This window comes from Bacillus sp. Marseille-Q3570, from assembly GCF_946151055.1.
GTDB lineage: Bacteria > Bacillota > Bacilli > Bacillales > Fictibacillaceae > Pseudalkalibacillus.
This window is the reverse complement of sequence record NZ_CAMGYZ010000014.1, coordinates 1-105,474: the sequence shown is the minus strand read 5'-3', so window position 1 is coordinate 105,474 and position 105,474 is coordinate 1. Positions and strand designations below refer to the sequence as shown.

Sequence of the window (105,474 nt, the reverse complement as noted above, 5' to 3'; positions counted from 1 at the left end):
TTATTCATAATTAATTCCCCGTTCTCTCCATTTGTTTTGATTATAACGGGTTTTCTGATTGAATTAACACAAAAAATCCCGAATAGTGGACTTTTTTATAAGTGTCCATTATTCGGGATACAGTTCAGACGAAGCTAACCTTATACTTTTTATATGTAAAATATACCGAGGGCTTTTCTCCAATCGGGAACATTCTGATGGATGACAAGCTACTCGGTATTTATCTTATTATGAATTAACAGCAATCACACAGACACAGTTTACAGGTCTCATCTTTTTATAATGGAACTCGATTTCTGAAAAACCTGATTCTGTCAAATAACCCTCGATATCCCTGGCGACTTCCTTCACGGTTTCGTCATTGGCGCCCTTCATCAACGGCTGCATCGTGATTACGATCTTTCCGTTCGGTTTCATTAATTCCCTTAGCTTTTTCAGCGCAAGGACTGGTTCCTCCCAAAAGATGATGTTATTCACACTCATGATGTGAGAAAACTTCGTATCAAATGGTGGCGGAGATGAAACATCAGCCAGCCGTAGATCCACGAGACCTTTCGAAATGGCTTCCCGGTTTCTATCACTTGCCTGCTTCAGCATCACTTCAGAGATATCAATCCCGGCAATATAACCTTTATCAACTGTGTCGGCCAACGCCTCGATCCCGACACCAGGCCCGAATCCTACCTCCAAAGCATGATCGTCACGCGCAGGATTCAAAAGCGATACCGTCCACCTGCTCTTCTCCCCGCCTTTAGCCATCAGGAAACCCGCAAACCGCCCAAGAACTCCATGCGGCATTCGAAATTGCAAAGCAAAACGCTTCAGCAAACCCATTTTTGCACCCTCCTATTCCATACGACTACCATATCAAAGTTATCATACCATAGGCGGGTATCCGGTTTTATCGGTCTTAAAGCGTAGATATACACTCTTTTTTCAACTCATTCCGGTAAAAGAGTAACCTCAGCAATGAACTTGTGTAAAGTCGGGGTTGCCCTTTGTAATGTAAATTAAATTCATGAATACCTCAATCGTCATTAAAGGCTTCATCAACAATCTCGGCAAGAACCATGTTGTTATCTGTTTGAATTTTGTTATTTGAAGACCACTTGGCATAGTTATAGGGAATGTGGACCATATCTTGAAGCCTCTCCGGGGATAAGAAACGTGTAGGAATAGGAATGGAGATTTCATCGGCCATGACCTGCCTGTTCGTCGCCATGCAGAATCCATAATCTTCTTCATACTCCACTATGACATCGAAATGATAGGGCAATACATGAAATCCTGCCGCTATCAAAGTTGCTTGAACAGACCATAAATACTCCGGTATGTTGGCTAATGAAGGACAGGAAACGTTTATCACTCCGTCTGGCTCAAGCCGTTCTTTAAGAATCTTGAAGAATTCTAAACTAAAAAGGCGACGGAGTGACGGACATTTTTCACTCGGCTCAGGAATATCTATGAAGATCGCATCCCACTTTTCAGGGGTACTCTCCACGAATGCTCTCCCATCTTCTATAACTGTTTTCACTTTAGGGTCGTTCAAAGCCCCTTCATTGAATTTGACAAGGGCATCATAATTCTTACCAAAGTCCATCATCATTTCATCTGCGTCAACTGTCGTAATCTCCTTCACATCCGGATAGCGCAACACCTCTCTTGTCGTGATCCCGCCACCGCCGCCGATGATGAGGATTCGCTTTCTTTTTCCGGCTAACGCCATAGGAACGTGTATGAGTGCCTCTGCGTAGATTTCTTCATCCTCTATTGTGCCAAACATCAAATCTCCGTTTCCGTAGAACAGAACTTGTCCTTCACTCTCAACCAGGGCGATTTTCTGGAAAGGCGAATTGATCTTACGGATAATGCGATAATCCCCGTCCGGCTCCTCATCTTCTGAAACATAATCTCGGATTGATCCAGCACCCAAATAACGCCAATAGAGCCAGCCGAGGGCTTCAACGAAAAGTACAAGACCTGCACCTATGGAAATCCAATATAGTTGATTTATATCAATCGTTATCTTCACCTCCTTGCTTGTATATGATCATCATATGTATTCCTGGTTGGAAATGAGATAGGCGATCGTCTTTTACAATTCCGATCCCGTTAAGCATTAAAAAACCCAGGGCAAATATATGCCCTGAGTTCAATCAAATCGTTTAGTATTATTTTTTTGAAAGTGTTGCAATATATTCCAGAAAAGTAGAATTCTACCTTCTAGACCAATCAAGTCAAAGTATGGATCAAACTCACAGGCTATCACGAAAAAAGCATTGCAAAAAATACGCCACAGCCTGATACTTCAACTCGTAGTCCGGTTCTTGCGTTGGGAACCTGGTAGAAACACTCGGACCATATCACCGAGCATATACGAGAAATGCCATATAAGATTTCTATGCAAATATAGCAAACTCACAATCAATAATCAACGAAAAACCTGAACTTTAATCCAAAAATTCGCATCAATGTTCGTGTTTATCAGAAAACAGGTCTATCGTCCCTTCAACGATGCTAAAGTCTCGGGCACAAGGAATCGCACCCCTTCTTCCTATTTAATTCAGAATTTACAAGAAAATGTAGGTTGATAGAATGATTTAGCTTGGAGACTATTGTCAAATGATTTTCCATATAGTACCCTGACAGCGATTTAAATCACACCATTTAAAAGTGGACTAGTTCATTGGTGGTAAAACAGCTGTCATCATTCAATTCAGGAGGAATCCATGATGTCCAGGTTACAAAAGCAATTCTCTTCAACCCTCCTTATCGTGTTTTTGGCCATTGGAATCATTGCCCCTACACAAACACAAGCGAGTTCTGACGGTGGAGGCTACTGGCTCCCGGATGCCAATATCGAAAAAGCAACGAAACTCATGGAGGAAGGAAAATCCATAAGGGATCTCGGAATCAGGCAGAATCAGATCCAACAAGAAGATGGCTTCCAGACGTTAGACAAACTGAAGAAAGCAGAGCAACAAAGTGAAACGACCTACCGAGCAAACTTGTCCCCTCCGATCAAGACTGCTGTCGGATGGACACCTCCGGAATTCGACTATGATCATATCCAGACCGTAGATGAATGCCGGCGAAGTCCAGACAGCGGTTCTCAAACCGGATACATCAAAAACCGCTATTCTTTCTGTTGGTCCCATGTAGCGACCTATCAAGTTCCTGTAAAATGCATTGGTGGAATCTGTTTATACGAAGGTGTCCAATTCCAATTCACCGAGATTGGATACGGTTCCAATCAAAGCAGGAATACAAGGGTCTTCTACTCGCTTGACGACATCATCGTAACGCATCCTTCACTGAACGGAGCCAAGCTGAAAATCGATATGGTATGTGAATCGAAACTGAATCCTGGGGATTGTAGAGAAGATCCTGACTACCCGGCAACAGAACGAACGATTGCCCAATGGAAAAATAGCAACTTCAGCACGGAAATATTCACCTCGGAAGCACCTCCAGCAACAGATGCCAATCCTGACCGACTCGGATACATGGATTTCTGGCCAGAACTCACCCTTACCCATGCACCAAGAAAATTCAAAAAGACCATTGATGGAATCAAACAGACCGTCCGAACTGACTCTGCAAACTATATGTTCGCATTTCCAGATCAATACTTCAGGCAAGGAGCCGTATTCAGCAAAGCGACACCGATTTTCAATGTACCTATCACGAAACCAGAATTTGAAATGTTAGATGAAGCAGGTGAACATTGGAAATTTGCAATGGATCATCCAGGACAGACGAAACCGCAAATAGCAGGAAAACAGATACCTGGCGCTGTCGGGGAAAGTACGCTGACACGGATGTATACGAAACGTCATCAAGACGACTACAACCGTAATCGGAATAAGACAAGAAGGGTGTGTGACCGGGAATTCGGTGATGAAGACCGGGAAGGTAAACAATGTGACGAATATCCGTTTGCTTCCACAAGGGAAGGTTCCTACACGAACGGCACTGATGATTTTTCGGTGAGAATGATTTCCGCCGATTCCAATCAAGCTGCAGGAACATGGCTCGGTGCCTGGTACGCCTATGACCGGATCCTCGATGGAGATGAGTTCCACGTAGAGGTCGAAGCACCAGAAAAAATAGCGACGATCCGATCCGAAGGACAGCCTCAGGACGGACAGGATAACCGATCAAGTGATAACTTCACGATCGATAACATCCCATCATACGCAAACAAGTTACAGTGGAAGATCGTCGACGGTCCTAAGAATGCCAAATTCGATGTGATGAAAGACATCAGCTTCGGCGTCGATGAAACCATCTTCTACGACCTTACAGATGGATCCGAATCAGCAATCGAAACAAGTGAAGATTTCTACATCGCCAGACCCGAAAACACTGGAGGAGAAAGCTTTACAGTCGAGGTCTATGCCATTCCTTAAAGTATTGCGTTATCCATTAAAGTAAACTTGGTAAAGCTAAACCTTAGAGCAGGCCTAGCCTTAGTTGCACTGCTCCTGAAGAAAGTTCTTTAAGTGAAACAAGGAGAGCTTGAGTTTCGAATTCAAGCTCTTTTTGTTTGGTTTAACGTATAGTTTTATTTCTTTGCAAAAGCCATAGTAAATACCCGGTTGCTATAGCAAGGAAGAGGATACAAAATAGAGAAATAATAAACGAGTGGTTCGACGTGATCAGTAAGGAGTCGGACTTGATCAAAGTGAAGTAGAGCGTTCCGATAAGACTGACCCCTGCACCTTGAGCAACGACGGTCACCGTACTCAACATACCAGATGCTGTCCCTGTGTCCTTACGGTTAATTTGGGAAAGGATCATCTGAATCAAGGGGGTTGCTACCAATCCTTGACCAATACCTGATACAAATGTGGCAGGAATGAGATCTAGCCATTTCAAATTTATCGGTATGTAATAAAATGTCCCTATCATTATTCCAACGCCAAAAATCATTAACCCCGCCCCAAATAGAAGCACCCGGCTGCCAAAACGTTGAATGATTTTCGGTACAATCATGGAGCCAAAAAGAAAACCAACGCCCAAAGGTGTATAAGTAAAGGCAGCCTCCAGGGGTGTGAAGGCTAATTTCTGTTGAAGGTGAAAAGACATTATGAAAAAGGTTGCCGCATTGCCGGAGAAAAAAGCAAAAATGATCATAAGGCCAGTTGTAAAAGCTCGATCCTTGAATAATTGAGGATTGACAAGCGGCATACCTCCACGCATATTCAGTTGTTGTTCATGATATACGAATACAAAAATAAATAAGAGCGCCCCTGCCAAACAAATCAGCATCCAGATAGGCCATCCTAGTTCATGCCCCATCACTACAGGAAAAATAAATAAAGAGAGCCCAAGGCTTAATAAAAGCACACCAAGAAGATCCAATCGTTCTCGTTTTGGGACAACCTTGATCTGGATCATCTGACCAGCTGCTAGTAACGCCATTATTCCGATTGGGATATTGATCAAAAAAATAGCTCTCCACCCTAGCCCGAAAAGATCGAGCTTCAACAGTAACCCTCCTGCGATTTGACCGACAATCGTCGCTACCCCGATCACAGCCCCATAAATGGACAAAGCAATGTTCCGCTCATGGTCATGGAATGTGGCATGGATATACGATATGACCTGAGGAACCATCAGAGCGGCTGAGATTCCTTGAAGAATACGACTGATGATCAGAATCATTGCATCAGGTGCTATGCCACATAACAATGAGGTTAACGTAAAGCCGGCCATCCCTCCTAAAAACAACATCTTCACACCGAAAATGTCTCCCAGTCTCCCACCCGTGATCAGTAAAACCCCATAAGCTATGACATAACCGACAATGATGAACTGAATTTCTGCCGCGGTAGCATTTAAATCGTCTTGAATGGATGGTACAGCTACATTCACGATAAATGCATCAAGCATAGTCATGAATGTTGCTGTACAAACGACCGCAAGTGCTAACCATCTTTTAGCAGAAGGGCCTATGTAAGTTTGAGCATCACCGTGCAGTTCTGGTTTCTGATTTCCCATCAGCAAGTTCACCTTCTTTTTACATATCTCCCTTCCAGAATAGATGTTAATAACAAGAATGGAATCAATCTTTTGAATGCTTTTATCTACGACTTTTTACTGAATTATGTATTAATAAAACTAAAATGCCTAAAGTGACTACCTTTAAGCATTTTCGAAAATTACTTTATTGTTGTTTGCGAAATTCGCTCCCTTTAAGTAGGTGATCCGCATTTGATTAATTAATTTTCTCATCCAAAATACTAATCATTCAATCCCTTTCCATCGAGAATGTGCTGCATGTATTTTTCAACCCTTGACTCTCGGGTTTTGGATTGTTTGGCTTTCGAAAAGTAAAGGATGTATGCCCTTTGTCGTCCCGGAGTCAATCCTTCAAAAGCAGTTTTCAAATCAGGGATTTCATCGAATTTATTTTGCAATTCTTCAGGAATGGTGTATTCTGTATGCTTTTTAAATTCTACTTCCAAACCTGCTTTTTCGACTTCAATGGCTTCATGAATATAATCTTTCAAAACCGTTTCCATTTCAACGATCTCTTGGACATTGGTGAACCGGATCTGGCGGGCAGCCTGTACATTCTCCGTTTGCTGGACTAGAATCCCCTGAGGATCCTTCAACAATGCCCCTTTGTGAAAGAGAAGTGCACAATAGTCTTTAAATCCGTGTATTAAAACAATGTTTTTTCCCTCAAATGTGTAACAAGGATGCATCCACTTGAAATCTTCGTCCAGCTCACAGTCAAGAACGATCTCTCTCAAGGTCTCAAATTCTTCTTTCCACTTTTTTGTTTTCTTTAAAAATCCATCAACCTTACGATTCTTCCTACTATTCGTCATCAAAACACACCTCTCTTCAATTTTTCGATCAGCTGGACCCTTGTCACTATCAAAATTCATTCAAGAGCAATGCATCTAGCTTTTTTTCCAACTCTTTTGAAATACCTGTAACTGGCAACCTTGTTTCTGGTGAACGAATGAGTCCTTTTTTATAAAGACAGTATTTCAACGGTGCTGGGTTCGTTTCCTGAAATAAAAGAGTTGTGATCGGATAAATCCTTTTCCAAATTTGTAACGCTTCAAGGTGATCATTTTCTCTAACATTCAGGAAGATATCCAGAAAGTCTTTCGTCGCTAAATGGGAAGATGCTAGAATGCCTCCCGAACCCCCTAATGTGAGGTGATGATAAAAAGAAGCGTCTTCTCCTGTCAGATTAATCTTTTGCTGGATCCATGAGTAATTCCAATGATTGGCTTATGTTTCCACTGGAATCTTTAATCCCAATGATGTTTTCACTTTCTGCTAATTTGTAGACCGTTTCATTTTCAATATTGGTTCCTGTTCGATAAGGAACATTATAAATCATGATTTTCAAGCTTGTTGCTTCAGAAAGCCGCAAGAAATGCTCGTATATTCCGTCCTGGCTCGGCCGGTTATAATAAGGTGACACGGATAAGATTCCATCCACTTTATATTTTTCTATCAATTTTAATTGTTTGATAACCTTTTTAGTATGATTGCCGCCATGGCCAACAAAGATCGGGATCCGTCCATTGACAGTTTCAACGGTTTTATCAAGTACTCTTTCGTATTCATCTTCGTCGATTGTAGGACTTTCACCTGTAGTTGCTAATGGCATGATCCCTGTAATCCCCTGATTGATATAGTGATCAATCAATTCGACGTATGATTGAAGGTCGATCTCTCCATCCTTGAAAGGGGTGATTATTGGTAACCATACTCCTTCTATTTTCATTTTCATATACCCTCCTTTAATGGTTTTTCCGGACATGAACCCCTTTAGTATATATTTGCTTCCTTATTCAACATTCCTGCTTCTTCGGAACCAATCTATTATTTTGTTTATCCCGGGCGAATACCGTTTCTATTAAAAGTACTTGTCCATATAATAGATTAGCTAGGAGAGAGAACCAATCTAGCAATTGAAAAATCAGAATAAAAAAGGAGAAGATTATGGCTAATAGAAGAAATCGTTCCTTTGTGACCCCATTAAGCGCACCAAGAGCACTTCAGGGGCCAGCAGGGACACGAAAGATGAACGGATCTGCGATACAACCTAATCAACTCAATCAAACTAATCAACTCAATCAAACCAATCAAATGAATCAATCTAATCAACTGAACCAAACAAACCAAGAGTTGCCAACCGCTGCACTCGTGGATCCCCCTTCAGCTTTTGCCGCGTTTCGAACTGGTCCACAACCTTTATCATCTCAACTGACCAAGGTATTCTATACATCGGAACAATTCGATCTGCTTGAAGAATATGATACTGCCACAGGGAACTTCATCCCGCAACAAACTGGAATATATTCTTTGTTTGCGGGAATTGAATTTTTTCCGACGACTCCAAGTGTCGGCCAGGAATATTTTTTAAGAATAGGTATACGAGTCAATGGTACAGTTATAGCTTCTAACTTTGTATGGGTACCTGGTGTAGAAGGCGCTGTGACTGTATCAGTTATCCAACAGTTACAAGCCGGTGATGTTGTAGATGTAGTCGCAAGTTCCGGCAGAATTGGAAATATCAATGGCAATACAGCTGCAGGCACGGATACTTTGAGGAGCTTAACTCGCTTTGAAGGATCCTTCATTCCTCAAATGGAGTAAGGAGATGTTGTATCATTCCAAAAAACGATCGGGTCATCCGGTCGTTTTTTCTTATACCAACATCGTTCAAATGAGATAACGGGTCAACAATCCGCCGATGACGCCCAGGACAACTGCAGGGAGAAAATTTTTGAAGAGTTTCATGCCAGTTGCACTGAAAAAACAGCCGAGCAGTACTGGGAGTGAAATGACGAGTTGTCCATCCACTGGTGTAAAGATTTGTTTGATGATCAATGCAGTTAGAATGCCTACGGGTACATAGTTGAAATAAAGTCGTAAGGTCGGACTCATCTCCCGCCCTGCCATGAACTCAACGCCGATGATGCGAGAAATATACGTAGTGACCGATAAGAAACTGATCAGCAACCAGTGGTTGAACATTCAGATCCTCCCCTTTAAATAAAGACCTACAAGTGGTGCAAGGACTCCGGTTATGATGATCGTCAATTGATTTCCTGGCATGAAAGACTCAAGACTGATAGCAATCACCACGGCAGCCAGGGCTGTACCGATTACAGGCTTTCCTTTTAGGCTTGGGATAAGAAGCGCAACAAATGTGACTGGAAACGCCAGGTCTAATCCCCATTTTTGCGGATCTACTTGATTACCGATCATTGCACCGATCAGCGACGAGAAAAACCAGGCGATATAGAAACTCAGAGCTACAACGCCGAAGTAAATCGGATCAGGTCCGTATCGATTGAATCTTGAACTGCCTAACACAAATGGTTCATCCGATACCCCGAAAGACAAAAGCCAACGCCATTTCTTTGAAGGTGCAAGACCTTCTGCAAGCGCAGCACCGTATAACAAATTACGTAAATTCAACAATAATGAGGTGGAAAGTACACTGACCATACTTGCTCCAGTCGCGATCATAGCAACTGCAACCATCTGCACTGATCCCGAAAACACCAACAAAGACATCGCCACAGTAGCAAATATGCTGAAGTGGGCTTGAGTGGCAAGCACACCATAGGATAAACCGTAAGCCCCTATTGCAATGGCTAAAGGTGACGATTCCAGAAAAGCCGTTTTGATCGTTCTTCTTTTATCCTCCATCTCGAACTCCACCTCCATGTTTAGTAGACGTTAAAGTATGCTATAATGGAAAATGATATATTATAATATACCAATTAATATACTTTAATTTTTCGGTATGTAAATTAAAATATACTTATAGTTTATTAAAATATACATAAAGAGAATTAATCAAAGCCAGGAGGATGTTGAGATGAACTCAAATAGTTCATGGGATGATGGGGATGCAGGAAAACAGATCGGGACGAACCTAAGGCAATTCCGTAAGAATAAAGGAATCAGTATTGAGGGGTTAGCGAAACAGATCGGCGTAAGTAAATTGACCTTGATCAAGATCGAAAATGGAGAAGGTAACCCGACGCTGTCTGTCATCTGGAAGATTGCGAATGGTTTGAATGTACCTGTCAGCACACTCTTGTCGGTCGATTCGGATGTCTCGGTTGCTCGGAAGGAAAAGGGATTGCAGCTAGCCAGCTCTGATGAAGTTTTGGTTGCAGAACCATTATTTCAATCTCGAAGTTCAATGGAACTTTATCGGGGATACCTCAAACCGGACAGTGCATATCTCTCAGAAGCGCATCCGTCTGGTGTGATGGAATATGTAACGGTCATGACAGGTGAATTGATCATGGAAATGGATGGAGAAGCCTATCACCTGAGAGAACACGATTCAATCCGGTTTGCTGGAAATCGGACCCATAAATATATCAACCCGACCGACTCCCTGACCACCTTGCACTTTGTCATTTCTTATAATCATTTATAAAATCCGGAGTTTTGTATTAGCTTTTCAACTTCATGGATGATTTCGTCCAGTATTTGAAATGAATTTGAAATTCCTTCATCTGTAGATAATGAGGTGAAGATTTTGTTTATTCGTCTTTCAAACCGATCAGGTATATAGGGGAATTGGTTTGCAGCTTTAACAGCGCCCTTTTCGTTTATATAAAAACACTCGTTTAAGGCAAATAAGACTTGAGTCAAACAAGAAACACTCCGAAACATACACCCAGATATGTATGAAGAGTCATTTAGTGGGGTTCCTTTCTTCGCATTTTCAAGGGAAAATCTAGCTTCCCAAAAGAATTTGGTTACAATCGAATTCTTCAACCTTGGTGGATAGTTGTGGGTTAAGGCTTTCAACTTATTAATTTCATTGTATGGATCCCAGAATGGTTGGCAAATCGCTATTTCCCCTAAGTATATGTAATTCAAAAACCCAAATGGATGGCCAGGTTGATAATGCAAGGATATGTTTCCATCCCTGCATCCCTCCATAACAGCAGATACTTTGGAAAGATCTCGATACAAGAAATCGACAGGGAGGCCATTTATCTTAAGCCATCCACCACCATTGATCCACGGCCCCCACTCTCCGATTGAGGTAACCAACTTTCCCCTGTTCAAATCATCTAATTCCATCGCTATTTTTTCTAAGGTATCGAGATCCAACTCTTTTTCATCACTATAGTAAATTCCTATATCAATATCAGATGTACGTGTATGGGTACCTTTAGCTCTAGATCCACCTAATACGATGGCTTGTACTCCCCTCACCTTTTTTACATATTGAACGACCTGGTCTATAATTTTTTTCTCATCCATTTGATGATCACACTTTCATTTTAGTAGTGATAAGAGACAGGATATAAATCACTTATTCACTATTTCTAGTGATTAATTAGACTTGCAACCACCTGCATAACCAGAGGGCATTTAAACACGCAAAACCTGAGTGGCGTTGATGATCGCCGCTCAGGTCTATCAAGGTTAGGGTAGTGTTACTCATATTGGAATTCTTCTTTCAACAATCCCATCACGATGGTATCATAATAGTTTCCATCGATGAAGGCATCCTTCCTCAGCCGTCCTTCCGTTACAAAACCGCATTTTTCATAAGATCGTATTGCTTGTGCATTTCCACTCCAGGTATCGAGCTGCACACGGTTCAAATTCATTGTTTGAAACAAATAATGAATAAGCGTTTTCATAGCATCTGTTCCATAACCTTTACCCCAGTATTCTTTGGCTCCTATTCCAATCCCTACCGTACAACGTCTTGAAACAATATTCAGATCCCGATACCCGATCAATCCAATATGCTTCGGATTGTCTTCAAGTGTATATATGGAGAATTCTCCACCCTCACGTTTATCCAATTTCTTGATCGCTTTCTCATAATCGTCTTCGATTTTTTCAATTGGGACATGACTATGGCGAAAGAATCCGCTGCCTGCTTCCAATTTTGCGGTTTCTTCATCATTCCGCCATTCATATGTTCTTTTGAAATCTTCCAGCGACACAGGTCGCAATTCTACTATTAATCCAGTGATCATAGGTGTGATCCCATCCTTTGAATTGTTTTTTAGCTGGTCTATAGGAACGAGAGATAGAATCATTACGACGTACCATGAGCACCACACCCTTTCATAAAATTTGGAACGATGTATATCTTCTGTATAAACGTTCGATTCCCTTCTGAATCTTTTTTTAAAGTTCTTTGATTATACTAAATCGTTCTAAAATAATATCGTCATAACTAAAATTACAATAGCGATTCTTTTTTGAGGGGAGGAATGATGATGGGTAATAATCAACCAACACCAGGGCACTTTTATTTGGATCCTAACAACCCTATGTTGATCCCACCTGAAAAGCAAGCAGCACAACCTGAAGCGATAACGGAAAGGACATTCATCGAAAGATCATTAGCCGAAAATCGGTTTTGGCTCCGTATTATGAAGGAACATGCCTTATTCTTAGGAGAAGGTTTCAATCGGAACGATAAGAACTTGATTCAGCAAACAGATCGATTTTTCCAATATTTCGAGCAACTAGAGAAACGGGCACTTCAAGCACATACATCTGTTCAGGCAGTTAGAAAGTTGAATGAAGACAGCATACAACTGGTCTATGGGTTCCGGAACTTCAAAAGGAATCTCCTGATCCTGATCGTCAACTGTAAAATCTCTGGATTCAACTTTCCGCTCTTGGTCGACCATATCGCCAGGGAAGCTGAGTATTTTATGAGGACATTACAAAAGTTCAATCAAGGTATCCTGGATCCTGTCCAGGATGCGATCATCAGTGAAAATGTGTTCTGGTTACGGATCATGATGGAGCACTCCCGTTTCATCTCTGCTTTACTCGATCAATCAGAACGTAATCTTGTAAATACTGCCCGAAAATTTGGAGATGACTTTGAAGTGCTCTTGAATCAAGCAAGAGATGTGGAATCGATGTTATATAATAAAAAACCGACCTACCCGATCATTACGAGAATGAACCAGGAGAGCGAAAGTGCAACTGAAGAATTACGAGACTTTAAGAAGGCTGGGCTTGAATTGATAAAAACGTGCCAAATCAGGAATGTGATCAATCCGCTGCTGGCAGATCACGTTGTACGGGAAGCAGAACACTTCCTCTATATGATCCATGTTTTAGAAAACCGATTAACGACAAAAATCAATCAGGAAAAAGGATGATTTGAAAATTCCAAAGATCCACTGAACCAAAATCAAACCTTGAATTACGCCAAAATCGGTTGAATTCAAGGTTTTTTATTTAGCAGCAGGTTTGTTGTGACCTGCATGATTAAGATATTGATTCATATTTCAAGGAAAGTTTATCCTGATCGTTTCATACAATTATTGCAATTGATCAATAGGGGGAATTACTGTTGAGAAAGATACCAGTATCGGGGTTTGTATACGAAAGTGATGAAAATCATTCTGGATCAGAACATTCGCATACTTTGTATATCACACACTGGGATGGTAGATCTGTCCATGTTCACGATTTTGAAGGCGTGACATCTTTTAATGTTGGTCACCGTCATGCTTATGAGGGAACAACCGAGCCTGCCCCTAGTGGCGTACCACATACACACCGGTTTCATACCGTTACAACCTTTGATGATGGGCATCACCATGAAATAATAGGGGTCACCGGACCGGCTATTCCCGTTCAAGGTGGCGGGCATATCCACGAGTTTGAAGGTGAGACTACGGAAGATGGAATGCCACCCCATGAACATTCCTATAGTGGCAGGACGAGTGCCGAATAATCGTTTTAAGATAATAGGGATTACGGAAAGAACACTCTTCCTGCAATCCCTACTCTTTGTTTTACATGATGAATGATTAGTTCTTTAATACACGATTAAACTGGAACATTAGCATGATCGTATATCTTTTTTAAGGACGGTTTCCCATCTTCTACAACAAACGAAGCACGGGTTGTTGCTGGGGCACCTGGTTTGGATACATATGGGACAACCTGATAATCGGTTTGCCATTTATCCTGTGTCAATGTGCAACGGACATAACCACGCTGGTTGTTGAAAAACTTGATATGTTGGTTTTCCGCCAAAATTTCCGCAGTATTTCCCCGTACATCCGATCCGTCACCACCGGACGAAATGGAAGTCCCTACAAATTCAACGCCTACGTTTTCAGACTCTGGGTCATCAAAATCCGCTTTGATCTCATTCGCCCAGCTTGAATGGACATCACCTGTCAACACCACCGGATTGGCTATGGACTTGTCTTTTATAAAATCAAGGACACGTTGACGCGCGCCTGGATAACCATCCCATGCATCCATGCTATAATGTTCAACATCCCCCCCAAAACCATAATCACGGCGAGCGAAAAAGACTTGTTGGGCCAGGACGTTCCATTTTGTACTTGAAGCCGCAAGTCCATCTAAAAGCCAACGCTCCTGTTCGTCACCAAGGAGTGTCCGGGTCGGATCCATCGATTCCTCATTCGGGCTGTCCCATCCGTCCCCATTCGCTTGATCATCACGGTATTGTCGTGTATCCAATACATTGAATTCCACCAGGTTCCCAAATGAGAGGCGTCGATACAACTGCATATCGATCCCGTCCGGAAAAGAGGATCTGCGGAGCGGCATATGCTCATAGTAAGCCTGGAGCGCAATTGCTCTTCGCTTTAAAAAGTCCTCTCTTGATTGCTTGTTAGGATCCTGGGGAACTTCGTCTGCCCAGTTGTTATCAATTTCGTGGTCATCAAGCGTCACCAGCCATGGGAAGTTTGCATGGGCGGCTTGTAAGTCGCTGTCCAGCTTATATAACGCATATCGGTTCCGGTAATCTTCTATTGTATAGATTTCCGGAAAATCTTTATCGAATGGTCTGACGCCACTTGAATCGTGACGTCCTTCATAAATATAATCTCCTAAATGGATCACAAGGTCGAGATCGTCTTTCGCCATGTGTTGGTATGCCGTATAATAGCCTGCTTTCCAATTCTGGCACGAAGCATAAGCGAACGTGAACGTATCGACATGTTGACTGGATGCCGGCGCTGTCTTTGTCCTTCCGACCGGACTGATTTCAGGACCAGCCTTGAAACGGTAATAATACCATGTAGCAGGATGCAGCCCATTCACTTCCACATGAACAGAATGTCCAAGTGAAGGTTTTGAAACCTCTGTGCCCCGCTGGACGACTTTTTTGAAGTCTGGGTCCACCGAGACTTCCCATTGAACAGGGAAGGGGGTGGATTGCATTCCTCCGCCATTCAATGGATCTGGTGCTAATCTTGTCCATAATACAACCCCGTCTGGCAACGGATCACCTGATGCAACACCTAACGTGAATGGATATGGAAATGAATTGGAAGTTGCACCAGCCTCTTTCATCGGGAATGCGTTGAGGATTGATGCCCCGAATGCTACACCGACGACTTTACCTGTTGTCTTGATAAAGCTCTTCCTGCTGAGCTTCTTGGAAAAATCCTTATAATCTGTCACAATAATCCCTCCTTCTACAATTCAACTATAATTGTAGAGAAGAAATATAAAGGATTTGTCATTCTATTGTAAATATTATCAAATGAAGACGAATTAGTCGTTTGGTATTACTTTTCTAAAATTTCAAGCAATCAAAACATGACTATTGGAGGAAAAAACCATTTTTCACTGATTTCCTTCACTATTAAATGAACCTAGACAACTAAGCATATGACTCCTTATGTCACAAAACATTCCACAAAAAAGCAGCCCTGGAAAAGGCTGCTTCCTATCATCATTATTGTTTCAAATCAGGGTTTTCACGTTTCGCTTCTTTTACCTTAGGTTTGCGATAACCACCGGCAATGTCTGCTTGTTTAAAGTCTTTCGCATAATGGACTTCTTGCGCATCTGATAGTTGGATCCCATCTCCTCGGATAGGCTGATACTGAGCTTTACGTCCCAAAGTACTCATCCTTTCTGTTGGAATTGGAATATATGCATGCTTTACCCGTCGTAAAAAGGTGTTAAACATGCTGCGCTTACAACCAATCCATTAGGCAGCTTCCGTATTATTACGATTGTCATTGGCTTTGGTTTTCCATCCGATCCAGAATAGAAGTGCAAGGATTCCAAGGATGACGAGTACAACAAGGATATTCGATTGGATTAATTTGATGAGGTTGCCGAGTACGATACCAACGACACCGAAGTCTGCATCTCCAAATGTTGTTCCTTCAAAGCCGAGTGAACCTAGGACAGGCAATAACAGTGCTGGCAAGAAGCTGATCATGACCCCGTTCGCCATCGAACCGAAGATCGCCCCTTTCCGTCCTCCTGTCGCATTTCCGAAGACACCAGCAGCAGCTCCTGTGAAAAAGTGCGGCACCAATCCAGGAACGATTACTTTTAGACCTAGCAACGGCAAGAATGCCATACAGACCAACCCCGCGATAAAACTGAATAAAAATCCGATGATGACAGCGTTGCTTGCAAACGGGAAAATTGCCGGGCAATCGAGTGCTGGTTTTGCATTCGGGACAACTTTATCGGCAATTCCTTTAAAGGCTGGGACGATTTCACCGAGAAGCATACGGACACCTGCTAAGATGATGTACACACCTGCAGCGAATGTAAGACCTTGCATGAAGCCGAAGACAAGGAAGTTCTGTCCTCCGCTCAATTCTGATTCAACATAGGAAGAACCTGCAAATCCTGCGACGATAAAGAACAGGATGACCATCGTCAACGAAACGGATACAGACGTGTCACGCAAAAATCCGAGTGACTTGGGTACCTTGATCTCTTCCGTGGATTTTGAATTTTTACCAACTGCTTTTCCAACCGCGGCGGATACGAAATAACCGATGGACCCGAAGTGCCCGATCGCAAAATCATCAGAACCTGTCACCTTGCGAGTGAACGGCTGCAGCATTGCAGGAGACAATACCATCAACGACCCTAAGATGATCGAACCGATGATGACCATTGGAAAACCCGATAATCCTCCAGTTTTTAAAATGACCGCGATCATACACGCCATGAACATCGTATGGTGACCTGTCAGAAAGATATACTTGAATGGCGTGAAACGTGCCAGCAAAATATTGACGACCATTCCAAAAAGCATGATCATTGCTGTCTCAGTTCCAAAGCTCTCCTGGGCGAGAGCGACAATCGCCTCATTGTTCGGGATGACACCATCGACTGAGAAAGCTTCATTGAACATGGTGCTGAACTTGTCCAATGATTGGACAAGCACACCTGCCCCCGCTCCGAGGATGACGAAGCCCAATACTGTCTTAAGCGTTCCTGAAACAACGTCCCCAGAGTTTTTCTTTTGGACGAGCAACCCGACCAGCGCGAATAATCCGACCAGGATGGCAGGCGTCCCTAGAATGTCATTCATAATTAAATCGACCATGTGTTACCGCCCCTTTGGTTTGAATTTGAATTACAAATTATTTTCGAGTGCTTCTCGAAGTTCATTCTTATCCATCAGATTCTTCAGCTTGACGACGTTTTTCTTTCCGTCTTCCAGGCTTTCCACAATATCTTCAGAACCTAGATAGAGATCTGCCTGTTCGGTCTTCGCTGTCGTAAGATCCGTGTGGGATACTTCAGCTTCCTCACCCATATCTTTCAACGCCGCATTGACGTTCATTTCCACGATCATGCTGCTTCCTAATCCATTTCCACATACGACTAAAATCTTTTTCATTTCAAAATTCCTCCTTTATGTTTAAGCAGTGACATATCGATCGATCAGTTCCATCATGGACGCACTGTCTTCCGCAGATATCAATCGGTCGACATTCTCTTCATTTGATAAAAGTTCTGTCAATTGAGCCAGCGCCTTCAGATGCGTCTGATTGTCAATCGCTGCAAGCACGATGATCAATTGCGCCTGATGCTTCGGTTGTGAGGAAAAGTAAACAGGTTTCTTCAATCGCAACAGGCTCATCCCCAGTCGTTCTACGCCTGCCTCAGGGCGTGCGTGAGGGATTGCAATCCTCGGAGCGATGACAATGTACGGGCCAAGTTCCTTCACATTTTCGATCATCGCTTCCACGTAATCAGCACGGATCGAATCCAATTCGATGAGTGGTTGTGCAGCGATTCTGATCGACTCCTCCCAATCAACAGCTCTGTCTTTAAGCTGGATCGTTTTCTCTGTCAATAATTCATTGAGCATAGGTTTCCGTAGCTCCTTTGTTTGTGGTGACTTTGTTTTCAACAACTCCGATAGTTCCTTTTTCAATTCCTCTCTTCCATAAACGGTTGCATGCCGTTCAACAACCTCCAGCACCTGCTCCGGCAAATCCTTCCGTCTCGACTCCGATCTGAAAAGCTCATTCATCCGCTGGAACACATATTCTTTTTCCGTGGTGGATAAGATGGCCGGCACATGGATGACTGGAATTCCCTTCGGTTTGATGAAATTCGTGGAGAAGATCACATCCACGTTGTAATCCTTCTTCCGGAACTCCCTCATGGAAAGTGTTCCGATTACTTCTAGTCCTGTAATCAGGTTTTCTAATTGCGCCTTCAGCATGTTGGACGTACCGATTCCATTCTCACATACGATGATCGCTTTATATTTCGTCTCGACCTGCTTCTTTTCTTTCGTAAGCCAGCCGCCGAAGTGCAACGTGATATAGGCGACTTCTTCATCAGGAATCGGTTGGCCGACATAATACTCGAGGTGAAGCATCACCCTTTTTGTCAAATGGAACAGATCCTGATAGTTCTCCTGGATGCTTTCGGATAATTCGTTTCCGATTTTCACTCCGTATTTCAATCGGTAATAGGTCGGTTTTATGTGGGAAATGAGATTCTTTTCAAGTCCCCTCCGGTCATCAAAAATGACACATGCATAGGTCTGGAAGTCGGAGATCATCCTGCTGACAACCTGTTGGAGTCCGATCAGTTCACTTTCAGCATAACGACTGAAATCATCATGATGCACTTTAGACCCAAGAAGGTTCATCGTTATGAAACAAACCTCATCATCAGGAATCTCGACCTCCCACATCTCCTCAAGCTTTTTCGTGATATGCACAGCCGCCTGGTAAATCTCCGTCTGTTGGAGCACGCTCTTTTCTTCCGGATCGACAGCGAAAAATTTCCTTAGTTGATTTCGTTTTAACATGATGAATATTTGGAGGGATAAGATTTCAACCATCTCATCCGTAAGGGTCAATCCTAGTTCATTTTCCGCTTCATAAAGCAGTGTTTTGACGGATTCTTTCTTCCCTTGATCCGTCCCTTCATCGCCCAGCTGGATCATCCGCAGGATTTCATTGCGCACATTTACCAGCTCTTTATGTGAAAGGACTATGGATAGAACGTCTGACAGCATCCGTCTTTTGCTATCTTCAGCTCCTTCCAGAACATAGCCGGATCCAGGTTTGTAATGGAGCTCCAGTTCGTTCCGATCGAGTTCTTCCTTGATCGACTTGAGCGTCTCAGCAACCGTCCCACGGCTCATTCCCGTAAGTTCCATGAAACGGTCCATAGACGCATCCTGTTCTTCTAATAGAATGGTAGCTTTGATCAACAATTCACGCTCTTGTTTGGATAATTGATATTGCCAGCCATCATATCCTTCTTGATGATGAACCTCCACCTCAGCTCGTGTATTTCCAGGCAGGTAGAGACCTTTTCCTCTGATATTTTCAATCTGGTCCAAGTGTTGTTCTTCCAACCAGTGATTGATATGATGCAGGTCATAATAGATGGTGCGTTGCGAAACCCCCATCTTTCTGACCAATTCTTTTGTCGGGATGGGACTATTGGATTGTTGAATGATGGATAACAAGTGTGCACGCCTTCTATCCAATACCATGGGGATCCCCCTTATCTATGATTCTTTTTTGCAAAATTGCACTCTAGTTATTCTGATGATCATCATCTGTCTCTATAGTAACGCTTCTATCAAGCTGTTGTAAGGGTTTCCAATGTGTAAATGTTGTAAATTCAAAGTTTGCAAAGTTGTACTCTTGTTGAAATGCAAAAAAGACCATATTAGATTATCTGCCTCTAACATGGTCGGTATGATAACCCACCTGGGGATATTCTATTGTGCCAAGCCTCCTTTCCGATTCTCTTTCCTTTCCTATTCAAAAAGAAAAGTCCTATTCCGTTGATCAACAGTTTTTCCTAGTGGTGCCCATCCATCCTCATCTGTAAACAGCGTTATATTTATGATAACCAAACCTATTTAATAGAAATCTAGAACGGGACAAGTTTGCATTTTTTGCTTCTTTCCTTGTCTCAGTTGGACCTGTTTCGGGACAGTCCATCGCTCTTTTTTCCTTCTACTGTCTCGAATAGGCCTATTACGAGACAGTTCATTGTTCTTTTCTCCTCCTCCTGTCCCGAATGGACCTGTTTCGAGACAGGTCATCACTCTTTTCTCCTTCTCCTGTCCCGAATGGACCTGTTTCAGGACAGGGCATCGCTCTTTTTTCCTTCTCCTGTCCCGATTAAGCCCCACAGGATACACTCCAAAAAAATACGCCTCAAAACTATTTGTCTCCATAACAAAAAAACTACCACAGGTGTGTGCTGTGGTAGAGCCAAGTTTGATCATTTTAATCTAAAGGATGCAGCATACTAATATGGAACTGCCTTGTCGCTCAATCGATCTATCCCTTTCTGAAGAAATGACTCTCCCTCATCGTGTCATAAAAGCATCCGTTTCAATGAGGTCCGTATCCGGTGGGATATACCCGAGGTGTCTACCCATTTTTACGATTTGTCCTTTATGGTGAAACTCGTGTGTGATTGTGTGTGTGAAAAGCCATAATGTAGTGAATTCTGCCTTACTGCCATTTTCAAAGTCTACTGGAATGGTTTGGTCCCATTTGCCTTGAAATTTATTCAGAAATTCACGAACAAGGTCATCCGTTTCCCTAAAAACCTCACGCATTTCTTCCACGTTGTTAACGGACTCTTCATCTAATCTGGGAAGGGATTTTCCGAGAGCACGTCTTCCCAACCATACCCGATAACAATCGGCAACATGGACATGCATACTGCAAATCGAATCTCCACCAAAGATTTCAAGCTCTTTCACATAATCGGCGGGGGACAATGTTTCGCAATAACTGAATAATGTTTCCCTTGTGCGCTGGATCCAATCATATTGGGTTACGAATACTTCCATCTTCTCGCTCTCCTTTTCAACCAACTTTAAAATCACTATTAAAGGAATTCTCTCAAACTGGTAAATCTCCTACCAAATGTTTATTACCCAAAAAAACTTGGATGGGTATATGCCCCCCTAGGTCGGTGTAATAACTAATGAAGGGTTAAAAAAGAAAGGGAATAAGTTTCATTTCTCCAAAATCATTCAAAATTAAATAAAAGGTTTTTATAAATTAATTTATAAACTCATATTTGATGAACCTTGCACCACTTATCGAATAGTATATGGGCAGAGAGAGTGTTCCCATTTAATACTTCAACTTTACTAATGGAAATTTTACCTTTTGGGAAGTGGATACCATGCAGACTTTTTACACAGTGCGTTCAGGTGATACGGTGTACGTGATTTCCAGGAGATGGGGAATTCCGGCAGATTCCATTATTGCTGCAAACAATTTGAGAGCTCCTTACACGATTTATATTGGTCAACAGCTTTCCATTCCGCCTGGGGTTGACATGGTAAGGGTTAGACAAGGAGATTCAGTGTATCGAATTTCACAATTATATAATGTTCCATCTTCAGTAATAGTGGAGGCGAATCAACTTCAACCACCTTATGCCATTCAGATCGGTCAATTATTAAAGGTTCCTCCAGGTGTTCCTTATTATATCGTCCAACCAGGGGATACACTGTATCAGCTTGCAGGGCGCTTTAATGTAATAACGAACGGGGCGCCAAATCATGAGCTTATCCGGATGGTAAACCAACTTCCATCCTCTCAACTATTTCCTGGTATGAAGTTGATGATTCCATACGCCCCTCCTGGTGGCCAAGGAAGGATTGCCTATATCTCTGATCGGGGTGGGAATTATGATGTTTGGTTATATAACCCCCGGACAGGGGAGAACGTGCAGCTTACCAGTGGATTAGGTGACTCCTTTTCAAGACCTGAATGGTCACCAAACAGCAGGAGAATTGCGTTTGTAGGAAAGAACAGAATCATCTATATCATTGAGGTTGCAACAGGTTCTATTGCTCAAATCGATCAGTTAGGAGATGAGGTTGAGTTCAAATTGGATTGGTCACCTGACAGCACCCAAATTGCATATACAAAGAAAGGTCACATTATCTTGTACAACGTACCGTCTCATCAGGCGCAAAGCATCCAACAACCCGAATCAACAGATGTTCAATGGTTTCCGAATGGTATGGAACTGCTTTTTCAGGCACCGGATGAATCAGGAATCAGTCAGCTTTATCGAATACAAATCGACGGGACAGGGAAACAGCAAATGACAAGCAACACAGAAGGGCGACTTAATAATGCCCAGCTATCACCTGACGGAAGCTTTGTACTTTATACAACACCTGGTGTCAGTATCTCCATCATCCACACCGTTGAGCTTTCAACAGGGAATGTGTTTGAAGTAAAAGGCGGGCCCCTTGCAAAGAATTATTTTCCGGAATGGTCTCCTGATTCTTTAAAAATTGCTTACAGTGCCACTGCCCTGGAAGATAGAGGATATTTTTCCCAAGTCCGGACGGTGGGGAGGCGAGGAGAAGAGGATCGAATTTGGGCTATATCCAATTGTTTTGCATCACCTGTCACATGGTCTACAGACGGAACAAAAATAGCATATCTTAGTGGGTGCAGGGAACAGGAATTTGCCCGTGAAATGTGGGCTATCGACCTCAATCGCCCTGTTCCAATCCGACTAATTGAAGGAGTTAACATCCAGTCTCTTCAATGGTCTCCAACACCCATCATGGAAGTATCCCAAAACACATATACGAACACTACCTACAAGGTTCGTTTTCAATATCCATCGAACTGGCGAAAAGTGAACGAAGAAAGATACGAAGGTGGTGATGGTTTCTTTCAAATATCTGCTATTTCAGCTGGTGAAAAATTGGATGAGGTGTGTCATGGGGAAGCTTTCCATCAATTAATGCCCTATGGATCCAAGCCAAAAATCTTGAAGGCACGAATTCAAAACCAAGAAGCTTGCTACATTTTTCCCTCTGCGGACCAACCAGCAGAAATGTTGAATCAATCCGCTTTAATCGTAAGGTATCCAACCCCGATTAATATCCAAGGTGAAACTTACAATTACTTCATCTTATGGGCAGATCAACCGCATCTGAAGGAAATAGCATCAAGTTTAATCTTTTTATAGAACGTGGGTGCCTATCCCCCCGTTCATTAAAAAGTTAGAATATTGGAACACTTTCGAAGGATCAAAATATCAAGTGCAAAAGTAAAAGGCAACCATTCTTCGGTTGCCTTCATTGGGATTATTTTAATTTGGTAAATAGATTGGACACAACTGGAGAATCTCATAATGAGGAAAATAAGATTGATGACAAATCAAATTTTTCTCAATAGAGCATCAACTCCAAAAGCATGATCATCTATTTTATTAATCTAGCAGTTGATTCGTTTGCTGCGATTGATAGAAAAGAAACGATTTTTCCACTTGATAATTAGAATCCCACGGTCAGTATGGCCTTCTTGCTCTCTATTGTTCTATTCTCCTACCCAGCAACATAAGGAACAAGGAGGAAACCTTTCTAAAAGGGGGTGGGCTGAATGGTTACGCAATACAGAAAATGGTCGGAATATCCATACCCAGGAGAACAAAATCCACCAAAGGGTCACCCGGAAGCAGGAAGCTGGCCGATGTTTTTCATTAGAAGAGGCACGGGTAATCTCTTCTTTGACCCATTTCATACCCCTATTGAATGGAAAATCAGACCTCCTCAAGACATTGACTGGGCATCGGAATTACAGAATGTAATACAGACAGTGAATACCTTGACGCCCCAACTAAGGAACCTTGCGCTTTATTGGGGAACAGTGGAGACAACTCAGAGGATAAACCCGATTATTTACAATCTGATTAAGAAATATGATCTATCCTCCCCGTATGCAGCACGGATACTTGGATGTTTCCATGCGGCGATCAATGATGTCTTCATACTGACATGGATCATCAAATATGGTTGGGATGTCGCCCGCCCATGCCAATATGAAAATCTGCCGACTGTGGTACCTACTCCCCGCTTTCCAGCCTACCCTTCTGCCCATGCAACCGTTGCTGGTTGTGCAGAGGTGATCTTAAGTTATTTCTTCCCACAAGAATCACCGGGGTTAAAAACGGTTATGGAGGGAAGTGCAGCATCCCGCTTATATGCAGGCGTCCATTTTAATATAGATAACGTTGAAGGATTGAGCTTAGGCCGCCAGATCGGAGAAATCATCATAAACTTTCTGAAGCATCAAAATATAAAAGACACCCTTTGAATTTACAAATAGGGATTTTTACTTCGCATCATTCATATCAACGCTTTTGATGAAGCTGACAAACTCTCTGACCATGTTCAGATTCAGGGATTCCTTGTGGTACAACATCCACGTTCTCCTCAACAACGGATCTCCCACTTTTGTTTTCAGATCGATTGTATTCAACCCTTCCGTATCCCTCAAGATTATACTCGGCATGATCGCATACCCCAAGCCGTTGAGCACCATCTATTTACATGTATCGACTTTATCCACTTCGATATTGATCAGTATATTGTTCAGCCCACCAGTTATCGATTACACTTTTCAAGGAAAACTCAGACCGATAATCGATTCTCGGCAATTCTGGCAGTTCATTCAATTGGATATAGCCTATCTAACGTCAAGTAATTGTTCCAGTTCTTTCTTTTGACGGAGATGATGGCGGAAATGCATTTCGGTTAGTTGGAACCATTCGATTGCGTTCAATGCGCCAAGACGAGGATGGACGACTTTTTTATTAAAGTCACTGTCATTTATTCTTGGAGCGAGGTGACTTGCTTGTATTAATATAGTTTGGAGCCCATCGTATAATGATTGTTTCGTCTTTGGATTCTGAGGGGCTTGGACTATTGAATCCGGTCTCCCTTTTATTTTGACAGGAGGGTAACTTCCCAGTTCGTATATTTCATTCCCCGCATCCGATTTTTTAAGCATGCTTTCATTTATGCTTTCTGTTTCTGATATACATTTTTCAATCGATTTGAAATACCTGTTTAAGGTTGCAGATATCAAATGATTGTACATCTGGCCAATTGACCATTTACCCTTTTCTGGTTTCCATATCAACTGCTCATACGAATAACTGTCCAATGAATTGATATATGTAAAAATTATGTTTTCTATCTTGGACAGTAAAACCTTCGGGTTTTCCCCCATATCAAATCACCATCCTTCACTATTTAAATTTTTTTAAAAATTCACTTGTATACATGTATACAATACCATATAATTAGAATATTCACAAAAAACTGAATTCTAATAGGAGGTTATATGGTGAATCAATTGGATTGTGATGTGCTGGTTATTGGTGGAGGAGTCACTGGGGTTGCGGCAGCCACAGCTGCAGCCAGACAAGGAGCCAAGGTTACTTTGCTTGAATCAAAACCATTTGTCGGTGGTAATGCAACTACTGGTCTTTGTCTTCATAATTACATTACAAAAAATGGGCGGCAGGTCGTTTATGGAATTGCTCAAGAAATTGTTGACCGGTTAATTAAAAGAGGCGGTGCGGTTGGTCACATTCCGTACGGTACCTTTGTCCATTCGGTAACACCCGTGGATGGAGAATTGTTTAGGATTCTTGCAACAGAATTATTGGATGAAGCGGGGGTAACTGTTTTATATGGGGTTAACGTTGTAGGAGCGGATACTGATGATGAAGGTAACATTGACGGGGTCCAAGTGGCACTAAAAGGCGGTGTACGGACGATCTATGCAAAAAGATATGTAGATGCTAGCGGAGATGCTGATGTAGCAACATTTGCGGGAGCTAATTACAGAAAGGGAGAGTCGAAAACCGGAAAAATGCAACCGGTTTCAATGATGCTTCGTTTCCATGGAACAGATACTAAAAAGATCGCTGATGCTATTTCAGTATCGGAGCCTGCAATGGCAAAACGTGATGACTACCCAGAACCAATTCCAGTTTACTTTAACGGTTCCTTCAGTAAATGGAATGATATTATCCTCGAGAAAGATATATTTCCTAACGAGGATCACCTTGTTTTCTTCAACACAGTATGGCCAAACCAGATAAACGTCAACACTTCGGCAATGATTGGAATTGACGGAACTGATCCCTTATCGCTTTCACATGCAACTGTAAAACTAACACAAAAGGTTTCGAAAATCGGTGACTTCTTAAAAGAATATGTTCCAGGTTTTGAAAACTCCTATTATATACCTGCTGCTTTTGCGGGGGTAAGAGAAACCCGGAATATTGAAGGGCTATATTCGATTACAGATGAGGATGTAAATGCTGGACGCAAATTTGAGGATACTATCGGCCAGGTTTGTTTCCCTGTTGATATTCATGATCCTGATACTGGACAAGCCAGATTTTATCAAATTGGTGATGATGGTGCATTTGATATCCCATATCGCGCATTAGTGCCTAAAAACTTAAACAACATATTAGTCGCAGGACGATGCATATCGGTTGAAAGCTCATATGTCCATGGTGCAACGCGAAATATGGCTCCATGTTTGGTTATGGGAGAAAGTGCAGGAGTAGCTGCAGCTTTAGCAGCACAACAAAATGTAGCTATGCCAGATCTTGATATACCAAATTTACAAAAAGTGCTAGAGGAACAGGGTGTTTTCCTAGGAGATCGTGTATTTAATTAATACACCTATTTCTACAGTTTAAAAGGAGTTATTCATGAAAAATGTCAAAGAAGAACTAATTATCGACGGTGAACTTGATATAGAGAGCTTAGAAGAATTTCCATCCTATGTCCCTTTAGGAGAAGCTGTTTTACAAACCTTGAGAAAGGCAATACTTGATGGCTCCTTAAAGCCAGGACAATTGTTAAGCGAAAACAAGATATCATCTAAGTTATCGGTAAGCCGTACTCCTATACGAGAAGCTTTGAGGTTTCTAGAAAAAGAAAACTTGGTTTCAGTATTACCTGGCCGGAGAGTAATCGTCTCCATACCTACAGTAAGAGAAATCGAAGAAATCTATCAAATCCGTCTGATAATCGAAACAGAAGCTTTACGTTTAATATCACACTCTAACGATACGATAATCCAACAGTTGGAAACGTGTTTAAAAACCGCTGAAACACAATTAAATGACCCGATACATTTGGGCAAAGCAAATTCAAACTTTCACTCAATACTAACTTCATCCTTGGACAACAGCAGATTAGAACAGTTCCTTGATTCGCTACAATATACAATAAATCGTTTTCGCTACTATTCTTTAAAAAATGACCAATGGGCGAAAGATTCAGAGAATGAACACTGGGAAATCATTAAATATTTAAAAAACAATCAAACCGAGGAAGCAATCAAGGTATTACGAAAGCATCTTTTAACCGCTCAAAAAGTATTAGTCTTATTTATTTCAGAAAATTTCAAATGATAAAGGGGAATCATGACAGGAGGTGATCGTACCCCCACTCACTTTACTAAATTATTCATAGTGAAACAAAAACTTTTATTTTGAAATTAAAATATCAAGGGAGGAAATAAAGTGTCAATTCCAGTTGAAAAAAAACCACAACAGGAAATGCCACGTAAGCCAATAAGTTTTTGGCAATATATACTTTCTTTTGGACCAGGGATAATCATGGTATTAAGTTGGTTGGGTGCGGGTGACTTGGTTGATATGTCGGTTTCTGGTGCTCACTATGGTTATGCCCTTATGTGGGGGTTGGTCATTGCTTTACTATTGCGATTTATCTTAGTCAATATCATTTCTAAGTACGCCCTTTGTAATGTCCATCAGGAAACCATTTTCCAGGGTTATAAACGACTATACAGGTACCTGCCGTTCATATTTGGAATTGCTAGCCTTTTTCTGGCACATTTTTATGCTGCATATCTTGTAAAAGGAGCTGGAGAAGCTCTCTTTCACCTAAGTAATGCCGGAACTACATTTGGTTGGTCCATTGCTGTAGTCATTGTGGCCTTGGCTTTACTTGGAAGAGGAGTCTATAACTATATCGAAATAACCATTAAAGGCATACTGATATTAATGGTTGTTAGTTTGGTAGGTAGTGCACTTTGGGTAGGACCCGATGTTCCTGCTTTAGTTAAGGGGACGATAGCATTTGATATCCCCGATAATGTAGGTGGAATTAGCACGCTGGTTTTCGTGGTCTCGCTAATAGGTGCTGTTGCTGGATCGATGTCCAACTTGGTTTATCCCTATTTGTTTAAACAAAAAGGATGGAATGGACCGAAATATTTAAAACTTCAAAGATATGACCTCTTATTTGGAATACTAATGATCATCATCATCGATATCGCTGTATGGGTACTCGGTGCAGAAGTTCTACACCCTCAAGGCAAAACTATAGAAAGTGTCTCGGATATGGCACAAGTACTCACCACAACACTCGGAATATTTGGCGGCATTCTTTTCTATGTCGGGGTTTTCGGTGCATGCTTCAGTACCGTCATTGGGTATGCACTTGGATTTGGAAACCTTTTTGTCGACTCCATCTATACTACTTTCCCTGAAAGAGCAAAAAAATACAACAATGAATTCAATAAAGATCCCTTGTATAAATTCACCCTTTTAATTACAGTAGTATTGCCTGTAATTTGGGCTCTTCCGTCAATGCCAGGATTTGTTTATTTAACAATAATCGTAAATGCATGGCAGGTCTTATTATTGCCGGCTGTAGCCATTGGCCTTCTCATCTTAACAAACCGTAAAGATCTTCTCGGTAAATATGCCAATAAATGGTGGGAAAATGTCCTATTACTAATTTTGATTGGACTTACCCTTTGGTCAACATGGACCTTGCTTAGTAGTTTATTCTAACCAATATAAATTGCTTTACTATTTAGTCATCTATTTGAGATTATGCAAATTTTTGAATCCGCTTACATTTATAATTTTATTCACGCATTTGTATTTAGCGAGAGGCAACCAGGTCGTCTTTTCTAAGCAAAAACCAATAATAGTGTATCGTATACATTTTCCTTGTGGGCACCTCCCGTTGAAGTCGGGAGGTATTTTTTTGATTTTGGAGCAATTCTATCCAAAGAAATCTTAAGTACATCTATATAACAAAAAATTAAAAGCTGGTGTTCATATCAATGCTTTTGATGAAGCTGACAAACTCCCTGACCATGTTCAGGTTCAGGGATTCCTTGTGGTACAGCATCCACGTACGCCTCAATAACGGATCTCCCGCTTTTGTGTTCAGATCGATGGTATGCAACCCTTCCGTATCCCTCAGGATCATGCTCGGCATGATGGCATATCCCAAACCGTTAAGCACCATCTCTTTACATGTATCGACTTTATCCACTTCGATATTGATCAATGGAGGATGTGTATATTGTTCAGCCCACCAGTTATCGATTACACTCTTTAAGGAATACTCAGACCGATAATCGATTCTCGGCAATTCTGGCAGTTCCTCCAATTGAATTGGATCTTTAGAGACGACGCATATCGTTTCATCAAATAACAAATGTTTCTCATCCACCCAGTTGAAATCCCCCTTCACGAAGGCAATGTGGATATCCTTCTTCGGTAATAAAGGGGCGATTTCACTACTCCAACCAGACGTGACCTTATACTCGATATTCGGGAACCTGTGCTTGAAAAGCTTCAGGACCCCGGGCAATTGATAATGAGCAAAATAATTCGAGACCCCGAGTCTTAATGTCCCTGACACAATGTCCCTCATGTCATGGACATTCTCCTTGATGCTCCGTATCCGCAACAGCATTTCATCTGCGCATTTCGCCAGGTACTCCCCCTGGGATGTAAACTGGATACCCCGCCTCCCTCTGTTGACGATTTTCACACCGAATTCCCTTTCGATCTGTTTCAGCCGGTTCGTCAGAGCTGGTTGCGATATATAAAGCTGTTTCGCTGCTTTTGTAATGTTTTTCTCCCGGTATAAAATCTGCAGGATCGACCAATCACGAGTTTCCATCAACATCCCTCCCAGATATAATAAAATATTATCGATATCTATACAATTCCAATATTTTATTTATATCAAGAAGTATACTATATTTTTATATAAGGGAGAGAGTTGAGTTATGAACAAAAACAACATATTTTTACGCAACATGATGTTCATCCTTATAAGCAGCATCGGTGGTTACCTCCTCTCTTTGACAGGTCTGTCGATCGGCTGGATGATCGGATCACTGATTGTTGCGACCTTGCTTTCTTATCGAAAACCGAACTTTCTACAAACGAAACAAGGGATCTCGAAATTCTGGATCTGTATCGGGCAATGCCTGTTAGGAATCGAATTGGGGCAAAAAATCAATTTGTCCGTCATGAATGTCTTCATGGAAAATTCACTCGCCATCATTTTCATGCTGATCATGTCCATCGTTTTCTCCATCCTTTCAGGGTATGTCCTATGGAAATTCAGTAAAACAGATATGCTGACAAGCTTTTACGGCACTGCCCCTGGAGGATTGACGGCAATGCCCAGTATCGCAGAAGAAGTCGGGGCAAATACGGCAATCGTAAGCATCATTCAGACGATCCGGGTTTTCCTCGTCATTTTGATGATTCCGATGATTGTTTCATACTTACTAGTGACGCCTCATCACGCCGCTGCAGGAAACGGTTCTATGATGGCTGGCCCAGAATTCCAGTTCACACAGCTGCTTTGGACGTTCGCTCTTGTTTTCGCAGCATGTGGAGGGGCGATTTTAGGGGAAAAGCTGAAGTTACCAGCACCCTGGACAATCGGCAGCATGCTGGGTGTAGCGCTTTTTCAGACAGCTGGTTCATCAATTGCCGGTCATGATATGGTAGCCTGGTGGCCACATACATTCATGGTACTCGCGCAAATCTTGATCGCAGCAAGCATCGGTGCCATGTTCCACAAGGAGATGTTGATCGGGCTGGGGAAAATCGTCAACCTTGCCTTGATCTGTACAGTAGGATTCATCCTGGCGATGTTCGGCTGTTCATTCATCGTATCCGAGCTGACAGAGATTACGTTCGTTACAGCAACTTTAGCTTTTGCACCTGGCGGAATTGCGGAAATGGCAACCACATCCGTCCTGTTGAATGGGGATTCCACCTTCGTCGTTGCCGTCCAGGTCCTCCGGATTTTCGTCGTCCTCCTCTTTTTACCACCTTGTTTCAAACTGATCGAACACTATGAAAAGAAAAAGGTGGGACTATCAAGTTGAGGGAAAACCACAAGCAAACAGAGATAAAAAGAGGATGGCCCATAGGGGGCTTTCAGGGGGTGAAATCGTTACACCTGAAGTTATGGTAGAAAATATCCACGTTGTTATATGTCGATCCGGTCTATTTTTTAGGTGTTAAATAAAAAAGACGAGCCCTATGAGGTTCGTCTTTTCTTTAGGTTTCATATCCCATATGAAAATATTTAGCTGCTTCTTCGTTGTTTTTTATATTATAAAATTCTTTTCCTAATAGTAGAAGTGTATTTTTATATAAAGGGTCTATCTCTTCAAATTTAGTAATAGCTAATTTGAAATTTGTAATTGCTTTATCCGAATCACCTTTTGATGAATAAATTTCTCCTATTTTCTGATAAGCTTCTCCTACTTCGTTTTTATCACTTGCAATCTTCAAACAATTTTCACAATGATTCAAAGCCAACTCATACTCTTCAAGTTTTATCAACGTATCAGCTAATGACAATTTCACAATGACCATTTTAGTACTTTCACTTAATTGGCTATATAACCCTAGGGCTTCCAACAAGCGTTGTTTCGATACTTTATAATTGCCAGTGTAAAAATGTAGCAAACCTATATTATATATGGTCGCAGCTTGCCTAGAAGAATCTTTAGTGAAGATAAAGTACTCTAAAGCATCCATGTAGGAAATAATCGCTTTGTCAAACTCTTTTAATCTTCGATAACAAATCCCTAATGACATTAGAATATGACCATGTTTATATAAAAGGTTGCTGGATCGATTCAATTCAAGTGCATTAGTTAGAAAATGAATGGCTGAATTGTATTCTTTAAGTTTCCCATGAGTAATTCCAAGGCTTGAAAGAATTGATATCTTATTGATTCCATTAATGCTATACAAATTTATATAGTCATAAGCTTTATTTAATATCTTTAATGCTTTTTTATAATTTCCTTTGTGATTTTGAAAATCTGCAAATTTGTCTAATGTTCGTACCAATCTATCATAGTCCCTAGCTGATTCAAAAGACTCCAAACTATTTTGGTAATGATTTTCTTTGTTATCTGTTTCTATTTCAGCCAATATCCAGTTATAAATACCAATGGACTGGGCATCTAATATAGATTTTTGAGGTTCAATGACTTTTTTGATGTTACTGAGATTTACGGTTTTATTTTCCAAAATTTTCGATTCAGTTTTAAATAGTTCTGCTTCAAGTTCGTTTTTCACAATATTCGAATTATATGGGGCATTCAAAATATCATCTAATGTACAACCGAGTTTCTCAGTTATTTTTTCAAGAATTTTCATCGAAGGCTTTACTTTCCCCTTTTCAATAAGACTAATGTAACTACGAGTACTTACCCCTTCGGCCAGGTCACCTTGGGTTAGTTTATTTTTAGTTCGTAATTCTTTTATTCTCAATCCTACCTGCATGATCAAACCCCCGAAAATTTTCTAATATCCACCAGTTTTTTGTTGAATATTATTTTGGTATGTATTAACATTATAACATAATTTAAAAAAGTATAGGAGTGTTAAATATGTTCAAAAAAGTAATTTTAATTTTAGCCTTCTGCTTATTTGCTTTTCACACAATAACTATAACATCGGGCGATGAAATATGGCCAATAAGTGGAAATGAGACCGTCGAAGAAAGATAAGTACATAACTAAAAAATAGCTGCTTACAAGCAGCTATTTTTTAGTTTATAGCTTCAATGGTTTCTTTGGCATTATTAATCGTATCTTTAGAACCTAAAGGTGTAAGAAATCCGATTAATCCTATTCCCATACGTATCGTTGCGCCAATTAGAATGATGAGATATATGGACAACCCTAATTTTATAGCATAACCACCTAAAAATGCACCTAAAGGTATGGAAGCGTATGAAATCATTCGAGTCACACTGATTACCCTCCCGAGGATATGGGATGGGACGATTTGTTGTCTTAATGAGAAATACGTTATAACATTAATGTTTCCAAAGAACATGATTAGCGACTGGGAGACTGCAACTTGCCAAAAAGTCTCTGAAATTATTAATAAATACATTGATGCGCCGGCTAGAGTTGTACACCAAAGAATAATACGTCCTGAGTTCATTTTTTTATTGATATACGGTGCAGCAAAAGCTCCAAGTATAGGACCTATTCCCGATAATCCAATTGTAATACCGATTAGATTCGCACTCAGCTCCAAGGTATCCTTTAAATAAAACATAAAGTTACTTTGAAATAGATGGATTCCCAAGTTCGTAAAAAAGAATAACATAGCTCCGAATAAAATCACCTTATTGGTACCTGTATACTTAAAGCCTTCAACAATGTCTCTTCCGATCCGTTTCGTCCATACTATTTCTGATTGATTCGTTTGAGAGGAATCCGGTACAAGCAATCTCACAAACACCATCAATAATGCGGCAATTGCAAAAGAGGAAGCATCAATAAGCAAAGCATTTGTTCCACCTAAGAATGCCACTATCCCTCCCCCTAATACTGGTCCAATTAAATTCAAACTATTTTCAACCAATTGTAAAGCTGAATTAGCATTGACTATCTTTTCTCTCTTGACCACCAGAGGTACAATGCTTTGGAAAGCTGGATGTATCAATGGGTTGATAGATGCTAGCAAAAAGACAGCTACATATAGTAAGGGTATGTTTAATTCTGGTGCTTTTAATAAGTATATCAGAAACAATACAAAACCAGCTGATAAAGTATTACCCGTTATAAGCAAGAATTTTTTATTCAGATTATCAGCCAGGATACCTCCGAACAAAGAAAATAATAACCACGGTAAAAATTCAACTCCATATAAGGTTGCCATATAAAAAGCTGAACCAGTTAAATCGTAAACAATCAAGGGTAAAGCAATAAGGAATAACCAATCACCTATTTTAGAAATAAAGTAACTGGCCCATAGCGTATAGAAAGAGAAATTCATTTTAGACACCTATCTCATCAGTAATTTTAGAGCACATTTCACAACCAGGCTGCTTTTCCCATTCCTCCGCAATATTTGTAGTCATTGTATCGAAATCAATGGAGATCAATTTACCAGTTGACGTACTTTTTCTTATCCCCGTAATTAATCTTACGAGTTCTGCACATATAAATCCTGTAATTGTGGAGACCAACGGTACAATTGCAGTATTATCTCCAGTAAGATTTAATCTACGCCTTTCTTCTAAGATTGCAAATGATACAGGATCTTTATTTTCTACACTGTTCATCCAACATTCAATACAGCCGGTCACGCCTGGTATAACTGTATAATGCATTGCTCTTTGTGCTTCTAATCCTGCAGTTAATAGTGGGACCCCGGCTTTTACAATCGCTTCATTTACCCATCTGGCTAATAACGTTTTCGGACGATCTGCAACCAGGATCACATAATCAAAGTCTTTGATTTCGTTGTAAACATCTTCAGAAGAACTTATTTTCAATTCAACTGTTTCAAACTTAATTTCAGGATTAAAAGCTTTGATCCTTTCCTCTGCCAATTTAGCTTTTTGTTTACCTATATCCTCATAATTATATAGGATTTGCCTGTTTAAGTTTGATAAATCTACTGTGTCGAATTCAATCGCTTTTATCTGGCCTACACCAAGTCCCGCTAAATCATAAGCAATGTGTGAACCTAAGCCACCAAGCCCAATGAGACAAACTTTCGCATTACATATTTTCGCCTGGATCTCATATTTGTTCATTCCTAAGGATGAATATGTAGAAAAGAAGTTGATATTCCGATGGTATCGATTTAGTTCATACTCACTTAATACTTCAGATCCAACAAAATTTGTATCCTCTAAAAAACCATCATTATTTATATCTAATATAGCTTCTTCAACAATTGCTTCAGTTAGAGATGGATAGGAAGCTAACATTACTTCTGTTATGTCCTTGACGGTATTTGTTCCATCCATCAACTCAATCAATTTATTAATCATGCCCTCGCTATCATCATACTGAGTGATAGTTCCAAATCCTCCGATATACACATTTCCATTCATTTTGACTACAGGGTAAGCGGGTTTCATCTTAGGGCTTATATTTTTTATTTCCATTAACCTCACCTCTTTCAGTATTAGAAAAAGCCCGGATACACCAGGCTTTTCCAGGGAATTATCCCTCAAGACCCAACCCTGCTACGCTTGACTTGATAACCGTTTTGCGGACCATGAAGCTCACCTCCCCGATATGTAAGTTACTAACAGTATAAAATATTCAGAAAAAATTGTAAATAACTTTTTTGAACATTTTTAATAATTATTAATTTTATTTATTTTTGTAAATTAAATACTAAATGGTACACATCCATTTTTAATAGCATTTGTTCCATAATCCCTCAGATATTCCTCCTAAATGTGATTTCCTTTATATTGTAAATGCTATTTGGTTCGACTCTCATCGAAATGTGGAATCAGTTGTTTTACAAGCTGAGATCGCTTCACTCTTATGCAAGCGAGTTCTATGACCTGTGTTCATTGGGGCTCCTATTATTTGTAACGTTAAAATTGAAAAATATAAAAGGCAAGAAGATAACAGAACAGCTATTTTTTTTGCCTTTTCATTTCATGAAAAAATCAGTATGCGTAAAAAATGTTAAAAGAGAAGCTTACAGGTGTAATACTTTTAATTCCTTCATACTACATCATAAGAAATTGCTTATACAGGAAGTAACGATTGACCATTCCGTATTTTGGATATTCCCGATAACCGCTGAAATTTCGATCAGGTTTTTGGATAATTCTCCTAGATTCAACCCTTTACCGTCAACGAGCGAAAGCTGTGTCTTCTCCATTTCCTGAAAACTGAGAACCAAAGAACACATTCCACATCACTCCCAACCATTAATGTTCTATTGATTTTAGCAGGAGCCAGTAACATCGGGGCTGTAACAATGCCCATAACAGCACCTGTTTATCCGGAGGAGCGATCCGATATGTGAAAGCGAATGCGACAGGCAATACCATTCCGCCCCCTACAACTGATATAAAACAGCACCAATCGTATGATTGGCGCTGCCTGGATAGTTCAATTATTGGTTTCCATTTTTCACCCATTCAGCAACTGTAACAGTACGTTTGGCTTGATGCTTCACAGCACCCTCGACATCATCAACCATTTTACCATTTTGATCGACTGTTACGCTTGTTCCATATGGATTTCCACCTGCTCCAAACAGTACTGGATCCGTGTACCCAGGTGCGGCAATAATAGCACCCCAGTGCATCATAGAAGTATATAAAGATAACAATGTAGCTTCCTGGCCACCGTGTGGATTTTGAGCAGAGGTCATAGCACTTACAACCTTATTAATCGTCTTACCGTTCATCCAGAGACCACCTTGTATATCCAGGAATTGTTTCATTTGTGACGGCACGTTTCCAAAACGTGTTGGGACACTAAATAGGATTGCATCTGCCCACTCGATGTCATCAGATGTTGCCACTGGTACATCTTTTGTGGCTTCTACAGTTGCCTTCCACGCTTCATTTCTCTCAATGATTGATTCTGGTGCTAATTCTTCTACTTTTAATACTTTTACATCAGCACCAGCTTCTCTCGCCCCTTCTTCAGCCCATTTTGCCAATTGAAAGTTTGTCCCACCCATGCTATAAAAGATTACTGCTAATTTGACGTTTGACATCTTATCCATCTCCTTTGTTGACTTCCTAAGTATTTTTTCTAAAAAACGCATATAAACCACCTTCCTAGTCTAATGATTGATATCCTATAGACCCACCTCCATCGAAAAATAGTGACCTTTTTGTGCTATGCTGCTCTTCAGCTATTGTCCCCATTACAGAAGTTTTATAATAGTGGTTTCAATCCTTGGTTAATGGTAAGGTGTATTTTTCGATAAGGTTCCTTTTGTTTTTGAAATTTTTAAATTGAAAGAAAGTACTTTATACTTTCTTCAAATATAAAAAACACCACTTCAGCACAGTGGTGTTGGCAAGGGGATCAAGCATTATTATTTATTATTGGCTGTATCGGTTTTCGCTGGGCGTAATATCATGGCATGAACAATCTGGAACATAAAAATAGACTCAACTCTTTTACATTCTTCTAAAGGCTATAAATTGACCAACGATAAAAGGCACGTTTTATTGACGTGCCTGTGCCTATCACGACTCTTCCTAAATAATGAAGGGCTTTTTACTTAGATGTAACCACTAAAAACTTTACGTCTTTCTCGGAAAAGTTATACCAGTAATGCACTTTTCCTGCATCGAACATGAATGGTTGCTGTTCGCAAAGTTCGATTCTTTCCCCCTCTACTTCTACAGTCAGCCTCCCCTCAATCACGAACAAAAACTCATGACCATTATGGGAAAAAGCACTGCCTTTATTTTCGCCTGGCTTCAACGTCACCATGATGGGTGAAAAGACAGCATTATGTATACCACAGGATAAGTCCTCATAGTGGAAGGATTCATGTTCCATACCTGATTCTTCCCGTGCTCGGTTCTCCGAAAAAAAGATGCTCGGATTAACTTCCAATGCATCCGAAATCTTTTTCAACGACTCTAATGTTACACTTGATTTTCCACGCTCTACTTGCGATAAAAAGCTGATCGAAACTCCTGTTCGTTCCGCTAATTCCTTCAACGTCAGCTCACGCGTTTTCCTTAATGATTTGATCTGTTTCCCAATCGAATCCGAAGGCATTGGGATACCTCCCTTTGTAATCTAACTGACTCTATTATACATGACCATCCGCTCTGGAAGTTTGAGATTAAATGATTGCTTAGTACTATTGACAGAAAACTTTTAATTATCTAAAATCGACGCAACAGAAAAATTGAAGTACCACTTTAATTTTCAGGGAGGAAATCACCGTGGAAAAGAAACAAATACGACGGGTATTGATTGCTAGTTTAGTAGGAAGCTCGATCGAGTGGTTTGATTATTTTTTATATGGAACCGTAGCCGCACTCGTTTTCAACCAATTGTTCTTCGTGAACGAAGACCCGACTGTCGGCCTTCTGCTCTCCTATGCCTCATTTGCATTAGCCTTCTTCATCCGACCTTTCGGAGGTGTGATCTTCAGCCACATCGGTGACCGGATCGGCAGAAAGAAAACCCTTGTCCTGACCCTTAGCCTGATGGGGGCTGCGACATTTGCAATGGGAATTCTACCTACATATCAAGCCATTGGCATTTGGGCACCGATCTTATTGATCACGTTGCGCTTGATCCAGGGTCTCGGAATCGGCGGTGAATGGGGCGGTGCACTTTTATTAGCATTCGAATATGCGCCTGAAGAAAAACGTGGTCTATTTGGTGCAATCCCTCAGATGGGCGTGACGATCGGGATGCTGCTCGGAACCATCGCCCTTTCAATCATAAGCTTGCTTCCAGAAGGCAGTTTTATTACATGGGGATGGCGTGTCCCATTCATCATGAGTTCACTACTTGTCATTTTCGGGTTGTGGATCCGTAAAGGCATTGATGAAACACCTGCTTTCAAAAAAGTGAAAGAGTCTGGAGAGGTCCCGAAACTTCCGATTGTCGAAACCTTTAAGAACTATTGGCGTGAAGTACTCATTGCGATCGGGGCAAAAGTCGTAGAAACAGCACCATTCTATATTTTCAGTACCTTCGTCGTGTCATACGCTACCGGCAACCTGGGTTACTCCAGAACCGCTACATTGAATGCAGTCATGATCGCCACCATCATCACGACGATCTTGATTCCGATCATGGGGAGGATGTCTGATCAATTCGGCCGTAGAAAACTGTATATGATTGGAGCAATTGGAATGGCACTGTTTGCATTTCCTTACTTCTGGATGCTGCAGCAGCAAAACGTCGTGTTGCTCGTCGTTGCCACAGTGATAGGTTTAGGAATCATCTGGTCACCAATCACTGCCGTTCTTGGAACGATGTTTTCAGAGATTTTTGATGCAAAGGTCCGTTATACAGGAATCTCTCTCGGCTATCAAATCGGTGCAGCGCTGGCTGGTGGAACAGCTCCGCTCGTTGCAACCGCCCTGCTTGCTACCTTCAACAATTCCTATGTTCCGGTTGCGATCTATATCATCTTCACGTCAATCATCTCACTCATTGCAATCTGGGCTGTGAAGACGCGTGAAAATCAGCAAATGGACGTCTCACTTAACAGTTGAACCATCTTTTAGGGAGGACCTCACATGTTGATCATAAGTGAAAAGGAAATTCAACAAAGTTATGGAATGAAAGATGCCATCAGGGATGTCAAAGCGACACTACACGTCTATGGTGCTAATAAAATAGACAGCCCTCACCGTACCGTTCTCCGCTTTCCGATGCAGGAAGGATCTGCACTTTATATGCCAAGCGCAGATAGATATGAAGAAGTATCAGCGGTGAAAGTCGTGACCATATTCCCGAAAAACCCATCAAAAGGAAAGGCCACCACACAAGGTGTTCTTTTACTGTCAAATGCAGAAAACGGTGAACATCTCGCCATGATGAATGCCTCGTATTTAACAAGACTCAGAACAGCGGCTCTGTCCGGTATCGCTACGGACTATCTGGCACGTAAAGACGCGAAGGTGCTTACGATCATCGGGACAGGTGGTATGGGATTCGAACAAGCACTCGGTGTTTTAGCCGTCAGGAACATATCTCGTATACTATTAGTGAACAGGACACCATCAAAAGCCGAAAAATTTGGTGAAAAACTGCAGGCATCCGGAATCGACATCCCATTCGAAGTCTATGAGGATGTTGCGGCAGCGGTACGTCAATCCGATATCATCTGTTGTGCCACCCGTTCGAACGAACCCGTATTCAACGGGAATGATCTAAAGCCAGGGACACACATAAACGGAATCGGTTCTTATCTCCCCCATATGAGAGAAGTCGATCTGGCCACTGTCACCCGTGCTTCCAAAATTGTCGCCGACGATATAGGAGGCGCAAAGGAAGAAGCCGGTGAACTCATCCATGCAGCAAATGATGGATCGTGGTCGTTTGATGCCCTTCATGGAGAGCTTTTCGAACTGGAAACCCAACTGAAACCAGGGCGGGAAAATGAGGACGAGATCACCTTCTTCAAATCCGTCGGTGCCGCCTACTTTGACCTTTCAGTAGCCAAAGGCGTCTATAATCTATCTAAAGAACGGAACATTGGAACGGAAATTGAAGTATGATCTCAGAAATGTTACAGCATACTTGGCAAAGCCAAGCCATAGCGCAAGCTGAACTTAAGTTACGCATATATACTGTGGATAGTATTTTACTCTTTCATTATCTGTAACAGAATGGCTTAGAGGTGATCTCCTCTGAGCCTATTTCTTTAGGGACGATTGTTCCTCTCTCATCCCCGTTTTGCGGCTCCTCCTACCTCAAGAAATTATTCTAGTAAGTAAATATTGGTACTTCATTTCTTATCTTGCTGTTTAATTCTTAAAAAATATAAAAGAAGGTGCGCTTTATTACGATTAAGCACACCGATTTGCATAGAGTATCTTTTCATTTCCCGTCATTTAATTTCTATTACAATTTCACCAAAACTTTTACCTAGATATCCAGGTGTTCCTCAAAGAAACAGCCTTTTTATGAATAAATATAGGAAACTTATTCAAGAATGCTGCCCTTAATGACGCTCAAGGTTGATTCATACCTTTATTTTAACATTTTTTTCTAGACTTCTTTGAGCACATATGAACCCGTTAATAATAAATGTTCTCTTTTCCCTTTGATTGGTATAATTTTCAATTACAATTTCTCCTTCACCTTCTGGGACCTCGAAACTATTAAAATAAAAAGTGAGAACTTATTCTGAAATAGGGAACGCATTTGCATCAAGACGTTTGTTACGTAACTTGAGTCGTTCACGCAAATCATCTGGTTTAGCCTTTAAATATATAAGTTTCCATTTACCGCCGGAACCCTCAATAAGTTTTTTATATTGATTCCTCCTTGCTAGGTCCCAAAAACTGAAATCAATCACCACCTGTTGTTTAGAGTGAACCAATTTTATTAGACGGTTGCTTAATCTTCTTTCTGCATCTTTTTTGTATTCCTCAATTTTTTCAATTGGGAAATCAATCCCATAACGACCATTAGTAGCCCATATTTCTTCATCAATAGAGAGACGTACAAAACCTTCTTTTTCTAAATGTTGTGCGAATGTCGTTTTTCCAGCACCCGCCACACCACACATCATTACCACTAAAGGGGTTGAATCATCTCGTTCACGAAGAATCAAGTCAAAATTAAAATTTCCAAACATGTTCTATCCCCCATTTATTGATGTGAATTCCCCAGTTCAATTTTCAATCGACTTTTAAGTTGAATATAGCCGGAGTGCTCCCGAATTTTCAGGATGATAACCTACGACTACTTTTTTAGCATTCGGTAATTCAGCTATCTCTGAAATCATGAGCTTAGTAGCTAATTTACCGATACCCTTGCCCTGGAATTCTTTATCCACCATTATTCGATATACCCAATAACCATCAAGTTCCTCTTGAACAGAATTGTACATCAAAAAGCCGACTACTTTTTCTTCAAAATAAATAGCGTATGGTTTTAACGTCGGTTCATACTTTGATTGAGCTATTGATATTGCATTCGATTCAATGAATTCTTCTTGATCTGATGACACTTCTAATTTACAGCATTCATACCAGTTTTCTTCATTTAATTCTACAAGTTCCACGTTATGAGTATTCATGAGTTTTCCCCTTTCATAATTCGGGGACAACTGAACCAAATCATCAATTAGGCGTTATCCCCTTAAAATTTAAATTGCGTATAATAAAAACTCTATTGTTTGTCATAATGAACGCCTCCTTTAACGAAATGGTTTTTCCCATGTGATTCAATCCTTCTTTTTTTGGAATAAAACTGACAAATTCAATCACTATATTATTTTCTATTGATTCTCTGAATCTCCTTCGGGGACATATATATTAATTATTTTCATTATCTGTTCAGTCCTTTTTGCATGTTACCATCATGAATGGAAATGGAGGTTTGTTTTCCATATTCTTATGCGGCTCAACGATTTCCGAAATTTCCAGTAGTCCGTAGTTTCCAAACTCTTGATTTATCGATTCAGAATCATAAAAAAACATCTTCACGCCTTCCATGATCTCGAAATAGTCTTTACCTAGCTGTTTGCCCTTTCCAAACATTGGAGCGTCCTTAGAAATTGTAGTGAAAACCATATAACCATTCGGCTTCAATTGATTATAGCAATCCTTAATGAACTTCTCTCTCTCACGATCGTTCAATAAGTGAATAAGCGCATGACAAAATACTCCATCATAAAGCTTTTCATCAAAAGGCATATCGGTCACTGAACCATGAAAAATCCGAATGTCCAGGTCATTTTCCCTTGCCAATCCAATCGCTGTTTTTGAGATTTCAATACCGGTTACATTGATTCCGTTATCCATGAAAACCTTTGCATTCCTGCCATATCCAATACCGGGCAACAATATATCCTTGACGTTCTTTTCAAGGAAAAAGTCCTTTGTCAGTATAGCGGAGTCTGAAGGTTCAAGCCCCCACATCATTTGATTTTCTATAAAACTAGATTCCCAGAATTCTGGCATACCTCAATTTCTCCTTTATCCAAATTTAATGTTCAATCATTTCATGGGCGATGTCATGGCCATCCATTTCTGATGGGTAAAAAGTGGGCCAGTTCGTAACTTCATCCAGTAACGCTTCACGATCATCACCCCAATATAGGTGATAGTGATCAGCCTCAGTCGGATAGATGCTATGATCACTGAACTGGATATATCGAGGAAGTCCTTTTGTTTCTTCTTTCAATTTGAAAATATATCTCACTCCTCTATTTCCCGCATCATATGTCAGAATTTCATAGCCATCGTAGCTATATTCTCCAGAAAGTTCTTCTCCATTTTTGAAGAATGTTACAGTGGCACCTTGTATCGTAATACGCCCGACATCGGTTTCGTAACCTTCTTTATAATATTCCTTATATTCTTCAGCTGTCTTGTCACCTTCGTGTTCTGCTTTATGAGCAAAAACTTCGTCCAGGGTACCATCCTGAAGATAGGGGTATACAGACTGCCAATCACCTTCCCAATCGGAAAGAGCTCGATCCTTTACCTGACTGTCTTCAAAATACCCTTCATAAATTTTTTCTGATTCGTCATCATGGGCATGATCGTGTCCATCCTGTTCTCTCTTTTCAGAAGATCCTCCTGATGGAGGTTCGGATAAAGCTTTTGTCAGTTCATCCAAGTTGTGCTGCATGAGTGTAAAGTAGTCCTCATCATTCTTTATGTCTTCTTCTGTTAATACAGATAAATTGTGTATACGTAAAGGCTCTGCATCAATTTTCTTTCTAACTAATTCCGCCACTTTAGGAGTTACATTCTGTTCAAAAAATACATGTTTCAAACCATGCTTTTCAGCAGTATCAATGATTTTTTTGATCTCCTTTTGTGTAGGCTCGTTAGTAGGGCTCAAACCAGAAACTGCGATTTGCTCGATTCCATAAGTCTTCTCCCAATAGCCATAAGCAGCATGAGATACAATAATTTTATTCCCTGGTAAACTTTCAAGCTCTGTATGGAACTCTTGATCTAGTTTTTCAAGCTTTCCTTTCAACTCTTCAAAGTTTTTGTTAAACACTTCTTCTTGCTCAGGCTTCAATTCTACAAAAAGATTCCTGACTTGCTCCGCCAACTGAATAGAAAGAACAGGATCGAGCCAAACGTGCGGATCTTGATCCCCATGGTCATGTCCAGCATGTTCGTCCTCTTCACTGCTTTCCTCCCCTTCATGGTTATGTACATGCTCTTCCAGGTCAATTCCTTTTAAGGCTTCTAGTATCTCGACATCTTCAGATTGAATAGATTCAGAGATTTTTTCCGCATACGATTCCAGCCCTGCCCCGTTATAGATGAAAGCATCGGAGTCAGCTAATTCACGCATTTTTTTGGTGGTCGGTTCATAAGTATGCGGATCTGATCCCGGCGGTAGAATGGATTCCACAGAAGCTTCATCGCCTGCGATTTGTTCAGCGAAATACTGAAGAGGATAAACCGTTGTATAAACCTTTAACTTTTCCTTCCCTTTTTCACTACTGCTTGTTGATTCCCCTCCACACGCTGCTAACGTAAAAATGATACTGAATAGACTAAGTGCATATACGATTTTTTTTAACATTTTCAGTCCCCCTTTTCATATGATAAACATTTTATCGTAATGATTCCGATTTGTAAATCGTAACGATTACGACTTGATAAACCTGAAAAAATCTGGCTGTTTCCAAAAACCGGCTAAGGTGATTTAGGGGACATCCAGATTTCAATTTACGATTCAAGAGGTAATCGGGGAGGTATTAGGAGGTTTAATGATTCACACTATAAAGAAAGCCTGGCTCAGCCAAGCCAGATGCGATGATTAAGTCTTACGATTCACTGACGAATTAGAGGACACCAGAGACCTTATTTGCCCCAAATCCCCTACCTTCTCAAAATTAGAGGACACCAGAATCCTTATTTGCCTTAAGTACGATAAAATCAGAGTCATTTCACCGAAATAGCGGAAAGTTGTCCTCTATTTTTTGAAATCAAGTCATTTTGTCACACATAACGGAACACTTGTCCGCTAGTTTTCGTCGCCTCCATCTGCTTAGAATATTATTATGTTTTTTCCGTAGGTCTGTAAGCTCTTTGAGATTCCTCTAATACTTGTATAAATCCTTGAAAAGCAAAAGCATCCGCCCGTTTCTTCGGTGTTTATATCTGAACGGATATACCTTTCATAGAATATAGAAAAACATTGAAAGGGGATAGGCATTTGAACTTTCCTTTGTATGGGGGACTTAATAGTTATGTATGGCCGATCATCGGCTTCAGCGTTCTGTTTGCGATCGTCATCCTCATCTTCACCTGGGTGGTCGTCTTCAAATCGTTCAAATTCTTTTTTTAATGACCTATAAAACATCAATTCAGCTTCGATCTAGTTTTCACTGTTCCTTGATATTAAAGTAAAAGTCCCGTGTCACTTCACGGGACCTTTAAATTTCATATAAAAATGTATGGTGCTCAGATTACAAGATTTCGATGTATCCTTCTGTTCCATGCACGCGGATTCGTTGCCCGTCTTTTATCAGTCTGGTGGCGTTCTCTACTCCGACAACTGCCGGTAAGCCATATTCACGGGCGATGACCGTTCCGTGGGTCATCAGTCCGCCAACTTCGGTGACCAGGCCTTTTATGGAAACGAACAATGGTGTCCAGCTAGGGTCAGTGAACGAGGTGACCAAAATATCGCCATCTTCCAGATCCGCATCTCCCATGTCCAAGATGACACGAGCCCGCCCCTCTATGACTCCGGAAGAAACAGGCAGTCCTGCAATCGCATCGGCTGGGAGATTTTCTCTTTTGAACTTTCCATTCATGATTTCACCATCAGAAGTGATGATGCGTGGCGGAGTCAATTTTTCATATACTTTGTACTCGTCCTTCCGGTTGCTGATGATCTGGTCATCCACTTGATTTGTGCGTACGACTTCGCGCAGTTCTTCAAAGGTGAGGTAATAAATATCTTCTTTTTCATGAATGACACCATCCTCGAGGAGTTGTTCGGCTTCTTTCATCAAAGCCTGCTTATACACGAAGTAACGATTGACCATGCCATATTTTGGATATTCCCGATAGCCGATGAAATTCCGAATCAGGTCAATCATCCGTTTGGTTTCTTTGGCTTTCTGTTCACCATCTGGAAATTGCTTCAATCGTTCTAACAACACTTGTTCTTTTTTCAACGCTTCCTTCCGCCCTTGCTCAAATTTCCGATTGCTAGCATTAGGCTCAACGTTTTTGATATGACTAAGAATCATCGGGACGAGTGTGGTCGGTTTTTCGCTCCAACGGGTTTTCGTCATATCGATTTCTCCGGCACATCGCATTCCGTATTTATGAAGATAAGCATCGATCACGTCTTTGGTTTTCTGCCCACCTTCAAACTTCACCAGATCATCCAAAAAGTCATCGTCTTTCACTTGTTGTAAATAAGCAACTACCTCCGGATAAGGACGGATCACATCTGCAACATCCAAAAGCGCCAGCCCCATTTCCGAAGTGATGTTGTTTGGCACAGATTGAGAAAGCATGTCTGCGGCGTTCTTTTCACCCAACCACTCGTTCATTTTTTCATTGATCCATGAAGAAGCGTTGATAGCAGCCATGAACACCTGGGAACTTTGCGGATCAAATAAAATCTTCTTTAATTGCTGGATATCTTCTAAAATAAAATCGAAAACATCCGTTCCTGATTTCGTTTTGATGTTTTGTTTCAACTCTTCGATCGATGTTTGATTGCGTTTGATCAACTCAGAAACGATGGACGGATCAGATTCAATTTCTGCAGACGACGTACCTTTGTTGCTATTACCTGGACTCTCTTCTCTCTTATCATCTGGTAACGTTCTTATGAAATCCTTCCGCTCTATGATGGTCATGATTGCATCTTTCATGAGGGGATCATGTTGGCCCATGGTATCTAAAAAAATTTCTCTGCTGGCAGGGGACGCCAGCTTTTGTGTAACATCAACAAACAACCTTCCACCCGCTATACGCATTGGTGCATGAGTCGTTAACATCCAAAAAGACAATCCCAATGGTTTTATGGGGTCAGTCATCATCTGCTGATGCCCGACAGATACATAGACGTGATTTTCTTGATCATCCGCTTCAGGGATGGGATATAACGTCGTGATTGGACGGCTCTGGAGGATATGAAAGGTATCATTGACGAAACACCATTCGATATCTTGCGGGCAACCAAAATGAGCTTCGATCTGTCTTCCGACATGTGCTAATTGTAAAATCTGTTGGTCAGTGAGGGTTTGTGTCTTTTGCTGATCAGGATCGAGCTGTAGTGTCTCTGTCCCGCCTTCTTTCCGTCCGTAGATCGCCAATTTCTTGGTTGCGATCCACTTATCGACGATTTCTTCTTCCTGTACTTTATAACAATCGGCAGAGACCAGGCCTGAGACCAGCGCTTCTCCAAGTCCAAAACCGGCATCGATGGACAGCAATTTCCGATTGGAAGTAATCGGATCAGCGGTGAATAAAACCCCTGATGCCTGTGGGAAAACCATCTTTTGAATGATGACCGATAAATATACCTGGCTGTGGTCGAACTCGTTTTGCATGCGGTAGATCACGGCACGATCCGTAAATAGGGAAGCCCAACATTTCCGGATATGCTGCAGGATCGCTTCTTTTCCGATGATATTTAAATACGTATCCTGTTGACCGGCAAAAGAGGCATGCGGTAAATCTTCAGCAGTCGCACTGGAACGTACTGCATACGCATGTTCATTACCAAACCGGGAGAGATAGTGTGTAACAGCTTCCGCAACATCTGAAGGAATTTCTACTTCCATGATGAGTTGTCGGATCTTCTTACTGATTTCACCAATGTGGCCGCGATCATCTGCTTTCAGCATCGCCAGTCGATCCAGCAAAGCATGATACGTTTCGTTTTGTCCGATGGCTTTTCGATATCCTGCTGTTGTCACACAAAATCCTTCGGGGACATGTATCCCTTCCAAATTAGATAATTCCCCTAATTTCAACCCTTTTCCGCCAACGAGGGAAAGCTGTGTTTCCTCCATTTCCTGTAAACCGAGAACCAAACATCTCATTCCTCACCACTCCCAACCATTCATGTGATATTGATTTTAGCAGGTGTAAACGAGAAGAAATAGTCTATTTTTACCATTTTTTGTGTGGTATAATTAAAGTGGGAAGAGGAAGAGTCATTAAAAATGAAATAAAAAAACACCACTTCAGCATCAGCATAGTGGTGTTTTTCTTGTATGATTTACTTTTCAAATCACACGTACGGTTACGATGCCATCAATCTGTTTGATCTCTTCTTCCAATCCGATGATGTCAACTTCATCCGCTTGATTGTCGATGTCGATCATCGTATATGCATAATCCCCTCTGCTTCGGTTCACCATGTCGGCGATGTTCAGGTTATAGTTTGATAGAGCGGTCGTCATCTGCCCGACCATGTTCGGGACGTTTTTGTGGAATCCGGCGATACGAGGCTTTCCCGTATAAGGAAGAGAAGCGTTCGGAAAGTTGACCGAATTCTTGATATTCCCTGTCTCCAGATAATCCTTCATTTGACGGGCTGCCATGACGGCACAGTTTTCCTCCGATTCTTTCGTGGAAGCGCCAAGATGAGGAATTGAAATGACATTTTCCACATTGATCAGTCGTTCATTCGGAAAGTCTGTAATGTACTTTCCTATTTTTCCATCCTCAAGAGCCACTGCCATATCCTCATCATCCACAAGTTCACCCCGGGAAAAGTTCAGTATATGGGCGCCATCCTTCATGATGCCAAAGGTCTCTTTATTGAACATACCTTTTGTATCAGGAGTCAACGGGACGTGCACCGTGATATAATCCGATTCAGCAAACAACTGTTCAATGGTCATCGCCCGTTGGACTTTCCGGGACAAGCTCAAAGCGGTATCGACAGAGAGGAATGGATCGAACCCGAGCACGTCCATATCCAGATCGAGCGCATCATTCGCGACATGCGCACCGACTGCTCCCAGGCCGATGACTCCTAGCGTCTTCCCTTTTATTTCATTGCCGACGAATTGTTTTTTCCCGGCTTCGACAAGTTCAGGGATCCGTTCGCCTTCACCTTCCAATGATCTCACCCAGTTGATTCCGGAAAAAAGATTGCGGGATGAAGCCATCAAAGAAGTCAGCACAAGCTCTTTGACCGCATTCGCATTTGCTCCCGGTGTATTGAAAACGACGATGCCTCGTTCAGTACATGTCTCAACAGGGATGTTGTTCACCCCTGCCCCCGCACGGGCAATTGCCTTCAAGTTATTGCCGAATTCCAAGGAATGCATATCATAACTACGCACAACAATACCGTCTGGATCTTCACTTTCACTGTTTATCGTATAGTCCTCTTTATTGAATACATTCAGTCCGCTTGCTGCAATCCCATTTAACGTCTTGATCGTTTTGACTTTCTCTAATGTCAGTAAGCTCATTGAATCGTCTCCTTTTTGGTAGTTAGAAAGAATCTTGCACATTCATCTACATACATTGAAAGAACCGGGTTGTTTGCTTTATGGGAACTTAATTGCTCGTTATATGACGGTGGTTTCCTGGTGAACATCCCTCCTATAAACATAAAGAGGCAAGGGATCAATATCCCTTACCTCTGCCCAGGCGAACGGCTAAACGTCACTATGTGCTCCCTCACGGTGATCCGTGTTCGCCAGTTACACATAGCCTATCGATTAATAGCTATAGTATCAATTATCGGACAAATCTTCAACACTATAATGCTGAAAAGCGTTACAAAAAATAATATTTTTAATTTATGGATGAATGATAGATTATTATTCCTTATATTCACGTGGATCCCTCTTCCTTTCCACCTTCCGTTCATAGGGTGGAATCCGCTCGTCAGGATCCCATTGAGAAAACTCACCGCCTTGCTTACATATCGGACATTTCTCATGCAATTCATAAGGCGGACACATCACATGGTACGGGCACCTTCGAAAGAAATTCATAGAGTATCACCTCCAAAAAGCGTAATACTCTATTCTATTAAACTACCAGGTGATGCGCTTGTACGGATAGAGGGGGTTCAAAAGAAAAAGAGCCCAAAGCCAGTCATAACGGGTTCCCTTCCTTTTTCGAACGAATGTGCGATCACCTTGTAAAGCAATCTTCCCCCGTTCGCCCCACTTTTTTAAAGATTATTTCAGTATGAAAATGCCATCCCCTACAGCTCTTTCCCCGCTAGTGTCTGATGGGTGGTTCACAAGTCCTCCGTTAACGACCATGGTGGAAGATCCTCCACCGTCAAGGTTCATCCCTTCGACAGCTCCTAGCGATTTTAAAAGCTCGGCACTTTCATAAAAGTTTACTCCGATACTGCTTTCCGGGTTTCGTCCGTCAATGGTTACCAACAAAATATTGCCGTTTTCTTTAACTCCTGCCAGTGTCCTTGGATGTCGGTAGAGACCGAAATGATAATAGAAGTCATCACTCCAGTGAAACCCTTCCTCATCTGCCTGGATCTTGTTCGTTCCGTTTTCTAGAAGACGTGGTCCGCCGTTCACCACATCCAATCCTGAATTAGTGTCAATCCTCTTCCCATCGATAAAGAGTTGATTTCCAACATCCAGATCCTCTCCGATTGAAGAAGCATTTTGAAGCCATTCCGCTTTCTCTCCAGTTGCTGCAAGAACGACTGAATTCTTTGGTATCTCACCACCTCGTTCATCGCGCGTCTCCACTATAGTCCCATCGTCATTTAATACGACTTCATACCCTTTCCCGGTAGGTGTATTCGCCCCGAAATCAGCGTTATACTGGATCAGTTCATCTGTATCTGTACAGGTAACATCATGCTTCGGTTTATCAGTAGGTTCATCCCCATTCCCGCCACAGCTTCTTATCAAACCTGGTTGCCTGTTGATTCCATCGATCACTTCTGTTTTCCCATCTAGTGTTTCGGCAACTGACTTTGTCTCGGTTTCTCCTATATCCGCTCTGTTTTCATTTAACAGAAAACTTGTTCTTCCCCCTATAGATTCGCTAACCAGCTTGCCATCCGTAACAGAAATTCCTGCAAGGTCTCCAGGCACACCGTCATTTGTTCCGACGACAAAATAACCGCCGTTTATACCTGCAATTGCATTTTTCCGCTGTGCAATGGATGAAACTGTTTCTTTCCCGGAGATCTCGCCATTTGCCAGGGCATTGGTGAGCTCCCCTTCAAACTTATCCGGATCAATTTCAATGACGTCGATCTCCCATGGACCGGTGGTTTTAATCGTTCCATCGTAATCAGAATAAATTACACGTACATTCTCAAATCCATCGTCCTTCATATTTTCCACTATTGGTTTTGCTTCCTCTTCTTTTTTAAATTGGCCGCTGTAGACGACATACCCAATCATTTTTTCTTCTACATCTGTGCCCTTACTATTTTCCACCTGATGGATCTTCGCTTCATACCCCTGTTCCTTCAGACTCTTCACAGCTTGGTTGGCATCCTCTTTTGTATCATAAAATCCTGCATCGATGGTAAAGTAAGATTTTTCCGACCGATAACCTCTCTCAATTTCTGTATGGGTCACTCCCTTTACCAGCTGCGTAGTGTTGCGTGTCTCCGGTAATTCCTTATAGCCTATAGAAAGTTTTTCACTAGCACGCACTGTTGAGATATTTTTGGCATATGCTTCATCGGGCATTTCCATATGTAGGCTTGCCGACCCCATGGTTGTGATTGCCATAATGGATACCAGCGCTTTTTTAGACATTGAACCAACCATCTAAACACCCCTCTTTTAATAAATAGGCCATATCCAATAAAAACGATTTAGTTCATCCATATGGCCAATGGGAAAAAACGAGTTTAATCATGTTGAAGATTTTGTTATAAATATTTCTTATTTCTTTGGAGTTGGGTATCGCTTAGGTAATTTAAAACCATTTTGTTCCATCACCCGACGTAATCGATCAGGGTAGTCGGTAATAATTCCATCAACACCATCAGCGATAAGCTTGTCCATCGTTGCCGTATCGTCAACCGTCCACGGAATCACCTTCATACCGTAACGATGTGCTTTCTCGACCATTTGCTTCGTCACATACGGCTCGTAATTCTCATCCGAAATTTTTCCGTTTTGTGGGAACCCATGCACGGGGGAAATTGCGTCAGCACCGAAAGAGTGAGCCGCAGTTACAAGGTCACCACCGAAGTCATCGATATCAATTCCTCCTAACCATGGAGAAGCACCAGGCTGTCCGGGTTCTAAGAATTGCGGACCATTTGTCAATGCAACCAGCGGTAATCGTGGTTCTATCTCACGCATACGCATGAGTGCACCCCAATCGAAGCTTTGGATTGTCACCCGGTTAAGCATTCCCGCCTCACGAACTTCGCGGGCGACGATTTGAACAAATTCCTCACGAGGAGCAGTTTCCTCTGGTGCCCCAGCCTCTACCTTCGTCTCAATATTCATCCATACTTTATTGGCACGATAGCGATCCACGAGATCAAATACTTCGCTTAACAACGGCATCCGGGCACCAGGACTAGGGTGTTGACCTGGAAATTGTTGCAATGTCTGTGAACCGCAGTCCAGTGTGCGAACCTGATCAAACGTAAGATTCTTTATATACTTACCGACATAAGGGTATTCGGGGTCTCCAGTGACAGCAGGACCGGTATCCTGGCACTTTTCGCCAGAAATCTTCCTATCGTGTGTCACTACAGCCTTGTGATCTTCTGTGATTTGAACATCAAGTTCGAGCGTACTCACACCCATTTCAAGTGCTTTAGAAAATGAAGCGATCGTAGACTCGACAGTGTGGCCAATTCCACCTCTGTGAGCTTGTAAGTCGAACGCATTCCTACCGTTTCCTCGTGCATCTGACCTGGCGAGTGCTTCATCAGGTAGAACAGGTAATGTTGAACATACCATCAGTACAGCAAGGGTTGCTAAATTAATCTTTTTCCATTTCATTTACTCCACTCCTTATAAAGTTGTTTACCTTTATAAGGATAGAGAGATGATGTTAATTTGCGTTTAAGCCTGAATTAAGAATCAATATGTTTTTTTCATTATTTTCTTTAATAATCCGATAAGGGACTTAACTCTTTATTACTTTAAAGCCATTCAGTAGATGTAAGCTGTCATTTGTTTCATTAAATCCCTGAGAAACATTCATTGAATATTAAAACAAAATGTCCTGTGTCAATTCACAGGACATTTTTAATGTCTTTTATAGGTTATGCACCCCAAAACGGATCCCTTTTTCATTTACCCTAGCCATGATCAACGGTGTTATTAGTTAAACTTGGTTGTTCCATAAAGAACAGCCCGGCGCCGCCCAAAACGCCTCCCTCTTGGTCCAATGAGGAAATGGATAGTTGTACCCGCTTGGTCAAAGCTGATATTCCTCTCTCATTGATCGTTTCTTGTATTGCAGGAAGCATGAATCGTTGCGCTTTCATGACGCCTCCACCAAGGATGATGACCTCAGGGTTGAACAGATTGATGAGATTGGTTATTCCAATCCCAAGATAGTAGCCTGCCTCTTTGAAGGCATTCAATGCAAGCTCGTCTCCTTGATCCGCTGCTTCTTCTACTATTTTGGAAGTAATCAATCTCTCATTCTCATAACCGAAATACGTTTTACGATGTGGTTCAGTCTTAAGTTGATTTTGTACCTTTTCAGCAATGGCTGTCCCTGAAGCATAACGTTCAACACATCCTTTGTTTCCACATACACACAATGGTCCATCAGCGTTGATCGTGATGTGTCCGAATTCCCCAGCACTATCATCGCATCCTGTGATCAAGCGACCGTTGCTGATGATACCTGCACCAATTCCAGTGCTTACAGTTATATAAATCATATTTTGATAGGCTTTTCCTCCTCCCCAAACCCACTCTGCGATAGCAGCTGCATTTGCATCATTTGTCAGCTTGATAGGAAGAGCAAAACGATCACCAATCAATCTGCCAATCTGAACATTTCGCCAATGTAGGTTATTGGCAAAAACGATTACATTTTCTTTCGAGTCGATAACCCCAGCCGTAGCCACACCAATTCCAGATACATCGTCTATTGGTACTTTACTCTTATCCATAAGCTCCTCTATCATCATATAGACTCTTTCTAAAACCTCATCAGCATTGGTATCCGGATTTGTATCAATCGATATTTTCTCATGTATTTCACCGGTGTTCCTGATGATAGCTCCGGTAATATTCGTTCCACCAATATCGAGTCCAATCGCGTACGGCCGGTTATTATTCATGCATATCCCCCTGTTGTCTTTGGAAATGGAAGATTTCATCCATCGTAACTGAAAGGTTTTTTATGAATTGTTGTTGAAAATGTGGATGTGGCGTAATTTCAGGACTGATGAATCCGTCATATCCTATTTCCTCAAGCGCCTCAGTTATACGCTTCCATTTGATATCCCCAGCCAAGAGAGGGACAAAGCCGTTTATATTTCCAACGCTTTTTTTGAAGTCTTTAATATGAACTGCTTTTATACGGTCAGAAAGGATCCTGATCCATTGGTCTGCATAACCGTATGGATACACATTGCCTACATCGAAATAAATACCGATGGACCCACTTTCAAATTCATCTACAAATCGCCGCATCTCCAGAGGGCTTAATAAAAATTTATTCCAAACATTCTCAATTCCGATTGTAATGTTCGCCCTTTCGGCAAGAGGAATCAATCTATGCAATGATTCTTGGGACCTTTTGTAGGCTGTTTCATACGATACTTGCTCATTGACGATACCTGGTACAACCAAAATAGTATCCGCTTTAAAAATTCCTGCTATGCGAATCATCTCTTCAGCAATAGATAAGCCTTTCCTACGCACATGATCATCATCGTGGGTGAGTGGGTATTTCCAAAATAAATCTGTAGATACGCTTAGAAGCGACAAACCTGCCTCAGTAGCTTTATGCTTGATGTCCATCAAGTCTTTGTCCTTCATATGGAGAAACAATGGTGCGGAGGGATCTTCAGAAAGATTCAACTCCACCCCTTCGAATCTATGTTTTTTTGCTGACTTGAAGAGGTCATTTATTGAATAGGATTCTGGGAAACACCAAGCATTTATGCCTTTATTCATTACACCCTCTCCAATCTATTTCGAATTTTTTCAAAATCTAATATCAATCAATACATATAGGCTTTTTGAGAGATGCTGATTCATAAGCTGCGATCGCTACTTCCACTGCTCGCATCCCATCCTCACCAGTGATAGAAGGCTGTTGCTTGTTGATTACGGTTGTGACAAAATCCTGGATCAGCCCAAAATCCATGTCATCTCCCCAATAATCCCAGGTTAATCCTTTTTCATCACTGTAAACATTCACCTTCTGGGATAGTGCATCAATCGAAAGCGTACCTTCTGTGCCGATGATCTCAAGAGTGACGTCGCCCCAGGTCGGATATTCCTTGTTACGGCTCCAGCTGCAATCCAATGTGGCAAATACGCCATTTGTGAATTCAAGTGTAAGGATGCCGCAATCGTCAATTTGTTCATCAGAAATCAGCTGGTCCACTTCAGCATAAACTTCATTTACGTCTGCTTTCATCAACCAGCGCATAATATCAACAACATGAACTGTGTGGTCCATTACAGCACCACCGCCCGACTTTTCAGGGTCAATAAACCAGCCCCCAGGATTGGTTCCCCTATTCGTTCCTCTCATAGCAAGAATCCTTCCCAGTTCCCCCGCTTCTACAAGTTGCTTCGCCCTGATGATCGAAGTATTGAAGCGGACTGGAAACGCTGTCTGAAGGATGATCCCGTTTTCCTTGCACACGGAGATCATTTTTTTGGCATCTTCCATGTTGATTGCCAAAGGTTTTTCACAGAGAATGTGTTTTCCTGCTTTAGCAGCAGCAATCACATGATCGACATGGTGCACGTTTTCCGAAGTGACAATCACTGCATCGATTTCCGTATTCAGCAATGCATCGACATCTCGATAGTAGTTGGTATGAAAGGTCTCAGCCATTTTTGTACCACGGACTGCATCATCGTCGGCAATCCCTGTCAATTCCACTCCATTCATCTTTCGGATGGAGCTGGCATAGCTGTATGCGTGCATGTGTGCGAAACTTATGATTCCAATTTTCATGAAAAACGCCTCCTTAAACCTGCTGGTGGATCATGTCTGAATTCATCGTAACCGGCTTGCCTGATTGGATCGATTCCAAAGCAGCGACAGCAATTTCTACCGCTTTATAAGCATCTTCTGCAGTCACTTTCGGTTCCATTTCCCGTTCGATGCATGACAAGAAGTGCTCAAGCTCTAAATAATAGGGATTCTTTATCAACGGACTTTCCGGAACCGCTACTCCCCCAATTCCATTTGCAGCCTTCTTGCTTTTCAGAAGAAGCGGCGTTTCCTTTGAACTGTCATAATCAATGATCCCAGTTTTTCCAGCGATCTCATATTTCGTCGTAAATCCTTCATGCGCCCAAGAGCCTTCCACATGAGCGATGACCCCTGATTTAAAACGGAGGGTGACCAAAGCGTAATCAACCTGCAGGTAATTTCTTCCCAGCAAGCTTTTCGCATAGACGCGTTCGACTTCTCCGAACATCCATCGTAAATAGTCAAAATCATGGATGATCATATCGAGAACCAAGCCGCCGCTCTGATTGAAATCGGCATACCAGTCGTTCCAGCCTTTTGGAAAGATCCCTCCACGGAACGTTCGAGCAACCGCAGGCTTTCCTATGGCTCCTTCGTCTATCCGTTGCTTCGCCAGTTCATACTCTGGGAAGAAACGGACGACATGCCCGACAAACAGTTTCACGTCCTTTTCTTTACAAAAATCGATGATCTCTCTTGCATCTTCAAGGTTACGGGCGATCGGCTTTTCACAGATGATATCGATGCCGATCTCTGCAAACCGTAATACATTTTTCTTATGCAAAAAGGTCGGCAAGCATATATCGACTACAGTGAAATGTTCAAGTGTGACTAGTGCCTCATCGACTGATGTAAAGACTGGTGCACCAAGCGGCGAAGCGAGCTGACCAGCTTTTTCCGAGTCCCTGTCCACTATACCGACTACTTGAACGTTATCCATCTCCGCATAAGCTTCAGCATGCACCCTTCCCATTGTTCCTGCTCCCAGTATTAGTACATGATGCATTGAAAACTCTCCCTTCTATTCTTTCACAGCTCCTGACATGAAGCCTTTTATGAAGTATTTTTGAACAAAACTGAACATCACGGCGATCGGCACTGTCGAAATAATGCTTGCAGCCATCATTTCATGCCAATAGATTACGTTTTGACCGACAAAGTCTGTCAGCGCTAGACTGATCGGCCGCATTTCCGATTTGGAAATGAAAATCAACGGGATCAACAAGTCATTCCACGACATGATGAAGGCATAGATGGATGCCATCGAAATCCCAGGTGCCGACAATGGCACAATGATCTTGATGATTCCTTTTACGCGTGAACAGCCATCCACTGAAGCAGCTTGCTCCAGCTCAACAGGTACATTCTTCAGATAACCATGCAACAGCCATACAGCCATCGGCAACGTGAACGCACAGTTCGTAACGATGAGTGCGGTATAAGTATTTAATAGATTATAAGCCTGCATGAGTTGGTAAAGCCCGACAATTAAAACGATCGGGGAAAACATCTGGGTCACAAGGACAATGAACAATAATGCATTTTGGCCAAAAAATGTGAACCGTGTAATGGCATAGGCTGCTGGAAATGCAATTATTATCGTAATGACAGCCGTAAAGGTTGATATAAATAAACTATTGAAAAATGGTAAGCTAAATTGATAGTCTCCGAACCAAACATTGAAATAGTTCACCCACTGCGGGTTCGCTGGAATCCAATCCGGCGGCCATGAAAAAATATTTTCAAAGGTTTGAAGGGAGGTCGAGAACATGACGACGACCGGAAACAACAGAAGTGCGAATAAGAACAGGAGCGTCGCATGTATGAGCAGGTGGTTCAAGGTTTTTGTCATCCTTTTTCACCTCCAGTTGAATTAAGTTTCCTGCTTCATCAATAATCGTTTATATGCAATCGTAAACATAAGCAAAATGAGGAAAATGACAACAGCGATCGTTGCACCCATCCCCAGATCGAAGGAGCCGAAAGAACGCTTATACGCATCAACAATCAACGTCTCTGTAGCGTTGACTGGTCCACCTCTTGTCAATGGCCAGATGACACCGAAGGAATTGAACGTCCAAATTGCTGATAAAGTCGTAGCAACCAGTGTGATCGGCTTCATCAACGGGAAAATGATGTAGCGCATTTTATGGAACGATGACGCCCCGTCTATCTCAGATGATTCAATCAGCTCGACTGGAATGGCTTGCAGCCCTGCAAGGAACACCATCGCCATGAACGGAATGCCCAGCCACATATCTGTTTCAGCTGTTGCAAAAAAGGCGGACATTTTTCCTCCCAGCCAAATGACGTGTTCATTGATTATATGGGCTTCCAGGAGAATCCAGTTCAGCATCCCGAACTGTCCGTCATACACCCATCTCCATGCGACGGCAGCAACGACCATTGGAGTCACCCAGGGAATCAACAACAATAGAATGTAAAACTTTTTAAAGGCAATATCCTTCGCCAGCAACCAGGCAACCAAAAACCCGATCACCGTCTTGCCAACAACCGATAATGATGTCCAAAGCCCCGTCCTCAATGCTGTTTCCCAGAATTCAGCGGATGTGAATAAGCTCAGATAATTATCCAATCCAACGAACGAAATACCGAGATCAGGCCTCGTCAATATGTTTTGTGTGAACGAAAGGTAGATGACGCGACCAATCGGGTAACCTACCATAACAGCCATGAAAACAAGCATCGGAAGCAAATAGAGTACAGGAGAATGCTCTGGAGAAAATCGCCAGCGTCCCTTATCCGATGGGAGGGGCTTGAGCGGTTTTACCATTTCTGTTTTCAATTTGAAGACCTCCTATCAGGTAGAAAAGGGGACAACTCATACGTGCCCACTTCCCCACTCAGCATTCAACAGACAATCTGTCGTGTACATGGAAATGCTAGTGGAGATGCTTGACATTTATGAGCCAACCCCTTGAAGAACTATTTTGTTGGTGCTAATTTCTCTTTCTCGATTTTCTTGACTGCTTCATCCAATGCTTTTTGCGGATCTTCACCATTCAACGCTTTTTGGACCGCTTCAGAGACGATATCCTGGAATGGTTCCCAGGCTGCAGGAACTGGCTGTTCTTTACCCATCGTAGCCATTTCTACAAATGGAGAAAAATATGGGTCTTCCTTAAAGAACGGATCTTCAGCTTCCTCCTTCTGAATCGGTACCAAACCTTGTTCTTTGTCACGTTTCTTCTGCTCTTCTGGAGATGTCATATACTCAATCAGTTTCCAGGATGCTTCTGGATGCTCTGTCTTCGAAGACACCATCAAGGAGTCTGAAACCAGTGTGTTTGACATTTCTTTTCCTTTTGGCAATACCGCTGTTTTAAACGGCGTTTCCGGGTTGTCCGGCTCTAATCCCATAATGGCCTTTGCCCAAGGTCCACAAACGAACATGGCGATCTTTCCTTCCTTAAACAGGACCGGTAACTGCTCACGGTTATACTCGATCGGATTCGGGACCACTTTATGCTCTGTGTACAAATCGGCATAGTATTCAAGTGCCTCGACTGCCTCTTTAGAATTCAAGACGGGGTTTCCATCTTCGTCAAAAATATCGCCGCCATTCTGGAACACATAGTTGAAAAATTGTGTTGTCGTCGAAACGTGTTTTGCACCTGCGACCGCAAAACCATACATGCCGTCATTCTCTTCCTGCACTTTCTTTGCAACCTCCACTAGTTCATCCCAGGTTTTCGGAGGTTCTTTTATCAAATCCGATCGGTAGATGATCGCACGTGCAGAGAAAGATCTTGGAATTGCGTAAATTTCATCCTGGTAGGTCACAGCCTTTTGAAGTGGATCATGATAGAGAGAAAGTCTTTCTTCTGCATACTCATCCAGTGCCATGATTCCATCCATCGCAGCGAAAGCACCTACCCATCGAGTCCCACCATGGATCACATCTGGTGCAGTCCCACTGCTGAACCCGGTTACAAGCTTCTGATACGCTTCTCCCCAGCCAACCGATTGGATATCAACCTTGATACCTGGATTTTCTTCCTCAAACTGTTTGATCATTTTTTCAACAGGTTCCCTTGCATTCGGCTGTTCAAGTCCTGGTTGGAAAAATGAAATCGTGACAGGATTGTCTGGTGTCCCTTCCTTCTCATTGGATGAGATGGTATCAGCTGGTGTACAAGCAGCTAACATTGTCAACATCAAGATCATCAATAGTGAAACCATACGTTTCATTGGTTTTTCCTCCTTTGGATTTTTAAATGATCGTACTCGATTTGTCCAATGTAGATCTTCAAATACCAAACTTTTTCCACTGCAAAAATCAAGTGGTCAAAGAAAATTGAAATACTTCATTCAATAGGATGGCTGCTGCTCCTACAAGCTCAAAATTTCCTCCAAGTGATGATGGTTTGACCTTCAAACCATCCGTCAAAATCGACATACCGTTTTTCTTTATTTGGGTTTCCACCCTATTCAAATAAGAGTGCTCATGATAGAACACATCCCCCCCAATGATGATGACATCCGGGTTGAACAAGTTGATCAGATTGATGATCCCAGTTGAAAGATAATCAGCAATTTCACACATGATTTCTTTTGCCAGCCCATCTCCCTCCCGAAGAGCTGCTATGAAAGTATCAATCGTAACTTTATTCATATCCCCTTGCGTCATTTCAGAAATGGCGGTTTGTTTGCCTCTTGCGATAGCGGATAATATTGTTGAATAAATGGCTGGCCAATTCACATAGTTTTCAAGACAACCCCTGTTTCCACAGTCACAACTGATGCCGTTGCGATCGATGCTGATATGCCCGAACTCGCCAGCACCTCCATGGAAACCCCTGAAAATGGAACCGTTTACATAAATCCCTGCACCTAGCCCTTCACCTACTGTAATATAGATGAGGTTCTTGTGATCCTTGTAATCACCGAAGTTTTTTTCAGCGAGCACGAGTGCATTCGAATCGTTGTCGACGATCGTTTTCAGATGGAATTTCTCTTGGATGATGTCTTTCAATGGCACGTCTTTCAGGTCCAGTTTCGGGTTATAGCGGATCACACCGTTATCCGGATCGACAATACCAGGTGTAATGATGGATATTCCAATGCATGGAATAAGATCAAGATAATATGATAAAAACGTTTCTAAGCTTGTTGTAATGTGATCGACAAGCTTACTTCCTGTCAAGGTTCCTACTGGATAGATTTCTTTCCGTGAGACCTGAGCATCCAAATTCATCTCGGCGATGGTTATATTGGCGTTTGTAATGGATACTGCAATTATAAAGTGCCTATCAGGAACGAACCTGACTAATATCGGTTTCCTGCCTCCTTTTGATTCACCGGTTCCTCCCTCCTGGACAAGACCAGCCCTGATCAATTCAGAAACAGCTGACGTGACCGTGGTCGGGCTTATTTTATTCAATTTGGCAATGTCACTCCTGGATATCGGACCCTTTTGCCGAATCGTATCCAGAATGATGAAGCGATTCAATTCCTGGATTAACTTCAAGTCGCCTGTTCTTTTCATATGAATTCTCCTTGAATTAACTTACTTTTTCCAATGGCTTTATTAAGTCTTTATAAATGCTATTCTCGATGAAAACGTATTATCCTTTTTATTTTTTGAATTTTTTAAATTTTTAATATATGTAAATAAAAACCCGCCGTTTGGCGAGTTTTTTTACTAGGCGAAACAAATGATCAGGCAGTCTCAAACTGTGCTTTTGGTGTCTCTTTAGGGTTATTCCTAAGAGTATCGAAGTCTCTTCTTTCTATAAAATAGGATACAATGACTCCTCCTACGATTGCCCAGAATGGCGAACTTATAGCAAAGAAACTAACACCTGACATTCCGATGACAAGAGCAAAGAAGGAACCAATTTGAAATCTTGGTTTTGAGAATGCAGATTGTAGGGAGCTTAGTAGAACGCCTATCATGGCGAGACCAGCAACTGTACCGATCAAGACACCTGGCATGGCGGTTACAAATGGGACTGCTACTCCTGCCAACAACCCAAAAGCACCAAATAACACTCCATTTACTACAACAGAAGCATAACGGGCATTCTTATCTTTTCCGGATTCTTCGGACGCACAAATTGCTGTCATTGGACCTGCAACATTTGCATTATGGCCGCCAAATAAAGAGGTTACAATCCCACCGATCCCACTATATATCGTCATTGCATTAATAGGCGGCTTGTAATCTTGAGCTATTAATACACCAGTTGCTTGAGCATTTTCTGCTCCAATAACCAGTAAAGCTAGTGGAATTGATATGGAAATAATCGCGTCAAGACTAAATGTAGGGATGACCAATTGAGGAATAATAAAATTTGGTTCCATCGCACCCATATGAAACTGGTTCGTAAAAACTGCAAGAATTATTGCAACTAGGAATGCAGATAAAATGGGTGGAACTTTTTTCACGAAACTTGAGGAAAGTAAATAGACAAGGATAGCTGAACCAGCTATTATTGGAGCCTTTTCTAATGAAGTAATCATTCCTGTTCCAAATTTAATCATTGCTCCTACGATCATCGCCATAACGATCGGGACAGGAATCCAATGCATCACTTTGCTGATTAAACCGCTGATTCCTAAAATAAATACGATGATCCCCGCTACCAGATAAGCACCTGCTGCTTCATTCAATGAAAAATGAGATAACGCTCCCGCTACAAGGACAGCTCCGGGAATTGAGTATGCTCCTGCAATTGGTTGTTTATATCTAATAGATAAGATCAACCCTAATAAACCACCGAAAAAATAAATTGCAAAGAGCCAAGAAATGGTTTCAGTTTGTGTTAAGCCTCCATTCTGAGCACCGCCGATTACGATTAATGCGGGACCTGTACATCCAAATATTGCAGCCAGAGTACCTGCGCTAATGGTGTTGAGGTTTAAATGTTGAAGAAGACCTTTTCGATCACTCATTGTCATTCCTCCTCATAAAATATACAGAATATTCTGTCATTTTAGTTCAGATAAATTCTATGTTTCCTGCGGAGTATACCCCCGCAGGAAATCAACTTACTTACCAGTAAAGTTTGGTTTTCTTTTTTGAACAAAAGCTTCTACGCCTTCTTTAAAATCATCAGTTGACCTAAGCAATCCATAAGCACGTCCTTCAATTTCCAAGCCTGTACGAAGCGGCCCCTCTTCCGCAGCATTGAGGACCTCTTTACATACACGTTGTGCTAATGGGGAGAATCTCGTTAACTCTTTTGCTAGATTTTGAACTTCTTCTTCTAAACGTTCTTTTTCTACGACTTTTGTTAAAAGTCCCCATTGATACCCTTCCTCAGCTGGAATTCTTCTTGCTCTCATAATCATATCTTTTGCTCTTGTCAACCCTACAGCTCTCGCTACCCGTTGCGTTCCTCCGCTTCCAGGGATCATACCGAGGTTCATTTCTGGTAAGGCAAGTAATGTATCCTCAGCCGCTATACGAAAATCACATGCCATTGCGATTTCAAATCCGACTCCGAACGTAAATCCTTGCAGTTGGGCAATAACAGGTTTAGGGGATCTCTCAGGAGCTGCAACATTATCCGCAAGATTGGATAAAACCTCCGGATGAGTTTCCATGAATTGAGGAATACTCCCTCCTGCACTGAATGCTTTATCTCCTTCCCCCTTAATAATAATGACACGGACTTCATCATCTTTGTTTAACTCATCAAAAATTTCGGAAAATTGAGAGCGAGCTTGCATGCTGATATAATTCATCTTCTCTGGTCGATCAAAAACGATTGTAGCTGTTTGATCCTCAATATTCTTTTCTACTCGTATGTGGTCATATTTCAGAGTCGTTGTCATCGTAATATCTCCTTTCAAGTATGGGCTTTAAACAACCGTTTCATCTTTAAATAATTCAAAATTCCCTTCACGCAATTGTCTTCGAAGTATTTTACCTACAGGGCTTTTAGGTAATTCTTTTATGAAGACATATTTTCTCGGACGTTTGAAATTAGACAGCTTAGGATGATTTTTACAGAACTCGTCTAGTTCTTGAACGGTAATGTAAGGCTCGGATGGAACAACATAAGCTGTTACCACTTGTCCCCATCGATCATCATCTTCACCTACTATCGCTACTTCAGACACTTTCGTGCATTTTGACAACACATCTTCCACTTCTAAGGGATGTATATTTTCTCCACCGGAGATGACCATGTCATCCACCCTGCCCACGACATGCAAATCCCCGTCCTCATCAATAACGCCGAGGTCTCCAGTGAAATACCACCCATCTCGTATCGCTTTAATATTGGCATCAGGTCTATTCCAATAGCCTTTAAATGCTTCATCAGAATCTAAATCAGCGATAATTTCACCTACCTCTCCGGTTCTTAAAATGTCCGAAGGATTGGTTTCATTCGTAGGGTCCACTTTAATCACACGAATGTTTTGATGGAATCCAGGTTTACCGGCACAATTGGGCTTCAATGCCGCATTAGGATTAATTGTGAATGTATACACTTCTGTGCTTCCATAATGATTCACGAAAACATCTGGTTTAAAGTGTTTCACACATCGTTCTGTTAACGCAGTGGTCATCGATGCCCCTGCGTAACCAAGTTTGTTCAATGTAGAAAGATCATAATCTTCGAAGTTCGGATGATTTAACATATCATGATACAAGGTAGGTACAAGGTATAAGCATGATAATTGTTCACGGCTGATCCATTCCAGGGCTTCTTTTGCATCGAAATCAGGAAGAAGAACATATTTTCCATTCAAAAATGCAATCGAAAGCAGTGATCTCATTCCCATCGTATGATATAAAGGCATGGTTCCTAACGTGCTCTCGCCTTCTTTATATTGATTCTGGATAATGTGAGCAATCGCTGATGAATACTCATTTTTATGACTGCGCGGAACGCCTTTCGGACGTCCAGTCGTCCCTGATGTATAAAGCATGATGGCAATATTTTCGTCATGTATATTCGGTTCTTCAAAATTTCCTGGACTTCTTTCAATTAATTCCGAATAGAAAATATCAGCTCCATCAACTTCCCCTACCCCGATATAAACGGGTCTCTCTTCATATTTTGCTTTTAAAATTGCAGCCTGACTCACCTCCTCATAAATGACAGCTTTAGCCTCAGCATCATTTACAACATATTCCACTTCTTTAGCAGAAAGCCTGAAATTAATTGGTGTATAGATTGCACCTAACTTTTGTAACGCCCAATACGTCAGGACATTTTCCAGCCGATTCTTTAAGCAAACAATGATACGATCCTGTTGTTTAATACCGATTTTTTGGAGGGATGACGCAACCAGGGATACTTGTCTCTCTAATTGGGAATACGTTAGTCGTTCCTCACCTTGTACAACTGCCGTTTTGTTTGGATGCCTCTTAACAGCAAATTCAAGTAATTTTCCAAGATTCATTCAATCAACTCCTTTACAGTGCAGCCTTGTTATCTTCCACCGTCTTCTCTACAGCTTTCACAATACCGTCATATCCCGTACATCGGCATAGGTGGCCCGACAACATTTCTTTTATTTCCCTGGTGGAAGGATCAGAATTTTTTTCTAGAAAGTCAGTTGTCGCCATCAGGATGCCTGCCGTACAAAAACCACACTGTAACCCATGGCATTCAGAAAAATTCTTTTGTAACGGCGACATCTCACCATCCTTTGACAGTCCTTCTACTGTTTGAACTTTACATTCATTTGCTTGGATAGCAAAAATCAGGCAACTCCTGACAGCAGCTCCGTCCAGCACAATAGTACATGCTCCACACACACCATGTTCACATCCAATATGTGTACCGGTTAAACCACATACTTCTCGAATAAAATCACTTAAAAGCATTCTCGGTTCAACCCATTCCTGGTATAGCTTACCGTTAATCGTTACTTCGATTTCCTGTCTAGCCATATTGTTCACCCTTTGCTCTCTCATAAGCTTGTTGTAAAGATCTTGAGGTCAGCACCTTTGCAAGATGGCGACGATATTCCTCTGAGGCATGAAGATCGGATTCAGGTTCAATACTTTCTTCAATAATCTTCGTCAACTTATCAATGAGAGAATCAGATAATCTTTCCCCATTTAATAAATCCTGAGCATCTTCAATTAAGAAGGGAATGGCTTCCACACCACCAAGAGCTAACCTTACCTTTTCAATTCGATCCTGAGCATCTACAGTCAGCTGACATGCAGCAGCCACAAGAGCAAAATCACCATGTCTTCTAGCAATTTCTAAAAATGAATGGCCTTTACGACCGTGCCAAATCGGCAAATGAATCTCTGTCAAAATTTCGCTCGGCAACAAATCAGTGGTGAGATAGGTAATAAAGAAATCTTCTGCATTTACAGACCTTACCTCACCGTTAGCCGAAATTTTCAGCGATCCACCGAGGGTCATGAGGACGAGGGGAAGCTCTGCACTCGGATCAGCATGAACAATACTTCCACCTACAGTCCCACGGTTTCTTGTCTGAACGTGACCAATTAATCGGACAGCTTCACTTACAAGCGGACTATTTTGTCTGATGATATCTGAGGTTTCAAGCTCACTTTGTCTTGTCATCGCTCCAATCTTGATGACATCTACATCCTTCACAATATAATCAAGATCGTTTATACCATTTATATCAATCAAGCATTCCGGTGTCGCTAAACGCATATTCATTATGGGAACCAGACTCTGACCACCAGCTATGATTTTGCCGTCGAAACCAACTTCCTCAAGTAATGAAAGTGCTTCAGATAGAGTTTCTGGCCGGTAGTAGTCGAATTTAGCCGGTTTCATTTGATCCACTCCCCCCTTCCAATCAAGTATTTTGTTCGATTCTCGTGAGCTCTTTTTTAAATTTTTTAAAGAAATCTTGAATGATCAGCTTTGCAACCCCACCTAGCATTCTTTGCCCTACCATAGCCACTTTTCCCCCTACTTCTGCTTCATAGGTGTAATTTAATGTAGTGGTAGTTTCATCTACTGCTATTAAATCGATATTTCCGACAGCCTCTACATTTCCAGGTCCACCTTCTCCTTTTACAATCAATTTATAGTGACTCGGTTTTTGGATATCAGCGAGTTCAATAGTGGAAGAATACTTCCCTTTTACAGCTGCGATCCCCATCGACAACTCAGCTTCATATTTATTGTCATCGATTTGATCCAGTTTTTCACAACCCATAATGCACCTTTGCAGGACATCAGGATCCAGAAGAACTTCCCACGATCTTTCAATTCCTGCATCTAATGTCAAATTTCCTTTTCCGTTCATTATGCCTTCACCTCTTTGTGTTTTTTATATAAATCTGCTTGTGACAGAAGACTCCAAATTTTATTCGGACTTAACGGCAGCGTGTCAATTTCAATGTTATAAGGAGATAAAGCATCACTGACCGCGTTTGCAACCGCAACTGGTGCACTCATTGTATTTCCTTCTCCCAGGCCTTTTGCGCCTAGTGGTGTTAAAGGGGATGGTGTTTCGATATGCTTGATGGTTACTTTTGGGATTTCCGGAGCGGTTGGACATAAATAATCCATAAATGAACCGGTTAAAAACTGACCGTTACTGTCGTATACCAACTCCTCATATAACGCACCACCTAACCCATGAGCTAGACCTCCAAAAATCTGTCCATCAACAATTTTAGGGTTCAGTAATTTTCCAGCATCATGGATCGTTACGTAATCCAGGATTTTGATTTCTGCAGTTTCACGATCAATTTCAACAGTTACGAGATCAGATACAAATCCGTAAGTAATCGATGAATTGATCATGTCATTTTCATCAGGCGGCTCTGCTATTTTTGCTGTATAATAATAGGTTTCATAAATTCCAGGTTCCATTCCGTCTGGAAGTGATAAAGGATTCCAGTGGGCAGTCCCTACAGCTCTTTTTAACGAATATTTTTTGTCTGGGTCATTTTTCAAATAAATGTTTCCATCTTTCAAATCAAGTTCATTATCAATAACTCCTAATTGATGTGCTGCAATTTTTAAAAGTTTAGACTTCACTTTATGGGCTGCATAATATACAGCACTGGACCCCAAAGAGGCAAAGCGGCTTGAATAACTTCCCGAAGCAATAGACCAGGCACTGGTCGATGTGTCCAATTCTGCAACTACATTGATCTTATCCATCGGGATCCCAAGTACATCTGAGATAATTTGTGCGGCTACTGTTTCATGCCCTTGACCGGATGGAGTAGTACTTATCCGTACATTCACACTCCCAGTCGGATCCATTGAAATGGTAGCGGCTTCCGCACATCCTGATTTAGGCAAGGAATTGGCTCTTTCTTCCGGTGTCAAGGCAACGGTTATATAGCCCATGTTTGAGCCTGATGGTTCAACGATATTCGCAAGTCCGACACCGAAGATTTTACCGCTTTTCCGTGCCTCCTCCTGTTTCTTCCTGAATGCTTGATAGTGTCCCGTTTCAAGCGCCAAATCGAATCCTTTCACATAGTCGCCACTGTCATATATTCCGCCAGATGCAGTTGTGTAAGGAAACTGCTCTTTCTTAATTAAATTTTCCCTGATGACATCAGCCGGATCCATCTTCAACTCCCTGGCCACTCGTTGCATAATCCGTTCTAATGGAAAGTAAAGTTCCTGACCGCCATAGCCTCTGATCAGTCCAGTCGGCAACTTATTTGTCATGATTGCATAGGCATCGATATGAAGATTCGGGATATCATAAGCACCAGTTGAGTTTGCATGTGTCCGGTACAAGCAGGCAGGTTCAGGTGCACGAATGTAAGCCCCAACATTATCAATCATCTTCATTCTTAACCCAGTAACTTTTCCATTGTTCTTAACCGCTGCCTCTATATACGTGACACGATCCGTTCCGCTTGAGCTTGCTGATAAATGCTCTTGACGATCCTCGACCCATTTGACCGGGTAACCTGCTATCCGGCTCGAAACCGCTAACAAAACCATATAAGGAAAAATTCCCGCTTTAATACCATAGCTTCCACCGATATCCTTAGGAACAATGATTCTTAACTTATTTCCCGGAACCTTTAGGGCTTGGGCCATAATGGCTTGAATGACGAATGGGCCATGGAAATTTGCGTTGATTGTATATTTGTCCTCACTATCTTCATAGTTTGCAAGTAAACCATACGTTTCAACTGGTGTTGCAGAATACTTTGGAAAGGTGTATTTATGTTTGACGATCCGATCAGCTTCCTTAAATGCTTTGTCAACTTCCCCATAGTCAAATGTACGGTGATTGGCTATATTGGAACCGACATTTTCATGTAGAATCGGTGCTTCAGGTTCGAGTGATTTTTCAATATCTACTATTGGCGCATAAAGTTCATATTTCACCTTGATTTTTTCTAAAGCATCTTCTGCGATGTAGCGATCTTTCGCCAGGATGACCGCTACTGGCTCCCCTACATACCTCACCTTCTCAACAGCAATGGGATAATATTTTACAGGTGCACTCACCCCGACACTAAAAGGGTTGAGATACTTTTTTACTTGTTCTCCTGTGATAATAGCTTTTACACCAGGCTCTTTCTCTGCTTCCGTAATATCGATTGAGACGATCTTTGCGTGGGGATACGTACTTCTTAGGATGGCGGCATGAACTGTATTTGTCGGTATTCCGATGTCATCAATGTATTTCCCTTGTCCGGTTAAAAGGCGTGCATCTTCTACTCTTTTGATTGGCATTCCAACTATATTACTCACTTATGAAACCTCCTCATCAAGCAGCTTTTCATAATCATTCCTTGTATCGATATCAGAAGGATTTCTTCTCCCCATTTCTACCAACTGAACATGATGATGATATTTTTTTATAAGAGCCCGTCCACCCTCATCACCTTGAACGTTGTACAAGTCACCGAACAATGATCTTTGAAATATAACGGGATGCCCCTTATTCCCTAAATAAGAAGATTGATAAATCGGGGCTGATCGTCCTTTTTTGAATCGATGTACCAACCTATCAATCTCCTTATTTGTTATCAAAGGCTGATCACCAAGCATGAATAGTGCGGCCTCAACTTTTAAAGGTAGAAATAATAGTCCAGATTTAACAGAGGTAGACAGACCCTCACCTGCCCTACTATTTAAAATGACTTTATTAACACCTGTTTCACTGGCTTCATTTATTAATCCCTCAACAGCAGGATTTACGACGACAACAATGCCGTCAAGGTCTGAGCATAGTGCATGATCGATAACATGCCGAATGATTGTTTTTCCCTGAAAAGGCAGGAGCATTTTAGGGCTTCCCATCCTTTTTGACATTCCAGCCGCCAAGATTATCCCCCAAAGTTCTTTTTTTAAGTCTGAAATGCTAACTCCTCCTCTCGATCTTTCTTGCTATCAATTTGATAAGGGCCCTTCATTACTTTTAATGAGACTCCATTACCTCCTCGATAAACGTCTACCATTTCAGATAAAATACTGAAAGAAATCTCCTCGGGCGATTTTGCACCTATATCCAAACCAATAGGATTATAAAAATTGACGAGAGTTTTTTCAGTAATCTCTAAATCCCGATTAATCTCTTCAAATAACTGATACGTACGTTTTCTAGGACCAAGAATACCAACATAAGCTGTATCTGATCCTAAGACCTCTTTTAAAATCATTTGGTCTTGCTCAAAATGATGAGACATAATGATAATAAATGTATTTTCCGTCAAGGAAAGGGTTGGCATAGAGCCCTTTGGACTGTAAATTAACTGGTCGGCATTTGGAAAATGTTCTTCATTTACAAACGAAGGTCTATGATCCACGACACTGACATGCCAGTTTAATAGTTTGATACCATTAACGAGTGGAACTGCATCTGGACCAGCGCCAAATACGATAACCTTTGGAACGGGCTGACAAAACTCATAAAACACTTCGGTCTTTTTCCCGCATATTTCCACTATGGTAAGTCCAGACATTTCCTTTTCTTTACGTTTTTTATAACCCGATCTGATTTGTTCAAATGGAAGGCTCTTTTCTAAAGGCAGCTCGTCGCATGCAATCCACTTGTTACCGACAAACGAAGCGTCTTCCGAACCTACCATCGTGACAATACAACTGGATTTTGTTAAGGCTATTGTAAATATTTCTTCCTTTTTAAAGGCATCTACTGGAGAATTTATTGGATCGATAACTTCCAAAAAAATCTCGATAGAGCCATTGCAACCGAGTCCAAGACCCCACAAGTCATCTCCTTGATCCCTAAAATCATAAAATACACGTTTGGATAATCCGGATTCTAATACTTCTTTACAATGTTCTTTCAAATCTCCTTCTACGCAACCACCACTCACCAAACCGGTTAATACACCATCTTCTGAAAGAAAGCATTTGGCTCCAGCTTTTTGATAGGTAGATCCTTCGGTACTGATGATCGTACCCAGTACACCTTTTAACCCATATTGTCTACAACGTGTGATTTCATTATGAATAGGAAGCATTGTAGTACCTCCAAGCTTAATTTTTTTGCAATTGCCCCCAATGAAATTGTTCCCGATATTCACTCGGAGTGATTCCTACCAACCTCTTGAAGGTTGTTGCGAAATATCCTGATGTTGCAAAACCGACGTTATTGGCAATCACTTCAATTGGAAGGGATGACATCCTTAACATACTTTTAGCTTTCTGAACACGGACATCCGCTAGATATTCAACTAATGTCTTACCTGTCTCCTCTTTAAAAAGACGGCTAAAATAAGAAGGACTTAAATAGACTTGATCAGAGATACCTTTCAATGTTAGTGAATCATTATAATGTTCCTGGATAATGTAAATTGCACTTTCAATCGGTTTACTCAGATCAGACACAAAATTCGTGTTATGTTTTTTCATAATACGATTTACATGTTTACTTAACTCTGGAATTAATACTCTTTCAAATGTTTCTATTACTTCCGTCCTGGTAAGCGCTTTCAGTAAATAGGCGGAAAAACCAGCATTGATTGCTTCTTGGACGAGATGAAACATTTTCAGATGAGTAACGATAATGACTGGTAGATCTGGATACATTTGCAGTGCTGTCCTGCCAAATTGCATCCCATCCATATCAGGGAGTGATAAATCAGTTATCAAACAGCCGGGCTTACTTTGCTTTAATAACAACATAGCTCTCTTAGCTGTACTTGATTCATAGATCGATAGGAAACTATATTTGCTATCCTGGATTATTGATTTTAATTCATGTCGACTTTGATTATCGTTATCTACAATAAGTACCTCAGACAAAGTAAATTCCTCCCTATGTAAATAAGGTTAATGTTAATGTAATGACTAGTGTTTTAAAATTTTGCTTTACCCATTCGAGATTTTTGTTATGTTTAGAAAGTTCTGATAATTGCCGCATGGTTTGGGATTGTTTTTCATTATAAATAAATTTAACTTGAATAGGAGAAAAGAAGCTTTATCAATTTTTTCCATCCAAAAAGGCTCTGAAGAAATCTTTCTCCAGAGCTCTCTTCCATATCGTATTGTAGCCTGGCGAGCAAGAGTTCAAACTTGAACTACCAGACAAGGGGACATGCAGGATATTATGAGGCAGTCAGTGGGTTCCACATGTACTGGAGTCTACTCCATAGTTATAAGTAGACTTGCGATTATTAGTTTTTTATCTAAATCGTACTCAACCAACTTCTTAAACTTCTGCTTTAACTGCGGCAGGTATTCTTCAAGCCACATTTAAATAGCATTGTGAGATAAACTGATTGGATACTACTGAAAGATTTCTAATCCTAACTTGCAGATTGATATAGACGATTCCGATTCTTCATAGAGTACACCTCCGCATGATACCCCAGCCTACCAGTTTATGCTCTTGACTTGTATTGATTGACGGGGTGACGAAAAAAAAAGGGTTTCCTACCAGTAATGTTGTCCTCTTGCTTAACACCGACACAGCATAATAGATAGCCATACTGAAGTTTTATTCCATAAGGGAATAGATAACAGGAAGGAGTTATGTTCAGGTTATCTCAGTAATATAATAAATATCATGCTATTTGAGAAGGAGGGAGGGTATGAAGTATATTTTTGACCAGGGAAAAATTGTGGATGAGTCGGAAGTTTCGGTCAGTGTAAGAAATAAGGGATTGAATTATGGAATGGGATGCATCGAGGGGATCAGAGCTTTTTGGAATGAGAGTCTGAACCAATTGTTCATTTTCCGAATCGACTCTCATTACAAACGATTTCATTACTCTGGTAATTCACTACAGATACTCATTCCCTATACACCAACGCAATTGATCCATTCAACAATTCAATTATTAAGACAAAATAACGTCCGGGAAGATGTCTATATCCGACCCATTTGCTTTAAGGGAGCAAATACACTACGTCCCGATTTACTGGATCCTTTCAATCGTGTCAGCATTTATTGCACAAGCTTAATTTATATTCCTAAGCCGGCGTTAAAAGTTGGCGTTTCTTCATGGACGCGTCCAGGTAATAATGTGATTCCTCCCCAGGCAAAATCGACGGCAAGCTATTTAAATGGCGGTTTAGCTATTTCGGAAGCAGTTTCGAATGGTTTCGATGAAACTATTTTATTAACGGATAAAGGAAATGTAAGTGAGGGACCAGGTGAAAACATTTTTATCGTAAAAGATAATAAACTGATTACTCCTCCTATTTCCGATAATATACTCCCAGGAATTACCCGCGCTACTGTCATGCAAATCGCTAAAAACGAATTGCATTTGTCTGTTTCTGAACAAAGTCTGGCAAGAGCAGAACTCTACTCAGCTGACGAAGTATTTTTTACAGGCACAGCCATAGGGATCAAACCGATAGTAAATATAGATCATAGGATTATAGGAACTGGTAAGGAAGGGACTGTCACTCAAAACATCCGCTTTCATTATGGGCAAATCGTCAGAGGAAACAACCCAAGATATTCAGGTTATTGTACACCTGTTTATTAAAAGAACAACAGTTCCAACAACAAAGACCTTTTCCTTTTTATTTTCAAAAACCATGCAATTTTCCCTCGCCAATATTTTTTAACAAACACTTATTTATGGTAACTAGATGAATGACTTATTCCGTTTGTTATTCACATGCAAAATCATAAAGCAAATCGCACAAGAATCGCATCCCCTACATAAATTTTTTCTTACCTGTGAATTTGGATTTCTATAATATACTTTTTATAGTAAGAAAAAAGCATGTGATTTCGTGTGTGAAATCGCATGCTTTTTCATGTGGGAATTATACTGTGTACTTCAAAAGAGAACCCTTACTTTTATAAGTCCTCTTTTTAGAATGATTGACTATATATTTTTATAACGGAACCTCTTGATTCCTTAGCGTAACTTGTACTTCTTCTTCACAATATCTCACTAATTCTACTAAATTCTTTACTAGTTCTTTATGATAGGTTTGTCCGTTTTCTTTCGTAGAGACTGTCGGATCGCCCACTACACCAATGTTTTTTGAATTTTCACGGTAACTCTTAATGTCACTCGGCACAAAGACCCTATCACCATCTACAAACGGATCATGATTGAAGAATCTGTGTTTTTGCTCTACATTTTTCACTGCATGATCCATGTCACAAAGTTCCGGGTGCAGATACAACATATGTGATGTTTCCATTTCTGCTGCATGCCCCACCCCACCAGGTCCGGATTTTTTCAGTTCTCTTCCAATCTGATCAGCTATATAAAACGGATCTGCAAGAGCGATAAATGCCCCTGTCTGGTTTCGAAGTTTCGTGATAGCCATCTTGATGGGAGGTAAGTTTGCTTCTCGATGGCCATTTACAATGATGATTTTTTCAAATCCATGGTAAATCAAACTTTGACACATATCCTTTATGACGTTCATTAATGTCTCAGGTTTAAGAGTGACCGTCCCAGGAAACGCCATATGGTGGGGAGCCCAACCGACATATAAAGGTGGAGCAACCAAAGTTTCTGTTTCTTTTGCTGTATCTTCTGCAACTTTTATAGCGACAAGCGAATCTGTTCCCATAGGCAAATGGTGTGCATGTTGTTCCACACTTCCAACTGGAAGGATGATTGTCTTTTTCGATTTTAGATATTCGTCAACATCTTTCCATTTGTTATGTTGAAGCCAATGATTTTCCATAACTTCTCTCTCCCTTTAATCTGTTTTTGTGATCCTTTCCATCTCTTCTTCATCAAGATAATCCCACCGATTTTTTGAATAGACAAAATACCATCCGGTGATGAACAATAACCATGTGATTCCTATGAAGAGCGGGATCGGTTCAATATAAGTCAATATCCATAACGCAGCAATTGCAGCTACAATCGCGAGAATCGGAATGTTTTTATAATTGATCGGATACCTGAATGACGCTTTCAACTCAGGCCGCTTGACCCTTACGACGATCAGTGCAATGTTCATGATCGCCATCATCAGCCAATTTGAAAAGACTGCTGCGCCGACCGCTATCGAAATCGCTTTTCCATAACCCATCGTACTCATAAACGTGGTACCAAGAGCAATGATACCTGTAAAAACAATAGCTGTTTGAGGTACACCTGTTTTAGCGTTGACCTTATTCAAAAATGATGGAACTGCTTTTTCACGTGCTGCTGCATATAACATCCTGGAAGAACCCAATAGACAACCGATTGTTGATGTTCCGGTTGCAGTGAGTGCAGCAATCGCGATCAATACGGCTCCGATACCTGGCAGGATGTTCTCTATAGCAAGCGTTAATGGTGCTTTTGATTCAGCAAGCGATGCTGGGTCTGCGGAGGAAACCACTCCATAGCCAGTTAAAATATACAAAATCACCACTGTAATCAAAGCACTAATTTGCGCAAGTGGTAAGTTGCGACGTGGTTGTTTCGCTTCCTCACCGACTGTCAGGACCGCTTCAACCTGCATCTGCCCAAACGCAATCAATGCGGTGGCCCCGAATACACCTGTCCAACCATTCGGTAGAAAGTCACTATGTTGGAATGGTCCACCCGGGTTGCTGAATATGGCGATGCACACGATGGCCAATAACGATAAAACTTGAATGACTGAAAAGATGGTATTGACTTTCCCGGTTGTAGTAATTCCCAACAATAACAATCCGGTGATCAGTATAGAGACAATTGGTGCAACAACTGTTGCAGGGAGAAATGGGAATAAATAATTGAAATAACCTGCAAAACCTAAGTTTACAGCCCCTGCAGCAAATGCGAATGATAAAAAGTAAAGTCCAGCGCACCACAGTGCGATCAATCGGCCTAAATTTTTGTTGATAGGGCTAAAAGCAAATTTAGAATAGGCATAAGAAGCACCTTGATATGGCCAGAGGGATGCAAGCTCTGCGTAGCTGAAACAGGAAAGGATGGCAATGATACCGGCAATGACAAATGCAACAAATAATGCAGGGCCAGCTTGTGCTACCGCAGGTCCTATGACCGTAAAGATCCCACCCCCTATAAGAGCACCAACTCCAATGCCCCATAAGTCAATGAATCCTAACCCTCTTTTCAATTTACTAGATTGTCGATCGACATTTGGATGTAAAGTAGTCGAATTATTCATAATTCCCCTCATTTCAATTATTGGAATTTGAATTTCACTTATCGCATACTTCTAGCATACATTATTTTTTGAATATTTCAACTTTATATTAAAAAGCATAAAGAAAACATAGTACAGCCAAGCTCTATACTTTCTTTAAGTAAAATAAAAAAGCACGTGTCATTTAACCACGTGCTCATCAGATCCAGGATAGCCTAGTTGATAAGAGATATTTTTAGCACTCTGGATCACTTCATTTATCGTTGAATCAAAAATTTCTTTTTCAAAATCTGTTTTCATACCTGTAATACTTAAAGATGCAATGACCTCTCCCCTTCGATCCATTATCGGAGCTGCAATTGCGATTGTCCCTTCATAAATTTCACCTTCACTAATTTCATATCCCCTTTCACGAATACGTTCGATAGATTCGCGTAGGTGTGTAGGATTGATGAGTGTGTTAGAAGTAAAAGGAACATAATGAAATGAATCAAGGATTTGTTCACGTTCCTGGACGTCAAGAAACGCCAACAGAATTCGAGGACAAGCTGCGGCATATAAGGGAACCCTTTTTCCGATGCCAGGAAAAATACGAAGTTCCCGGAAGGATTCCGCTTGTTCGATGTAGATTGCTTCATTACCATGACGAATGGCTAACTGTACAGTCATATTGGTTTTATTTCTCAATTTGACAATTTCATCTTTGGCTAATTCACGGATATCCAATTGATTGGACACCAGGTTCGCCTTTTCAAGAAAAGCCAAGCCCAAGCTATAACGGGTTTCGGAATTGGTAACTTTCGCTTTGATATATCCAAATTTCTCTAATGAACTGATCATACGGAAAACCGTTGATTTTGAATAACCGGTCAGCTTTGAAAAGTCATCTAAAGTCAATTCATTTTTATTTGATGTAAAACACTCTAAAATAATAAGTGCTTTTTCCACACTACCACTCTTACTCGTTTTTTGTTTAATCGGTAGCCCTCCTTACGCAATAGTAAAGTCTCTCCAAATTCATTTTACCATTATGGGCAATTCAAGCGAGAAAAATGATGTATTATCTATATGTACCCGAGATTACTTATCTAGTATTCCATATGAAATGAAATAAACACATAAGATTGTATATCTTTGATTAGGATGAAGTATAGCACTAGATAATGATGTAAAGACACAGAACCGATAACCTATGAGTGTATCTCGTAGTGATTAACTCTCTTTCAGTTGATTTTTAACAGGGATTGATTTGTACATTTCAAATGAACAAATCATACTGATTAGTGGAAACATCAAATGATACGGAATCTGGAGACCAAAAGAAAAAGGATCCCATTTAACGAGGTCCCTTTGATTGATTATTTTTCTGGTTTTATAGTGGTTTACTTCAATTTTATCTCGTTCATTTCGCTTATTGATCACTAGGTATCGTAGCTTCCTTTGTAATATTTACATTCCAGCAAACGATGGTCGTGCTATCCCTGACACCATTGTCTTGGATATTCTTGAGCATATACCTAATGCTTTCTTCACCTTTCGAGTTAGAAAAAGAATGATAGATGGTTCTCGGATCTGAATAAGGTTCATTGGGGCATTCAATCAATCCATCTGTTGTTAGGAAAAGGCGATTTTCACCTTTTCTCAATTCCCTGATTCCAACACTATAACACGGAACTTCCTGCTCGAAAGTATTCACTTGTCCTATCCATTCATAGAATTGTCTTTGATTTAGCTGATATTGACCAAGAGCAGCCAGTTCTGGGTGGAATAAATAAAGAATACAGTCCCCTACTGAAAACCACCATACGTATTTATCTTTCCTTACCACAATCAAACATGCAGTTTCTCCTTGAACACTTCGACAAGCAGCTAGGAATCCCTCAGATTGGAACATATTCAATATCTTTTCTTCGAATCTTTTAAAAGTAAGTTGAGCCGTCGGCAACGATAATAAATGCTTTATATGGGATTTTTCATGAATGAATTGTTCCAAAACCAGTTCAGCACTCTCTGCAGAATAATGTGCGTCCAGAATGACAGTGAGTTCCCAATCTTCCTTTTCATTTACCCATACCAAACATCCATCTTCATTCTTGTATTGTCCCGCACTCGAATTACCCCCATATAGCCCCACGATAACATGATTGAGTTGATGAATAGTTGGTCTATCAATTAGGTTATCCTGGCTACCTACCCAGCAAAAATCATGGAACATGCTATTCATATGGATTATCCTCCAGATGTGTTCTAATACGCATACAAAGTTCAGTCACAACGTCGTTGTCTCCCATTGGAGCTTCTTCCCAATCGTAAACTTCCATCGGTCCCCAGTATTCTTCAGGTGTATTTGGGTATCGTGCAACGAGGTGCATATGAAGATGTGGGACTGAATTCCCTGAAACGAGTGAATAGATATGCTCGGCTTTTTCAGATTCCATTAGAGCTTTGCTTACCCTGGCCATAATGACTCCAAATGCTTGTGCTTCAAATACTGTCATATCACCAAGAGTCGGAGCATGTCTCTTCAAGTCAATCATGATGTGTCCTAAATATTTCGGTTTTCCGTTACGATCAATATGACCCACATAGACATACTCATCTTCATAAATCATGACTCCTGAAGTTTGAATCGTTCCAGCGTGTTTATTGCAGATAAAACAATCGCCCATAGATTTCCTCCCCTTTCTATGTATTTCTAAAATTATAATATAACCACTGGATGAATGGTATAATTTTCTATTTTAATAGTTTACATATAAAAGGAGGTACTGACCCTTTTTGGATCCATACCTCCTTTTGGATTGCTTATATATTTTCTTGTTTCATACTATCGGCAACCTTTACTCTCCAGATCATATGGTCATATCCTTCGCCCCAAAAATCTTTTAAGAGATAATCAGGTTTGCCAAATTTTTTCCGCCAGATTGTTTGTGAACGACGATATCCACTATCTAAACAGAATTCATCAATACTTTTTTCAACGAAAGTACGATAGATTTCATTCAATAGATGGTTCCCTACACCCTTCCTCTGATAGTCGGGATGTACAAATACGGTTCCGAGTTCCATCAGCCCGTGATAAGCATTGTTTGTACAAGTACGGATCAGTTCGCTAGCCGGACCATATTCAATGCAACCAATAATCTTATCCCTTTCTTCTGCTATCAAAAAGTATCGTTTCTCCCCATTCCTCTCCAAGTCGCTTTTCAGGTAATTTTTCTTAACTTCAATTTCTTCAAGTAGATCATCCTGCATGTGTTCGATTCCTTCTTTAGCGAATGTATCCGTAATCACTATCTTGAATAATTGATGTAACGCTTCAACGTCATCCATCCCTGGATTTCTTATCACTACATTCAACGTGACATCCCCCTAATCCTTAGGCTGCCATTCATGACAAGTGTCAGCCAAGTGCTGTAACTCCGAGAAAAACAGACTCGCATGATACCCATCACAAACGGCATGATGCATTTGTACTGAGACAGGCAGCAATACATTATCGTCCTGGTTGAAGTATTTCCCCCCAGTAATGATTGGTAATAAATAGTCTCCATCATTATTGATATTCAGGTTAAAACCAGTAAAACTGATCCAAGGAACACTTGATATAGGAAAAGAGTTTCGTGGTTCTTTTTCCTTTGAGAAAAGCCCCTTCATCTCGCCATATTGCTTTAGATCGTCTTGATAGTTTTGATAAAAGACACCAAAATCATCAGAGAAGTCAGACCAGATGCTTGAGAAGGATTTATCATCAGGGTGAAAGATTGTATAACTTGGCACCATATTGTCCCAATATCCCAGAACGCCTTGGTCATTAAAGCATGTCCTGAATTCTTTATGAGCATTTACAGTTCTTGTCACCATATAAATGAAGGCAGGATAAAGCTTTAGACCTTTGTCCTGGAGATGTTCCAGCAATATTGTAATATCAATATTCGATGTCAGGTTGAAGGTACATTTCAAATTCAAATAATGCTCGAAATACTCTTTTCGATCCCATTTTTCTTTATCAATGATATGAAAGTTCATGATCAGCCTCCTAAAATCGTTTTTAATTCATGATTTCAGGAGGCAATTTTTCTGCCTTTCCCAACCGTTTCACCCCATTCGATTCATTTCAGCTTCTTACCCATGATCAACTGTTGATTACCGACACCCAGGACATCCACATTCTTCTGGATGATCTCCCAGCCATTGTTCAGATAAAGACACTTTGCCGCTTCCATGTTTACACCAGTAGTTAAAACAGATGTTTGATGGGGCACACTCTCCAAAATCGCGTCATGCAATTGCTTTCCAATACCTTTTCGATGGTGATCCGGATCGACCGCCAGCTCAACAAACTCAAAACAATCCGTCAACCATTCTTTAATCTGCCCATCTGTCAGTTTAGCTCGCAGCTTTCCATTGTAAAACTGACCAGGTAAGGAAGTATAGCCATAAACAAAACCGTGGACCTTATCGTTCTCATCCACCGCAACCAGCCCTTGATACCCACCATACGTAGCATGACGTTCAAAGCGCTCCTTCGTATCATCAAAATCCCCGCCATGAACACGACAGAAAATATCAACAACCTGATCTAAGTATATTGGTGCTAATTTAGTTAATTTAATTGTAGTTTCCATAAACAACCTTTCTTCTTCAGGAGATTAATAGACTTCTTTCTCAAAGGTTTCTCCATTGCTGAAAACAACTTGTACGACGAGGCGCATATCATCATATTGTTTCACCTGATCCACCTTGAAAGCATCCATATAAGGATCATGGGGATCATGCTGCTCATCAACTTCAAAGGTTTCTTTTCCAAGCAACTTATCCCCCTCATACTTCAGAAGGTTTGCTTCTTCAAGCGTAATGGAAGAGTTCTCCATATGATGATTCATGAGCATAACCATAAACAATTTGTCATACATGACGATATCCGTTTGTAATGTGCCATATTGGCTCGATCCGATTTGACCCACATGTTCGTTGTGGACTTCACTGCTTTTAACCATGTCTCCATACGACACGGTCACATAGTACTTGAGCCTATCCTGCGCCATTTGTTCTTCCATTTCTTTTTTGGAGTTTTTTTCACTACCGCTCCCCTTCTGATTCATCAAGTGCACGTCCCATATAGGCGTCATATCTACATTTAATGGGACGATAACTTGAAATAATCCTTGCTGCAGCTCTTTCGCAGGTAAAGTTGTAAAATCCTCTCTGTCGCCATAGGCATAATGAAAAACAACCTCAGAATCTTTTTGAAGCTCTTTTACTTGCCATTCGAATGTCGCTTCCGCATCGCCATCTTCAAAATCATTTGGATTGACATCCATGGTGATTGGGCTGATCCAACTCTGTTCCTTTCTCATATCATCCAATACACTCTGGATATGACTGGTTTGACCGTTAACATTATCATTGATGCTGTATTGTATATCAGAAATAGAATTCAGTTGGTTCTCCAGATGACCCATCTTAGAAAATAAAGTGAAATTCATGATTAGACTAACAACCAATGCTACAGTTACAAAAACACGAAACAACTTAATCTGTTTTTCTCGTTCCAACGTTAACCCCCTATAAAAATCCCTAAAATGTTGTTAATCTTGTTTGCCAATAAAACAGGAAATTACCTCTATTAATAATTATAGCCTGTTAACCGATATTAATGGAAATCTTATGGAAGGAATGAATCTATGGAATTGCAGACCTTTTTTATTCAATTAATGATTATAGTTATAGTTAGCGCCATTATTATTACATTTTTTGCATCAAAGCTCCCTGCTCTTAAAGGGTTCATCGGAGAGTTTTGGATTAGGATTTATCTTAGAAAGTTAGATAAAACGAAGTATAGCGTTTTTCACAATATTATACTCCCTACTGAAGACAACAAAACAACCCAGATTGATCATATTATAATCTCCATATATGGAATATTTGTTATTGAAACCAAGAACTATAAGGGCTGGATTTTTGGTGATGAGAAAAGTCGACAATGGACACAAGTAATCTATAAAAATAAACAAAGATTTCAAAATCCCATACATCAGAATTTTGGTCATATAGAAACGTTAAAATCTATTCTTGGTAATGATGATGTACCTTACTATTCAGTTATTGCCTTTAGTTCTTCTACTAGTTTAAAGAAAATAGATATATATTTTGAACATATTAACGTCATTTATGATAATCAAGTTTTGATTTTATTGAATAATTATCACCAACAACGTTTAACCTTAGAAAATGTAGAACAACTATCACACCTATTAGAATCTAAAGCTTTAAAGGGCAAAGATGCACATAAACAACATATAGAATCGGTAAAACAAACACAATTGATAAAACGTCATATTGTTAAATTTAATCGGTGCCCCAAATGCGGTGGTCAGTTAAAAGAACGCAATGGAAAATACGGGCTGTTTAAAGGTTGCAGTAATTATCCTAAATGTCGCTACACAGCCTAACAGAAAGCTTTAACTTATATCTTTTTTTGATTTACTTTAAAATTAGCACCTAACTCAATGGTAATTGAATTAGGTGTTTTTCCCGGTTTAGACTAACTTATTACCTGTTGTATTCTGATTTAGTTAATGTAACACTTTACCAAGATCATCGACTGCATTCTTAATTCTATCTAACCGAATCTGTTTAAGCTCAATATATTTTTTTGGAACACATTAGGTATTCTCCACTTTGGTAAAATGGTTACATCATCCACTCGATAAATTTATTTTAATATAACAGAACGGAAATATGTTTATGCAAAAGAAAATTCCCTTATTTCTTAAAAATAAAGGAATTCACCAATTACTTTTTGTGTTGTTTTTTTATTCATTAATTTCCTCATTCTCCTCATCTTGTTCAATAAAGAGCTCTTCTTCAATTTCATAATAACTAGCTACTTTTTTCTTTACTAGAATCTCATTTTCAAATAACAAATCTATTAATTTTTCTCCATTTATCAGTGTAATTGGTGCTGCACCACGTTCAAATGCAGCTTCTCTAGTTCCTTTTGAAAAATCCGACAGTGTAATGATTGTACCTTGAAATGCGTTAAATCTGTGTAAACTCCCCCTTAATTGATCAACTATTGGACGTTGAATATTTGACGTCATACGTTTTACTTGTATTACCTCTTGAACCATGGTGATACCATTTTGTATGTTGCCTATAACATCCACACCTTTATCATTTGTGGCTGATGTAACTTGAACATCCTCGTATCTCATAGCATCTAAGAGATCTTTTATTATATTTTCGAATTTAAATGGATGAATTTCATGAAGTTTTTCCTTAAGTTTCATTTTTTGTTTTTCATTATATTGTTTAATATCAGTTACTATTTTTTGTTCATCAGTAATCTTTTCTGTTGAAGTTTGCTTAAAATTATTTAAATATCTAATTCCATCATGTGTAATGTTATAGGTATTACCTTCTCTTGAAATTAAACCTCTTTCATGCATGTTGGATAGTCTTCGTCTAAGTGAATCTTTAACAACACTTTCACTTCTATAATTAGAATGCTCTAATAAATGTTCTGTCCATTCATTAAGAAAGGTCTTTCTAGTTGCATCTTTATTAACAGATGTAAGATATAAAAGAAACAATAGACCCTCAGCTTCGTCAATATTATTTTCCACTGGTCCAAATCTATTATTAATAAAATCATAACTTCTTTCATTTAAGCCATATTGGTCATTTATCTCATCTATTAAATTGTAATTTTTTATCAACATTTGAGCACCACGTACATAGCGTGGGTTAACTGTTTTCTCAGACCCAATCCATAATTGTAGTGCTAAATCTTGATCTTTACCCGTCAGTCTTTCTGGAATCCATTCATCTGGGTCCTGCCAATCAACTGTAGATTGAGGTGTTCCTCTTAATTGCCAAATTGAATTCCACATTGATTTGAAATCACTAACTTTTTTGTCTTCTAAAAATCGAATTAGCTCCTTTGTGTACTGGTATCTTGGAAAAAGTGGTGTTCTTATCATCTCTTTTCCTCCTAATAGAAGACTATTTGTTCGCTGCTTTTCTTCCAATGTTCATGTAATCGGTATTCGAAAATCTGTTTAGTCAACTCGTATAAGATTTCATTATCTTCCTTTAACACATGGAACTCCATTTTAAACATTTCTATCATATGACCCTAAAGTATTCGAGCTGCCGGACCATTTACTCATAGGCATGTCTGCTATTAATAAGATAGAAATTTGATGTTTTAAAAAAGACTATTTACATTTATTTGTCTTTTTTGCTTTATAATAAGGACTTAAATTCATAAATAAATTTTGCAGCTGTTCTTGTTCCACCTGATGTTCAAATAAATATTCAAGTAATTCCTCTTGACGGGCTTGTCCTAAACTTAACCGGTAAAGCTGCATGATTTTCATGAGACGCTCATATTTTACACCGTCTTTACTAAGGGGATAGATTGGGACAATTCTTTCAATTTTTATATTCTGATTTTCAGGAAGCGACCAGAAAGGAACCAGTTCAGGTGTGTGTATGTTTCTTTCATTCTCGTTTGCGGTCGTAAACATTTCCTGCCATACATCATTCTCAAATGGTATGTTGCCATATTTGTTGGCAATGTTCTGTCGAATGGCAAAGCATTTATAACGATTGATCCGTCCCTCCCGCTGCTCGAGATCAACTGGATTAGATGGTAGATTCCAGTGGACAATCTTCCTGCAATAATAATGGAAATCAAGACCCTCTTGCCCGACTGATGTAGTTACTAATACAAACGGTCGAAACGGAGAGTTGAATGCCAATCTTACGTTTTTCTTTCTATTATGTGTTGTGTCTTCATTTCGCTTATCTGCAAAACCAACGGCATAATTGGTTCGCAATTTCATGATCTGATCATTGCCGCTTTTATCTTTTACACGCTTATTGAAACTTTCATAGGTGTCCACATTATAAGTTGCTGAATGGGTACTCAATGCGCTCGTTATTAGTGAGGTCAACTGCTCATTACGCCAATCACTGTCAACATTTCGAAGACCTGCTTCTTCGATCAGCATATGTACATACTCATCCAACATTGCCTGAATGTTGCCGTCTACACAATATGTGAGTACATTTTGCCAATGGGCATTGCGCTCCCCGTTCTTTTGTTTACCGTATTCTAATTCTACGATTGAAATTGCCTCCTGCGTATTAAATCTATCGATGAGGCTTTTTGCTACTTGCACGGCATAAGGCAAGGACTTCCCTTCCCAATCATTAAACATACGTAAAGCACAAATCGCTGGTGATCCTAAAACCATATTCACAAGCACGTCTATTAAATTCTTCGGCTGTTTTCCAAGTTTCACAAATTCTTTTTCATGAAAAATGTTACGAAGTTCTTCAAGATGTTTTGTTAAGGCTGCCTTGTCATCCGTAGTATCCTTATCTTTATTATCATCCATTACAGGCAGTAGTTGCTCACTGTTAAACCATTCCTGTACAGCTTCTTCATCTTGATCCAATAATAAAGGAGCAAGATAATACCATCTCTCATCTTCACGAACTTCATGTTCGTAAGTCTGATATGGCATTTGGTCAAGCAGCAATTGGAGGTTATCCGCTATTTCACTTTTAAGCTCATCCAGCGTAAGATTGTTATTCAAGACATCTATCGGATTGAAAAGATTCGCTAACGTGATTGAAGGATATAAAAGTGTCAAATGATTCATATTAGCTGGTGCATTATTTCTCATTGAGAACGATAAACGAGGTTGTGGGAACCGCCTTTCCGCAAAATACGTCCGGTTTTTCCGCTTCTTTTTCTTCGACGTTTTTTTGATCAACTCTCCTACCGTCAAGCGTTCAGATTCATAAGATAATAGGGTTGAAACCGCTCTCGGAACCATCTCCCATCCGGAAAATATAAGTAATTTCGAGAACCGGTCCTGTCTAGCATAGCAACCTCCAAATTCGTAATAGGGTAATGAAGGCGGAATCCAAAGCAGCCGTTCTGCATCTTTTGGCAATGCAACTTCTTTAATTTTGGTAAGCCGGGCATTCGTGTCAGGCAGTTTTTTATAACGATTGATTACACTTCTTTTTATCCAGAGATGGGGTTTATCAACTAACGAGAGGTTTTCAGGATATTTTTTAACATGACGGGTAATTTTTTGTTTCAACTTATAATGTTCCATAAATGACATGAGGAAAGGCGTCGATTTCACATAATCGACAGGAACGTTGTCCGTTATCCCAATTTCCTGAAGCATCCGATCCATATGGACATAGGATAAGATATCCTCTTTGGTGATTTCAACGGGTTCTAAGGATGCGTCAATCAATTCACTAGATCCTTCCACAGTCAACCTTTCCGTACGGGCAATCCCTTTATATAAGCTGTCTTCTGCATCCTGCTTCTTGGCTTGAAGCACGGCAATATCCCTAATCGAGAATAAATTTAATGAAGAAGAAAAATCCTCCCACACCTTTTTGAAGTGGCGTTGTTGTTCGGGATGATGTTCAAACAGAAATCCGGTTACCTGCATGAACTCTTTATAATGTTCGTCCTCACCTTTTTCTGAAATCTCTTCGAGCGTAGAGTAAAGTTTATATGGTGTAGCTGAAAGCAAGAGAATTTTTACTTTTTCATCATCATTCAGCCTAGGGCTATTAAAAAACTTTTTAGCTAGAAGAGCAGTCTCACTTTCCCCATCAGCATTCACTAGTTCCGGGAAACGCTGAAATTCGTCCATTATAACCAGGTCGGGATCCATTAGATCGACACTTATTTCCGCCATCATCCTCCGCAGTTTGAAAATCAATTGATTGGCACCTTCAACCCGTTTTCCTATAACATTTTCCTGCTTGATCCTTTCACAAACTTCATGGATGGTATCAATAAGAGAGCTGTCCTTGTCAAAAAACTGCTCTATCCTGTACAACATGGTGTTGAGATACTGACCATCACTTTTAGCATTACAGACTTCTACTCTCTTTTCGTAACCAAGTTTTGTCCATTCCCAACTCTTTGTGGCAGTATCCATCAACAGGATATCCAACTGATCCAAATAATCATTCAGGGGACTGAATTCTTTTAGAATCGAATACATCAATGCTCTTTCGGAAGCACTTCCACAACCTGATGTCATATTAAAAGAAGTGGAAGGCGTTAACGGAATCAATTGGATAAACCTTTCTTTCAACTCTTCATCAAAATCATTCTCAAATATCTTCAAGTGTTGCATCGATAACCTGGTATCCGAAGAGTCCTCCAGCTTCACGCGCTTATCGATTTGCAGTTTTTGCAGATTTTGTCTGGCAATACTCTGATTTGAACAGACATATACAACTTTAAAAAGGGGGTCTTTTAAAACTTCCTGGTGATATCTTGCTATCCTTGCCATAACGCCCCTGGCTATCATCGTTTTTCCAAGACCAACTTCATCCGCTACCAGTACACGTGTAAAATCATCGGTCAACAGGTTATACACTCGGTCAACCGTTGCCTTTTGAAAATCTTTAAGACCTTCGTAAATCTCTTCATCTTTTGTCTTTAAATCTATCATTTTTCCACCAACTTTATTGCCTGATTGAAAATGTCATACAATCGGTAAAAGTCCAGGGGTATGATTGTCTCGTCATCAATCATTTCAATAACTTTATGAACATCATTCAATTTTTCTGGGGACCGCGCAGCTGCTTTCAGCATATTTTCATACAGTACAGGATAACTGGCAGCCTGCATATCCCAGGCTACTGACCCGAGTTTTTTGATTTCCATCTGTTCAAGAGCAGACAACAAAAAGTCATCTGCAAGCAAGAATGCTACATATTGTAAAAAAACATAAGGATCATTAATTATTGAACGGAAAACCTCTTGTTTACGCTCTTCTGGCAACCCTTCTGTCTGGATTTTTATAACACGTTCAACTGTTTCACCGTCTAGTTCAGCCTTTACGACATAAAATTCTCCAAGTTCCAGCATACTTAAGTCATTGATGCTCATGTCCTGTTTCAATTGCTGTGTTTTTTTGCTTAACAAAGGTCCAATTGAAAATTCAATGGCATCAGGTATGGTCTCGAATGAGAGATGAACGGCATATAAATACTCACTTTCTTGGTGTATCAAAGCGTGTGATTTTACACGACAAAGTTGCTTGATGGCTTTTTGGAGTTTGTCAGTGACTTCGGCTTCTGTATCCTTTTCTTCTGGAATGGACTCGACCCTTTCAAAAGGGTTGTCATCTTCCTCTTCTCCAAATAAATCTGACAATAAGTCAGTAATTCTGAAGCCATACTTTTTATATTGCATTTTTAATAAGAATTCCACATTACCATTGAATGCGTAATGGGAACTATTCGCAGAGCCAATAAAAAAATGATGCTCGTTATACTTAGAACGGGCGTAAAGTTTCGCATGGATGTCCTGAAGCTGATCTAACTCGCTTTCTTCATCTTCTTCACTAAAAGCCCCTTCACCTTCAACAATGATGTCCTTCAACACGTACACATCAATATCGTTGATGATCTCCTCTGTAAGTTTATGGAGTTCCGTTCTTCTGGTGATCAATATCTTGGTGGGAGATGTCAAAGAGTAGTCATTCAATTTTGCAATGATACTTTTACTCAAAAATGGGGCCATAATGATTAATTGATGGTAACTTTCAAATAATCCAATATCATTTGCTTTATATCCCTCGATTCCTAAAGGGCAGAAATCAAATTCTGGTATATGTTTGTCGCCTGATTCAAAATGGATATACTCAAGCTCAGCCATCATTTCCTGAATGCTTTCCTGTTTCTGTTGGCTAGTAGTCTGCGGGAGAAGGAATTGTAGAAAATCAATCAATGGTTGGGTTTTTTGAGCGATTTCCTGTTTTTGTCTCCCTTCTAATGCCAACGCAATGTCCCAGCTCCGATCGAAGGTAAGGTTGCGTGTCAAAACTAGCAAACGAAACAGAACATCACCTTGACTGTCCTCATATTTGATCAACCAGGTTTTCGGATGGAAAGAGCGCTCATTTTCCAGAGCTACTTCAAACACGCTATCTTCCATTAAGGCAAAGAATGAATTTCCGTTTTGAGGTACCTTTATCTGACCGGCTTCACAGAAAATTGCAAGATTATCTGTGCTTCGGCGTATCCCTTCCAACATGTAGATTGGGTCATCTTTTAATGTTTGATCCATTTCTTCTGAAAGACTAAGAGCCAATGGCACACCTACCAAAGCTTCTAAGTCAAGAGAATATGTAGTACCTACAGCGAATGCTACTTCATATCCTACAGGAGGTTTGAGCAAGTCACTATAATTTAGCCGGTCCTTGTCTGGTTTAAGCATGTCCTCCCTCCAAACCTGAAAAGATATCAACCATTAAATCCTTTGAATTCCGAAAACGATATTGTAGTTTTTTAGAACCTAACCATTTACCTTCTTCATACGCATAAAATTTCGTATTATATAATTTAGCTCTTTCTTTTGATTTCAGTTCAATTTCCCGTTTGATCAGTAGTTCATCGATCAATGTTTCATCATTGGAAAGAGCCGTCTTTTGCCATTCACTAAGAAACCTTTTCAACAAAGGGTTACTGATTTTTAGCCGGTAAAGAACATCCTGGTACCTGAAATTTAGGAATTCGTTTTTAATAAACGAACTTTCCTTCCACTCTTTCCATTCTTGAATAGCTTCTTTATTTTCATGATTGGAAAGGATCACATTATATCGTATATTTGCACCAGCAATAAACGTACTGAAATTTTTGGCCATCGAATAATCATCACTCAATCCATCAGGGAGAGAAAATACTTCTGCAATTGCATCAAAATCATCTATTTTTTCCAATTCCGAAGGATTTTGCTGAAGTAAAAAAGCCAGTAGACTGTCCTTCGACTTCCTTGACTTAATCATTCTATCTTTTAAGAAACCAGCCTCATTGAATGTAAGATCCATAGAAATTTTTTCTTTCCAATTTGACTCTGGAAGTAGACACTGCCAATACGTACTTGTATACTCAGAACCAGCAATCGTCAGATCATCACTATCTTCATTTCCTAACGATCGAAGAGACTCTTTGTTGCGCTGCATTCTGAAAACAGCTTTGGCATAGTTGTTCAGTGTGAGATCATGTTTAAATATTTCAAACGTCTTGAGTCCGCTCCAGTATACGCTGGAAGGTTTCCGCTTAAGCTTTTTGCCAGCCCTTGCGCCAATCACTCCTTCTGCATCCTTTCGGAGCAAAGTTTCTATAAGGTCTACTTCCATGGAACCAAGCTTCTCAAGAAATTCTCCGGGAGAGGAATGTCTTTCTTTTTCTAAATCCAACATTAAATAAGGGATAATGAAAAAATATTTGGCCCTCGTTTGAAGAGTTGAAGTACCTGGAAACAAAACATCCGCAAACCCATCGCGGACTAAACCGATCCCCAATTCGTCAATTGCCCCTTTATCAGAAAGAAGATCAAGCACGGCCATCACTTTGTTTTTATGCTCACTGGAATAATCAATCCATCCTAGTTTCATAGCATTCATAATCTTACTCCTTTATCAACATTCAACTTACTGAATGCTTTTAAGCTTTCCTTTCAAAATGTTCGTGCAAACGGTATTCACATATCTGTTTGGTCCATTCATATAAGGTTTCATTATCTTCCTTTAACACATTGAACTCCAATTTAAACATCTCTCCATCAAATGACACTAAATTATTCGAGCTGCCGGACCATTTGCTCATTGGCATGTCAGCTATTAATTTGCTTACTTTATTTTCGTCATACTTCCATAGTCGTTGTGAGTTTTTATCGGAAAAATCAATGTTTTTGCGATAGTCTTTTTCAGTCAGATAGTGATGAAAGAAAGGCGCAACTTCACTTGGCGTTAAAGGCTTTGTCCAATTATCAATTCCACGATTTAGCATATACAAAAGAACAATCATTTTATAGCTTTTCGCCATTCCTGTACTTTCAACTTCTTTAATCCATTTTTCATATTTATTGAGGACTTGTTCTTCTTTTTCATTTAATTCATTTACCCATGATAGGAAGCCTGGATAGGATTTGAATTCTTGTTTATATTCTTTACTGTTGGAACTACCATACAGGTGCAGCTCCAGGTAAGTTGGGCGATGGCCTAACTCTTCCTTTAAATTCAAATAAGCTCCGTGTAATTTTTCTTTACGAGGTTGTCGTTTTCTTTGCAGTTCTTTCAATAAGTCGATTACATTTAAATCTAAATTGAGTTTACAATTTCTTGGTACTTGAGGAATGGCTGATGCTTTTCCTTTTTTCGGTTGAGGATCCCGATCAAATAAACTCATCTTAATATCGGCATTTCGGTAGTTACCGATCAAAATCTATGATATGACAATACTCTTTTCCATCGTGAAGGCGTAAGCCTCTTCCCACTTGTTGCGTAAATATGGTTAGTGATTCAGTAGGTCTTGCAAATAACAACGTATCTACTGACGGAATATCTACGCCCTCGTTAAAAAGGTCAACTGTAAAAATAATATCAATTTCTTGATTCGTTAATTTCTGTATCGCTTCCTTACGGGATATGTTTTTGTTTTTTGAATTCAAACTAATGGTTCGATAACCATTGTGATTAAAATAATTCGATAAAAAATCAGCCTGTTTAATAGAAGAACAAAAGGCTAGTGTTCTTGTTTGACGATGTTCTAACCAGGCATTCAATATTCTGTCTGCTAAATCATCTCTTAACTGAGCAAACAATAACTCTTCCTGATCATATTTATTTCCTAGCCATGTAATTGCTGAATAATCCGTATCATCATAAACACCAAAATATTTAAGTGGCGCTAACCATTCTTTCTCAATCGCCACAATAAAGTGAAGCTGGTAAGCCACATTCCCATCACACAGTCCATACACGTCTTTATTGCCCATACGATCAGATGTAGCCGTTATGCCCAATAAAAACTTTGGTTCAAAATGCTGGATGACTTTTTGATAGGAGTTAGCTGCTGCATGATGAAATTCATCTACTACGATTAAATCAAAAATGATCTGGTGAGAAATTCTTAAGGTTATGATCTATTCCAATGGTAAATACAGACGCAAAGACAAATTCACAATCTGATTCTTTGTTTTTTGCATTATAAATCCCTGCCGTTTTTTCCGGCATGATATGTAAGAAAGACTTCTTCGCCTGGTAAAGTATTTCTTCACGGTGGGCTACAAACAGTATCCGATTAAAATTCCTCGCAAAAATCCCGCAAGATAGGTCTTCCCCAGGCCAGTCGCCATCACGACCATTGACTTGCTATAGTTTTCTTCATACGTAGTTTCCAATGCTATTAGTGCATCCTTCTGTGCAGGTCGTGGAGTTATTTCTTCCTCATTACTTATCTCAACCTCATAAGCGGTTGGCTCATCATTTACTTCATCGCTCTTTGGATCACTTGAATACATTAATTCCGTTTCTTCTTGCTCGGTCCATTTCTTCGCAATATTATGCGCAGCATGGAACTTCTCATATTTTTCACGGTACTTCTTTATTGTTTCAGCATTAACCGGAATCGTTTCTTCATGATAAAACGTCTTTAAGTACATATCCATCGCTTCCTGGTAACTTAAAGGTTCCACCGCCTTATTCATGTATAGATTCCACTCAACTCCATTTGTTAAGGCAGAAGCTGAAAGATTAGATGACCCGATAATAAAAGAACCTTCATTCTGATCATTACTCTGACCAAACAGATACGCTTTCGGATGAAAAGATTTTCCTCTGCTCCTCCACAGTCTTACCTCGACTCCAATAATAGTATTGAGAGTTTCCAACGCGTCAGGTTGAGTAATATAAAGATAATCACCCGCACATAGCTTTATTTCTGCACCACGCTCAATCGCATCTTCTAAAAGAGGTTTAATAAGTTCTACCCCTGATTTCATAACAAAAGAGGTTAGAATATAGATAATATCTGAACTCTGAACCTCTTGCTGCAAATTGTCTATCAATCTATCAGTGATTAACTTTACTTTACTCATCTTCAACATCAATCAAGAAAATACGTGAAATCCTCCACGTTTTTCAGCTTTTTCTTTTCGAACAGCTTCAAGTTCTTCAACTGAAGAATTATGTACTGAAGTTAACGAGTGAATTAGTTCTAAAATATCTGCAAGTTCCTCAATGGATGAAGCATCATCACTCGCTTCTAAATATTCATTTAATTCTTCTGTTAATTTCTCTCTTAACTTAATCTTATACTCATCTTCTTCCATCAGCCGAGTATTGTAATTTAAACCTTTGTTTTCAAGAATTTCTGGAATGCGATCTCGGATTAGTTTGTTATATGTAGGCATTTTAATTCCTCCTTTTATTTTATAAGTTATTAAATTATGTAAAAAAAAAATCATATCACAACCATAATAAATAAACTTATGATTCCGCTTTTCTAAACTTTAGTAAACTAGAGTTTATTTTTTCGTAATATATACACTTTCGTCAACCTCATACTCAAATGCAACATGGTCTACTGTATCTGCAGGAACATCTAACCAAAACATAATTTTGTTTGAGGTTTCCTTTTTATACTCGTGGCTTGTGTCTTTCATTGTCCAATTTCGGTCGTATATGTGGTGTGTAATTTTCATGTGGGCTGGTTCTTCTTTTCGGTTTTTGATGGTGTATTCCCATTCTACTGTGCGGATTCCTTTTTCATCTTTATAGCTATCAACCTCGTTTCCTTCACAGACGATATCGAAGGCATCTCCGAGGTAGAGTTCGACGGTTTCGTTTTTCGGTGTATGATCGATCCTGTCTTCTCCGATGAATTCGAGGCTTCCGTCATTCCCATCCTCTTGGTAGACCTTCACTTTTCCTTTTGGCAATGGCAATCCTAGTTTTTGTGTTTGTTTGTTTTCAAATTCAATCTTTATTTCGGCTTTCTCATTGTAATGGTTGAATGAATAGTAGCGTTTATATGGAATCTCTTCTGCCTGGATGAAGTTGATTTGCTTGGACTGGTTGTTTTTTAGTGTGGTTTTATGCTGCAGCGTGTACATGTGGTAGTCGGCAAAGCTTTGTTCTTCAAAGGATCGTTCTTCGCTATGATCGACCTGGGCGTAGAGCACGTGATCTTCTAAACCGATAACGTTTCCATCCTCAACCCGGTTCACATCCCCAGCAATCAGCTTCACTTTTACATTGTCGAAGGTTGTGCCGGCGTTGTTCTGGATGTTCACCCAGCCGGACAAATTGAACGTCTCGTCCTTCAGTTCGACGACATAATTGGATTCCCATTCCATCCCTTTTGTCAGGTAGGATACGTTGATCTGATCGGTTTTCGAAGGTCGGATTTTCCAGATCAGTGCCGGTTTGACGATCAGCTCGCCTGGAAGCTTCGGCAGGATAAGTTCCTCTTTCGGATCAAGGACGATTTCCTTCGTTTCCGTATGTTCTAGAACAATGCCGCTCGCGACACTCAACAGGCGGTATTCCTTCCGCTCATTTTTCTCCTTATCGTATAAAAACACGTTTTGGTCTATGTATTTCTCGAGCAGTTTTGATTTGCTGACAAGGTCATAATCATAGTTCAGTTCAAGGATGTTGAGTCCTTCGACGAGGATCGAATCGGTTTCAATCTGCTGTGCGACATCAAGGTATTGGATTTCCATCTCCTCACCTGTCAGCTCGACTTTCCGCTTTTCTTTTACGACACCAAATCCGTCGTTGTAGATCGTCAATGAAAGGCCTTCTGCATCCTTGCTGTATGAATGATATGCCATGTTCAAACGCCTCCCCTTTTCTCTTATAATAGCAGAAAATGGTACCAACGATAATGGTAGAATGATAGTTAGACATACATAGGAAAGGTTGATGAAGGTGTACGAGCAGAAACGGATACGGGATTACGGTGTGAAGATTGGGAAACTTGAGCCTGGGAAGTTGAATGCAATTACGGATGTAGAGGGTGTGACGGTAGGTCATGTGACGCTTGCGGATGGTGATGTGCAGACAGGAGTGACGGCTGTTCTTCCTCATCAAGGGAACATTTTCAGAGAAAAATTGATTGCATCAAGCCATGTAATCAATGGTTATGGAAAGACAGTAGGGACGATCCAGATCGAGGAACTTGGGACGTTGGAGACACCGATCCTTTTGACGAATACATCGAGTATCGGAATCGTTGCAGATGCAGTGATCAAATATACACTGGAGGACAACCCTGAAATCGGCCGGTCGACAGGTACGGTCAATCCGGTTGTCGGTGAATGCAATGATATGTATCTGAATGATATACGAGCACGGTCTATTACGAAAGAGCATGTCTTCGAGGCCATCGAGAATGCTTCGATAGAATTTGAAGAGGGTTCTGTCGGCGCTGGACGCGGGACGCTCGCTTGCTCCATAAAAGGCGGAATCGGTTCCGCTTCAAGAAAAATGGAAATGGATCATGGGACATATACACTCGGCGTTCTCGTCCAATCGAACTTCGGGATGCTCAGTGATTTCAGGGTTAATGGGAAAGCTGTAGGGCTTGAGTTGAGAGATGCAATATTGAATGTTACTGAGGAACGGGATAAGGGATCGATCATGATGATCGTCGCAACCGACCTTCCTGTTTCCGCGCAACAATTGAACCGGATCTTAAAACGGACGGTTACAGGACTGGCACGCACTGGATCGACGATTGGAAACGGAAGCGGTGATATTGCTCTCGGGTTCTCGACCGCAACCAGAATTCCGCATAAGAAACCGGACCCACTACTCTCCATTCCGTCGATCCATGAAGCAGATATGGACCTCGCTTTCCGAGCAGTTGGTGAAGCGACAGAAGAAGCGATCCTGAACTCGATGATCACCGCTGAAAAAGTGGTTGGACGGGATGGGAATGAACGGCCTGCTTTGAAGGATCTCCTTCAAAAATTTAATATTTCCATCTAAATTATTCTAATCATTCAAGCGAAAAACCCATTGAGAATATCAGTTTCTCAATGGGTCTTCTATTAATCCACAGAAACTTTTTCTGTTATTGGAATGATCCGCTTCGTATCATGTGCCTCGAGGGCAGCTAATATGACGTTCAAGGATTTCTTACCTTCTTCGCCCGTGATGAGGGGTTCTTTATCATCAATAATACACTCAACAAAATGATCGATGACATGTGAATTGAATTGTCCGCCTTCTTCATTCGTTTGGATTTTTCCCAGCTGGTGATTGATGACATGCCCATTCCGGTATTCTTCAATAAGAGAATAGGATGGATCGGCTTCTAATCGCAATGTGCCATTTTCTCCATAAATGAGGGTCGAATTATCCCCATCACCGGTCGTATAAGCCCAACTTGCTGCCATTGTACCGACAGTGCCGTTTTCTGTACGAAGGATACATACAGCATTATCATCTACCGTCGAATTTTCCTTGGCATTGCTTTCAATGAACGCACCTACTTCCGTCACTTCACCGAGCAGATACCGGATCAGGTCCGCTTTATGGACTCCAAGGTCCCCCATTGCTCCCACGAATGCCTTGTCTTTATCGAAGAACCAGCTTGTTCTCCCGTCCACACTCCAGCTTTCAGGTCCTTGATGACCAAATGTCGTTCTGAAACTGAAGATTCTGCCAAGCTTTCCACTGTCAATGATTTCTTTTGCTTTTTGATGAGAAGCGACAAACCGCTGATTATGCGCGATCATCAGTTTTTTGTCATTAGCTTTGGCGGCTTCGATCATTTCTGTCGCTTCCTTTTCAGAGGTTGCCATCGGTTTTTCACAAAGAACCTGTTTCCCTTTATTCAAAGCCTCAATCGTAACAGGTGCATGCAAATAGTTCGGAAGACACACGCTGATCGCGTCCACTTCATCTAGATCCAAAGCTTGTTGATAATCAGTGAACGCTTTCGCTCCGTATCGTTCTGCTGCCTCCTCCGCACGGTCGGCGACGATATCAACGACTGCAACAATCTCCACTTCGTTATTTGCATGATATTCTGGTAGATGACGATGTTTTGCAATACCCCCGCAACCGATTACTGCAATTTTCAATTTGCTCATAATTAAGTAGTCTCCTTGTCCAATTTCGTTATAGTTTACTATATTCTTCGTTCAATAATGGTGGTTTTTCACACGTGCTTTCCATCAAATAATGGCTTGAACGATCAGAGGAATGATGGATTCCTTGCATGATTTCAAGGACATGCAAAGCCAGGTAGCTGTTAGCACGCGGAGTTACACCGGATTCAATCGAACTTGCCATGTCGGCGAGACCGATCCCACGTAAATTATCGAGCACATCTCCGGTACAATGCATTTCCTCCCAATCTCCATCACCATGCTTTTTCAACAAGACAGGCTGGTTGAAGTTATTCGGGTCTGGCAGGCTGATCGTCCCGTTTTCCCCGTAAATTTCGATGAAGGGAGTTCTTGCTGCTGAGACATCGAAACTTGTCGTAATCGTCGTAGTTGCACCTGCATTGAAATCCAGGATTCCAGTCACATGGGTCGGGATCTGGACGAGGATTTTCTCGCCGGCCCTTTCCGGATTTCCTATTACGCGTTCGGGGAATGAAATCCGTGTCGAGCCTGCAATCCGGTTGACAGGTCCTAATAGGCTGACGAGAGCCGTGATGTAATATGGGCCCATGTCAAACATCGGACCGCCACCCTCCTTGTAGAAGAAATCAGGATTCGGATGCCATGATTCAGGTCCTCTTGACATCATGAACGAGGTGGCGCCGACCGGTTTCCCGATCGCCCCTTCTTCAATCAGCTTTCCTGCAAGCTGGATGCTTCCTCCTAAAAATGTATCAGGTGCCGAACCAACAACTACGCCATTTTGCTTGGCAGCCTCTACAATCTTCTTTCCATCTTCAAAGGTTACCGCTAGCGGTTTTTCGGTATAGACATGCTTTTTCTGTTCAATCGCCTTAAGCGAGACTTCCGCATGAGCGTGTGGTACGGTCAGATTCAAAATGATATCGATTTCTGGAGAATGAAGAATTTCTTCCACTGTGTACACGTGTTGTAGCGAATACTTTTCGGCAGCAGCCTTTGCTTTTGTATGGTCAAAGTCTGCACATGCGGTGATATCAAATTGCGGAAAACGGCGGCTGTTTTCCAGATAGATGCCGCTGATGTTCCCACATCCGATAATGCCAACTTTCAAAGTCATATATCCAACTCCCTAATATAGTTTACTTAGATGAGGCAGCTTCGTCTTTAAATACTTCAGGCTAATTTCGAGACTTTCGAACGGTGTCAACCTACTGATATCCTGTTCCACGATCCACCATTTTACGCCTGCATCCTCACCTGTATCCAACACTGCTTCAATATCGACGCCCCCTGTGCCAAGCTCTGCGAAAAATTGTTCAGCGTCTGTGGTCATGTCTTTCAGGTGAATGAGCGGTACTCGGTTTTGATGGCGCTGGATCCATTCAACTGGGTTCTCACCAGCCTTTTTCAGCCAATAGACATCTAGTTCTGCCTGGACATTTTGGTCATCTGTTTCACTGAAAATCATTTCGAGTGCAGTTCTCCCATAAGGAAGCTGTTCCAGTTCAAAATCATGGTTGTGGTAACACAGGGTCAAACCTTCTTTTCGGCATCTCGCCCCTACTTCATCAAGAATAGAGATGATGTTTCGATATCCTTTTTTATTGCGGAGCTCTTCACCTACATATGGGCATACGATGAATCTGCTGCCCAATGTTTTTTGGTCTTCAATGACCTTTTGCAGATCATTTTCCAGCTCTTCGATACCCACATGGCTGGAAACCGCCTGAAGCCCAAGTTCATCCAGCAAGGTCCTGACTTCTTTTACAGTCAGATCGCCATAACCTGCAAATTCAACGCCTTCGAAACCAAGTTCAGCTACTTTCCTTAAAGTTCCTTCAAAGTCCTTATGGCTTTCTTCCCTTAATGTATACATCTGTACTGCAACTGGAATGTGACTCATCTTTTACATAAACCCCATTTCTACTGTTTTATTTAGCTTTGCATCGGTGAAACGTTTCGATTCGAGACATGTCAAGTCATGCCCAGGGTATTTTCACAGGGCTGCCGATCCTTTGCATTCTGAAAAGCTCTTTTGCTTTCGGCGAAAGCGAATTATATGTCTCTTGTGGGATATCGATCGAAGACCCTGCTCCATACCAGCTTCGATTGAAAATCATTGCCAGGTTGGTCCTACGATAATCTGAATTGTTTGGCGTTCCGCGGTGCCACATACGGATATCCCGTATCAGGATTGATCCAGCAGGCATATGTACCTTTTCTGAATACATATGTTCAGCAGCCCGGACGATGTGCATATGGGGATTGATCGTTCCGTCCAAGGTATCATGATTGGACCGATCCGGATTCTGATGGGTGCCACCCGGCCAGATTTCCAATGGTCCATTCTCTTCAGTCACATCGACAAGTGGGATGTTCAACACTAGACTGAAAACAGGTAAAGGGATATCCAATTCAGGAAATAAAGGCATGATATCACAATGGGCATTTTGATAATCTGAGCCTGGCATCGGAGTGTCAGAGGCAAAGTAATTACAATGATTGTCCTCTCCAAGCAGCCGATCGATCACAGCGGTTGCGATGGGGTTACATATGATATCTTCATCAATGTAAGGGGTTTCAAAAGGGAGGAACATTTGAGCCCGGTTTGTTCCGGTGTTATACCCCTTCTTACTGATGTAATCATCGAACAAAACGTCGAATTCTTTTCGGATTCTTGTAATCTTCTCTTCCGGAACGACTTTTTCAAAGATGATATATCCGTTTGCTTTTACTTGCTCCACAGCGATTTCAAGGGTTTCCGGATTTAATTGTTTGGTGAATTTCTCTTGTTCACTCAATTGAATTTTCATCATCAGCCTCCAATTTTTTTGGCGTTTGATACTTTAATGTGGATTTTTCACAAAATTCACTTTGCAAATACATGACTTCTTTTTTGAATTTGTGTAAATAAGCGGTCTGAATGGCATTTGATTTGTATAGAAAAAGGATAAACTGCATTTCGCAATCTATCCCATTGTTTATAGATACAACATCCTTAGTCATTTCTCCTCCCACTTTTCAAGCATTTGTTCGGAGGGTTTGTTCAAGTTCATGTTTTTGACGCAAATGGTGCCGGGAATGCATTCCGACCAGATCGTACCATTCCCTCGCATTCAGCCAGCCGAAGCCATCATGTTTTGCTTTATAGTGAGGGTTCACCTCATCGACTGTCTCTCTTAGATCCTTCAATCTCTGTAGGAGTTGATTCAGTCTGTCCATGGTTTCTTCTTTACTTTCCGGGTTTCTTGGAGGAGTGTTCAGTTCATCGGGTAACCGGATTTTGATAGGAGGAAATGCTTTGTTCTGGAACATGGACTCAGCAAACTCTGTCTTCCCTAGCCTTTGTTCTTCATTTTGTATCGCACATGTGTCGATCATATCCAGGTACTCATGAGCTACGACTATGACATGGTCATACATCTGGCCCAGTGACCAGACGCCTTCAGCAGATATATACCTTAACTGTTCGAGAGAATATCGTTGCAAATCTTTCTTATAAATTGAAAGCCATTCAATATCATCCATTTCCGACACTCCTTCCGTTCTTCTGGAGAATAAGTCAACTCACCTTAAAATTCAATTGTAAATTTCCACATGCGTTTCACTCAAGTCGAGTAAGTTCCAGATGGCTTCGACCACTTCATTTGGACAGTCCGTGTGGATCGTGGTATGTCCGGCATTTTTGAGAATTCGATGCTCGCCTCGTGGAACTGAATTGGCTAATTTTTCATAGGTTATCATTTTCACACTATTGAATGGATCGATCATCTCACGCAGGAATGATTGACTTACAACCGGAGACATGAATGGGTCGATCCCCATTCCTGTATATACAATCAACGGGATATCCGGCAGGTCTCCTCCTTTACCCACTTCGTCATAGAGCTCACTGTTCAAGTTTTTCCTTTCTGTCACCGTTTTCGTTAAATTTCTAAGATGGTAGTCGATCAATGGTTCACGTATCGAATCTGGCCACGTCGCAAACATCTGATTGAATAAACCACGGTAGACCTGCTTGTAAGTTAGAAGCGTCCGAACGATAGCTAAACCTTGCTGAAAAAGGTAGCGTTTCTTCAACGTAGGTGTTTGGGTGAGAAAATCTTCGTGAGGTGGTTCTAGTAGAAGCATCCCGGATACCTCATCCGGAAATCTTTGGGCGTAGTGTTGTGCGTATAGACCGCCTAACGAGTGACCGACGAGCAGATAGGGAGCAGGTACCCCAGCGGTATGTAAAAGACTACGTAATTCGTCAGTGACTTCAAGAGCACTTCGAGGCAGTTTCATCTGATCGCTCCAGCCCGTTCCCGCTCGATCATAGATCACTGATGTGGTACGCTGACTGATTTTTCCGTGGATATTAAGATAATCTAGACCGACCATGCCGGCCGCCGGTAGAAATACGACTGCTGGGCTTCCAGTCCCAGAACGATCGAGAAACAGACGGTGTCCATCCACATTATAGAAACTTCCAACAGGCGGTTCACTGACCGGGGACTGATTCCCCGGGCGTTTGTTTGTCTTTTTCATAAGAGACCTCCAAAAGTTATTTTTCCTCCATTCATCTATAAAAGATTTCCATGAGTCCATTAAGAAAACGATCAATTTCGGCAACAATATGGTCATAATCCAATTCAGCGCTTTCTGAGTTTCGAATATCCTCCAGTATCTGATTTGTAAAACCTACATTCGACCAAAAGATGACTTGTTTGGATTTTTCGAGGTCCAGTCCTTCTCTGAATTTAGATTCATCAACGATATCAAACATGGTTTCCTGGCATATTGATAGTTTCTCGTTCACTCGTTCATCCAGCTTCTTATTGATGTCATCAGTCTTCGTAATCGCAGCCTTGTTAATAAATTCGAATATCCAGGGATGCTTCTGCAGCAGCTCAATCTGGAGAAGATAAGATTGCTGCAATCTTTCAAAAATATCTTTTTCGTCAAAGTTCATTAATTCAAGATATTCCTTGTTGATCTTGTCAGTGCAGTAATCATAAAGGAATAGAAAAAGATCCTTTTTGCTGTTTACATAGTGGAACATCAACCCCTTTGAAATCCCAGACTCTTTTGCAATGACGTTTGTCGAGGCATCATCATATCCCTTCAGGGTAAATTCCTTTAATGCCGCATTTAAAATTACATTTCTTCTTTTGGATTCGAGAGTCGAAATTTTTGGAATCATAATAACCACCTATATATACTGTTTACCTATCAGGTCAATTTCATTATAACTTCATTTACCTATCAGGTCAATAATGGTAAAAAAACACCCTCCACGAGGAGAGTGTCAAATTGAATTATTGAAAAATCAATTGATTGAGTGTTTTAGGATACTCCGTAATCAACTTAACGCCATGTTCTCTGATGACTACTTTATCGGAGTGTCTGAACCCACCTATTCCCGAGAAGTATATTCCAGGTTTACAAAAGACCATGCCTTCTTCCAGTATTAACTCATTATCACAAATTTCTTCATGTGCAGAAATGGGTTCGCTCGTAAGCAGTTTCTCCAACCTTATTACTGAAGTCTCTAATGATAAGTTCTAAATCATTTACTTGTTTAAAACTTGATACCTGAATACCATCTTTTTTAATTTCGTCATGAAAATAAGCTGAAAATATGCAACACTGTAGAAAAAATCCTATCTAATTAAATATTATTGGAAAAGTAAATGTAACAAAAGCTGCCCAAAGTCCATAGACCGGCAAATACTTCGTAACCGCATCTTGTATAGTTGATAGTCCGGATTTGTTTTGTAAAAAACGAATATAGGAGAGCATTATCCAAATTAGATTTGCGCAGATAAGTATGTTTACTCCTAAAACAGCAACTCTATTTGGAGTAATCCCATAAGAAGAAAGTCTGAACACGATGGCTGACAAAGCCACACTGTCGATGATGAGGGCAAGGACAATCAAGGCAGCATTGATATAATCCGAAAGGTTCTTTTTCTCGTCGGAGTCGCTTTCGGTAATGGAAAATATGGTAACGACCAATACACCAAGGAGAATTCCGTTGAAGACTATCAGGAAATTGCGGTCCAGGAATGGATTTTTCCCCACCCATATAACCGTTACAAGATAGACCAACAATGTGATCAGGACAAGAGGGCTAAAAATTTTCGCTATATATGGTGTGATATTCTTAGCAAGTTTAAGATTCATTGATACCAGGTAGGTAGCCACAATAGCGAGAGCGGCAGCACCAAATAAAACAATATTACTAAAATAGAAATCTTCTATATTCAGGCCAACAAAGCTGAATAACTGCATGGTTAATGCTGCTAGCACCATTCCGCTGACTGCCATGCAGGCGTAGAGAATACCATATTCGATATTAAACTTTATATAGGCTAATCTTCTACTGCCTTTTAAATAGCCGTCTCCTGTATAGGCAATCCCTAGCAATACCCATAAGAAAATGGGGAGGTGTAAATAAACAAGGATAATACTGTCTTTATAAGTTAAAGGCAGCATATTAAGATAAACCCCGGAAATGATGAATAACGCTGCAAGGGTATAAATAATACTTTTTTTCGGCGTATTATTGTAAAAAAAGTAGGCAGCGATAAAGGGAATTATACCAAAAGCCAGGTTAATCGGAGCAATTGCTTCCTGTTCGACAAAATGGAAAATAATCCTTGTGCTTATCCCGGCCAGAATAGCTAAAAGGCCCATGAATACGAAACCTTTTTGAAACAAGGAAGGTTTATTTGTATTTGCTGTCTCCTTGAAATGCAATCTTTCATACCAGACACCAAGAACCTGAGAATCAGGATGTTGTTCCCATGCTTGTGAAAATGACTTCTTAAAAGCTTTCGGGTCTTTTTGATACATTCTCTCCAGCTCATGTGGATCAGCAATATTTTTAAGGACCAAATTGTTTATATCCATCGTCCTACCTCCCCAATAAATTTATATACTGCTTAACTATCTTCATCGCTTCGGTATTCCAAAATATCTCCGGGCTGACATTCTAATGCCTTACAAATTGCATCTAAAGTAGATAACCGAACCGCTTTTGCCTTTCCATTTTTCAATATCGATAGGTTCGCCATCGTTATTCCAACCCTCTCAGAAAGTTCCGTTACACTCATTTTCCTTTTCGCCAGCATCACATCGATATTAATGATAATCGCCATAATTCTCACCTCAAACCGTTAAGTCATTTTCTGATTTGATAGCAATTGCTTCCTGTAAAAGTTTTTGGAGGACCGCATCAAAAACTGCGATGACCATTGAAGCGAATGGAACAACCAAACCGACAAGGACAACTCCTGGTGCATCGTCTACTTCCGCAAAGAGATAGAACAGCGGCAAGGTCAGTAAATGCAAAACACTGATTGTGATCGCACAGTATTTGATTTTCTTTAAAGCATTTACAGATAAATCGGAGAAAGCTATATTTTTGTCAATATAGCGTAAGAGTTTGAAAGCCTGATGCAAAGCAAAGTAAAAAGGTATCGCCGATCCATCGAAAACGATGTAGACGAGAACTTTTATAAAAACGAACTCCGGAAGCAATTCTGCTGAAAGGTCAGCTAACTTAGGCACCAAAAAGATGCACAGAGCCAGAACTGGAACTCCCAAAAGAATCACAGCTATTTTTAAAAACAATGTTGTTACTTTTTCCATAAAAAACACCTCGCTTCTTTATCGTTATAATTATTTTAAATAAATTTTTATCGTTTTACAATAAATTTTTATTCTTATTGGTGTTTTTTGTGTAAAGCATTAAAAAGCATTTCTCATTCAAAGAAATGCTCTATAACTTTAAACTTATAACTTGTACAACTAACATGCGCCGTTCAGTAAGTACAACCTTTCTCAAACTCGACTAAGAAGGACTTATTTACTTGCACAGTATAAATATGCCACGCAGGTAAATAATGACTGTTTTTATTATTCCGCATTACCGCTTATCTACTGCAATAAAAAAAGAGCTATTCTCCTTCTTTGAACTGTATCCCGAATAATGGACACTTATAAAAAAGTCCACTATTCGGGATTTTTTGTGTTAATTCAATCAGAAAACCCGTTATAATCAAAACAAATGGAGAGAACGGGGAATTAATTATGAATAA

General features: G+C 40.7%; 93 protein-coding genes, 4 pseudogenes and 2 riboswitches. Of the genes and pseudogenes, 17 read left to right on the top strand and 80 right to left on the bottom strand.

Going from position 1 to position 105,474, the window contains the following annotated elements:
- Positions 1-228: 228 nt before the first annotated feature.
- Together N8M93_RS18000 and N8M93_RS17995 are read right to left on the bottom strand one after the other, a co-directional pair.
- A complete protein-coding gene (locus tag N8M93_RS18000; RefSeq protein ID WP_261134018.1) occupies positions 229-834 on the bottom strand; it encodes a class I SAM-dependent methyltransferase in 606 nt (201 codons plus the stop codon).
- Positions 835-1,027: 193 nt separating this feature from the next.
- On the bottom strand, positions 1,028-2,032 hold the full coding sequence (locus tag N8M93_RS17995) for a spermidine synthase (RefSeq protein ID WP_261134017.1): 1,005 nt from the start codon (positions 2,030-2,032) through the stop codon (positions 1,028-1,030).
- A gap of 264 nt (positions 2,033-2,296) precedes the next feature.
- Positions 2,297-2,400: riboswitch (purine riboswitch) on the bottom strand.
- Positions 2,401-2,732: 332 nt separating this feature from the next.
- On the opposite strand from N8M93_RS17995, the gene N8M93_RS17990 reads away from it, so the two are divergent.
- A complete protein-coding gene (locus N8M93_RS17990; RefSeq protein WP_261134016.1) occupies positions 2,733-4,412 on the top strand; it encodes a NucA/NucB deoxyribonuclease domain-containing protein in 1,680 nt (559 codons plus the stop codon).
- Positions 4,413-4,554: 142 nt separating this feature from the next.
- Here N8M93_RS17990 and N8M93_RS17985 read toward each other — a convergent pair whose 3' ends face one another.
- The 4 genes from N8M93_RS17985 to N8M93_RS17975 form a co-directional block, all read right to left on the bottom strand.
- Positions 4,555-6,006 carry an MFS transporter gene (locus N8M93_RS17985; RefSeq protein WP_261134015.1) on the bottom strand — a complete coding sequence of 484 codons (1,452 nt, stop codon included), beginning with the start codon at positions 6,004-6,006 and terminating at the stop codon, positions 4,555-4,557.
- A 242-nt stretch (positions 6,007-6,248) separates the two neighbouring features.
- Positions 6,249-6,842 (bottom strand): YdeI family protein, encoded by a 594-nt coding sequence (locus N8M93_RS17980; protein ID WP_261134014.1) that lies wholly within the window; start codon positions 6,840-6,842, stop codon positions 6,249-6,251.
- A gap of 49 nt (positions 6,843-6,891) precedes the next feature.
- A complete protein-coding gene (locus N8M93_RS22915) occupies positions 6,892-7,215 on the bottom strand; it encodes a dihydrodipicolinate synthase family protein (protein ID WP_396125680.1) in 324 nt (107 codons plus the stop codon).
- A 1-nt stretch (position 7,216) separates the two neighbouring features.
- Positions 7,217-7,759 (bottom strand): dihydrodipicolinate synthase family protein, encoded by a 543-nt coding sequence (locus N8M93_RS17975; RefSeq protein WP_261134013.1) that lies wholly within the window; start codon positions 7,757-7,759, stop codon positions 7,217-7,219.
- A gap of 218 nt (positions 7,760-7,977) precedes the next feature.
- Here N8M93_RS17975 and N8M93_RS17970 point away from each other — a divergent pair, with 218 nt between their 5' ends.
- Entirely contained in the window at positions 7,978-8,634 is a 657-nt protein-coding gene (locus N8M93_RS17970) for a hypothetical protein (protein WP_261134012.1), read from the top strand.
- Positions 8,635-8,700: 66 nt separating this feature from the next.
- Here the strand turns inward: N8M93_RS17970 and N8M93_RS17965 are convergent, their stop codons facing one another.
- Both N8M93_RS17965 and N8M93_RS17960 read right to left on the bottom strand, forming a co-directional pair.
- The gene (locus N8M93_RS17965; protein WP_261134010.1) at positions 8,701-9,015 is read right to left on the bottom strand and encodes an AzlD domain-containing protein; all 315 of its coding nucleotides are present in this window, start codon (positions 9,013-9,015) and stop codon (positions 8,701-8,703) included.
- Positions 9,016-9,696, bottom strand: coding sequence for an AzlC family ABC transporter permease (locus N8M93_RS17960; protein WP_261134009.1), 681 nt, complete (start codon positions 9,694-9,696; stop codon positions 9,016-9,018).
- 172 nt (positions 9,697-9,868) lie between these two features.
- Between N8M93_RS17960 and N8M93_RS17955 the strand changes: the two genes are divergently transcribed.
- Positions 9,869-10,441, top strand: coding sequence for a helix-turn-helix domain-containing protein (locus N8M93_RS17955; RefSeq protein WP_261134008.1), 573 nt, complete (start codon positions 9,869-9,871; stop codon positions 10,439-10,441).
- On the opposite strand, the gene N8M93_RS17950 is transcribed toward N8M93_RS17955, so the two are convergent.
- Positions 10,432-11,280 (bottom strand): nucleotidyltransferase domain-containing protein, encoded by an 849-nt coding sequence (locus N8M93_RS17950; protein ID WP_261134007.1) that lies wholly within the window; start codon positions 11,278-11,280, stop codon positions 10,432-10,434. The genes N8M93_RS17955 and N8M93_RS17950 overlap by 10 nt on opposite strands.
- A gap of 176 nt (positions 11,281-11,456) precedes the next feature.
- Entirely contained in the window at positions 11,457-12,011 is a 555-nt protein-coding gene (locus N8M93_RS17945) for a GNAT family N-acetyltransferase (RefSeq protein WP_261134006.1), read from the bottom strand.
- Between the two features lie 246 nt (positions 12,012-12,257).
- Between N8M93_RS17945 and N8M93_RS17940 the strand changes: the two genes are divergently transcribed.
- Together N8M93_RS17940 and N8M93_RS17935 are read left to right on the top strand one after the other, a co-directional pair.
- Positions 12,258-13,160 (top strand): DUF2935 domain-containing protein, encoded by a 903-nt coding sequence (locus tag N8M93_RS17940; protein WP_261134005.1) that lies wholly within the window; start codon positions 12,258-12,260, stop codon positions 13,158-13,160.
- Between the two features lie 194 nt (positions 13,161-13,354).
- Positions 13,355-13,741, top strand: coding sequence for a YmaF family protein (locus N8M93_RS17935; protein WP_261134004.1), 387 nt, complete (start codon positions 13,355-13,357; stop codon positions 13,739-13,741).
- Between the two features lie 95 nt (positions 13,742-13,836).
- Here N8M93_RS17935 and N8M93_RS17930 read toward each other — a convergent pair whose 3' ends face one another.
- The 6 genes from N8M93_RS17930 to N8M93_RS17905 all read right to left on the bottom strand — a co-directional run bounded on the left by N8M93_RS17930 (position 13,837) and on the right by N8M93_RS17905 (position 21,103).
- Complete coding sequence (locus N8M93_RS17930) at positions 13,837-15,453, bottom strand: alkaline phosphatase (RefSeq protein WP_261134003.1); 1,617 nt, start codon at positions 15,451-15,453, stop codon at positions 13,837-13,839.
- 277 nt (positions 15,454-15,730) lie between these two features.
- Positions 15,731-15,898 carry a YfhE family protein gene (locus N8M93_RS17925; protein ID WP_261134002.1) on the bottom strand — a complete coding sequence of 56 codons (168 nt, stop codon included), beginning with the start codon at positions 15,896-15,898 and terminating at the stop codon, positions 15,731-15,733.
- Positions 15,899-15,988: 90 nt separating this feature from the next.
- Complete coding sequence (locus tag N8M93_RS17920) at positions 15,989-17,356, bottom strand: PTS ascorbate transporter subunit IIC (RefSeq protein ID WP_261134001.1); 1,368 nt, start codon at positions 17,354-17,356, stop codon at positions 15,989-15,991.
- A gap of 30 nt (positions 17,357-17,386) precedes the next feature.
- Positions 17,387-17,653, bottom strand: a complete 267-nt coding sequence (locus N8M93_RS17915) for a PTS sugar transporter subunit IIB (RefSeq protein ID WP_261134000.1) — start codon at positions 17,651-17,653, stop codon at positions 17,387-17,389.
- Positions 17,654-17,674: 21 nt separating this feature from the next.
- The gene (locus N8M93_RS17910) at positions 17,675-19,780 is read right to left on the bottom strand and encodes a BglG family transcription antiterminator (RefSeq protein WP_261133999.1); all 2,106 of its coding nucleotides are present in this window, start codon (positions 19,778-19,780) and stop codon (positions 17,675-17,677) included.
- An 831-nt stretch (positions 19,781-20,611) separates the two neighbouring features.
- Positions 20,612-21,103, bottom strand: a complete 492-nt coding sequence (locus N8M93_RS17905) for a DinB family protein (protein WP_261133998.1) — start codon at positions 21,101-21,103, stop codon at positions 20,612-20,614.
- 341 nt (positions 21,104-21,444) lie between these two features.
- Between N8M93_RS17905 and N8M93_RS17900 the strand changes: the two genes are divergently transcribed.
- Together N8M93_RS17900 and N8M93_RS17895 are read left to right on the top strand one after the other, a co-directional pair.
- Entirely contained in the window at positions 21,445-23,262 is a 1,818-nt protein-coding gene (locus N8M93_RS17900; RefSeq protein WP_261133997.1) for a LysM peptidoglycan-binding domain-containing protein, read from the top strand.
- Positions 23,263-23,675: 413 nt separating this feature from the next.
- Entirely contained in the window at positions 23,676-24,389 is a 714-nt protein-coding gene (locus N8M93_RS17895; protein WP_261133996.1) for a phosphatase PAP2 family protein, read from the top strand.
- Between the two features lie 18 nt (positions 24,390-24,407).
- Here the strand turns inward: N8M93_RS17895 and N8M93_RS17890 are convergent, their stop codons facing one another.
- Positions 24,408-24,617, bottom strand: a complete 210-nt coding sequence (locus tag N8M93_RS17890; protein WP_261133995.1) for a LysR substrate-binding domain-containing protein — start codon at positions 24,615-24,617, stop codon at positions 24,408-24,410.
- 144 nt (positions 24,618-24,761) lie between these two features.
- Positions 24,762-25,307, bottom strand: coding sequence for a DinB family protein (locus N8M93_RS17885; RefSeq protein ID WP_261133994.1), 546 nt, complete (start codon positions 25,305-25,307; stop codon positions 24,762-24,764).
- 117 nt (positions 25,308-25,424) lie between these two features.
- On the opposite strand from N8M93_RS17885, the gene N8M93_RS17880 reads away from it, so the two are divergent.
- From N8M93_RS17880 to N8M93_RS17870, 3 genes are all read left to right on the top strand, one after another.
- The gene (locus N8M93_RS17880) at positions 25,425-26,777 is read left to right on the top strand and encodes an FAD-dependent oxidoreductase (protein ID WP_261133993.1); all 1,353 of its coding nucleotides are present in this window, start codon (positions 25,425-25,427) and stop codon (positions 26,775-26,777) included.
- A gap of 34 nt (positions 26,778-26,811) precedes the next feature.
- Positions 26,812-27,519 carry a GntR family transcriptional regulator gene (locus N8M93_RS17875; RefSeq protein WP_261133992.1) on the top strand — a complete coding sequence of 236 codons (708 nt, stop codon included), beginning with the start codon at positions 26,812-26,814 and terminating at the stop codon, positions 27,517-27,519.
- A gap of 111 nt (positions 27,520-27,630) precedes the next feature.
- Entirely contained in the window at positions 27,631-28,929 is a 1,299-nt protein-coding gene (locus tag N8M93_RS17870) for an Nramp family divalent metal transporter (protein ID WP_261133991.1), read from the top strand.
- Positions 28,930-29,185: 256 nt separating this feature from the next.
- Here the strand turns inward: N8M93_RS17870 and N8M93_RS17865 are convergent, their stop codons facing one another.
- Positions 29,186-30,058: a LysR family transcriptional regulator gene (locus N8M93_RS17865; RefSeq protein WP_261133990.1), complete on the bottom strand. Its 873-nt coding sequence runs from the start codon at positions 30,056-30,058 to the stop codon at positions 29,186-29,188.
- A 109-nt stretch (positions 30,059-30,167) separates the two neighbouring features.
- Here N8M93_RS17865 and N8M93_RS17860 point away from each other — a divergent pair, with 109 nt between their 5' ends.
- Positions 30,168-31,286 (top strand): AbrB family transcriptional regulator, encoded by a 1,119-nt coding sequence (locus N8M93_RS17860; RefSeq protein WP_261133988.1) that lies wholly within the window; start codon positions 30,168-30,170, stop codon positions 31,284-31,286.
- Positions 31,287-31,461: 175 nt separating this feature from the next.
- Here N8M93_RS17860 and N8M93_RS17855 read toward each other — a convergent pair whose 3' ends face one another.
- The 6 genes and pseudogenes from N8M93_RS17855 to N8M93_RS17830 all read right to left on the bottom strand — a co-directional run bounded on the left by N8M93_RS17855 (position 31,462) and on the right by N8M93_RS17830 (position 37,946).
- Entirely contained in the window at positions 31,462-32,703 is a 1,242-nt protein-coding gene (locus N8M93_RS17855; protein WP_261133987.1) for a helix-turn-helix domain-containing protein, read from the bottom strand.
- A gap of 267 nt (positions 32,704-32,970) precedes the next feature.
- Positions 32,971-34,212 carry an MFS transporter gene (locus N8M93_RS17850; protein WP_261133986.1) on the bottom strand — a complete coding sequence of 414 codons (1,242 nt, stop codon included), beginning with the start codon at positions 34,210-34,212 and terminating at the stop codon, positions 32,971-32,973.
- A 1-nt stretch (position 34,213) separates the two neighbouring features.
- The gene (locus N8M93_RS17845; RefSeq protein WP_261133985.1) at positions 34,214-35,404 is read right to left on the bottom strand and encodes a ThiF family adenylyltransferase; all 1,191 of its coding nucleotides are present in this window, start codon (positions 35,402-35,404) and stop codon (positions 34,214-34,216) included.
- 519 nt (positions 35,405-35,923) lie between these two features.
- Positions 35,924-36,001: pseudogene (locus N8M93_RS22910) on the bottom strand (hypothetical protein); the annotation flags it as partial.
- Positions 36,002-36,309: 308 nt separating this feature from the next.
- Positions 36,310-36,921, bottom strand: coding sequence for an NAD(P)H:quinone oxidoreductase (gene wrbA / locus N8M93_RS17835; protein ID WP_261133984.1), 612 nt, complete (start codon positions 36,919-36,921; stop codon positions 36,310-36,312).
- A 512-nt stretch (positions 36,922-37,433) separates the two neighbouring features.
- Positions 37,434-37,946 (bottom strand): helix-turn-helix domain-containing protein, encoded by a 513-nt coding sequence (locus tag N8M93_RS17830; RefSeq protein ID WP_261133983.1) that lies wholly within the window; start codon positions 37,944-37,946, stop codon positions 37,434-37,436.
- 170 nt (positions 37,947-38,116) lie between these two features.
- On the opposite strand from N8M93_RS17830, the gene N8M93_RS17825 reads away from it, so the two are divergent.
- Both N8M93_RS17825 and N8M93_RS17820 read left to right on the top strand, forming a co-directional pair.
- Positions 38,117-39,406: an MFS transporter gene (locus tag N8M93_RS17825; RefSeq protein ID WP_261133982.1), complete on the top strand. Its 1,290-nt coding sequence runs from the start codon at positions 38,117-38,119 to the stop codon at positions 39,404-39,406.
- A gap of 24 nt (positions 39,407-39,430) precedes the next feature.
- Positions 39,431-40,414 carry an ornithine cyclodeaminase family protein gene (locus N8M93_RS17820; RefSeq protein WP_261133981.1) on the top strand — a complete coding sequence of 328 codons (984 nt, stop codon included), beginning with the start codon at positions 39,431-39,433 and terminating at the stop codon, positions 40,412-40,414.
- Positions 40,415-41,040: 626 nt separating this feature from the next.
- On the opposite strand, the gene N8M93_RS17815 is transcribed toward N8M93_RS17820, so the two are convergent.
- The 5 genes and pseudogenes from N8M93_RS17815 to N8M93_RS22900 form a co-directional block, all read right to left on the bottom strand.
- Entirely contained in the window at positions 41,041-41,499 is a 459-nt protein-coding gene (locus N8M93_RS17815) for an ATP-binding protein (RefSeq protein ID WP_261133980.1), read from the bottom strand.
- Positions 41,500-41,553: 54 nt separating this feature from the next.
- Positions 41,554-41,943, bottom strand: a complete 390-nt coding sequence (locus tag N8M93_RS17810) for a GNAT family N-acetyltransferase (protein WP_261133979.1) — start codon at positions 41,941-41,943, stop codon at positions 41,554-41,556.
- 259 nt (positions 41,944-42,202) lie between these two features.
- Entirely contained in the window at positions 42,203-42,829 is a 627-nt protein-coding gene (locus tag N8M93_RS17805; protein ID WP_261133977.1) for a bifunctional 2-polyprenyl-6-hydroxyphenol methylase/3-demethylubiquinol 3-O-methyltransferase UbiG, read from the bottom strand.
- Between the two features lie 25 nt (positions 42,830-42,854).
- A pseudogene (locus N8M93_RS22905) lies at positions 42,855-43,418 on the bottom strand (ZinT family metal-binding protein); the annotation flags it as partial.
- A 63-nt stretch (positions 43,419-43,481) separates the two neighbouring features.
- A pseudogene (locus N8M93_RS22900) lies at positions 43,482-44,420 on the bottom strand (metal ABC transporter solute-binding protein, Zn/Mn family); the annotation flags it as partial.
- 636 nt (positions 44,421-45,056) lie between these two features.
- On the opposite strand from N8M93_RS22900, the gene N8M93_RS17795 reads away from it, so the two are divergent.
- Positions 45,057-45,188, top strand: coding sequence for a hypothetical protein (locus N8M93_RS17795; protein ID WP_261133975.1), 132 nt, complete (start codon positions 45,057-45,059; stop codon positions 45,186-45,188).
- Positions 45,189-45,309: 121 nt separating this feature from the next.
- Here N8M93_RS17795 and ppsA read toward each other — a convergent pair whose 3' ends face one another.
- The 23 genes from ppsA to N8M93_RS17680 all read right to left on the bottom strand — a co-directional run bounded on the left by ppsA (position 45,310) and on the right by N8M93_RS17680 (position 72,162).
- On the bottom strand, positions 45,310-47,913 hold the full coding sequence (gene ppsA, locus N8M93_RS17790) for a phosphoenolpyruvate synthase (RefSeq protein ID WP_261133974.1): 2,604 nt from the start codon (positions 47,911-47,913) through the stop codon (positions 45,310-45,312).
- Between the two features lie 186 nt (positions 47,914-48,099).
- Positions 48,100-49,299, bottom strand: a complete 1,200-nt coding sequence (locus N8M93_RS17785) for a phosphoglycerate dehydrogenase (protein ID WP_261133973.1) — start codon at positions 49,297-49,299, stop codon at positions 48,100-48,102.
- Positions 49,300-49,467: 168 nt separating this feature from the next.
- Positions 49,468-49,547, bottom strand: a riboswitch (ZMP/ZTP riboswitch).
- Between the two features lie 106 nt (positions 49,548-49,653).
- Positions 49,654-49,830 carry a hypothetical protein gene (locus tag N8M93_RS17780; protein ID WP_261133972.1) on the bottom strand — a complete coding sequence of 59 codons (177 nt, stop codon included), beginning with the start codon at positions 49,828-49,830 and terminating at the stop codon, positions 49,654-49,656.
- Between the two features lie 189 nt (positions 49,831-50,019).
- On the bottom strand, positions 50,020-51,603 hold the full coding sequence (locus N8M93_RS17775; RefSeq protein ID WP_261133971.1) for a phosphodiester glycosidase family protein: 1,584 nt from the start codon (positions 51,601-51,603) through the stop codon (positions 50,020-50,022).
- 117 nt (positions 51,604-51,720) lie between these two features.
- Positions 51,721-52,800, bottom strand: coding sequence for a glycerophosphodiester phosphodiesterase (locus N8M93_RS17770; RefSeq protein ID WP_261133970.1), 1,080 nt, complete (start codon positions 52,798-52,800; stop codon positions 51,721-51,723).
- 302 nt (positions 52,801-53,102) lie between these two features.
- Positions 53,103-54,101, bottom strand: a complete 999-nt coding sequence (locus tag N8M93_RS17765) for an ROK family protein (RefSeq protein WP_261133969.1) — start codon at positions 54,099-54,101, stop codon at positions 53,103-53,105.
- On the bottom strand, positions 54,094-54,942 hold the full coding sequence (locus N8M93_RS17760) for a sugar phosphate isomerase/epimerase (protein WP_261133968.1): 849 nt from the start codon (positions 54,940-54,942) through the stop codon (positions 54,094-54,096). Before N8M93_RS17760 ends, N8M93_RS17765 begins: the two co-directional genes overlap by 8 nt.
- A 43-nt stretch (positions 54,943-54,985) precedes the next feature.
- Positions 54,986-55,960, bottom strand: a complete 975-nt coding sequence (locus tag N8M93_RS17755; protein ID WP_261133967.1) for a Gfo/Idh/MocA family protein — start codon at positions 55,958-55,960, stop codon at positions 54,986-54,988.
- A 13-nt stretch (positions 55,961-55,973) separates the two neighbouring features.
- Entirely contained in the window at positions 55,974-56,987 is a 1,014-nt protein-coding gene (locus tag N8M93_RS17750; protein WP_261133966.1) for a Gfo/Idh/MocA family protein, read from the bottom strand.
- A 15-nt stretch (positions 56,988-57,002) separates the two neighbouring features.
- Positions 57,003-57,833, bottom strand: a complete 831-nt coding sequence (locus tag N8M93_RS17745) for a carbohydrate ABC transporter permease (RefSeq protein ID WP_261133965.1) — start codon at positions 57,831-57,833, stop codon at positions 57,003-57,005.
- A 21-nt stretch (positions 57,834-57,854) separates the two neighbouring features.
- The gene (locus N8M93_RS17740; protein WP_261133964.1) at positions 57,855-58,787 is read right to left on the bottom strand and encodes a carbohydrate ABC transporter permease; all 933 of its coding nucleotides are present in this window, start codon (positions 58,785-58,787) and stop codon (positions 57,855-57,857) included.
- 140 nt (positions 58,788-58,927) lie between these two features.
- On the bottom strand, positions 58,928-60,193 hold the full coding sequence (locus N8M93_RS17735) for a sugar ABC transporter substrate-binding protein (protein ID WP_261133963.1): 1,266 nt from the start codon (positions 60,191-60,193) through the stop codon (positions 58,928-58,930).
- A gap of 88 nt (positions 60,194-60,281) precedes the next feature.
- On the bottom strand, positions 60,282-61,490 hold the full coding sequence (locus N8M93_RS17730; protein WP_261133962.1) for an ROK family transcriptional regulator: 1,209 nt from the start codon (positions 61,488-61,490) through the stop codon (positions 60,282-60,284).
- A 173-nt stretch (positions 61,491-61,663) separates the two neighbouring features.
- Positions 61,664-62,899, bottom strand: a complete 1,236-nt coding sequence (locus N8M93_RS17725) for a benzoate/H(+) symporter BenE family transporter (RefSeq protein WP_261133961.1) — start codon at positions 62,897-62,899, stop codon at positions 61,664-61,666.
- Positions 62,900-62,995: 96 nt separating this feature from the next.
- Positions 62,996-63,784, bottom strand: a complete 789-nt coding sequence (locus N8M93_RS17720; protein WP_261133960.1) for an enoyl-CoA hydratase/isomerase family protein — start codon at positions 63,782-63,784, stop codon at positions 62,996-62,998.
- Between the two features lie 27 nt (positions 63,785-63,811).
- Positions 63,812-65,365, bottom strand: a complete 1,554-nt coding sequence (locus N8M93_RS17715; RefSeq protein ID WP_261133959.1) for an AMP-binding protein — start codon at positions 65,363-65,365, stop codon at positions 63,812-63,814.
- Positions 65,366-65,378: 13 nt separating this feature from the next.
- On the bottom strand, positions 65,379-65,858 hold the full coding sequence (locus N8M93_RS17710; RefSeq protein WP_261133958.1) for a (2Fe-2S)-binding protein: 480 nt from the start codon (positions 65,856-65,858) through the stop codon (positions 65,379-65,381).
- Positions 65,851-66,732 carry a xanthine dehydrogenase family protein subunit M gene (locus N8M93_RS17705; RefSeq protein WP_261133957.1) on the bottom strand — a complete coding sequence of 294 codons (882 nt, stop codon included), beginning with the start codon at positions 66,730-66,732 and terminating at the stop codon, positions 65,851-65,853. The genes N8M93_RS17710 and N8M93_RS17705 overlap by 8 nt, the downstream gene beginning before the upstream one ends.
- Before the next feature lie 22 nt (positions 66,733-66,754).
- A complete protein-coding gene (locus N8M93_RS17700) occupies positions 66,755-67,210 on the bottom strand; it encodes a carbon monoxide dehydrogenase subunit G (protein WP_261133956.1) in 456 nt (151 codons plus the stop codon).
- Complete coding sequence (locus N8M93_RS17695; protein ID WP_261133955.1) at positions 67,210-69,642, bottom strand: xanthine dehydrogenase family protein molybdopterin-binding subunit; 2,433 nt, start codon at positions 69,640-69,642, stop codon at positions 67,210-67,212. Before N8M93_RS17695 ends, N8M93_RS17700 begins: the two co-directional genes overlap by 1 nt.
- Positions 69,643-70,218 carry an NTP transferase domain-containing protein gene (locus tag N8M93_RS17690; protein WP_261133954.1) on the bottom strand — a complete coding sequence of 192 codons (576 nt, stop codon included), beginning with the start codon at positions 70,216-70,218 and terminating at the stop codon, positions 69,643-69,645.
- Between the two features lie 23 nt (positions 70,219-70,241).
- On the bottom strand, positions 70,242-71,378 hold the full coding sequence (locus N8M93_RS17685) for an XdhC family protein (protein WP_261133953.1): 1,137 nt from the start codon (positions 71,376-71,378) through the stop codon (positions 70,242-70,244).
- Between the two features lie 16 nt (positions 71,379-71,394).
- A complete protein-coding gene (locus N8M93_RS17680) occupies positions 71,395-72,162 on the bottom strand; it encodes a helix-turn-helix domain-containing protein (RefSeq protein ID WP_261133952.1) in 768 nt (255 codons plus the stop codon).
- A 788-nt stretch (positions 72,163-72,950) separates the two neighbouring features.
- Between N8M93_RS17680 and N8M93_RS17675 the strand changes: the two genes are divergently transcribed.
- Positions 72,951-73,856, top strand: coding sequence for a branched-chain amino acid transaminase (locus N8M93_RS17675; protein ID WP_261133951.1), 906 nt, complete (start codon positions 72,951-72,953; stop codon positions 73,854-73,856).
- A 358-nt stretch (positions 73,857-74,214) separates the two neighbouring features.
- Here the strand turns inward: N8M93_RS17675 and N8M93_RS17670 are convergent, their stop codons facing one another.
- The 9 genes from N8M93_RS17670 to N8M93_RS17630 all read right to left on the bottom strand — a co-directional run bounded on the left by N8M93_RS17670 (position 74,215) and on the right by N8M93_RS17630 (position 81,986).
- A complete protein-coding gene (locus tag N8M93_RS17670; protein ID WP_261133950.1) occupies positions 74,215-75,024 on the bottom strand; it encodes a creatininase family protein in 810 nt (269 codons plus the stop codon).
- A gap of 15 nt (positions 75,025-75,039) precedes the next feature.
- The gene (locus N8M93_RS17665) at positions 75,040-76,449 is read right to left on the bottom strand and encodes an APC family permease (protein ID WP_261133949.1); all 1,410 of its coding nucleotides are present in this window, start codon (positions 76,447-76,449) and stop codon (positions 75,040-75,042) included.
- 159 nt (positions 76,450-76,608) lie between these two features.
- Positions 76,609-77,376: an IclR family transcriptional regulator gene (locus N8M93_RS17660; RefSeq protein ID WP_261133948.1), complete on the bottom strand. Its 768-nt coding sequence runs from the start codon at positions 77,374-77,376 to the stop codon at positions 76,609-76,611.
- Between the two features lie 463 nt (positions 77,377-77,839).
- The gene (locus N8M93_RS17655) at positions 77,840-78,652 is read right to left on the bottom strand and encodes a protein phosphatase 2C domain-containing protein (RefSeq protein WP_261133947.1); all 813 of its coding nucleotides are present in this window, start codon (positions 78,650-78,652) and stop codon (positions 77,840-77,842) included.
- Entirely contained in the window at positions 78,645-79,097 is a 453-nt protein-coding gene (locus N8M93_RS17650) for an HIT family protein (RefSeq protein ID WP_261133946.1), read from the bottom strand. Before N8M93_RS17650 ends, N8M93_RS17655 begins: the two co-directional genes overlap by 8 nt.
- A 136-nt stretch (positions 79,098-79,233) precedes the next feature.
- Entirely contained in the window at positions 79,234-79,761 is a 528-nt protein-coding gene (locus N8M93_RS17645) for a GNAT family N-acetyltransferase (RefSeq protein ID WP_261134019.1), read from the bottom strand.
- A gap of 39 nt (positions 79,762-79,800) precedes the next feature.
- Positions 79,801-80,457 carry a type A chloramphenicol O-acetyltransferase gene (catA, locus tag N8M93_RS17640; protein ID WP_261133945.1) on the bottom strand — a complete coding sequence of 219 codons (657 nt, stop codon included), beginning with the start codon at positions 80,455-80,457 and terminating at the stop codon, positions 79,801-79,803.
- Between the two features lie 83 nt (positions 80,458-80,540).
- The gene (locus tag N8M93_RS17635; RefSeq protein WP_261133944.1) at positions 80,541-81,056 is read right to left on the bottom strand and encodes a GNAT family N-acetyltransferase; all 516 of its coding nucleotides are present in this window, start codon (positions 81,054-81,056) and stop codon (positions 80,541-80,543) included.
- A gap of 24 nt (positions 81,057-81,080) precedes the next feature.
- On the bottom strand, positions 81,081-81,986 hold the full coding sequence (locus N8M93_RS17630) for a hypothetical protein (RefSeq protein ID WP_261133943.1): 906 nt from the start codon (positions 81,984-81,986) through the stop codon (positions 81,081-81,083).
- A gap of 129 nt (positions 81,987-82,115) precedes the next feature.
- Between N8M93_RS17630 and N8M93_RS17625 the strand changes: the two genes are divergently transcribed.
- Positions 82,116-82,883 carry an NERD domain-containing protein gene (locus N8M93_RS17625; RefSeq protein ID WP_261133942.1) on the top strand — a complete coding sequence of 256 codons (768 nt, stop codon included), beginning with the start codon at positions 82,116-82,118 and terminating at the stop codon, positions 82,881-82,883.
- 363 nt (positions 82,884-83,246) lie between these two features.
- On the opposite strand, the gene N8M93_RS17620 is transcribed toward N8M93_RS17625, so the two are convergent.
- From N8M93_RS17620 to N8M93_RS17590, 7 genes and pseudogenes are all read right to left on the bottom strand, one after another.
- Positions 83,247-84,416: a restriction endonuclease gene (locus N8M93_RS17620; protein WP_261133941.1), complete on the bottom strand. Its 1,170-nt coding sequence runs from the start codon at positions 84,414-84,416 to the stop codon at positions 83,247-83,249.
- Positions 84,417-84,653: 237 nt separating this feature from the next.
- On the bottom strand, positions 84,654-87,944 hold the full coding sequence (locus tag N8M93_RS17615) for a helicase-related protein (protein WP_261133939.1): 3,291 nt from the start codon (positions 87,942-87,944) through the stop codon (positions 84,654-84,656).
- Positions 87,941-89,716 carry a hypothetical protein gene (locus N8M93_RS17610; RefSeq protein WP_261133938.1) on the bottom strand — a complete coding sequence of 592 codons (1,776 nt, stop codon included), beginning with the start codon at positions 89,714-89,716 and terminating at the stop codon, positions 87,941-87,943. The genes N8M93_RS17615 and N8M93_RS17610 overlap by 4 nt, the downstream gene beginning before the upstream one ends.
- On the bottom strand, positions 89,709-90,905 hold the full coding sequence (locus N8M93_RS17605) for a DUF6361 family protein (protein ID WP_261133936.1): 1,197 nt from the start codon (positions 90,903-90,905) through the stop codon (positions 89,709-89,711). The genes N8M93_RS17610 and N8M93_RS17605 overlap by 8 nt, the downstream gene beginning before the upstream one ends.
- A 40-nt stretch (positions 90,906-90,945) precedes the next feature.
- Positions 90,946-93,379 (bottom strand): annotated as a pseudogene (locus N8M93_RS17600) (DEAD/DEAH box helicase family protein).
- Positions 93,380-93,391: 12 nt separating this feature from the next.
- A complete protein-coding gene (locus tag N8M93_RS17595) occupies positions 93,392-93,694 on the bottom strand; it encodes a nucleoside triphosphate pyrophosphohydrolase (RefSeq protein ID WP_314728305.1) in 303 nt (100 codons plus the stop codon).
- Between the two features lie 114 nt (positions 93,695-93,808).
- Entirely contained in the window at positions 93,809-95,119 is a 1,311-nt protein-coding gene (locus N8M93_RS17590; protein WP_261133935.1) for a DUF4139 domain-containing protein, read from the bottom strand.
- Between the two features lie 91 nt (positions 95,120-95,210).
- Here N8M93_RS17590 and N8M93_RS17585 point away from each other — a divergent pair, with 91 nt between their 5' ends.
- Positions 95,211-96,278 (top strand): P1 family peptidase, encoded by a 1,068-nt coding sequence (locus N8M93_RS17585; RefSeq protein WP_261133934.1) that lies wholly within the window; start codon positions 95,211-95,213, stop codon positions 96,276-96,278.
- A gap of 62 nt (positions 96,279-96,340) precedes the next feature.
- Here the strand turns inward: N8M93_RS17585 and N8M93_RS17580 are convergent, their stop codons facing one another.
- From N8M93_RS17580 to N8M93_RS17530, 11 genes are all read right to left on the bottom strand, one after another.
- On the bottom strand, positions 96,341-97,387 hold the full coding sequence (locus N8M93_RS17580) for a Gfo/Idh/MocA family protein (protein ID WP_261133933.1): 1,047 nt from the start codon (positions 97,385-97,387) through the stop codon (positions 96,341-96,343).
- Positions 97,388-97,415: 28 nt separating this feature from the next.
- Complete coding sequence (locus tag N8M93_RS17575; RefSeq protein ID WP_261133932.1) at positions 97,416-98,504, bottom strand: Gfo/Idh/MocA family protein; 1,089 nt, start codon at positions 98,502-98,504, stop codon at positions 97,416-97,418.
- A 12-nt stretch (positions 98,505-98,516) separates the two neighbouring features.
- Positions 98,517-99,290 carry a sugar phosphate isomerase/epimerase gene (locus N8M93_RS17570; protein ID WP_261133931.1) on the bottom strand — a complete coding sequence of 258 codons (774 nt, stop codon included), beginning with the start codon at positions 99,288-99,290 and terminating at the stop codon, positions 98,517-98,519.
- A 76-nt stretch (positions 99,291-99,366) separates the two neighbouring features.
- Positions 99,367-100,200, bottom strand: a complete 834-nt coding sequence (locus N8M93_RS17565; protein WP_261133930.1) for a phytanoyl-CoA dioxygenase family protein — start codon at positions 100,198-100,200, stop codon at positions 99,367-99,369.
- Positions 100,181-100,393, bottom strand: a complete 213-nt coding sequence (locus N8M93_RS17560; RefSeq protein ID WP_261133929.1) for a hypothetical protein — start codon at positions 100,391-100,393, stop codon at positions 100,181-100,183. The genes N8M93_RS17565 and N8M93_RS17560 overlap by 20 nt, the downstream gene beginning before the upstream one ends.
- A gap of 15 nt (positions 100,394-100,408) precedes the next feature.
- Positions 100,409-100,915, bottom strand: coding sequence for a DinB family protein (locus N8M93_RS17555; RefSeq protein ID WP_261133928.1), 507 nt, complete (start codon positions 100,913-100,915; stop codon positions 100,409-100,411).
- A 51-nt stretch (positions 100,916-100,966) separates the two neighbouring features.
- Positions 100,967-101,917, bottom strand: coding sequence for an alpha/beta fold hydrolase (locus tag N8M93_RS17550; protein ID WP_261133927.1), 951 nt, complete (start codon positions 101,915-101,917; stop codon positions 100,967-100,969).
- Between the two features lie 31 nt (positions 101,918-101,948).
- A complete protein-coding gene (locus N8M93_RS17545) occupies positions 101,949-102,572 on the bottom strand; it encodes a TetR/AcrR family transcriptional regulator (protein ID WP_261133926.1) in 624 nt (207 codons plus the stop codon).
- A gap of 464 nt (positions 102,573-103,036) precedes the next feature.
- Positions 103,037-104,284 carry a DUF4153 domain-containing protein gene (locus N8M93_RS17540; protein ID WP_261133925.1) on the bottom strand — a complete coding sequence of 416 codons (1,248 nt, stop codon included), beginning with the start codon at positions 104,282-104,284 and terminating at the stop codon, positions 103,037-103,039.
- A 32-nt stretch (positions 104,285-104,316) separates the two neighbouring features.
- Positions 104,317-104,532, bottom strand: coding sequence for a helix-turn-helix transcriptional regulator (locus tag N8M93_RS17535; protein ID WP_261133924.1), 216 nt, complete (start codon positions 104,530-104,532; stop codon positions 104,317-104,319).
- Positions 104,533-104,542: 10 nt separating this feature from the next.
- Positions 104,543-105,025, bottom strand: a complete 483-nt coding sequence (locus tag N8M93_RS17530; RefSeq protein ID WP_261133923.1) for a DUF2975 domain-containing protein — start codon at positions 105,023-105,025, stop codon at positions 104,543-104,545.
- Positions 105,026-105,474 lie beyond the last annotated feature (449 nt).

Excerpts from the sequence above, each read along its gene's own strand:
- N8M93_RS17975 (WP_261134013.1), bottom strand. The coding sequence starts at position 7,759 with ATGAAAATAGAAGGAGTATGGTTACCAATAATCACCCCTTTCAAGGAT.
- N8M93_RS17745 (WP_261133965.1), bottom strand. The coding sequence starts at position 57,833 with ATGACAAAAACCTTGAACCACCTGCTCATACATGCGACGCTCCTGTTC.
- N8M93_RS17645 (WP_261134019.1), bottom strand. The coding sequence starts at position 79,761 with ATGGATGACGTTGAAGCGTTACATCAATTATTCAAGATAGTGATTACG.
- N8M93_RS17610 (WP_261133938.1), bottom strand. The coding sequence starts at position 89,716 with ATGCTTAAACCAGACAAGGACCGGCTAAATTATAGTGACTTGCTCAAA.
- catA (WP_261133945.1), bottom strand. The coding sequence starts at position 80,457 with ATGAACTTTCATATCATTGATAAAGAAAAATGGGATCGAAAAGAGTAT.
- N8M93_RS17560 (WP_261133929.1), bottom strand. The coding sequence starts at position 100,393 with ATGACTAAGGATGTTGTATCTATAAACAATGGGATAGATTGCGAAATG.
- N8M93_RS17675 (WP_261133951.1), top strand. The coding sequence starts at position 72,951 with ATGAAGTATATTTTTGACCAGGGAAAAATTGTGGATGAGTCGGAAGTT.
- N8M93_RS17885 (WP_261133994.1), bottom strand. The coding sequence starts at position 25,307 with ATGGGGGAAAACCCGAAGGTTTTACTGTCCAAGATAGAAAACATAATT.
- N8M93_RS18000 (WP_261134018.1), bottom strand. The coding sequence starts at position 834 with ATGGGTTTGCTGAAGCGTTTTGCTTTGCAATTTCGAATGCCGCATGGA.
- N8M93_RS17900 (WP_261133997.1), top strand. The coding sequence starts at position 21,445 with ATGCAGACTTTTTACACAGTGCGTTCAGGTGATACGGTGTACGTGATT.
- wrbA (WP_261133984.1), bottom strand. The coding sequence starts at position 36,921 with ATGTCAAACGTCAAATTAGCAGTAATCTTTTATAGCATGGGTGGGACA.
- N8M93_RS17755 (WP_261133967.1), bottom strand. The coding sequence starts at position 55,960 with ATGAAAATTGGAATCATAAGTTTCGCACACATGCACGCATACAGCTAT.
- N8M93_RS17710 (WP_261133958.1), bottom strand. The coding sequence starts at position 65,858 with ATGGCTAGACAGGAAATCGAAGTAACGATTAACGGTAAGCTATACCAG.
- N8M93_RS17700 (WP_261133956.1), bottom strand. The coding sequence starts at position 67,210 with ATGAACGGAAAAGGAAATTTGACATTAGATGCAGGAATTGAAAGATCG.
- N8M93_RS17785 (WP_261133973.1), bottom strand. The coding sequence starts at position 49,299 with ATGAGCTTACTGACATTAGAGAAAGTCAAAACGATCAAGACGTTAAAT.
- N8M93_RS17980 (WP_261134014.1), bottom strand. The coding sequence starts at position 6,842 with ATGACGAATAGTAGGAAGAATCGTAAGGTTGATGGATTTTTAAAGAAA.
- N8M93_RS17970 (WP_261134012.1), top strand. The coding sequence starts at position 7,978 with ATGGCTAATAGAAGAAATCGTTCCTTTGTGACCCCATTAAGCGCACCA.
- N8M93_RS17950 (WP_261134007.1), bottom strand. The coding sequence starts at position 11,280 with ATGGATGAGAAAAAAATTATAGACCAGGTCGTTCAATATGTAAAAAAG.
- N8M93_RS17905 (WP_261133998.1), bottom strand. The coding sequence starts at position 21,103 with ATGGAAGTATTCGTAACCCAATATGATTGGATCCAGCGCACAAGGGAA.
- N8M93_RS17765 (WP_261133969.1), bottom strand. The coding sequence starts at position 54,101 with ATGAATAATAACCGGCCGTACGCGATTGGACTCGATATTGGTGGAACG.
- N8M93_RS17730 (WP_261133962.1), bottom strand. The coding sequence starts at position 61,490 with ATGAAAAGAACAGGCGACTTGAAGTTAATCCAGGAATTGAATCGCTTC.
- N8M93_RS17575 (WP_261133932.1), bottom strand. The coding sequence starts at position 98,504 with ATGACTTTGAAAGTTGGCATTATCGGATGTGGGAACATCAGCGGCATC.
- N8M93_RS17725 (WP_261133961.1), bottom strand. The coding sequence starts at position 62,899 with ATGAGTGATCGAAAAGGTCTTCTTCAACATTTAAACCTCAACACCATT.
- N8M93_RS17570 (WP_261133931.1), bottom strand. The coding sequence starts at position 99,290 with ATGAGTCACATTCCAGTTGCAGTACAGATGTATACATTAAGGGAAGAA.
- N8M93_RS17965 (WP_261134010.1), bottom strand. The coding sequence starts at position 9,015 with ATGTTCAACCACTGGTTGCTGATCAGTTTCTTATCGGTCACTACGTAT.
- N8M93_RS17830 (WP_261133983.1), bottom strand. The coding sequence starts at position 37,946 with ATGCCTTCGGATTCGATTGGGAAACAGATCAAATCATTAAGGAAAACG.
- N8M93_RS17665 (WP_261133949.1), bottom strand. The coding sequence starts at position 76,449 with ATGAATAATTCGACTACTTTACATCCAAATGTCGATCGACAATCTAGT.
- N8M93_RS17615 (WP_261133939.1), bottom strand. The coding sequence starts at position 87,944 with ATGATAGATTTAAAGACAAAAGATGAAGAGATTTACGAAGGTCTTAAA.
- N8M93_RS17890 (WP_261133995.1), bottom strand. The coding sequence starts at position 24,617 with ATGGTGCTCAACGGCTTGGGGTATGCGATCATGCCGAGTATAATCTTG.
- N8M93_RS17635 (WP_261133944.1), bottom strand. The coding sequence starts at position 81,056 with ATGGAAACTACAATTAAATTAACTAAATTAGCACCAATATACTTAGAT.
- N8M93_RS17940 (WP_261134005.1), top strand. The coding sequence starts at position 12,258 with ATGGGTAATAATCAACCAACACCAGGGCACTTTTATTTGGATCCTAAC.
- N8M93_RS17580 (WP_261133933.1), bottom strand. The coding sequence starts at position 97,387 with ATGAGCAAATTGAAAATTGCAGTAATCGGTTGCGGGGGTATTGCAAAA.
- N8M93_RS17585 (WP_261133934.1), top strand. The coding sequence starts at position 95,211 with ATGAAGGTGTACGAGCAGAAACGGATACGGGATTACGGTGTGAAGATT.
- N8M93_RS17850 (WP_261133986.1), bottom strand. The coding sequence starts at position 34,212 with ATGAATTTCTCTTTCTATACGCTATGGGCCAGTTACTTTATTTCTAAA.
- N8M93_RS17985 (WP_261134015.1), bottom strand. The coding sequence starts at position 6,006 with ATGGGAAATCAGAAACCAGAACTGCACGGTGATGCTCAAACTTACATA.
- N8M93_RS17945 (WP_261134006.1), bottom strand. The coding sequence starts at position 12,011 with ATGATCACTGGATTAATAGTAGAATTGCGACCTGTGTCGCTGGAAGAT.
- N8M93_RS17750 (WP_261133966.1), bottom strand. The coding sequence starts at position 56,987 with ATGCATCATGTACTAATACTGGGAGCAGGAACAATGGGAAGGGTGCAT.
- N8M93_RS17540 (WP_261133925.1), bottom strand. The coding sequence starts at position 104,284 with ATGGATATAAACAATTTGGTCCTTAAAAATATTGCTGATCCACATGAG.
- N8M93_RS17545 (WP_261133926.1), bottom strand. The coding sequence starts at position 102,572 with ATGATTCCAAAAATTTCGACTCTCGAATCCAAAAGAAGAAATGTAATT.
- N8M93_RS17715 (WP_261133959.1), bottom strand. The coding sequence starts at position 65,365 with ATGAATCTTGGAAAATTACTTGAATTTGCTGTTAAGAGGCATCCAAAC.
- N8M93_RS17720 (WP_261133960.1), bottom strand. The coding sequence starts at position 63,784 with ATGACAACGACTCTGAAATATGACCACATACGAGTAGAAAAGAATATT.
- N8M93_RS17865 (WP_261133990.1), bottom strand. The coding sequence starts at position 30,058 with ATGGAAACTCGTGATTGGTCGATCCTGCAGATTTTATACCGGGAGAAA.
- N8M93_RS17855 (WP_261133987.1), bottom strand. The coding sequence starts at position 32,703 with ATGCAGGTAGGATTGAGAATAAAAGAATTACGAACTAAAAATAAACTA.
- N8M93_RS17650 (WP_261133946.1), bottom strand. The coding sequence starts at position 79,097 with ATGGGCGATTGTTTTATCTGCAATAAACACGCTGGAACGATTCAAACT.
- N8M93_RS17895 (WP_261133996.1), top strand. The coding sequence starts at position 23,676 with ATGGTTACGCAATACAGAAAATGGTCGGAATATCCATACCCAGGAGAA.
- N8M93_RS17860 (WP_261133988.1), top strand. The coding sequence starts at position 30,168 with ATGAACAAAAACAACATATTTTTACGCAACATGATGTTCATCCTTATA.
- N8M93_RS17815 (WP_261133980.1), bottom strand. The coding sequence starts at position 41,499 with ATGTTTGGAAATTTTAATTTTGACTTGATTCTTCGTGAACGAGATGAT.
- N8M93_RS17550 (WP_261133927.1), bottom strand. The coding sequence starts at position 101,917 with ATGAAAAAGACAAACAAACGCCCGGGGAATCAGTCCCCGGTCAGTGAA.
- N8M93_RS17775 (WP_261133971.1), bottom strand. The coding sequence starts at position 51,603 with ATGGTTGGTTCAATGTCTAAAAAAGCGCTGGTATCCATTATGGCAATC.
- N8M93_RS17990 (WP_261134016.1), top strand. The coding sequence starts at position 2,733 with ATGTCCAGGTTACAAAAGCAATTCTCTTCAACCCTCCTTATCGTGTTT.
- N8M93_RS17655 (WP_261133947.1), bottom strand. The coding sequence starts at position 78,652 with ATGAATAGCATGTTCCATGATTTTTGCTGGGTAGGTAGCCAGGATAAC.
- N8M93_RS17910 (WP_261133999.1), bottom strand. The coding sequence starts at position 19,780 with ATGGTATTGGATAGAAGGCGTGCACACTTGTTATCCATCATTCAACAA.
- N8M93_RS17685 (WP_261133953.1), bottom strand. The coding sequence starts at position 71,378 with ATGCTTCCTATTCATAATGAAATCACACGTTGTAGACAATATGGGTTA.
- N8M93_RS17760 (WP_261133968.1), bottom strand. The coding sequence starts at position 54,942 with ATGAATAAAGGCATAAATGCTTGGTGTTTCCCAGAATCCTATTCAATA.
- N8M93_RS17535 (WP_261133924.1), bottom strand. The coding sequence starts at position 104,532 with ATGGCGATTATCATTAATATCGATGTGATGCTGGCGAAAAGGAAAATG.
- N8M93_RS17875 (WP_261133992.1), top strand. The coding sequence starts at position 26,812 with ATGAAAAATGTCAAAGAAGAACTAATTATCGACGGTGAACTTGATATA.
- N8M93_RS17555 (WP_261133928.1), bottom strand. The coding sequence starts at position 100,915 with ATGGATGATATTGAATGGCTTTCAATTTATAAGAAAGATTTGCAACGA.
- N8M93_RS17625 (WP_261133942.1), top strand. The coding sequence starts at position 82,116 with ATGGAATTGCAGACCTTTTTTATTCAATTAATGATTATAGTTATAGTT.
- N8M93_RS17770 (WP_261133970.1), bottom strand. The coding sequence starts at position 52,800 with ATGAAATGGAAAAAGATTAATTTAGCAACCCTTGCTGTACTGATGGTA.
- N8M93_RS17605 (WP_261133936.1), bottom strand. The coding sequence starts at position 90,905 with ATGAATGCTATGAAACTAGGATGGATTGATTATTCCAGTGAGCATAAA.
- N8M93_RS17705 (WP_261133957.1), bottom strand. The coding sequence starts at position 66,732 with ATGAAACCGGCTAAATTCGACTACTACCGGCCAGAAACTCTATCTGAA.
- N8M93_RS17820 (WP_261133981.1), top strand. The coding sequence starts at position 39,431 with ATGTTGATCATAAGTGAAAAGGAAATTCAACAAAGTTATGGAATGAAA.
- N8M93_RS17595 (WP_314728305.1), bottom strand. The coding sequence starts at position 93,694 with ATGCCTACATATAACAAACTAATCCGAGATCGCATTCCAGAAATTCTT.
- N8M93_RS17960 (WP_261134009.1), bottom strand. The coding sequence starts at position 9,696 with ATGGAGGATAAAAGAAGAACGATCAAAACGGCTTTTCTGGAATCGTCA.
- N8M93_RS17735 (WP_261133963.1), bottom strand. The coding sequence starts at position 60,193 with ATGAAACGTATGGTTTCACTATTGATGATCTTGATGTTGACAATGTTA.
- N8M93_RS17805 (WP_261133977.1), bottom strand. The coding sequence starts at position 42,829 with ATGCCAGAATTCTGGGAATCTAGTTTTATAGAAAATCAAATGATGTGG.
- N8M93_RS17565 (WP_261133930.1), bottom strand. The coding sequence starts at position 100,200 with ATGAAAATTCAATTGAGTGAACAAGAGAAATTCACCAAACAATTAAAT.
- N8M93_RS17620 (WP_261133941.1), bottom strand. The coding sequence starts at position 84,416 with ATGATAAGAACACCACTTTTTCCAAGATACCAGTACACAAAGGAGCTA.
- N8M93_RS17810 (WP_261133979.1), bottom strand. The coding sequence starts at position 41,943 with ATGAATACTCATAACGTGGAACTTGTAGAATTAAATGAAGAAAACTGG.
- N8M93_RS17530 (WP_261133923.1), bottom strand. The coding sequence starts at position 105,025 with ATGGAAAAAGTAACAACATTGTTTTTAAAAATAGCTGTGATTCTTTTG.
- N8M93_RS17670 (WP_261133950.1), bottom strand. The coding sequence starts at position 75,024 with ATGGAAAATCATTGGCTTCAACATAACAAATGGAAAGATGTTGACGAA.
- N8M93_RS17780 (WP_261133972.1), bottom strand. The coding sequence starts at position 49,830 with ATGAATTTCTTTCGAAGGTGCCCGTACCATGTGATGTGTCCGCCTTAT.
- N8M93_RS17955 (WP_261134008.1), top strand. The coding sequence starts at position 9,869 with ATGAACTCAAATAGTTCATGGGATGATGGGGATGCAGGAAAACAGATC.
- N8M93_RS17920 (WP_261134001.1), bottom strand. The coding sequence starts at position 17,356 with ATGGTCGATTTAATTATGAATGACATTCTAGGGACGCCTGCCATCCTG.
- N8M93_RS17590 (WP_261133935.1), bottom strand. The coding sequence starts at position 95,119 with ATGGCATATCATTCATACAGCAAGGATGCAGAAGGCCTTTCATTGACG.
- N8M93_RS17915 (WP_261134000.1), bottom strand. The coding sequence starts at position 17,653 with ATGAAAAAGATTTTAGTCGTATGTGGAAATGGATTAGGAAGCAGCATG.
- ppsA (WP_261133974.1), bottom strand. The coding sequence starts at position 47,913 with ATGAGATGTTTGGTTCTCGGTTTACAGGAAATGGAGGAAACACAGCTT.